This window comes from Ruegeria sp. CDSC042 (genome assembly GCF_059610745.1).
In genome coordinates, this window is the sequence record NZ_JBXWOF010000001.1 from 727,302 (window position 1) to 841,528 (window position 114,227).

Annotated in this window: 112 protein-coding genes and 3 tRNA genes (2 of these 115 cut by a window edge); 53 read left to right on the forward strand and 62 right to left on the reverse strand. The window is 55.8% G+C overall.

What is annotated here, in order from left to right:
• A protein-coding gene (locus AC2FHX_RS03705) for a cytochrome c biogenesis CcdA family protein (protein ID WP_271946989.1) crosses the window boundary here: on the reverse strand, window positions 1–232 show its 5' portion. The gene continues 521 nt to the left of window position 1, outside the view; the window shows 232 of its 753 coding nt (coding positions 1–232); its start codon is at window positions 230–232; the stop codon falls past the left edge of the window.
• A 105-nt stretch (window positions 233–337) separates the two neighbouring features.
• Here AC2FHX_RS03705 and AC2FHX_RS03710 point away from each other — a divergent pair, with 105 nt between their 5' ends.
• The gene (locus tag AC2FHX_RS03710) at window positions 338–571 is read left to right on the forward strand and encodes a sulfurtransferase TusA family protein (protein ID WP_271946987.1); all 234 of its coding nucleotides are present in this window, start codon (window positions 338–340) and stop codon (window positions 569–571) included.
• A gap of 45 nt (window positions 572–616) precedes the next feature.
• On the opposite strand, the gene AC2FHX_RS03715 is transcribed toward AC2FHX_RS03710, so the two are convergent.
• The 7 genes from AC2FHX_RS03715 to purC form a co-directional block, all read right to left on the reverse strand.
• Window positions 617–3,328 (reverse strand): Rne/Rng family ribonuclease, encoded by a 2,712-nt coding sequence (locus tag AC2FHX_RS03715; protein ID WP_496700246.1) that lies wholly within the window; start codon window positions 3,326–3,328, stop codon window positions 617–619.
• A 506-nt stretch (window positions 3,329–3,834) separates the two neighbouring features.
• Complete coding sequence (locus tag AC2FHX_RS03720) at window positions 3,835–5,169, reverse strand: sigma-54-dependent transcriptional regulator (RefSeq protein WP_142633961.1); 1,335 nt, start codon at window positions 5,167–5,169, stop codon at window positions 3,835–3,837.
• Between the two features lie 12 nt (window positions 5,170–5,181).
• Entirely contained in the window at window positions 5,182–6,960 is a 1,779-nt protein-coding gene (locus AC2FHX_RS03725; protein ID WP_496691283.1) for a sensor histidine kinase, read from the reverse strand.
• 36 nt (window positions 6,961–6,996) lie between these two features.
• Window positions 6,997–7,665 (reverse strand): phosphoribosylformylglycinamidine synthase subunit PurQ, encoded by a 669-nt coding sequence (gene purQ, locus AC2FHX_RS03730; protein WP_142633965.1) that lies wholly within the window; start codon window positions 7,663–7,665, stop codon window positions 6,997–6,999.
• A 22-nt stretch (window positions 7,666–7,687) separates the two neighbouring features.
• Entirely contained in the window at window positions 7,688–7,918 is a 231-nt protein-coding gene (gene purS, locus AC2FHX_RS03735; RefSeq protein WP_271946975.1) for a phosphoribosylformylglycinamidine synthase subunit PurS, read from the reverse strand.
• Between the two features lie 95 nt (window positions 7,919–8,013).
• Entirely contained in the window at window positions 8,014–8,673 is a 660-nt protein-coding gene (locus AC2FHX_RS03740; protein WP_271946972.1) for a MarC family protein, read from the reverse strand.
• Window positions 8,674–8,802: 129 nt separating this feature from the next.
• On the reverse strand, window positions 8,803–9,558 hold the full coding sequence (gene purC, locus AC2FHX_RS03745) for a phosphoribosylaminoimidazolesuccinocarboxamide synthase (protein ID WP_271946969.1): 756 nt from the start codon (window positions 9,556–9,558) through the stop codon (window positions 8,803–8,805).
• A gap of 186 nt (window positions 9,559–9,744) precedes the next feature.
• Here purC and AC2FHX_RS03750 point away from each other — a divergent pair, with 186 nt between their 5' ends.
• Window positions 9,745–10,062: a DUF1476 domain-containing protein gene (locus AC2FHX_RS03750; protein ID WP_496700245.1), complete on the forward strand. Its 318-nt coding sequence runs from the start codon at window positions 9,745–9,747 to the stop codon at window positions 10,060–10,062.
• A 118-nt stretch (window positions 10,063–10,180) separates the two neighbouring features.
• The gene (gene bmt, locus AC2FHX_RS03755) at window positions 10,181–11,194 is read left to right on the forward strand and encodes a betaine--homocysteine S-methyltransferase (RefSeq protein ID WP_496700244.1); all 1,014 of its coding nucleotides are present in this window, start codon (window positions 10,181–10,183) and stop codon (window positions 11,192–11,194) included.
• Window positions 11,195–11,199: 5 nt separating this feature from the next.
• On the opposite strand, the gene AC2FHX_RS03760 is transcribed toward bmt, so the two are convergent.
• From AC2FHX_RS03760 to AC2FHX_RS03805, 10 genes are all read right to left on the reverse strand, one after another.
• Complete coding sequence (locus AC2FHX_RS03760; RefSeq protein ID WP_142633977.1) at window positions 11,200–11,976, reverse strand: enoyl-CoA hydratase-related protein; 777 nt, start codon at window positions 11,974–11,976, stop codon at window positions 11,200–11,202.
• 71 nt (window positions 11,977–12,047) lie between these two features.
• Window positions 12,048–12,506 (reverse strand): cytochrome c-type biogenesis protein, encoded by a 459-nt coding sequence (locus AC2FHX_RS03765; RefSeq protein ID WP_496691288.1) that lies wholly within the window; start codon window positions 12,504–12,506, stop codon window positions 12,048–12,050.
• Complete coding sequence (locus tag AC2FHX_RS03770; RefSeq protein ID WP_142633981.1) at window positions 12,503–14,467, reverse strand: heme lyase CcmF/NrfE family subunit; 1,965 nt, start codon at window positions 14,465–14,467, stop codon at window positions 12,503–12,505. Before AC2FHX_RS03770 ends, AC2FHX_RS03765 begins: the two co-directional genes overlap by 4 nt.
• A gap of 75 nt (window positions 14,468–14,542) precedes the next feature.
• Window positions 14,543–15,121, reverse strand: coding sequence for a holin family protein (locus tag AC2FHX_RS03775; protein ID WP_496700243.1), 579 nt, complete (start codon window positions 15,119–15,121; stop codon window positions 14,543–14,545).
• Window positions 15,112–15,723: a holin-associated N-acetylmuramidase gene (locus AC2FHX_RS03780; protein ID WP_496700242.1), complete on the reverse strand. Its 612-nt coding sequence runs from the start codon at window positions 15,721–15,723 to the stop codon at window positions 15,112–15,114. The genes AC2FHX_RS03775 and AC2FHX_RS03780 overlap by 10 nt, the downstream gene beginning before the upstream one ends.
• A 121-nt stretch (window positions 15,724–15,844) precedes the next feature.
• Complete coding sequence (gene ccmE / locus AC2FHX_RS03785; protein ID WP_142633987.1) at window positions 15,845–16,291, reverse strand: cytochrome c maturation protein CcmE; 447 nt, start codon at window positions 16,289–16,291, stop codon at window positions 15,845–15,847.
• A 7-nt stretch (window positions 16,292–16,298) separates the two neighbouring features.
• On the reverse strand, window positions 16,299–17,327 hold the full coding sequence (gene argC, locus AC2FHX_RS03790; protein ID WP_496700241.1) for an N-acetyl-gamma-glutamyl-phosphate reductase: 1,029 nt from the start codon (window positions 17,325–17,327) through the stop codon (window positions 16,299–16,301).
• Window positions 17,328–17,421: 94 nt separating this feature from the next.
• Complete coding sequence (locus AC2FHX_RS03795; protein ID WP_496700240.1) at window positions 17,422–18,231, reverse strand: glutamate racemase; 810 nt, start codon at window positions 18,229–18,231, stop codon at window positions 17,422–17,424.
• Between the two features lie 8 nt (window positions 18,232–18,239).
• The gene (locus AC2FHX_RS03800; protein ID WP_496700239.1) at window positions 18,240–19,118 is read right to left on the reverse strand and encodes a lysophospholipid acyltransferase family protein; all 879 of its coding nucleotides are present in this window, start codon (window positions 19,116–19,118) and stop codon (window positions 18,240–18,242) included.
• A 78-nt stretch (window positions 19,119–19,196) separates the two neighbouring features.
• Window positions 19,197–22,616 carry an indolepyruvate ferredoxin oxidoreductase family protein gene (locus AC2FHX_RS03805; protein WP_496700238.1) on the reverse strand — a complete coding sequence of 1,140 codons (3,420 nt, stop codon included), beginning with the start codon at window positions 22,614–22,616 and terminating at the stop codon, window positions 19,197–19,199.
• Between the two features lie 169 nt (window positions 22,617–22,785).
• Between AC2FHX_RS03805 and AC2FHX_RS03810 the strand changes: the two genes are divergently transcribed.
• The 6 genes from AC2FHX_RS03810 (at window position 22,786) to grxD (ending at window position 29,861) form a co-directional block, all read left to right on the forward strand.
• The gene (locus AC2FHX_RS03810) at window positions 22,786–23,691 is read left to right on the forward strand and encodes a LysR family transcriptional regulator (protein ID WP_142633997.1); all 906 of its coding nucleotides are present in this window, start codon (window positions 22,786–22,788) and stop codon (window positions 23,689–23,691) included.
• A 277-nt stretch (window positions 23,692–23,968) separates the two neighbouring features.
• On the forward strand, window positions 23,969–26,218 hold the full coding sequence (locus AC2FHX_RS03815; protein ID WP_271946936.1) for a mechanosensitive ion channel family protein: 2,250 nt from the start codon (window positions 23,969–23,971) through the stop codon (window positions 26,216–26,218).
• A 234-nt stretch (window positions 26,219–26,452) separates the two neighbouring features.
• Window positions 26,453–28,612 (forward strand): phosphoribosylformylglycinamidine synthase subunit PurL, encoded by a 2,160-nt coding sequence (gene purL / locus AC2FHX_RS03820; protein WP_496700435.1) that lies wholly within the window; start codon window positions 26,453–26,455, stop codon window positions 28,610–28,612.
• Between the two features lie 134 nt (window positions 28,613–28,746).
• Entirely contained in the window at window positions 28,747–28,983 is a 237-nt protein-coding gene (locus AC2FHX_RS03825; protein WP_142634001.1) for a BolA/IbaG family iron-sulfur metabolism protein, read from the forward strand.
• Between the two features lie 238 nt (window positions 28,984–29,221).
• Window positions 29,222–29,497 carry a hypothetical protein gene (locus AC2FHX_RS03830; RefSeq protein WP_282021284.1) on the forward strand — a complete coding sequence of 92 codons (276 nt, stop codon included), beginning with the start codon at window positions 29,222–29,224 and terminating at the stop codon, window positions 29,495–29,497.
• Window position 29,498: 1 nt separating this feature from the next.
• The gene (gene grxD / locus AC2FHX_RS03835) at window positions 29,499–29,861 is read left to right on the forward strand and encodes a Grx4 family monothiol glutaredoxin (protein WP_281972151.1); all 363 of its coding nucleotides are present in this window, start codon (window positions 29,499–29,501) and stop codon (window positions 29,859–29,861) included.
• Here grxD and AC2FHX_RS03840 read toward each other — a convergent pair whose 3' ends face one another.
• From AC2FHX_RS03840 to AC2FHX_RS03850, 3 genes are read right to left on the reverse strand one after another with little or no spacing between them, the layout of a single operon-like run.
• A complete protein-coding gene (locus AC2FHX_RS03840; protein ID WP_496700237.1) occupies window positions 29,862–30,179 on the reverse strand; it encodes an MliC family protein in 318 nt (105 codons plus the stop codon).
• A gap of 32 nt (window positions 30,180–30,211) precedes the next feature.
• Entirely contained in the window at window positions 30,212–30,607 is a 396-nt protein-coding gene (locus AC2FHX_RS03845) for a cell division protein ZapA (RefSeq protein ID WP_281994664.1), read from the reverse strand.
• Window positions 30,607–31,353, reverse strand: coding sequence for a hypothetical protein (locus AC2FHX_RS03850; RefSeq protein ID WP_496700236.1), 747 nt, complete (start codon window positions 31,351–31,353; stop codon window positions 30,607–30,609). Before AC2FHX_RS03850 ends, AC2FHX_RS03845 begins: the two co-directional genes overlap by 1 nt.
• A 234-nt stretch (window positions 31,354–31,587) precedes the next feature.
• Here AC2FHX_RS03850 and tkt point away from each other — a divergent pair, with 234 nt between their 5' ends.
• Entirely contained in the window at window positions 31,588–33,612 is a 2,025-nt protein-coding gene (gene tkt / locus AC2FHX_RS03855) for a transketolase (protein WP_496700235.1), read from the forward strand.
• Between the two features lie 58 nt (window positions 33,613–33,670).
• On the opposite strand, the gene AC2FHX_RS03860 is transcribed toward tkt, so the two are convergent.
• On the reverse strand, window positions 33,671–34,633 hold the full coding sequence (locus tag AC2FHX_RS03860) for a DUF808 domain-containing protein (protein ID WP_496679624.1): 963 nt from the start codon (window positions 34,631–34,633) through the stop codon (window positions 33,671–33,673).
• Between the two features lie 184 nt (window positions 34,634–34,817).
• Here AC2FHX_RS03860 and gap (AC2FHX_RS03865) point away from each other — a divergent pair, with 184 nt between their 5' ends.
• The 3 genes from gap (AC2FHX_RS03865) to gap (AC2FHX_RS03875) all read left to right on the forward strand — a co-directional run bounded on the left by gap (AC2FHX_RS03865) (window position 34,818) and on the right by gap (AC2FHX_RS03875) (window position 37,121).
• The gene (gene gap, locus AC2FHX_RS03865; RefSeq protein WP_142634017.1) at window positions 34,818–35,819 is read left to right on the forward strand and encodes a type I glyceraldehyde-3-phosphate dehydrogenase; all 1,002 of its coding nucleotides are present in this window, start codon (window positions 34,818–34,820) and stop codon (window positions 35,817–35,819) included.
• 71 nt (window positions 35,820–35,890) lie between these two features.
• On the forward strand, window positions 35,891–36,034 hold the full coding sequence (locus AC2FHX_RS03870; protein ID WP_496679620.1) for a hypothetical protein: 144 nt from the start codon (window positions 35,891–35,893) through the stop codon (window positions 36,032–36,034).
• 82 nt (window positions 36,035–36,116) lie between these two features.
• Entirely contained in the window at window positions 36,117–37,121 is a 1,005-nt protein-coding gene (gene gap / locus AC2FHX_RS03875; protein ID WP_496679618.1) for a type I glyceraldehyde-3-phosphate dehydrogenase, read from the forward strand.
• Here the strand turns inward: gap (AC2FHX_RS03875) and coaD are convergent.
• From coaD to AC2FHX_RS03890, 3 genes are all read right to left on the reverse strand, one after another.
• Entirely contained in the window at window positions 37,113–37,604 is a 492-nt protein-coding gene (gene coaD / locus AC2FHX_RS03880) for a pantetheine-phosphate adenylyltransferase (protein WP_142634021.1), read from the reverse strand. The two genes, gap (AC2FHX_RS03875) and coaD, sit on opposite strands and share 9 nt — an antisense overlap.
• 85 nt (window positions 37,605–37,689) lie before the next feature.
• Entirely contained in the window at window positions 37,690–38,127 is a 438-nt protein-coding gene (locus AC2FHX_RS03885) for a CBS domain-containing protein (protein WP_142634023.1), read from the reverse strand.
• A gap of 60 nt (window positions 38,128–38,187) precedes the next feature.
• Window positions 38,188–39,090, reverse strand: coding sequence for a LysR family transcriptional regulator (locus AC2FHX_RS03890; protein WP_281972156.1), 903 nt, complete (start codon window positions 39,088–39,090; stop codon window positions 38,188–38,190).
• Between the two features lie 101 nt (window positions 39,091–39,191).
• On the opposite strand from AC2FHX_RS03890, the gene AC2FHX_RS03895 reads away from it, so the two are divergent.
• Window positions 39,192–40,691 carry a CoA-acylating methylmalonate-semialdehyde dehydrogenase gene (locus AC2FHX_RS03895; protein WP_496691299.1) on the forward strand — a complete coding sequence of 500 codons (1,500 nt, stop codon included), beginning with the start codon at window positions 39,192–39,194 and terminating at the stop codon, window positions 40,689–40,691.
• A 202-nt stretch (window positions 40,692–40,893) separates the two neighbouring features.
• A complete protein-coding gene (locus AC2FHX_RS03900) occupies window positions 40,894–41,481 on the forward strand; it encodes a L,D-transpeptidase (protein WP_185956612.1) in 588 nt (195 codons plus the stop codon).
• Window positions 41,482–41,536: 55 nt separating this feature from the next.
• Here the strand turns inward: AC2FHX_RS03900 and AC2FHX_RS03905 are convergent, their stop codons facing one another.
• A complete protein-coding gene (locus AC2FHX_RS03905) occupies window positions 41,537–42,013 on the reverse strand; it encodes a fasciclin domain-containing protein (protein ID WP_281972158.1) in 477 nt (158 codons plus the stop codon).
• Between the two features lie 77 nt (window positions 42,014–42,090).
• Complete coding sequence (locus AC2FHX_RS03910; RefSeq protein ID WP_496700234.1) at window positions 42,091–42,936, reverse strand: class I SAM-dependent methyltransferase; 846 nt, start codon at window positions 42,934–42,936, stop codon at window positions 42,091–42,093.
• A gap of 144 nt (window positions 42,937–43,080) precedes the next feature.
• Here AC2FHX_RS03910 and AC2FHX_RS03915 point away from each other — a divergent pair, with 144 nt between their 5' ends.
• From AC2FHX_RS03915 to AC2FHX_RS03935, 5 genes are all read left to right on the forward strand, one after another.
• Window positions 43,081–44,196 (forward strand): carboxylate-amine ligase, encoded by a 1,116-nt coding sequence (locus tag AC2FHX_RS03915; protein ID WP_142634035.1) that lies wholly within the window; start codon window positions 43,081–43,083, stop codon window positions 44,194–44,196.
• Between the two features lie 128 nt (window positions 44,197–44,324).
• Window positions 44,325–45,467 (forward strand): acyl-CoA dehydrogenase family protein, encoded by a 1,143-nt coding sequence (locus AC2FHX_RS03920; RefSeq protein WP_142634037.1) that lies wholly within the window; start codon window positions 44,325–44,327, stop codon window positions 45,465–45,467.
• A 7-nt stretch (window positions 45,468–45,474) separates the two neighbouring features.
• Window positions 45,475–46,515 (forward strand): enoyl-CoA hydratase/isomerase family protein, encoded by a 1,041-nt coding sequence (locus tag AC2FHX_RS03925; protein ID WP_281972159.1) that lies wholly within the window; start codon window positions 45,475–45,477, stop codon window positions 46,513–46,515.
• 3 nt (window positions 46,516–46,518) lie between these two features.
• The gene (gene mmsB, locus AC2FHX_RS03930; RefSeq protein WP_496700233.1) at window positions 46,519–47,391 is read left to right on the forward strand and encodes a 3-hydroxyisobutyrate dehydrogenase; all 873 of its coding nucleotides are present in this window, start codon (window positions 46,519–46,521) and stop codon (window positions 47,389–47,391) included.
• A 95-nt stretch (window positions 47,392–47,486) separates the two neighbouring features.
• Window positions 47,487–47,879 (forward strand): hypothetical protein, encoded by a 393-nt coding sequence (locus tag AC2FHX_RS03935; RefSeq protein WP_496700232.1) that lies wholly within the window; start codon window positions 47,487–47,489, stop codon window positions 47,877–47,879.
• A 160-nt stretch (window positions 47,880–48,039) separates the two neighbouring features.
• On the opposite strand, the gene AC2FHX_RS03940 is transcribed toward AC2FHX_RS03935, so the two are convergent.
• Window positions 48,040–48,282 (reverse strand): hypothetical protein, encoded by a 243-nt coding sequence (locus AC2FHX_RS03940; protein ID WP_496700231.1) that lies wholly within the window; start codon window positions 48,280–48,282, stop codon window positions 48,040–48,042.
• 68 nt (window positions 48,283–48,350) lie between these two features.
• On the opposite strand from AC2FHX_RS03940, the gene AC2FHX_RS03945 reads away from it, so the two are divergent.
• Window positions 48,351–48,677: a site-2 protease family protein gene (locus AC2FHX_RS03945; RefSeq protein ID WP_496679596.1), complete on the forward strand. Its 327-nt coding sequence runs from the start codon at window positions 48,351–48,353 to the stop codon at window positions 48,675–48,677.
• A gap of 17 nt (window positions 48,678–48,694) precedes the next feature.
• Here the strand turns inward: AC2FHX_RS03945 and uvrA are convergent, their stop codons facing one another.
• The 3 genes from uvrA to AC2FHX_RS03960 form a co-directional block, all read right to left on the reverse strand.
• Entirely contained in the window at window positions 48,695–51,553 is a 2,859-nt protein-coding gene (uvrA, locus tag AC2FHX_RS03950; RefSeq protein WP_496700230.1) for an excinuclease ABC subunit UvrA, read from the reverse strand.
• A 168-nt stretch (window positions 51,554–51,721) separates the two neighbouring features.
• Window positions 51,722–51,798, reverse strand: a tRNA-Asp gene (locus tag AC2FHX_RS03955).
• 44 nt (window positions 51,799–51,842) lie between these two features.
• A tRNA-Asp gene (locus tag AC2FHX_RS03960) sits at window positions 51,843–51,919 on the reverse strand.
• Window positions 51,920–52,481: 562 nt separating this feature from the next.
• Between AC2FHX_RS03960 and AC2FHX_RS03965 the strand changes: the two genes are divergently transcribed.
• Window positions 52,482–54,308, forward strand: coding sequence for a M10 family metallopeptidase C-terminal domain-containing protein (locus tag AC2FHX_RS03965; protein ID WP_496700229.1), 1,827 nt, complete (start codon window positions 52,482–52,484; stop codon window positions 54,306–54,308).
• Between the two features lie 143 nt (window positions 54,309–54,451).
• Window positions 54,452–54,526: transfer RNA gene (locus AC2FHX_RS03970), tRNA-Val, on the forward strand.
• 111 nt (window positions 54,527–54,637) lie between these two features.
• On the opposite strand, the gene lon is transcribed toward AC2FHX_RS03970, so the two are convergent.
• A complete protein-coding gene (gene lon, locus AC2FHX_RS03975; protein WP_496700228.1) occupies window positions 54,638–57,046 on the reverse strand; it encodes an endopeptidase La in 2,409 nt (802 codons plus the stop codon).
• A 351-nt stretch (window positions 57,047–57,397) separates the two neighbouring features.
• Here lon and AC2FHX_RS03980 point away from each other — a divergent pair, with 351 nt between their 5' ends.
• Complete coding sequence (locus AC2FHX_RS03980; protein WP_142634053.1) at window positions 57,398–58,567, forward strand: sugar-transfer associated ATP-grasp domain-containing protein; 1,170 nt, start codon at window positions 57,398–57,400, stop codon at window positions 58,565–58,567.
• 49 nt (window positions 58,568–58,616) lie between these two features.
• Here AC2FHX_RS03980 and tgt read toward each other — a convergent pair whose 3' ends face one another.
• A complete protein-coding gene (gene tgt / locus AC2FHX_RS03985) occupies window positions 58,617–59,747 on the reverse strand; it encodes a tRNA guanosine(34) transglycosylase Tgt (protein ID WP_281994679.1) in 1,131 nt (376 codons plus the stop codon).
• Window positions 59,748–59,810: 63 nt separating this feature from the next.
• Complete coding sequence (locus AC2FHX_RS03990) at window positions 59,811–60,722, reverse strand: nucleoside hydrolase (protein WP_496700227.1); 912 nt, start codon at window positions 60,720–60,722, stop codon at window positions 59,811–59,813.
• Between the two features lie 173 nt (window positions 60,723–60,895).
• Between AC2FHX_RS03990 and AC2FHX_RS03995 the strand changes: the two genes are divergently transcribed.
• From AC2FHX_RS03995 to AC2FHX_RS04005, 3 genes are all read left to right on the forward strand, one after another.
• Window positions 60,896–61,786 (forward strand): SPFH domain-containing protein, encoded by an 891-nt coding sequence (locus tag AC2FHX_RS03995; protein WP_496700226.1) that lies wholly within the window; start codon window positions 60,896–60,898, stop codon window positions 61,784–61,786.
• The gene (locus AC2FHX_RS04000; RefSeq protein ID WP_281972169.1) at window positions 61,786–62,064 is read left to right on the forward strand and encodes an NfeD family protein; all 279 of its coding nucleotides are present in this window, start codon (window positions 61,786–61,788) and stop codon (window positions 62,062–62,064) included. Before AC2FHX_RS03995 ends, AC2FHX_RS04000 begins: the two co-directional genes overlap by 1 nt.
• Before the next feature lie 97 nt (window positions 62,065–62,161).
• Window positions 62,162–62,524: an SUF system Fe-S cluster assembly protein gene (locus tag AC2FHX_RS04005; protein ID WP_142634063.1), complete on the forward strand. Its 363-nt coding sequence runs from the start codon at window positions 62,162–62,164 to the stop codon at window positions 62,522–62,524.
• Between the two features lie 33 nt (window positions 62,525–62,557).
• Here the strand turns inward: AC2FHX_RS04005 and AC2FHX_RS04010 are convergent, their stop codons facing one another.
• On the reverse strand, window positions 62,558–62,887 hold the full coding sequence (locus tag AC2FHX_RS04010; RefSeq protein ID WP_496700225.1) for a hypothetical protein: 330 nt from the start codon (window positions 62,885–62,887) through the stop codon (window positions 62,558–62,560).
• Between the two features lie 443 nt (window positions 62,888–63,330).
• Here AC2FHX_RS04010 and AC2FHX_RS04015 point away from each other — a divergent pair, with 443 nt between their 5' ends.
• The gene (locus tag AC2FHX_RS04015; RefSeq protein WP_496700224.1) at window positions 63,331–63,894 is read left to right on the forward strand and encodes a hypothetical protein; all 564 of its coding nucleotides are present in this window, start codon (window positions 63,331–63,333) and stop codon (window positions 63,892–63,894) included.
• 212 nt (window positions 63,895–64,106) lie between these two features.
• Complete coding sequence (locus tag AC2FHX_RS04020; RefSeq protein WP_142634067.1) at window positions 64,107–64,472, forward strand: HesB/IscA family protein; 366 nt, start codon at window positions 64,107–64,109, stop codon at window positions 64,470–64,472.
• Here AC2FHX_RS04020 and AC2FHX_RS04025 read toward each other — a convergent pair.
• Entirely contained in the window at window positions 64,469–65,392 is a 924-nt protein-coding gene (locus AC2FHX_RS04025; RefSeq protein WP_345742198.1) for an isopenicillin N synthase family dioxygenase, read from the reverse strand. The genes AC2FHX_RS04020 and AC2FHX_RS04025 overlap by 4 nt on opposite strands.
• A gap of 116 nt (window positions 65,393–65,508) precedes the next feature.
• Here AC2FHX_RS04025 and tpiA point away from each other — a divergent pair, with 116 nt between their 5' ends.
• Window positions 65,509–66,258, forward strand: coding sequence for a triose-phosphate isomerase (tpiA, locus tag AC2FHX_RS04030; RefSeq protein WP_496700223.1), 750 nt, complete (start codon window positions 65,509–65,511; stop codon window positions 66,256–66,258).
• Here the strand turns inward: tpiA and AC2FHX_RS04035 are convergent, their stop codons facing one another.
• From AC2FHX_RS04035 to AC2FHX_RS04060, 6 genes are all read right to left on the reverse strand, one after another.
• Window positions 66,259–66,570 (reverse strand): DMT family transporter, encoded by a 312-nt coding sequence (locus AC2FHX_RS04035; protein ID WP_281994682.1) that lies wholly within the window; start codon window positions 66,568–66,570, stop codon window positions 66,259–66,261. It lies immediately after the preceding gene.
• 155 nt (window positions 66,571–66,725) lie between these two features.
• Window positions 66,726–68,102 carry a TRAP transporter large permease gene (locus AC2FHX_RS04040; RefSeq protein ID WP_271946870.1) on the reverse strand — a complete coding sequence of 459 codons (1,377 nt, stop codon included), beginning with the start codon at window positions 68,100–68,102 and terminating at the stop codon, window positions 66,726–66,728.
• Entirely contained in the window at window positions 68,102–68,779 is a 678-nt protein-coding gene (locus tag AC2FHX_RS04045) for a TRAP transporter small permease (protein ID WP_496691312.1), read from the reverse strand. The genes AC2FHX_RS04040 and AC2FHX_RS04045 overlap by 1 nt, the downstream gene beginning before the upstream one ends.
• Before the next feature lie 113 nt (window positions 68,780–68,892).
• Window positions 68,893–69,894, reverse strand: coding sequence for a DctP family TRAP transporter solute-binding subunit (locus AC2FHX_RS04050; protein WP_142634078.1), 1,002 nt, complete (start codon window positions 69,892–69,894; stop codon window positions 68,893–68,895).
• Window positions 69,895–70,257: 363 nt separating this feature from the next.
• Window positions 70,258–71,487: a sigma-54-dependent transcriptional regulator gene (locus tag AC2FHX_RS04055; protein WP_496700222.1), complete on the reverse strand. Its 1,230-nt coding sequence runs from the start codon at window positions 71,485–71,487 to the stop codon at window positions 70,258–70,260.
• Window positions 71,484–73,217 (reverse strand): sensor histidine kinase, encoded by a 1,734-nt coding sequence (locus AC2FHX_RS04060; RefSeq protein WP_496691313.1) that lies wholly within the window; start codon window positions 73,215–73,217, stop codon window positions 71,484–71,486. Before AC2FHX_RS04060 ends, AC2FHX_RS04055 begins: the two co-directional genes overlap by 4 nt.
• Before the next feature lie 47 nt (window positions 73,218–73,264).
• Between AC2FHX_RS04060 and AC2FHX_RS04065 the strand changes: the two genes are divergently transcribed.
• Window positions 73,265–74,446, forward strand: coding sequence for a cytochrome P450 (locus AC2FHX_RS04065; protein WP_496700221.1), 1,182 nt, complete (start codon window positions 73,265–73,267; stop codon window positions 74,444–74,446).
• A 3-nt stretch (window positions 74,447–74,449) separates the two neighbouring features.
• Here the strand turns inward: AC2FHX_RS04065 and AC2FHX_RS04070 are convergent, their stop codons facing one another.
• Window positions 74,450–74,929: an Lrp/AsnC family transcriptional regulator gene (locus AC2FHX_RS04070; RefSeq protein WP_496700220.1), complete on the reverse strand. Its 480-nt coding sequence runs from the start codon at window positions 74,927–74,929 to the stop codon at window positions 74,450–74,452.
• A gap of 142 nt (window positions 74,930–75,071) precedes the next feature.
• Between AC2FHX_RS04070 and cobA the strand changes: the two genes are divergently transcribed.
• From cobA to infC, 7 genes are all read left to right on the forward strand, one after another.
• Window positions 75,072–75,848, forward strand: a complete 777-nt coding sequence (gene cobA / locus AC2FHX_RS04075) for a uroporphyrinogen-III C-methyltransferase (protein ID WP_496700219.1) — start codon at window positions 75,072–75,074, stop codon at window positions 75,846–75,848.
• The gene (locus AC2FHX_RS04080; RefSeq protein ID WP_496700218.1) at window positions 75,848–76,162 is read left to right on the forward strand and encodes a DUF2849 domain-containing protein; all 315 of its coding nucleotides are present in this window, start codon (window positions 75,848–75,850) and stop codon (window positions 76,160–76,162) included. The genes cobA and AC2FHX_RS04080 overlap by 1 nt, the downstream gene beginning before the upstream one ends.
• A gap of 67 nt (window positions 76,163–76,229) precedes the next feature.
• Window positions 76,230–77,894, forward strand: a complete 1,665-nt coding sequence (locus tag AC2FHX_RS04085; RefSeq protein ID WP_496700217.1) for a nitrite/sulfite reductase — start codon at window positions 76,230–76,232, stop codon at window positions 77,892–77,894.
• Window positions 77,884–78,645 (forward strand): phosphoadenylyl-sulfate reductase, encoded by a 762-nt coding sequence (locus AC2FHX_RS04090; RefSeq protein WP_496691317.1) that lies wholly within the window; start codon window positions 77,884–77,886, stop codon window positions 78,643–78,645. The genes AC2FHX_RS04085 and AC2FHX_RS04090 overlap by 11 nt, the downstream gene beginning before the upstream one ends.
• Entirely contained in the window at window positions 78,642–79,049 is a 408-nt protein-coding gene (locus tag AC2FHX_RS04095) for a DUF934 domain-containing protein (RefSeq protein WP_496695306.1), read from the forward strand. Before AC2FHX_RS04090 ends, AC2FHX_RS04095 begins: the two co-directional genes overlap by 4 nt.
• Window positions 79,050–79,158: 109 nt before the next feature.
• The gene (locus tag AC2FHX_RS04100; RefSeq protein ID WP_496700434.1) at window positions 79,159–79,992 is read left to right on the forward strand and encodes a ferredoxin--NADP reductase; all 834 of its coding nucleotides are present in this window, start codon (window positions 79,159–79,161) and stop codon (window positions 79,990–79,992) included.
• Window positions 79,993–80,115: 123 nt separating this feature from the next.
• Window positions 80,116–80,697: a translation initiation factor IF-3 gene (gene infC / locus AC2FHX_RS04105; protein ID WP_246097134.1), complete on the forward strand. Its 582-nt coding sequence runs from the start codon at window positions 80,116–80,118 to the stop codon at window positions 80,695–80,697.
• A gap of 48 nt (window positions 80,698–80,745) precedes the next feature.
• Here infC and AC2FHX_RS04110 read toward each other — a convergent pair whose 3' ends face one another.
• The 3 genes from AC2FHX_RS04110 to AC2FHX_RS04120 form a co-directional block, all read right to left on the reverse strand.
• Window positions 80,746–81,135 carry a hypothetical protein gene (locus AC2FHX_RS04110; protein WP_496700216.1) on the reverse strand — a complete coding sequence of 130 codons (390 nt, stop codon included), beginning with the start codon at window positions 81,133–81,135 and terminating at the stop codon, window positions 80,746–80,748.
• A gap of 73 nt (window positions 81,136–81,208) precedes the next feature.
• On the reverse strand, window positions 81,209–82,525 hold the full coding sequence (locus tag AC2FHX_RS04115; RefSeq protein WP_496700215.1) for an aspartate aminotransferase family protein: 1,317 nt from the start codon (window positions 82,523–82,525) through the stop codon (window positions 81,209–81,211).
• Entirely contained in the window at window positions 82,522–83,289 is a 768-nt protein-coding gene (locus tag AC2FHX_RS04120; RefSeq protein ID WP_496700214.1) for a beta-keto acid cleavage family enzyme, read from the reverse strand. The genes AC2FHX_RS04115 and AC2FHX_RS04120 overlap by 4 nt, the downstream gene beginning before the upstream one ends.
• 84 nt (window positions 83,290–83,373) lie before the next feature.
• Here AC2FHX_RS04120 and AC2FHX_RS04125 point away from each other — a divergent pair, with 84 nt between their 5' ends.
• Window positions 83,374–84,273 (forward strand): MurR/RpiR family transcriptional regulator, encoded by a 900-nt coding sequence (locus tag AC2FHX_RS04125; protein WP_496700213.1) that lies wholly within the window; start codon window positions 83,374–83,376, stop codon window positions 84,271–84,273.
• A 52-nt stretch (window positions 84,274–84,325) separates the two neighbouring features.
• Here the strand turns inward: AC2FHX_RS04125 and AC2FHX_RS04130 are convergent, their stop codons facing one another.
• The 5 genes from AC2FHX_RS04130 to AC2FHX_RS04150 all read right to left on the reverse strand — a co-directional run bounded on the left by AC2FHX_RS04130 (window position 84,326) and on the right by AC2FHX_RS04150 (window position 90,226).
• Window positions 84,326–85,117: an FAD binding domain-containing protein gene (locus AC2FHX_RS04130; protein WP_142634105.1), complete on the reverse strand. Its 792-nt coding sequence runs from the start codon at window positions 85,115–85,117 to the stop codon at window positions 84,326–84,328.
• A gap of 94 nt (window positions 85,118–85,211) precedes the next feature.
• Window positions 85,212–87,572: a xanthine dehydrogenase family protein molybdopterin-binding subunit gene (locus AC2FHX_RS04135; protein WP_496691324.1), complete on the reverse strand. Its 2,361-nt coding sequence runs from the start codon at window positions 87,570–87,572 to the stop codon at window positions 85,212–85,214.
• Window positions 87,573–87,626: 54 nt separating this feature from the next.
• Window positions 87,627–88,112: a (2Fe-2S)-binding protein gene (locus AC2FHX_RS04140; protein WP_142634109.1), complete on the reverse strand. Its 486-nt coding sequence runs from the start codon at window positions 88,110–88,112 to the stop codon at window positions 87,627–87,629.
• A gap of 138 nt (window positions 88,113–88,250) precedes the next feature.
• Entirely contained in the window at window positions 88,251–89,261 is a 1,011-nt protein-coding gene (locus tag AC2FHX_RS04145) for a molybdopterin-binding protein (protein ID WP_496700212.1), read from the reverse strand.
• The gene (locus AC2FHX_RS04150; protein ID WP_496700211.1) at window positions 89,258–90,226 is read right to left on the reverse strand and encodes an XdhC family protein; all 969 of its coding nucleotides are present in this window, start codon (window positions 90,224–90,226) and stop codon (window positions 89,258–89,260) included. Before AC2FHX_RS04150 ends, AC2FHX_RS04145 begins: the two co-directional genes overlap by 4 nt.
• Window positions 90,227–90,451: 225 nt before the next feature.
• On the opposite strand from AC2FHX_RS04150, the gene AC2FHX_RS04155 reads away from it, so the two are divergent.
• Window positions 90,452–90,952, forward strand: coding sequence for a hypothetical protein (locus tag AC2FHX_RS04155; protein ID WP_246097135.1), 501 nt, complete (start codon window positions 90,452–90,454; stop codon window positions 90,950–90,952).
• 3 nt (window positions 90,953–90,955) lie between these two features.
• Here the strand turns inward: AC2FHX_RS04155 and AC2FHX_RS04160 are convergent, their stop codons facing one another.
• Window positions 90,956–92,212: a vWA domain-containing protein gene (locus AC2FHX_RS04160; RefSeq protein ID WP_496700210.1), complete on the reverse strand. Its 1,257-nt coding sequence runs from the start codon at window positions 92,210–92,212 to the stop codon at window positions 90,956–90,958.
• A complete protein-coding gene (locus AC2FHX_RS04165; protein ID WP_271946832.1) occupies window positions 92,212–93,120 on the reverse strand; it encodes an AAA family ATPase in 909 nt (302 codons plus the stop codon). The genes AC2FHX_RS04160 and AC2FHX_RS04165 overlap by 1 nt, the downstream gene beginning before the upstream one ends.
• 161 nt (window positions 93,121–93,281) lie before the next feature.
• Here AC2FHX_RS04165 and pyrC point away from each other — a divergent pair, with 161 nt between their 5' ends.
• Complete coding sequence (gene pyrC, locus AC2FHX_RS04170; protein ID WP_496700209.1) at window positions 93,282–94,319, forward strand: dihydroorotase; 1,038 nt, start codon at window positions 93,282–93,284, stop codon at window positions 94,317–94,319.
• Here pyrC and AC2FHX_RS04175 read toward each other — a convergent pair.
• The gene (locus AC2FHX_RS04175) at window positions 94,316–95,611 is read right to left on the reverse strand and encodes an MmgE/PrpD family protein (protein WP_496700208.1); all 1,296 of its coding nucleotides are present in this window, start codon (window positions 95,609–95,611) and stop codon (window positions 94,316–94,318) included. The genes pyrC and AC2FHX_RS04175 overlap by 4 nt on opposite strands.
• A gap of 38 nt (window positions 95,612–95,649) precedes the next feature.
• The gene (locus AC2FHX_RS04180; protein ID WP_142634123.1) at window positions 95,650–96,096 is read right to left on the reverse strand and encodes a type II toxin-antitoxin system RatA family toxin; all 447 of its coding nucleotides are present in this window, start codon (window positions 96,094–96,096) and stop codon (window positions 95,650–95,652) included.
• 72 nt (window positions 96,097–96,168) lie between these two features.
• Here AC2FHX_RS04180 and hpt point away from each other — a divergent pair, with 72 nt between their 5' ends.
• Together hpt and AC2FHX_RS04190 are read left to right on the forward strand one after the other, a co-directional pair.
• Window positions 96,169–96,711, forward strand: a complete 543-nt coding sequence (gene hpt / locus AC2FHX_RS04185; RefSeq protein WP_142634125.1) for a hypoxanthine phosphoribosyltransferase — start codon at window positions 96,169–96,171, stop codon at window positions 96,709–96,711.
• 131 nt (window positions 96,712–96,842) lie between these two features.
• Window positions 96,843–97,202, forward strand: coding sequence for a hypothetical protein (locus tag AC2FHX_RS04190; RefSeq protein WP_496700207.1), 360 nt, complete (start codon window positions 96,843–96,845; stop codon window positions 97,200–97,202).
• A gap of 4 nt (window positions 97,203–97,206) precedes the next feature.
• Here AC2FHX_RS04190 and AC2FHX_RS04195 read toward each other — a convergent pair whose 3' ends face one another.
• Together AC2FHX_RS04195 and lipA are read right to left on the reverse strand one after the other, a co-directional pair.
• Complete coding sequence (locus AC2FHX_RS04195; RefSeq protein ID WP_496700206.1) at window positions 97,207–98,349, reverse strand: amidohydrolase; 1,143 nt, start codon at window positions 98,347–98,349, stop codon at window positions 97,207–97,209.
• A complete protein-coding gene (gene lipA / locus AC2FHX_RS04200; protein WP_496691334.1) occupies window positions 98,346–99,296 on the reverse strand; it encodes a lipoyl synthase in 951 nt (316 codons plus the stop codon). The genes AC2FHX_RS04195 and lipA overlap by 4 nt, the downstream gene beginning before the upstream one ends.
• 265 nt (window positions 99,297–99,561) lie before the next feature.
• On the opposite strand from lipA, the gene AC2FHX_RS04205 reads away from it, so the two are divergent.
• The gene (locus AC2FHX_RS04205) at window positions 99,562–100,110 is read left to right on the forward strand and encodes a peroxiredoxin (RefSeq protein WP_496687851.1); all 549 of its coding nucleotides are present in this window, start codon (window positions 99,562–99,564) and stop codon (window positions 100,108–100,110) included.
• 46 nt (window positions 100,111–100,156) lie between these two features.
• On the opposite strand, the gene AC2FHX_RS04210 is transcribed toward AC2FHX_RS04205, so the two are convergent.
• Both AC2FHX_RS04210 and AC2FHX_RS04215 read right to left on the reverse strand, forming a co-directional pair.
• Window positions 100,157–101,077 (reverse strand): hydrogen peroxide-inducible genes activator, encoded by a 921-nt coding sequence (locus tag AC2FHX_RS04210; protein ID WP_496700205.1) that lies wholly within the window; start codon window positions 101,075–101,077, stop codon window positions 100,157–100,159.
• A gap of 52 nt (window positions 101,078–101,129) precedes the next feature.
• Window positions 101,130–102,236: a DUF6456 domain-containing protein gene (locus tag AC2FHX_RS04215; protein WP_496709997.1), complete on the reverse strand. Its 1,107-nt coding sequence runs from the start codon at window positions 102,234–102,236 to the stop codon at window positions 101,130–101,132.
• Window positions 102,237–102,477: 241 nt separating this feature from the next.
• On the opposite strand from AC2FHX_RS04215, the gene AC2FHX_RS04220 reads away from it, so the two are divergent.
• Window positions 102,478–102,786: a DUF6477 family protein gene (locus AC2FHX_RS04220; protein WP_142634139.1), complete on the forward strand. Its 309-nt coding sequence runs from the start codon at window positions 102,478–102,480 to the stop codon at window positions 102,784–102,786.
• On the opposite strand, the gene AC2FHX_RS04225 is transcribed toward AC2FHX_RS04220, so the two are convergent.
• On the reverse strand, window positions 102,779–104,323 hold the full coding sequence (locus AC2FHX_RS04225) for a trimethylamine methyltransferase family protein (protein WP_142634141.1): 1,545 nt from the start codon (window positions 104,321–104,323) through the stop codon (window positions 102,779–102,781). The genes AC2FHX_RS04220 and AC2FHX_RS04225 overlap by 8 nt on opposite strands.
• Before the next feature lie 277 nt (window positions 104,324–104,600).
• Here AC2FHX_RS04225 and guaA point away from each other — a divergent pair, with 277 nt between their 5' ends.
• The 8 genes from guaA to AC2FHX_RS04265 all read left to right on the forward strand — a co-directional run bounded on the left by guaA (window position 104,601) and on the right by AC2FHX_RS04265 (window position 113,050).
• Entirely contained in the window at window positions 104,601–106,160 is a 1,560-nt protein-coding gene (guaA, locus tag AC2FHX_RS04230) for a glutamine-hydrolyzing GMP synthase (RefSeq protein ID WP_496700203.1), read from the forward strand.
• 96 nt (window positions 106,161–106,256) lie between these two features.
• Complete coding sequence (locus AC2FHX_RS04235; protein WP_496700202.1) at window positions 106,257–107,156, forward strand: DMT family transporter; 900 nt, start codon at window positions 106,257–106,259, stop codon at window positions 107,154–107,156.
• 125 nt (window positions 107,157–107,281) lie between these two features.
• Window positions 107,282–108,406: an OmpP1/FadL family transporter gene (locus tag AC2FHX_RS04240; protein ID WP_142634147.1), complete on the forward strand. Its 1,125-nt coding sequence runs from the start codon at window positions 107,282–107,284 to the stop codon at window positions 108,404–108,406.
• Window positions 108,407–108,639: 233 nt separating this feature from the next.
• Entirely contained in the window at window positions 108,640–109,512 is an 873-nt protein-coding gene (locus AC2FHX_RS04245; protein ID WP_496700201.1) for an ATPase, read from the forward strand.
• Between the two features lie 39 nt (window positions 109,513–109,551).
• Window positions 109,552–110,469, forward strand: coding sequence for a homoserine O-acetyltransferase MetA (gene metA, locus AC2FHX_RS04250; protein ID WP_142634151.1), 918 nt, complete (start codon window positions 109,552–109,554; stop codon window positions 110,467–110,469).
• The gene (locus tag AC2FHX_RS04255) at window positions 110,453–111,412 is read left to right on the forward strand and encodes an alpha/beta fold hydrolase (protein ID WP_496700433.1); all 960 of its coding nucleotides are present in this window, start codon (window positions 110,453–110,455) and stop codon (window positions 111,410–111,412) included. Before metA ends, AC2FHX_RS04255 begins: the two co-directional genes overlap by 17 nt.
• A 49-nt stretch (window positions 111,413–111,461) precedes the next feature.
• Window positions 111,462–112,331: a polyphosphate kinase 2 gene (gene ppk2, locus AC2FHX_RS04260; protein ID WP_496700200.1), complete on the forward strand. Its 870-nt coding sequence runs from the start codon at window positions 111,462–111,464 to the stop codon at window positions 112,329–112,331.
• 104 nt (window positions 112,332–112,435) lie between these two features.
• Window positions 112,436–113,050, forward strand: coding sequence for a TetR/AcrR family transcriptional regulator (locus AC2FHX_RS04265; protein ID WP_142634158.1), 615 nt, complete (start codon window positions 112,436–112,438; stop codon window positions 113,048–113,050).
• Window positions 113,051–113,055: 5 nt separating this feature from the next.
• On the opposite strand, the gene AC2FHX_RS04270 is transcribed toward AC2FHX_RS04265, so the two are convergent.
• The gene (locus AC2FHX_RS04270) at window positions 113,056–114,114 is read right to left on the reverse strand and encodes an adenylate/guanylate cyclase domain-containing protein (RefSeq protein ID WP_496695256.1); all 1,059 of its coding nucleotides are present in this window, start codon (window positions 114,112–114,114) and stop codon (window positions 113,056–113,058) included.
• Window positions 114,111–114,227, reverse strand: partial view of a group I truncated hemoglobin gene (locus AC2FHX_RS04275; RefSeq protein WP_496677803.1) — the end only. It continues 276 nt past the right edge of the window; 117 of the gene's 393 nt are visible here — the last part of the coding sequence; the start codon falls outside the window, past its right edge; its stop codon occupies window positions 114,111–114,113. The genes AC2FHX_RS04270 and AC2FHX_RS04275 overlap by 4 nt, the downstream gene beginning before the upstream one ends.

Below are 114,227 nucleotides of genomic sequence, written 5' to 3' on the forward strand. Positions count from 1 at the left end.
GCAACAGAAACACCGTGGACAGCCCCATAACAAAGAACAGCGCTGAAAGTGTCGCCTTTCTGCGTGCACGGGCCTCATCCTGCATCTCGTTGATCGTGACGCCGCTCATATAGGCGAGATAGGGCGGCACAATCGGCAGCACGCAAGGCGATAAAAAGCTGATCAACCCACCGAGCAATGCGATGAACATGGCGGGCAACAGCCCTGCGTCAATGATATCAATTCCGAACATGTTTCAGCACATATGTCATGAAGTCGCCCGCGTCACGGGGCCATTCGGTCACATCCTCGTGGTTGCACGCTGGACACCGTCTGAAAGTGGAAATATCTCAGGTACATGTCAAACCAAACCGAGACACTGGACGCGTTGGGGCTGCTGTGCCCTCTGCCCGTCCTGAAGGCCCGTAAACGGCTCAAGTCAATGCCCGCGGGAGCGGTCTTGAAAGTGCTGGCGGATGATCCCGCTGCAGTCATTGATGTTCCACATTTCTGCATGGAAAGTGGACATCGATTGCTGTCACAGGAAGAATCTGACGGGCATCAGGTCTACACCATCCAGAAGTCCGTTTGAGGCCTATCAAAGAAAAAGGCGGGCTCTGAGGCCCGCCTTTTCAAGTTACTGGCCCAACGACCACCAACCGCGCCGTTTTGGCTTGGCAGGCTCCGATGGCGTTTCCGGTTCATCCGCAACCACTTCCAGCACAGGCTCTGTGACTTCTACTGCTGGTTCCTCAGTGGCTTCAACCGCAACAACCTCTTGAACAGGCTCTGCCGCTTCCGGCGTTTCTTCTGTCGGCACGGCAGTTTCCGAAACCGTTTCCTGTTTCGGTGCTGCTTCGGCTTCGACAGTTTCGATTTCTGCCGGAGCTTCCGTTTCAGCTTCGACGACCTGTGCGGTTATCGTCTCGGCATCTTCGGCGTCCTTCTTTTTGCGACGCGGAGCGCGGCGGCGTTTAGGCTTGGCAGGCGCTTCTTCCTGCGTCTCTTCCACCGCTACTACGGCATCTGTTGCAGGCTCTTCCACAGCTTCCTCGGACGCTTCAGATGTATCTTCATCAGCCTCCTGCCCGTTAGAATCCTGCCCCTCGGCACCACCATTGCCCTTCTTGCGACGACGCCGACGGCGCTTGCGCTTGGGTTTGGTTTCATCTTCAGCCTGCGGCGTTTCTTCCTCGACGGTCTCTTCTTCAGAGGCGTCGACCATTTCCATCAGCGTGGCATCAACCGATACAACCGGCGCACTGGCTTCGGGAACAATCCGGCTGGCGGTCTTGAACTTCTCCATCGAGAAATCAGGGCTTACCAGATGCACATCCCCTTCGATGCGAACCGACAGACCATAGCGCGCCTCAATTTGTGCGATATGCTCGCGCTTTTGGTTCATCAGGAAGTTGGCGATGCTGACCGGGCAGCGCACCAGCACCTCGCGTGAGCGACGGCGCGTGCCTTCTTCCTCGATCTGGCGCAGAATGCTCAGCGCCATGTTGTCATCCGAACGGATCAGGCCGGTGCCATGGCATGCCGGACAAGGCTGTGTCGTTGCCTCCAACATACCGGGACGCAGGCGCTGTCGGCTCATTTCCATCAGACCAAAACCAGATATACGACCAACCTGGATGCGCGCACGATCTGTTTTCAGCTTTTCTTTCAGGCGTTTTTCGACAGCGGCGTTGTTCTTCCGCTCGTCCATATCGATAAAGTCGATGACGATCAGACCGGCCAGATCACGCAGGCGCAACTGGCGAGCCACCTCTTCGGCGGCCTCAAGGTTGGTCTTCAGTGCCGTTTCCTCGATCGAACCTTCTTTGGTTGCCCGACCCGAGTTCACATCGACCGCGACAAGCGCTTCGGTTACGCCGATCACGATATAGCCACCCGATCTCAGCTGTACTGTCGGGTTGAACATCCCCGCCAGATAGCTTTCCACCTGATAGCGCGCGAACAATGGCAGCGCTTCTTCGTACCGCTGCACATTCTTGGCGTGCGACGGCATGATCATTTTCATGAAGTCCTTGGCGATGCGATATCCGCCCTCGCCTTCGACCAGAACCTCGTCGATGTCGCGATTATAGAGATCGCGGATCGACCGTTTGATCAGGTCGCCTTCTTCATAGATCTTCGCAGGCGCGATGGATTTCAACGTCAGCTCGCGGATCTGTTCCCACATACGTTGCAGATATTCGTAATCGCGCTTGATTTCGGATTTGGTGCGTTTCGCCCCGGCGGTCCGAATGATAAGACCGGCCCCTGTCGGAACGTCAATCTCAGCCGCAATTTCCTTAAGCTTTTTGCGATCAGGCGCGTTGGTAATCTTACGGCTGATGCCGCCGCCCCGCGCGGTGTTCGGCATCAAAACACAATATCGGCCAGCAAGTGACAAATAAGTGGTCAGAGCTGCACCTTTGTTGCCACGCTCTTCCTTGACGACCTGCACAAGCAGAACCTGGCGTACTTTGACGACTTCTTGAATCTTGTACCGGCGCGCGCGCGGTTTGCGCGGTGGACGGATGTCTTCGCTGTCATCTTCGTCGGCAACCGACTCAATAGTCTCGTCTTTTGCGGTGGCGTCCGTACGGGTGTTTTCTTCTTCGTCGTCGCCAACCTCGTCAGGGGCGTCATCGGCGTTGGCTTCAGCGCTTGTCGCGTCATCCGCGTCCGTCTCAGTCGCGGCGCTTTCCTGCGCCCCGGCCTCTTCGTCCGTGCCGACTTGATCAGCGCTAGCATCTGATTGGTCGACTTCTTCCGCAGGCGCGTCTTCAGTTTCTGCGGTTGCTTCTTCTGCCTCCGGTTCGTCCGTCGGCTCTTCTACCGGAGTTTCTGCCACATGATCGGCCGGAGATGTTCCTTCTTCTAAAGAAGGATCATTGGCCTCATCGCTCTCATCCAGGTCAATCGTTTCCATGCCTGTGGGTTCGGACGAGACCTCGACCGATTCCACTGCATCATCCGATTTGATATCGGCGGCCTTGGCCCGCGAGCGCGAACGGCGTCTTTTGGGCTTGGTTTCCTCAGCCTCATCACGCGCACGCATTGCCTCGGCATAGGCGCGCTCTTCTTCCATCAGAGCTTCGCGATCAGCGACGGGAATCTGATAATAGTCGGGATGAATTTCGGAGAACGCCAGGAATCCGTGGCGATTTCCGCCATAGTCAACAAAAGCTGCCTGCAGCGAGGGTTCGACCCGTGTAACTTTTGCTAGATATATGTTGCCAGCAAGCTGACGTTTGTTTTCGGATTCAAAATCAAATTCCTCGACCTTGTTTCCGTCAACCACCACGACGCGGGTTTCTTCCGCGTGGGTGGCATCGATAAGCATTTTCTTAGCCATGTTTCCTTGGTGCACCGCGCCAAACGCGTTGTCCTAACCCGTCCAGGAGGACAGGTGCTTTTGGGGTGGTGTCTTGTCAGGGCGATTTCAGACGGCGCGCTGCAGGGTCTGGCACTGTGGCCCCCTGCCCGTACACTCAGTCGTTGCGCGCGCGTCATCGCGGTTCTTCTCCGACAGGCGCGAACGACCGCTGCCTGCCCATTTATTCCTTTCGCCCGCTTTTCTGCGGGCTCAGGCGTTCAATCACCCCGTTAAGGGGCACAATCGGTCTGCTTGGCCAGTGTGGGACCTGGTCTCCACCAGTGGCGTTGCAGCGAATCTCAAAGATCGGGACTTTTCGGCGTCAAATCCGCCCGGCCCGTCTGGTTACAATAAAAGCAGTCCTGTGGAAAAGACAATGGGCAAACTGCATTGAAGACCCCGACCACCGGTCGGGATCTCGTTATCCAGCTAAAAACATTACTTGGTATCACCCAAAGGGCGACAAAGGCATCGCCTCAAGCCCGTCACAGGTAATCGGAACGTTGCAGGCCATATTTGGCCATCTTCTCATTCAATGTCCGACGCGGCAGGCATAGTTCATCCATAACCGAGGCAATCGACCCCTTATGCCGCCGCATGGTATTGTCGATCAGCATCCGCTCGAATGCCTCGACATATTCCTTGAGCGGCTTGCCTTCGGTCGTCATCACGGGCTGCATTTCTTCGTGATCAGACATCAACAGGGACGCGATCGTCCCCGATCCGCGACGAGATTGCAGCACGGCACGTTCCGCGATGTTTATCAGCTGCCGTACGTTTCCGGGCCACGGCGCTTGCAAAAGCTGAGCCGCCTCTTGCGCACTGACCTGAGGTGCATCGCAGCCGTATTCTTCGGCGAATTGCTCGCTCAGCCGTGTGAACAGGGTCAGAATGTCTTCGCCGCGCTGACGCAGCGGCGGCATTGTGATCCGCAATGCTGCAAGCCTGTAGAACAGATCAGGGCGCAGAACGTCCTCGCTGGTTTTCCCAGCTTCCTGCAGGTTGGAAATGGCGACGATGCGGGTTTCTGCAGGCGTGCCCTGATCATTCATGACACTCAGCAGTTTCGCCTGAAGCGTATCGCTGAGCGCCTCGACATCCTCCAGAACCAGGGTTCCACCCCGGGCTTCCTCAATCGCGGGCAACTGGCTGTCTTCTGGCATCATCGGGCCGAACAGACGCTTTCCCAAGGCCTCTTCTTCGAGGGCAGCACACGAAACCAGAACAAATTTTTTGCCTGCGCGACTGCCAACAGCGTGCAACGCATGTGCAACCAGGGTTTTCCCGGTGCCGGTTTCTCCGTCGATCAGAACATGACCGTCAGCCTGCCCCAGATCCAGAATATCCTCGCGCAGGCGCTCCATCACGGGGCTGGCACCGATGAGTTTGTTCATAATCTGAGTGCCACCGGACAGCTCGCGGCGCAGGGCCCGATTGTCCAGCGTCAACCGGCGGGCATTGCTGGCACGTTTGGCCAGTTCGGACATCCGATCCGGGTTAAACGGCTTTTCGAGGAAATCAAACGCACCCACGCGCATGGCCTCAACCGCCATTGGCACGTCACCGTGGCCGGTAATCATGATGACCGGCAAGGTGCTGTCCGCGCCCATCAGCTTTTTCAACAGCTGGATCCCGTCCATACCAGGCATCTTGATGTCCGATATGACGATACCCGGATAATCCGGACCCAGAACTTTCAGTGCATCCTCGGCACTGGAAAAGGTTTCAGTGTCATATCCCGACAGTGCCAGCCATTGGCTGATCGACTGGCGCATGTCCTGTTCGTCATCAACAATGGCGATTTTCATGGCCTGTGCCATATTCATTCCTCGTTATTCAGCGGCCTCAAGGCCATCGCTTCCAAGTATCGGCAGTTGCATCTCAAACACCGCGCCACCGTGCTGGCTGTTGCGCGCGGTCAGCCGTCCCCCATGGTCGTTCACGATACCGGATGAGATGGCAAGCCCCAGACCGACTCCATCGCCGGGTTGTTTGGTCGTGTAGAACGGCTCAAACAGGTTTTCGATGTCTTCAATCCCATAGCCATTATCGCGTACAGTCAGCACCGCTTGGTCACCCGCGGCCAGTATGATTTCAACATCCGGTTCCGATACAGACTTGGTGGCGTCCAAGGCATTACGCAAGAGGTTCACCATCACCTGTTCGATCCGCATGCGGTCGCCCATGACCAATACGGTTTCTTCCGGCAGTATCTGCGTAATCTTGACGTGCCTCTGACGCAGTTGCGGCTCCATCATGGAGAGGGACGAAGCGAGCGCTTCGCCAAGGTTAACTGGTGAAAACGCATCCGCACCCTTGCGGGCATAGGACTTGAGCTGGCGTGTAATTGCGCCCATCCGTTCAATCAGGCCGTCGATGCGGCCAAAGCTGGCCAGCGCCTCTTCGGGGCGGTTCCGTCGCAGCAGCAAACGCGCGCCGGCAAGATAGGTCTTCATTGCAGCCAAAGGTTGATTCAGCTCGTGGCTGACAGCGGCCGACATCTCGCCCAAGGCGGCGAGTTTCGAGCTTTGGGCAAGCGTCTGTTCGGCCACTTCCAGCGTCTTTTCAACCCGTTCCCTCTCAGCGATTTCCCGCTGCAGCCTTGCGTTCAATGCGCGAAGCTCTGCCGACTCGCGCTGGAACAAGGCCATTCTGAACGTGGCCCTACGGCTGAGCGCATAGAAGGCAAGCGCCAACAGAATCGCAAAACCCATGATTTCCAATGCAAGAACGCTGTTTACCTTCTCACGGATCGAGGCGTAGGTAGTGAACGAGGTCATGGTCCAGCCGCGGAATGGAATGCGTGTCTCCATGCGGATCACCGCCTCGCCCTGTAAATAGGCGTCGGGGGGCAGAGCCGTCCAATCGGTCGTAGCCCTGATAGCGCGCTGGATGGCACTTTGCGGCGGCTGCCGCAGCATGGCGGCCCCCTCCTCTACTCCGCGCCATTGCGGTTCAGTCGACAGAATAATGGTGCCCGTACTGTCAGCGACCAGAACAGCATCGGAGATCCCTGCCCAGGCGCGTTCGAATTTCTGCAGATCAACCTCGACAACGATGACACCAAGGATGTCCGACGAGGCCTCCATCCGGCGCGAATAGATAAAGCTGTAACCACCGGATTCCTTTTCAATCACGGTGAAGATGGTCGAGTTTGACCGAATGGAATCTACAAAATACGGCGCGTTCCGGTGCGTCTCGCCCAAGCGATTGCGATCGGTTGCGGCAACAGATCGGCCATCCCGGTCTAAAAGCATCAAGGATGCGGCGCCTATCTCTTCGACAAAAGAAATAAGTCGCTGCGTGGACAGTGTAAAATCGCTGGATTGCAGCGCCGAAATCAGCGTCGGGTCGCGTGCCAATAGCTGCGGTACAATCGCATTTCTGCGCAGCTCGCTCAGCAGGTTCCCGGAATACAGAGCAAGGCGCAGCTCGGCCCGGTTTCGCGTGGATTCAGTAAACCGATCCGTCAGCAGACTGTTGGTTATCCATATCGTCGCAACCGTTGCCAGCAAAAGCACCAATACAGCCGCGCGCAAAGGCCAGCCAAGAGGCGCAGCGCGGAGCGGTTTGAACAGTGCAGACCAGGTAGAGCGTGTGTCGGAACTCATCCACGAAAGTTACGCGGGCTAAGATGCAAGCTCAAGTCACGCCGGTGCGACAATGCCCGACAATGCGCGAAACAATGCCGTTCCATCGGTGCCACCATGCCCTTCGTCTGCCGCCCGTTCGGGATGCGGCATCATACCAAGAACACGGCGGTTTTCAGACAGAATGCCCGCAATGTCGCCAACCGAGCCGTTTGGATTCTCGGTATAGGTGAATGCGATCCGGTCGTGATCCCTGAGCGCGGACAATGTAGCCTCATCCGCGAAATAGTTTCCATCATGATGCGCAATCGGAATGCCGATCACATCGCCAGCGTTATAGCCTTGGGTAAAGGCGCTGTCGCTGGTTGCAACCTTCAGGCCTACGGTACGACAGATATATTTTAGGTTCGCATTGCGCAGCAGAGCGCCGGGCAGAATGCCCGTTTCGGTCAGGATCTGAAAACCGTTACAGATACCAACCGCATACCCACCCCGTTCGGTGTGGTCCACCACGGCCTTGCAGATCGGGGATTGTGCGGCAATCGCTCCGCAGCGCAGGTAGTCTCCATAAGAAAACCCGCCGGGGACACCGACAATGTCCACGCCCTTGGGCAGAGCGGCATCTTTATGCCAGACCATGTCTACCTGGAACCCGGCCTGTTCAAAGGCAACGGCAAGATCCCGATCACAGTTGGAACCGGGGAAAACGATGACAGCTGCGCGCATGGCTAGCCCTCCTGCAAGCGGTTCAGACCAGTTCGATCTCGTAGCGTTCGATGACCGTGTTAGCCAACAGTTTTTCGCACATCTCGGTGACGTCCGATTCCGTCGCACCCTCGGCGAGTTCAAGATCAATCACCTTGCCCTGACGGACGCCTTCGACCTGTTCAAAACCCATGGCACCCAATGCGTGGCGCACCGCTTCACCCTGCGGGTCAAGTACCCCGGTTTTCAGCATCACATGCACACGTGCTTTCATTTACTGCAACTCCAGCTGAGGGCCGGTATTTGAGGCCCGTTCCGTTGTGCGCGGGGATAGCGCGACTGTCGGCGTTCGACAACCCTTGTCAGCACCTACCCGGACCCCTTTAGCGCGGGATAATGCGTATCTATTGCGTTGAAGGTCCCTGTCAGAACCATTTCAACCGCTACGGCAACCAAAATGATGGCCATAACACGGGTGATCACATTGATCATTGTCGGCCCAAAGAACCTGGAAATAGGGTCAGCGAATAACAATCCCAGCCCGACAATAGCGCAGGCAATCAAAACGGCCGCCCCCAATGTTACTACCTCGGCGCCGTCGGGCAAACTATGCGCGAACACAATGGTTGTCGCAATAGTGCCGGGCCCAATCGTCAACGGGATAGCCAGGGGAACAACCGCAATGTTTTTCTTCTGCGCGCCATCTTTAACGGCTTTCTGATCGCTTTCTGACCGGTCAGACGCGTTCAGCATCGACATGCCAACCCCAAGAATGATCAACCCACCAGCGATGCGAAAAGACGGAATGTCGATACCGAAAAGCGCCAGAATTTCTTCGCCGATCAGTACCGAAATCAGTGATACAATCACAACCGTGGCTGTCACAACCATTGCAACGCGTTTACGTTCTGGCGGGCTGTACCCCTCGGTCATGCTGAGGAAGATCGGGATGCCGTATAGCGGGTTGAAAATCGCCAGCAGCGCAGCGAGGAACTTTAAAAATACTGCCTGATCAAATAGCTCGGCCATTTTTGTTCACCCGATTACGCTTGTTCAACAAACAATGCCGGACAAGCTGCGGCCCTGTCAAATACCCGATCTCAAATAAAAACGCCGCCCAATATCGGCGGCGTTTTTGCGTTGTTCTTCGGCGTTCGATCAGTTGATCAAGGTCGGTTTGGACACATTGCTTTTCGGCAGAACGCCTAGTCGACGCGCAACTTCCGAATAGGCGTCGGTCAGGCTGCCCAGGTCGCGGCGGAACACGTCCTTGTCCAGCTTCTGGCCGGTTTCGATATCCCAAAGACGGCAGCTGTCTGGGCTGATTTCATCCGCTATGATCAGGCGCTGGAAGTCACCTTCATAGACGCGACCGATTTCAATTTTGAAATCGACCAGACGAATGCCAACCGCCAGCATCACACCGCTCATGAAATCATTCACCCGCAATGCTAGGCTAAGAATGTCTTCCATGTCCTGCTGGCTGGCCCAGCCAAAGGCGGCGATATGTTCTTCGGTGACAAGAGGATCACCCAACGCATCGTCCTTGTAGCAGTATTCTACTATCGGGCGCGGCAGCTGTGTCCCCTCGGCAATGCCAAGGCGTTTGGACATCGTGCCAGCCGCGAAATTGCGCACAATAACTTCAAGCGGTACGATTTCGCAGTTGCGGACCAACTGTTCGCGCATGTTCAGGCGACGGATGAAATGGGTCGGTACACCGATTTGATTCAGTCCGTTCATGAAGTATTCGCTCAGGCGGTTGTTCAGCACACCTTTCCCGTCGATCACGTCCTTCTTTTCAGCGTTGAAGGCGGTGGCGTCATCCTTGAAATACTGCACGATTGTACCCGGTTCAGGGCCTTCATACAAAATCTTGGCCTTACCTTCGTAAATTTTCTTGCGACGCGCCATGAGCGACCTTTCCAGACTGTCGCGAGGGAAAAAGTTCCTTCGCCTTGGCGCTCTCTTAGTCCAACCCCCACCTTCCCGCAAGTTCCGAGGACCGAGAGGCTTTGACGCAGCGCAAATACCTTGCACCCGGATCGTCGTATCGTCATATCATTAAGGAAAGAACTACCAACCCAAGGGGTCCAACTGATGACTACGTTTGACGAGCGCGAAAATGCATTCGAAGCAAAATTCGCCCATGATGAAGAAATGCAGTTCAAAGCACAGGCGCGTTGCAACAAACTGCTTGGCCTTTGGGCGGCCGAAAAACTGGGCAAAACCGGTAGTGAAGCCGATGAATACGCAAAATCCGTTGTGATTTCAGACCTGGAAGAAACCGGGCACGAAGATGTCGTGCGCAAAGTTTCCGGCGATCTCGGGGATCTGTCTTCGGATGACGATATCCGTGCAAAGATGGCCGAGTTTCTGGTCGAGGCCAAAGCACAGGTTCTCAACGAAACTAACTAAGGTCTCCCCGCAATATTCATGATCTTCATGAGATTTATGAATTTGATTTGACGCCCCGGTCATGAGACACGGGGCGTCTCGCATTTTTAGCGCGGCTCGCCAGTTTCGGAATATTCTTATGACAAATGCGCTCAGCAAACTTCTGGACTCCAACACGACTCTTTTGGCGGATGGAGCAACAGGTACAAACCTATTCAACATGGGCCTGCAGTCGGGCGACGCCCCCGAGCTTTGGAACGTGGATGCGCCGGATAAAATCCGCGCGCTGTATCAGGGTTCGGTGGACGCAGGCAGCGACCTTTTCCTGACCAATACATTCGGCGGGACATCTGCACGTCTCAAACTGCACGAGGCTCAGAACCGGGTCGCTGAACTGAACCGCGCAGGCGCAGAACTTGGCCGTGAGGTTGCTGACAAAGCCAACCGTCCGGTTATCGTCGCGGGATCGGTCGGACCAACCGGCGAGATCATGCAGCCTGTTGGCGCCCTGTCCCATGCCGATGCCGTGGAAATGTTCCACGAACAGGCGCAGGCATTGAAGGACGGCGGTGTCGATGTTCTTTGGGTCGAAACCATCAGCGCCCCAGAAGAGTTCAGGGCCGCGGCAGAAGCCTTTGCGCTGGTCGATATGCCTTGGTGTGGCACGATGAGCTTTGACACGGCTGGCCGCACAATGATGGGTGTCACATCCGCCGACTTTGCTCAGTTGGTTGAAACGCTCCCTAACCCGCCGGTTGCCTTTGGCGCAAATTGCGGGACTGGCGCGTCTGATATTCTGCGCACTGTCCTTGGATTTGTCGCACAAGGTACGGAACGGCCTCTGATATCAAAAGGCAATGCCGGTATTCCGAAATATGTGGATGGACATATTCATTATGACGGCACGCCGGAACTGATGGGCCATTATGCGACCATGGCACGAGAGGCTGGCGCAAGCATTATCGGCGGGTGTTGCGGCACAATGCCCGAGCATCTGCGGCACATGAGAGCTGCGCTTGACGCTGCCCCCTCCGGTATACGCCCAACCCTTGATCAGATCACGGACGCGCTGGGCCCGTTCTCATCCGCAACTGACGGGACTGGCGAGTCTGCCCTTCCGGAACGCCGCGTGCGTAAACGCCGCCGCGCCTGACAACCTCAACGCCCTTCGAATTTCGGGGGGCGTTTTTGCATGAAGGCAACGACGCCTTCGGAAAAGTCTCGGCTGCGGCCACATTCACCTTGCAGATGCGCCTCTGCCTCGAGCTGTTGCGGCAGAGTGTTTTCATAGGTGCCGCGAATAGCCTTTTTGATGGCGCCAAACCCTGAGGTTGGACCTTTGGCCAGATACATGGCCCGCTTGCGCCAATGCGCTTCGAACTCCGCGTCGGGAACGGCTTCCCAGATCAGGCCCCAGTCGTCGGCCTGACGAGCACTGATCTTATCGGCAAAAAGAGCAGCGCCCATGGCTTTGGCGAACCCCATCTGGCGCGGCATAAACCAGGTGCCTCCAGCGTCGGGCAACAGGCCGATACGGGCAAAAGCCTGCAGGAAATAAGCACTCTCCGTCGCGATCACGATATCCGCGCATAGCGCCAGATTGGCCCCTGCCCCCGCAGCAGCGCCATTTACTGCGGCGATTGTTGGAACCGGGCAATTATAGATTGCTTCAAGCATGGGCTCGTATTCGTCGCGCAGCGTGCGCTCAAGATCAATCTTCCCGGTGCTTGAGGCATCACCTAAATCCTGACCCGAGCAAAAAGCGTTTCCCTTACCGGTCAAAACAATCGCGCGGGCATGGGTGGCAGCGTGTTTCATCGCGTGCGTGACTTCGGCCCGCAACTGAGCGGTCATTGCGTTCAACTTCTCTGGGCGGTTCAGAGTTACCACTGCTAGATCATCCGCAATGTCCAACAGGATCGCTTCGTATTCCATCCACCCCTCCAAGGTTCGCTGCGCCTGCGACCCTGCCTCAATTTCCAATGAAGGAAAAGGTGAACCGAAGGTCAATCTTTGAGGATTTCGCGTAATCGTTCTTTCTCGGCGTCGCTAAGGAGGCCGTCACCTTCCCTTCGGTCCTGTTCCGCCGATCTTTTGCGTAAAAAGCTGAAACCAGTCGCCACAGCGATCAAAAGCATGATCGGACCGGCCAGCCACAAAAGGATGTTCGATCCTGACGTTGTTGGCCTTAGCAAAACATATTCGCCGTAGCGATCAACGATAAAGTCAATCGCCTGTCCATCTGTATCGCCGGCCACCAGGCGTTCGCGCAATAACAGGCGCAAGTCACGGGCCAATCCTGCATTGCTTTCGTCTATACTTTCGTTGCGGCAAACCAGACAGCGCAAGCCGGCACTCAGATCCCGCGCCCTCTGTTCCAGGATCGGATCATCAAGCACCTCGTCAGGTTGGACAGCCATGCTTGGCGTTGCCAGCAAAAGCAGTATCAGTAGAAACCGTTTCATTCCGCCGGAACCCCCTGCGTCGGCGTCTTGCGCGCGCCTGCCGCAACGCGAAAACGCCTGTCGCACAGGCTAAGAACGCCTCCGAGCGCCATCAGTAGGCACCCGCCCCAAATCCAATTCGCTAAAGGCTTGATATAAGTCCGCACGACCCAGCCACCATTTGCCTGCTGATCTCCAATGACGACGTAAAGATCCCTGAGAAACCGATAGTCAATCGCAGCTTCAGTCGTTGGCATCCTTGAAACTGGGTAGTCGCGTTTTTCCGGATGCAGTGTTGCGATTGTTCGACCGGCCTGTTCGACCTTTACATCGGCTGTGGTTGAGAAATAGTTGGGCCCCTCGACATTCCGAACCTGTTCAAGTGTCAGGGTGAACTGGCCAACCTCGAAAGGCTGCCCCGTCTGCGCAACGCGGATATCCTCGACCTCCCATGCGGTCAGCCCGGCGATGGCAAAGATCGTAACCCCCAGTCCGGTATGGGCTGCAGCCTTGCCCCAATCGGCACCGGGCAGTCTGAACAGACGCTGCAGGTTGTTTTTTCTTCCAGTACGGCTCCAAAGGTCCACAATAGCGCCAAATGTGATCCAGGCCCCCAGAAACAGCCCCACGGGTCCCAATGCGCTGCGACCGGTCTGCATGACCCAAACGAGCAAGCCAAGCGCAACCGCCAGAAGGAATGCGAACCGCAACGAATGCGCCGCCTTGCCAAGCTTTCCACGTTTCCACGGAAGCATTGCACCAAGCGGTAATACAATCCCCAGCGCAACCATGAACGGTGTGAACGCCGCATTAAAGAACGGCGCGCCGACCGAGAGTTTGCGATCAAATGCCATCTCGGCCACCATCGGCCACAAGGTTCCGAAGAACACAACGAAACAGCTGACCGCCAGTAGAATATTGTTCAGCACCAGGGCGCTTTCGCGGCTGACCATACCAAACACGCCCTTGGCCTCCATCGCTTGCGCGCGTGCCGCATAGAGTGTCAACGCACCGCCAATGAAGACCACAAGAATGATCAGGATAAACACGCCGCGTTCAGGATCATTGGCAAAGGCATGTACCGAAGTCAAAAGCCCCGATCGCACAATGAACGTCCCGATCAGCGAAAAGCCAAAGGCGATAATCGCCAGAAGGATGGTCCAGCTCTTCAGCGCTTCACGCTTTTCGACCACGATAGCAGAATGCAACAGGGCTGCCGCCAATAGCCACGGCATGAAAGAAGCGTTTTCGACCGGATCCCAGAACCAGAACCCGCCCCAGCCCAGCTCGTAGTAGGCCCACCAGGATCCAAGCGCGATCCCAATGGTCAGAAAAATCCATGCGGCCAGCGTCCAGGGACGCACCCACCTCCCCCAAGAGGCATCCACGCGCCCTTCGATCAGCGCGGCCACTGCAAAGCTGAATGCCATGCTCAGGCCGACATAGCCCAGATACAGAAACGGCGGGTGGAATGCCAAACCTGGATCTTGCAATAATGGGTTGAGATCCCGCCCATCGAACGGGGCGATAATCAGACGGTCAAATGGGTTCGAGGTGAGCAGGATAAAAGCGTAAAACGCCACCCCTACGGCCGCCTGAACCGCCAGCACGCGCGCTTTGAGCGTCGGAGGTAACCCTGCGCCAAAAAAAGCGGCCATGGCCCCGAAAACTGCGACGATCAGGACCCACAGTAACATTGACCCTTCGTGGTTGCCCCACGTGCCGCTGATTTTATACAGCATCGGTTTGGCGGAATGGCTGTTTTCAACCACTATCCGCAATGAGAAATCAGAGGTGGTAAAGGCCCAGACCAACGCCGCGAAAGAGAAGGCGACTAACAGAAACTGTGCAATAGCGGCGGTTTCTGCGAAGGACATCCAGCCAGTCCACCGTTTCGCCGCCCCTATCAGCGGAATGACCGTCTGAACGATGGCGACGAGAAAGGCGAGTATCAGCGCGAAGTGACCAAGTTCTGTAATCATGGTCCCGCATATATTCCTGTTGAGGGACAATCACCAATCACTTTCGCCTCTGCAGGACGCACATAGTGTCGCGGGTCAGGCGGACCGACCCCGCCGCCAATCCTCGAGCGCAGGGTTGAAATCGGGCTTTAGGACCTCATCGGCTAAGCCTGCATCTGTCCCAGTATCAGCGACCCCAATCAAACGGTCCCGCATCTCTGCCAGTGTTTCGATGTTTTCCATAACTTTCGGAGTACGTGTCATCGTTGCCGAAATTTCACGCTGCAGATCCTGCACCTTGGTCTGGTGTCTTGCGCCGAAATAGAACGAGACGACCACGCCCAACAACCACCACAAGGGCTCAGGCACCAACGCAATCCCCTGCATCCGAGCGGCAAACCAAAGCGGATCTACCATAGCGGCGACAAACAGTCCCAATGTTCCCAAGGCCATGGCGGGGCGCGGCAGCCGGTTGAGCCCATCCATAAAACGGTCAAATGCACCTTTTTGAACCCGCTCGAACTCAGCCCTATACTGTTCCAGTACTCCCTGTTGTCGCGTCAGGTCGCGTTTAGCGCCCTGCTCAGCATTTTCACGAAAGACTTCGGTTGTTTCACGCACGACATTCCGGCCCTCGCCAAACAAGAACGCAAATATCCCCGAGATCAGCCCCATTCAGAAACCCTCCTTTGAAATTCTGCGTCGCTAAGATGATAGGTCGGTGACAGGAATTCCTCAGCGCGTCGTATCCAGCCACCTTTTGCCCCAGACCGGGACCGAGCATATTTGCGAGAGGCTGGACGATGTTCCGCTATCCGGAAATAATAGTTTCTCCTGGCAACGCCATAGGCATCCCGCAGCGCGACAGGGTCCGGTTCAGACGCAGCACTACAAGCCTGCGCCGTCTGCGGGCCTACAACGCCATCTACGACGACACGATACCCCATTTCACGCAGCAAATGTTGCATAATTTTAACAGCTTGAGCGCCTGAATTCACGTACATGTCGAAGACAGATGGCTGCAGAATGTTAGGCAGTAGGTGTAATCGCGGTTTTGAGAAATAGTGGCGGATAAAGATTTCAACGGCCTGCGACCGGCTCAGCCGCCTTACATCGGATACATCAACCATCCCGTCCTGCGTCAGGTCCAGTTGCAATCTGCGCATGGTATGGACTGTTACACCGAATTTTGTCGCTCCACCCGGATCGTCGGGGTCATCGACAAAACCACCTTCACGCGTAACTATCTGTTCCGCGATCTGCCGAACCGTCTGCATGTACTGTTCTCCAACTTGGGACAGACAAACGCTCGGACAATTCTGTTAATACAGCGAAAATAGAAAGGGCGCTGCATATCGATCCACGCAACGCCCGAATTCCGATCTCAAAGCCTATGGCTCAGCTCTCGCCGGCCTCCTTGTAAATACCTTGTTCTTTCAACGCGTCCACAACCTCTTTTGGCATATAGGTCTCATCGTGTTTCGCAAGAATTTCTGAGGCTTCAAAGACTCCGTTTACGTAGCTTCCGGTGCCAATCATACCCTGGTTTTCCGAGAACAAATCAGGCAAAACTCCAGTAAACGTGACCGGCACACTTTCGCCTCCGTCCGTCACCACAAAACGCACGGTTTCCCCTTGCCCCCGCACGATCGAACCCTCTTCGACCAGACCACCGATCCGGAATACTTCAGTCGGTTTTGGCGGCTCTGCCATTACTTCACTGGGCGAGCGGAAGAAATTGATGCCGTCCTGCATAGCGTATCCGATCAACGCCGTAGACACTGCCAAAGCAACGATTGACAGAAGGATGATCTGAACGCGACGACGTTTCTTGAGCGTTTTCATTTGTTCCTCATGGGAAAAGTGGGGCCATCATCAGACCCGCAGTTTCAGCTTCACCTAACATTAGGTTAGCGTTCTGCAAGGCTTGGCCACTGCTACCTTTTGTCAGGTTATCCAGTGCTCCGATCACAATGGCGCGCCTCTCGATCCGGTCGCTGACCACGCCGATATGGCAGAAATTCGAGCCGCGCACATGGTGGGTCGAGGGTGTTTCGCCAAATGGCAGAATCTGGATAAATGGTTCGCTTTCATAGGTTTTCACGAGCGCTTCATAAACGCTCGTGGGGTCACCTTTGACATATGTAGTGGCTAGGATACCCCGGTTTGCTGGAACCAGATGTGGAGTGAACTGAACATTGACCGGGCGCCCTGCAAGGGCAGAAAATTCTTGATCGAATTCCCCCAAATGCCGATGCGTACCGCCAACAGCATATGCGTTATACCCTTCGCTAAGTTCGGCATGCAGCAGGTTTTCTTTCAGCGACCGCCCGGCACCAGACACCGCGCATTTGAGGTCCAGAATGATGTCATCCAGATCAATGACACCAGCCGAAATCAAGGGGCGCAAAACATATTGTCCGGTGGCGGCGTTGCAGCCTGTTCCGGCAACCAAGCGGGCCGTGCGAATTTGATTGCGATAAAACTCGGTCAGGCCGTAAACGGCCTCCTCCTGCTGCTCCAAAGCCGCATGAGGGTTGCCATACCATTTTTCATATTCCTCAGGGTCGCGTAGCCGGAAATCGGCGGACAGGTCGATGATTTTAAGGTCCTTCGGCAGATCGCGGATAACTTCCTGGCTGGTTTTATGTGGCAGCGCGCAAAAGCACAGGTCGATCCCTGAAAAGTCGATTTCCGAAATCTTGCAAAGAACCGGTAATTCCAGGTGCCGCAAATGTGGAAATACCTGCGCCATCGGCTGTCCGGCTTTCCGCTCGGCAGAAAGTGCAGCGATTTCCATATTCGGATGCTCGGCGATCAACCGAACCAGTTCAGCGCCGGTATAACCCGAAGCGCCCAGAATTGCGATTTTGTGGGTCATCTTGGACCTCTTGAAACTGTATGCCACTGTTCATGCCCGCCACTGTGACGGTCATGGGATTACGGGTTCTTTCAGGCCGCGTCTTTGACCAAAGTCAGACAGCCTCGAAAGTAATTTGTCGTCGGAGGAACTGGGTGGCGCGATCACTGACAACGCCTGGCTTACCAGTGGTCAGATAACCGCCCTTCGCCGCACCCTGCATGTTCGGGTGCCGCTGCAAATAGTCTGCCAGACTTTCTGCAACCAGATCACCCTGGCTGAACACCTCAACGTCGGGTCCTAAGGCCTTCTGAAACGCCTCAGCCATTAAGGGATAGTGCGTACAGCCCAGAATTGCGGCCTGAGGCTCTGGCATCTTGCGTTTCAGGGCGTCCACATGGCTTCGCACCAGCGCTTCGGCCAGGATCATGTCGCCTTCCTCGATTGCATCAACGACCCCACCGCAGGCCTGCGCCTCAACATCTACGCCAATCGCACGAAAGGCCAATTCGCGTTGAAACGCGCGACTGGATACGGTGGCCGGGGTCGCAAACAAAGCGACATGTTTGACCGCGACTTCACGCGGCGGGCTGTTGTCGCCCCATTGCCGCTCAGTCAGCGCTTCAATCAATGGAACAAAAACGCCCAAGACGCGCTTGCCTTGAGGCACCCCCTCTTCTTGCATCCGCCGCAAAGCAGCAGCGCTGGCCGTATTGCAGGCCAGAATCGCCAGATCACATCCCCGGTTCCAGAGGTCGTTCACCGCACCCCGGGTCAGCTCATAGATATTCTCTACATCACGCACCCCGTAAGGCGCATGTGCGCTGTCCGCGTAATACAGGAAATCAACGTCGGGAAGACGTTTCTGCGCGGCGTTCAGAACGGTCAGACCGCCCAAACCAGAATCAAAAATGCCTACTGCCATTTGCCCCTTTAGGCGCGATGCCGTTCCTCAAATTCATAGCCATAGTCATAAGACTTTAGTGGCTTTGGAGACAGCTCATACGTTGCTTTGCGCAAGAAATCCATCATCTTGCGCGTATCCTTGGCCAACGGGTCCAGAACGTCGCGGCCGATGGGCTCTCCGATCACCACTTGGACCGGGGTATCAACGCGTTTTTTGAATTCCTTGATCAGCAATCCCATGCGCAATGTATTGTGCAGATGGCTGGCGATCTGAAACAGGCGTGAGGTATGACCGTCAAAAAAGACCGGCACAACTGTCGCGTCTGATTTGGCAACCATCCGCGCCGTGAAGCCACGCCAGCCCGGGTCCATCGGGTACGAGAAAGGCTTTGCCCCTGTGCTGACGGTACCGCCGGGAAATATGCCAATCGCACCGCCCTCGCCCAGATAGTTCAAAGCTTTCTTGCGGGTCTCCAGGTTCTGCTTCATCGCAGCTTTTGTATCGTCGAATGAAATCGGCAGAACGACCCGATTCAGATCCTCTGCCTTACGAAACACATGGTTGGCCAGAATGCGAAAATCCCCACGCGTACTGGACAACATGTGCCCCATCATCAACCCATCCAGAATTCCATATGGGTGATTGGCAATCAGAATCAGAGGGCCATCACGGGGAATATTAGACAATGACCCGCCAACCACATCCAGAGACAAACCGTATCTCTCAACCATGACCGACCAGAAATCTCGCCCGTTGGCCACGTCTTTTTCGTACCCATCAGCACGCCTGATAAGGCGCAGGCGGCCTGTGGTGTTCTCCATAAGCTTGATGATCATCCGTCCGCTTTTGGTTTCAGCGGAATAGGCATAAGAAATGTCACGTGCAACATGGCGTCGCGAGGGCATGGAAGTCTCCGGTTTTGTACCTGCATTTTAAATGCAAGTAACAATTTTGCCTAGCTGTCGTGACACGGTTGTGACGAATTACTCGGCGGCGGCCTGAAATTCAGGTCCTCCGTTCCGTATCGTGGTCAACAATTCCTCTCTGCGTTTGGCGGCGCTCGCCTCATTCGCCTTAAGGACGGGTCCAAAACCTTTGATATCCAAGGGCAACTTGGCGAGTGAAATTACGGCATCCTTTGTTTGGATGGAAATCAGCGGAGTGATCTCTTTGAGATCACGCTCATATTGCTTGATCAGCGCGCGCTCCATTCGACGTTCGACACTATAGCCAAAGATATCCAGCGGAGTACCTCGAAGAACTTTTAGCCGAGACATGAATTTCAGCGGCTTCAGCATCCATTCGCCGAAACTCCGTTTGCGGGGTCGGCCATCTGGTCCTTTGCCACCAAGCAGCGGTGGGGCAAGGTGGAAAGTCATTTTGAATTCGCCATCAAATTCAGCGGCGGCTTTCTCCCGACTGGACAGTAACAACCGGGCCACTTCGTATTCGTCCTTGTAAGACAACAGCTTATGATACCCTTTTGCGACAGCATCACGAATTTCTGCATCCTCAAACGAGTCAACAATTTTGCGGTAGCGTTTCGCCAAACGAGCGCTTTGATACTGGGTCAGATGATCTGCGCGGAACGCGATGACCTGCTCTGGTGATTTCGGGAGGTCGGAAACACCTGGCCGTAGAATCTCATCGACTTTTTCCGGGTGTAAAACCGCCCAACGACCGATCTCAAAGGCTCTTTTATTGCGTTCTACCGCCGTTCCGTTCAGATCAATGGCTGCAATCACCGCATCGAGGCTGACGGGTATCAGCCCGCGCTGCCATGCGGCCCCAAAAACCATCATGTTCGAATAGATTGAGTCTCCCATCACTGCGCGCGCAAGCTCAGTGGCATCAAACAGGGAAACGTCTTCTTTCAATCGTGCTTGCAGCGCCAATTCCAGCCTCTCACCAGGAATCCTAAACTTAGTGTCGCGCGTGAAATCACCGGTAACGGTTTCGTGGCTGTTGACCACCGCTCCGGTTTGACCCAAGCGTGTCAGGCCAAGTGTTTTGGCCCCGGCGGACACAACCAAATCACCACCGATCAATGTGTCGGCTTCACCCGTTGCCACACGTATTGCACTGATATCTTCTGGCCGGTTGGCAATACGGCAATGAATATGAACCGCACCGCCTTTCTGGGCCAAGCCTGCCATCTCCATCATTCCGGCGCCTTTGCCGTCAATCTGGGCCGCCTGTGCCAGAATTGCCCCCAGCGTGACAACTCCGGTCCCACCGATGCCGGTTATGACAACATTATGTGTGCCCATGATTTCAGGCAGCTCGGGCATCGGAAGATCGGGCAGATCAAGTTCGGTCGTCGCTTCTTTGCGAATCTTCGCGCCTTCCAGCGTTACAAAGGAGGGGCAGAACCCACTCAGACACGAAAAATCCTTGTTACAGCTCGATTGGTCAATCGCGCGCTTCCGGCCAAGTTCGGTTTCCTTGGGAACAATCGAAACACAGTTCGATTGGATGCCGCAGTCACCGCAGCCCTCACAGACATCCGTATTGATAAAGACCCTTTTGTCTGGGTCGGGAAAGGTTCCGCGTTTACGGCGACGGCGTTTCTCAGCGGCACAGGTCTGGACATAGACGATGACCGAGACGCCCTCATAGGTGCGGAATTTCTCTTGCACATTCATCAGTTCGGCGCGCTCAAAGCTCTCTACTCCTGCGGGTAAGGCTTTGAAGTTTACATCTTCTTTTTCGTCATAGACCAGCGCGACATGTGTGACGCCCATAGCCTTGACCTCGGCCGCGATCCTTTCGGCGGTCAGATCACCCTCATTGCCCTGCCCGCCCGTCATTGCGACTGCATCGTTGAACAGAATCTTGAAGGTGATGTTCGTACCCGCCGACAAAGCTGCCCGGATCGCCTGAACACCGGAATGGTTATAGGTGCCGTCTCCGAGGTTCTGGAACACATGATTGGTGGTCGAGAACGGCTCTTCCCCGATCCAGTTTGCCCCTTCGCCACCCATCTGAGTAAAGCCGAATGTGCTTCGATCCATCCATTGAACCATGTAATGGCATCCGATGCCTGCATAGGCCCGGCTTCCGTCTGGTACCTTGGTCGAACTGTTATGCGGGCATCCAGAACAAAAATACGGAAGGCGCGAGGCTATTTCCTCGGCATTGTCCGCCCGGCGCGCTTCGGTCAACTTGGTCAAACCTGCGCGGACCCCGTCGGTATCACGGCCTTCTTCAATCAGGATACCGCCCAGCTTTTCTGCGATCATGTTCGGATCAAGGGCACCGCGGGTGGGAAACAGCTCTTCCCGATGCAGCGTCCCAGCACCGCCCTTGTACCAGCCATAGACTCGTCGACCACGGCGGTCGTCAAAGATCGCTTCTTTGACCTGAACCTCGATCAGCTTGCGTTTTTCCTCAACGATTACGATCAGGTCCAGACCCTCTGCCCAGTCGTGAAATCCGGCCATGTCCAGTGGGAACGTCTGTCCGACCTTATAGGTCGTGATGCCAAGGCGCTCGGCTTCGGCCTCATCAATATTCAGCAGGGAAAGCGCATGGGCGAGGTCCAGCCAGTTCTTGCCAGCGGCCACCAGTCCGATCTTTGCACCGGGTTTGCCCCAGACACGTTTGTCCATCCGGTTGGCCCGTGAAAACGTTTCAGCCGCAAAACGCTTGTAATCAATAATGCGCTCTTCCTGCAGATGAGGCGTATCGCCAAGCCGGATGTTCAGCCCTCCTTCGGGCATATCAAACTCGGGCACCACGACTTTCATGCGATCGGGGTTGCCATCAACGACCGAAGTCACCTCTATCGTGTCCTTCATGGTCTTGAGGCCGACCCAGACACCGGCGAACCGACTGAGCGCGAATCCGTAAACGCCGTAGTCGAGTATCTCCTGTACTCCGGCCGGGCTGACCACTGGCATGTACATATCAACCAGCGACCACTCGGACTGATGCAGCACGGTCGAGCTTTCGCCCGTGTGATCATCCCCCATGGCCATCAGAACGCCACCATGTGCCGCCGTCCCTGCCATATTGGCATGGCGCATCACGTCGCCTGACCGATCTACACCAGGTCCTTTTCCGTACCACAGACCAAAGACGCCATCGAACTTGCCGTCACCCCTTAACCCGGCCTGCTGGCTGCCCCAAAGCGCGGTTGCCGCAAGATCCTCGTTCAGACCGTATTGAAAAGTGACATCGCTTTCTGTCAGCTGTTTCTGCGCGCGCATCATCTGCTGGTCGACCGCTCCAAGAGGCGATCCGCGGTATCCCGTCACCAATCCTGCAGTGTTCAGACCCGATTTCGTGTCGCGCGCCTTTTGCATCAGCATAAGGCGCACAAGCGCCTGAGTGCCGTTCAATAGAACCGTGTTTTTATTTAGGTCGAAACGGTCGTTCAAAGAAATTTGTGGCTTACTCATCAAACGCCTCCCCTCGTCAGATCAGTGTGCTTCATCTGCTTCCATATTAGGTCATAATAACTGACCTGCCTAGAGCTTATCCTCTGAAACGCAAGGATTTCGCCGTTTGAATGTGGAAGTTGTCACCTATTTCATATAGGCGTTCGGCAGGATAACGAAAGTTGCGGCGATGGATTGGGACAAGCTTAGGATATTTCACGCGGTTGCAGATGCGGGCAGCCTGACACATGCAGGCGATAAGCTGAACCTATCTCAATCGGCAGTCAGCAGACAAATTCGGGCATTGGAAGAGTCACTTGATTCGACGTTGTTCCATCGTCACGCCCGCGGTCTGATTCTGACCGAACAGGGTGAGCTGCTGTTCGACGCCACCTCGGCAATGTCCAAGCGACTGGACGCGGCAGCGGCGCGCATACGAGACAGCGAAGAAGAAGTCTTTGGTGTGCTACGGGTCACAACCACATTTGGGTTCGGGACCCTATGGCTCGCTCCGAGGTTGCCAAAGCTGTATGAACAATACCCGGACCTAAATATCGACCTCATGCTTGAGGAACGCGTTCTTGACCTGCCAATGCGCGAGGCCGATGTCGCCATCCGTATGAAAGAGCCTAGCCAGGCTGATCTGGTGCGCAAGCGCCTGATGACAGTACAGATGCTGCTTTATGCTACCCCGGAATATCTTAAGGAAAGCGGTCAACCTGCCTCCCTCGAAGAAATCTCGAGCCATCGACTTATCTGTCAGACCCCCTCAGCCCCCCAAGTAGGGGCCAGTGCGGCAATGGTACGGCATCTGATGACCTATAACCCGGCGTCGTTGCTGACAGTGAACAACTATTTCGGTGTCTTGCAGGGCGTACTGCACAATCTGGGAATTGGCTTGCTGCCCGATTATGTCACGCATGATTTCCCGCATCTGCTGCCGGTACTTTCAGACATCGAAACGGCTGACGTTCCTGTTTATCTCGCCTACCCCGAAGAGTTACGCCATTCCAAACGCGTAGCAGCCTTCCGCGATTTTGTGCAGGACGAGATCATCGCGCAGCGTAAACACCTGAAGAAAATGGGGAAACTATAGCTATGCGTCAACGTCATAGCGGACATGACGGACTATCACACTGAAACGCCTTGATCGTTATCAAGCTGATGCCTAAATGAGCACTCGAAGGCGGTGATGCTGTAACGCTCATCATCTTCATACCTCCCTGTTGGACTACGGCCGAGCTTAGTGCTCGGCCTTTTTTTTGGTCCTGGCTTAATCGGTGACACCGAACAGCCGAAAACTGCTGGGAAATTTCCACCTCCGCGCCTATGATCCCGTAAAAGATCAAAAATTCGTGTTCGAGGGAAAATTCATGCACCATCCACTCCGCCTATTACTGGCGTTGATTTCCGCCATTCTTCTTGCGGTACCAGTACACGCACAAGACAGTGGGACCGCGTCGTCTACGGTCACAATTCCAGAGGACCTGACGCCCGATCAGGTTGATGGCTTGGTGGCACGTATGTCCGACGATCAGGTTCGCGCCATTTTGCTGGAACGGCTCGACGCGGTTGCAGAAAAGCAGGCGGCAGCAAACGAAAACCATGAAGATCCGCTTACCGAAATCAGTGAAATCTGGGCCGAGATGGTTACCTCTTGGACGCAGGTTTTGACCACATTGCCAAATATCGTCAGCGCCCAGGTTGAGGCGTTCAGCAATTTCTCAGCGAAATTCGGATCTACCGGGGTGTTTGGCCTGTTTGGGCTGATTCTAGCAGTTCTGGTGGCCGGATACGCTGCTGAAAAATTGTTTGGGTTTCTCACCCGCAAATGGCACGAAGAGCCCGATGGGAATTCCGATGCCGATCTTTGGAGCGCGGTACGTTACTTGTTCCGCCGTTTCTGCCGGGAAATCGCAGGACTTGTTGTGTTCTATGTTGTTATCCGGGCGATTGGACGGGGCTTGCTGACGACAGAACAGCTTACCTATGCCGCCCCATTCGTTTTCTACCTGATTTGGATTCCGCGTCTGGGCGCAGCCGCCTCACGCTTTGTACTGGCGCCCAAAAAGCCACATTACCGGTTGGTCAACATAGACGATCATTGGGCCAAATATCTGCATCGCAACCTGATTGGCCTTCTTCTATTGATCGGCCTCACGCTCTTTATCGTACGGTTCAACTTGCTTAACGGTATCACCCCGGCCGATACGCGTATCGGTTTCTGGCTGAACGCTGGCATCCATATATACATTGGGATCATCGCCTGGACCGCGCGCGAAGGGTTGTCTCAGATGATGTTGGGCACGGACCCGGATCACACCAAATTCGATGAAAAGGTCGCTCATTACTATCCCTACTTCGCTATCGGCGTTTCGGTGGTGATATGGTTCCTGGTCGAATTCCTGATCGCACAGCGTGATCCCAGAACACTTGCCCTGCTTGGCAAAGGGCCACATTTCACGACGATGTTCTGGCTGCTGATCGCACCAGCGCTTGATACGCTGATCCGTGGCCTCGTGCGCCATCTTCAACCCCCAATGTTGGGCGACGGACCATTGGCCGAACGCGCCTATAAATCAGCCAAGCGCAGCTATATCCGGATCGGTCGCGTGCTGGCGGGCCTGTTTGTGGTCTTTATGATCGCGCGGGTCTGGCAGCTTGATCTTCGACATGTCGCCTCTGCCGGGATCGGAACCGACGTTGGCGGTACGGTTATCGAATTCCTGATGATCATCGCTGTCGGATACATCTTGAACGAGGTCGTCTCACTATGGATCAACCGTCGTCTTGCCAAGGAACAGACAACGGCAGAAGAGCTGGATGAAGAGGCCGGTGGCGAGGGTGGCGGTGCAGGCGGCTCACGTCTGGCGACGGTTCTTCCCCTGCTGCGGATCACGGCGCAAGTCACGATTGCGGTCATCTTCGGCCTGCTCGCATTGGGCGCGCTGGGCATCAACATCACCCCACTTCTGGCAGGTGCCGGTGTCCTTGGTCTTGCGATCGGTTTCGGCGCTCAGAAGCTGGTGGCTGATATCGTCGGCGGTGTCTTCTTCCTTATCGACGATGCGTTTCGCGTGGGTGAATATGTCGATGTCGGTGGCACCATGGGCACCGTCGAGAAAATCTCGATCCGTTCGATGCAGCTCCGCCATCACCGTGGGCCCGTTCACACGATCCCCTATGGCGAGATTCAAAAGCTGACCAATTTCAGCCGTGACTGGGTGATCATGAAGCTAAAGTTCACCGTGCCGTTTGACACTGATCCCAACAAGGTCAAGAAGATCTTCAAGAAGATCGGCGCCGAGATGATGGCGGACGAAACCCACAAAGAAGGCTTCTTGCAGCCCTTTAAATCGCAAGGTGTTTTCGACTTTGACGATGTTGGCATGATCATCCGCGGCAAGTTCATGGCCAAGCCGGGCAAGCAGTTCACGCTTCGCAAGGAAATCTTCAACCGGGTGAAGGCCGAGTTCAATGCCAATGGCATCGACTTTGCCCGCCGCGAAGTTCGCGTAGCAATTCCTGGTCTGGAAGAGGCCGAGAACCTTACCGAACAACAAAAAGCTGCTGTTGGGGCCGCTGCGGCGGACTCGATCAACAAGGGAGAAACCCCAGCTTAAAGACCAGATACAGACGCCACGCGGCTTTTGGGCCGCCTGGCAGGAAGTACTATAGACGGAACCGGCCACTGGCGCGGTTCCGTTTCTTTTTCTGGGTACACAAAGCGCAGAAAAGCTCGAAATTGGCATATGCCGGTTACGTTATTCGACCCTGCGCTGACTTGGCCCTTCCCACAGACGCGCCCTTGCCCTACAAGGCCCGCAATCTCGGTCACCATGGACACAGGACAGACGATGCAAGAGCCCGCCATCACCCCGGATCTGATTGCCGCGCACGGGTTGAAACCCGAAGAATACGAGATGATCCTGGAGATTATCGGGCGCGAGCCAACCTTTACCGAGTTGGGCATTTTCTCGGCCATGTGGAACGAGCATTGTTCCTACAAATCCTCCAAGAAATGGCTGCGCACCCTGCCCACCTCTGGACCCCAGGTGATCTGCGGACCGGGTGAAAATGCAGGTGTGGTCGATATCGGCGATGGTCAGGCCGTGGTCTTCAAGATGGAAAGCCACAACCATCCGTCTTACATCGAACCCTATCAAGGTGCGGCCACCGGGGTTGGAGGTATCCTGCGCGACGTTTTCACCATGGGTGCGCGCCCAATCGCCTCGATGAACGCGCTGTCTTTTGGTGAACCCGGCCACCACAAGACCCGTCAGCTGGTCAATGGCGTGGTCGAAGGTATCGGCGGCTATGGCAACTGTTTCGGCGTCCCTTGCGTTGGCGGCGAAGTGCGCTTTCACCCGGCCTATAATGGCAACTGCCTTGTGAATGCCTTCGCAGCCGGGCTGGCTGACAGTGACAAGATTTTCTACTCAGCCGCATCGGGCGTCGGCATGCCGGTTGTCTATCTTGGAGCCAAGACCGGACGCGACGGCGTGGGCGGAGCCACCATGGCCAGCGCCGAATTTGACGACACGATCGAGGAAAAGCGCCCCACCGTTCAGGTTGGCGACCCGTTCACCGAAAAACGCCTGATGGAAGCGACGCTGGAGCTGATGCAAACCGGCGCAGTGATCTCGATCCAAGATATGGGCGCGGCGGGCCTGACCTGTTCCGCAGTTGAGATGGGTGACAAAGGCGGTCTGGGCGTTCGGCTTGATCTGGAAAACGTCCCCCAGCGCGAAGAGAACATGACAGCCTATGAGATGATGCTGTCGGAATCCCAAGAACGCATGTTGATGGTTCTCAAACCCGAGCTTGAGGCCGAGGCTCGCGCCGTTTTCGATAAATGGGATCTGGATTTCGCTATCGTGGGTGAAACCGTCGCCGAAGATCGCTTTCTGATCATGCATAATGGTGAGGTCAAAGCCGATCTGGTTCTGTCCAAACTCTCCTCAACCGCGCCCGAATATGATCGCCCGTGGGAGCCTACACCGCAAGCAGAAGATCTGGCCGACGTACCTCAGATCGACCCAATCGACGGTCTGCGCGCCCTGCTCGCTTCGCCCAACTATGCGGGCAAGCAATGGGTTTACGAGCAGTATGACACCATGGTTATGGCCGATTCCGTGCGTACGCCTGGTCTGGGCGCCGGCATGGTTCGTGTACACGGCACCGACAAGGTTCTTGCATTCACCAGTGACGTTACCCCGCGCTATGTGCGAGCCAACCCTGTAGAAGGCGGCAAGCAAGCTGTTGCCGAAGCCTACCGCAACCTGACCGCCGTCGGGGCATTGCCACTAGCGACCACTGACAACCTGAATTTTGGCAACCCGGAAAAGCCCGAGATCATGGGCCAGTTCGTCGGCGCGATCCAAGGCATTGGTAAGGCCGTCGCAGCGTTGGATATGCCCATCGTGTCCGGCAACGTGTCGCTTTACAACGAAACCGACGGTCAAGCGATCCTGCCGACCCCGACAATCGGAGCGGTCGGCCTTCTGGCGCACACGGACGAGATCATAGGTAATGAGGTCCGCGACGGCCACGTGGCTCTGGTCATCGGCGATACGCAGGGGCATCTGGGCCAATCCGCCCTTTTGGCCGAAGTGTTCAACCGCGAAGATGGCGACGCGCCGCATGTCGATCTGGACGCCGAAAAGCGCAACGGAGAGTTCATCCGCGCAAACCGAGAGATGATCAAGGCTTGCACCGATCTTGGCGATGGTGGTCTGGCATTGGCAGCCTTCGAACTGGCCGAAGCAACCGGCGTCGGCATAACGCTTGACGACGCCTCGACCGAATTCCTGTTTGGCGAGGATCAGGCCCGTTATCTGGTCGCCTGCAACTTTGACCAGGCCGAAGCCCTGATGATTGCCGCAGGTCAGGCTGGCGTTCCACTGGTATCGGTCGGGCGGTTCACGGGCGACAGCGTCCGCATCGGCTCTTCTGAGGCCTTGCTTGATGAACTGACTGCCACTTTCCGCAACAGCTTCGCCGAAGCCGTCGCCTGATTTTGGCACCTGCGCTTCTTAAAACCTGCACTTTGACAAGTGCAGGTTTTTGTCATTTCGGGGCGTCTATCTGACCCTTGCGCGCCCCGCCCCGGCGCACTACATCTTGGGAAAGACTTTCAGGAGAAACCTACATGCCGATGAGCGCCCACGAGATTGAGAACCTGCTGCGCGACGCGTTTCCCGATGCGGACATTCAGGTCGGCGGCAGCGACGGCGTACATATGTCGGCCATGGTCGTGGATGAGAGCTTTCGTGGCAAAAACCGGGTGCAACAACAGCGAGCAGTTTATGCAGCCCTCAAAGGCAAGATGGACGGCCCGGATGGCGACTTGCACGCGCTGGCTCTGACGACGAAAGTGCCTGAGTGAGCACGACTTTCTGGATTTACGGGATTTGCTCTTTGGTGGCGCTGGTTGGGTGCATATTGGTTGTTCGATCAGCTTTTTTGCCCGGCACCAATAAGAAAGCTCGCGGAAGCGAACCCGGCCAAGGAGATCAACTAATAACTCATGGCGTGCATACGGGCGGCCCGGGCGGTGGACACCCGACTGTGGCGAGGGTGACCCGAGATCCGCAGCAATACGCTAAAGCCATGGCTCCAAAAAAATGAGTACATGGCTGGCTTGGATATCAGCAATCGCGGCTTTGATAGTTGCCGCCGCGCTGATCGAGGCCTATGTGAAGCGAAACAGAAAGCGTAAACTGGTCGACATGCGTCCAAACCCGGACAAAATCAGCAAGGTTGACGGCATCGAGAGATACGGGCTGAATCCGCTGGCCCTGGCGCAGGCCGAACACCGACGGCTGGAAAAGGAAGGATGGGTCGCCGCCCCATCACAGGATGAAACGACCGCCCCGGATGCGGATGACAAGGAAAAGTAACATGACCGACGTGAAAACCCAGATCGACGAGACCGTCAAAGCCAATGATGTGGTGCTATATATGAAAGGCACCAAGGAAATGCCGCAATGCGGATTCTCCTCGCGCGTGGCAGGCGTGCTGAACTACATGGGCGTAGAATTTGCTGACGTGAATGTACTGGCCGACGAAGGCTTGCGTCAGGGGATCAAGGACTATTCTGACTGGCCGACTGTTCCGCAACTCTATGTCAAAGGCGAGTTCGTAGGCGGATGCGACATCATCACCGAGATGACCCTGTCAGGTGAGCTGGACACCTTGTTTGATGACAACGGTGTCGGCTACAACAAGGAAGCCGCTGATAAAATCAGGGAAGCAAACGCCTGATCAGCGACTGACGCAATTTCCCAATAAGACCTGCTCGCTGGCGGCATCTGCACCTGTCGCCAGAAAGCTCACCGTGGCGTCCCAGCCTTTGGAGCGCAGGATGTAAGTGCCAGTTGTTCCGTCGGATTCATAGCGGATACCAGAGCCGCTCTGAGCTTGGTGCAAAGTCACCAGCTTATTGTCGACCATCATGGCTGCCGCGCTGGATCCATCCTCGGCATTGAAATAGGCAACCTCAAGAGGCACGCCGTTATCACAAGTAAATGTGACGGGCAGAATATCGATCCCAGCCCAGGAAACCTGCGCTGACACAGACATGAAAGTTGCAATAGCAATAGTACGCATATTTATCATTTCGTTGACTTTTCTTCTATGAATGCCGCCATTGCCTCGGCCCGAGCAGCCAACTCTGCCAAGGTGTCAGTGACCGAAGGTGGAACCACGGCAACTTCAATTCTTTCCGGCTCGGGCTGTGGCATGCTACGCAGGTTCCGAAGCTCGGCTTCGGCCTCCGCCAGCTTATTTTCCAGCGAGTTGATTTTGTCACCTGTGGCGGCGGCTTTGTCTGCCAACATCAATCCAGCCATCAAAAGCATCCGGGATTCAGGCATCCGACCGATCTGATCCGACAATACCTGCGCTTCATCATCCAGCAATTTTGCAGCAGCTTGCAGGAAAACCTCTTCGCCTTCTTGGCACGAAACCTCAAAGCCGCGCCCCCCGATTTGAATGGTCAATTCAGGCATTATTCCACCTCTCCTTCGGCCAATTTCGCCTGAGACAGCAACGGTTCCAACCGGGCCAGCACGGCATGTGCTTCGGCCGCATCGGTGGCCTGCGCTGCGCGCGTTGCCTCAAGCTCGGCAGCTGTGGCACGGTTCAACAGATCCGCATCGGTCATTCCGTCTTCTGCAGCTGCGCGCAGCTCTTCGACCGACATTCGTAGTTGTTCGTTGGCTTTGCGCATGCGCTGCAGATCATCATCCAGACGCGACATCGCCGAGCCATGGCTACTGCGTTCGGCGCGCAGCATTTCTAACTCAGCGCTGAGTTCCGCCACGCGTTCACTATCCGCCAATTCCGAACGAAGACGGGCATTTTCGGCTTTCAGTTCTTCGACAACATCCTGATCTTCCAATGCTGCCTTTGCGCTTGCCAACTCGGCCCGTGCGGCTTCGACCGAGGCAAGCTGTGCCCTGGCATCGTCGAGTTGCTCGCGCAGCGCTGCACTTTCCTGATTATCGGACGGGGTATTACGCAAGCCTTCGATTTCTAGGCGCATGGCATCGACTTCGGAATCGTGTCTTTCTTTTAATGATCTGAGACGCTCTTCAAGTTGAGCATTCGCAACCCTCTCATCATCCAGAGCTACACGCAGAGTGTTATCTTCTCCACCGCTGCCTGCGCCAACTTCCGCCAATGTCGCAATGCCGGATCCAATCCGATCCATCGCGGCCACAATACGGCGTTGTAGTTCTTCGATCTGGCTCATGCCCCTGCCACCTTTTTATCAAGGTTCCTTGTTTCGCGAGGTTATCCGAATCAACCTTGTACGCGTCTTGGCCTAGTCTAACCCAATGGCATCGAAAATACCCACTGTTTGCTTTCAACGACTTGGGTCACATTCTTGATCCAGCAAAACCCTGCAGCACCCAGTTCTACTTGCACTTTGAGGGCTGAATGGTATTGAGCGGCCATCTGCCTGTAATCCAAAGGAACAACACCCGTGGACCTGACTGCGCTGCGCAATGCCAACCCCGAACACTGGGACAAAGCTGCGGCCATCCGCACATTGACCCTCGACGCCGTCGCCGCCGCCAATTCCGGCCATTCCGGTATGCCAATGGGCATGGCCGATGTCGCGACCGTACTGTTCGAAAAGCACCTGAAATTCGACGCCTCGGCCCCAAGCTGGCCCGACCGCGACCGGTTCATCCTGTCCGCCGGTCACGGCTCGATGCTGATCTATTCGCTGTTGTATCTCACTGGGAACGCTGACGTTACGCTGGAACAGATCAAGAATTTCCGTCAGCTGGGCGCAAAAACTGCAGGTCACCCCGAGAACTTCCTTGTCAACGGGATCGAAACCACAACCGGCCCGCTGGGTCAGGGGATCTCGAATGCCGTTGGTTTTGCCATGGCCGAGGAAATCCAGCGCGCTCACTACGGCAAGAAGATCGTAGATCACTATACCTATGTCATCGCGGGCGATGGCTGCCTTATGGAAGGTGTTAGCCAAGAGGCCATCACGCTGGCCGGCCGTCATGAGTTGGGTAAGCTGATCGTGTTCTGGGACAACAACAACATCACCATCGACGGCACGGTCGACATCGCTGACCGGACCGATCAGGTGAAACGCTTTGCCGCCTCTGGCTGGCAGGTTATCGAGATTGACGGCCACGATCCGCAGGCCATCGACGAGGCCATCACCAAGGCGAAATCGTCCAACAAGCCGACCATGATCGCCTGCGAAAGCCATATCGCTTTGGGTCACGCGGCGCAGGATACCTCAAAAGGCCACGGCGCCCTGACCGATCAGGAACAGCTGAAAGCGGCCAAAGAGGCCTATGCCGCCCCCCATGGCGCCTTCGAAGTCCCGGCAAATGTCAAATCAGCCTGGGAAGCAATCGGTTCGCGCGGCGCAGCCGAGCGTTCTGCGTGGGAGGAGCGTTTCGCGCAGATCTCTGAACGCAAACAGGCCGAGTTCAACCGCTCTTATGCGTTCGAGGCACCCAAAAAGCTGGCCGGGGCCATCCGCTCGTTCAAAAAGCAGATGTCGGAAGATCAGCCCAAGTTGGCCACCCGTGCCTCGTCCGAGAAAGTTCTGAACGCGGTCAATCCGATCATGCCGGAAACTATTGGCGGCTCTGCTGACCTGACCGGTTCGAACAACACGAAATCGGCCGATATGGGCGTGTTCCTGCCGGAAAACCGCAAGGGTCGGTACATCCATTATGGTATCCGCGAACACGGCATGGCCGCCGCGATGAACGGTATGGCGCTGCATGGCGGCATCCGCCCCTATGGCGGTACCTTCATGGCGTTCACCGACTATGCGCGGCCCTCGATGCGGCTTGCAGCGCTGATGAAGATACCCACGGTCTTTGTGATGACCCATGACTCGATCGGTCTGGGCGAAGACGGCCCGACCCACCAGCCGGTCGAGCATCTGGCGATCTCACGCGCGACACCGAATACCTATGTTTTCCGCCCGGCGGATGCCGTTGAAACAGCGGAATCCTGGGAACTGGCGCTGACCTTCAAGGACAGCCCTTCGGTCTTGTCTCTGACCCGCCAAGGCGTGCCGACCGTACGCAAGGATCACAAAACCAAAAACCTGACTGCACAAGGCGGCTATGTTCTTGCCGAAGCCGAAGGCAAGCGTCAGGCAATCCTGATCGCAACCGGTTCGGAAGTGTCGCTGGCGATGGAAGCCAAGGCGATGCTCGAGGCCGAGGGCATTGGCACGCGCGTCGTGTCGATGCCATGCATGGAACTGTTCGCCGAGCAGGATGAAGCGTATCGCAAGCGGGTTCTGCCCGGTGGAGCCGTCCGTGTCGGCATCGAGGCCGCCGTCCGCGCCGGAGGCTGGGACCGCTGGCTGCTGGGGGAACGCGGCCGTGACGCCAAGGCGGGCTTCATCGGCATGTCGGGCTTTGGCGCGTCTGCGCCCGCTGATGAACTGTATAAACATTTCGGCATCACTGCAGAGGCCACAGTTGCAAAGGTCAAGGAATTGCTGGAGCTGTAATTCCCAATTTCAAACATCAAGCGAAGGGCGGCCATGCGCCGCCCTTTTCGTTTTCTGATTAATGCGTTTCAGATTTCCGAGACAAAATCGGCGCGACCACTTTGGTTGCAATCGGGATCAGCACGAACCCCCAGGCCAGTCCGAATATGCCATCCATCGCGGCTTTGGAAATCCACTCCACGGCACCTTCCCATTGCGCCGAAACCGCATGCCCGGCTGCATAGGCCATGTCATGGATTTGATGCCCCAACCAGCCAAAACCCAGAACCTCAAGCCCGTGAATGATGATCGAGCCGCCAACCCACAGCATCGCAGCTGTGCCGACAATCGACAGCACTTTCATGACAACCGGCATCGCCTTGACCAATCCACGCCCTAATCCGCGCCCGATCGGCGTTGGTGCGTTCTGCGCCAGGAAAAGGCCCACATCGTCCATCTTCACGATCAAGGCGACCGAGCCATAAACGGCCAGAGTCACACCTAGTCCAACAACGGCCAGCGTTGCCGCCTGCATCCAGATATTCGGTGCTTCGATGGCGGCAAGGGCGATTGTCATGATCTCGGCGGACAGGATGAAATCGGTTTTGATCGCACCCTTGACCTTCTGCTCTTCCAAATGGCCCGGGTCTTTGACCTTCATATCTTCGTCTATAACGTGGCTGCCATGAGGGAAAAGCAGGTGAAATATCTTTTCTGCCCCTTCGAAGCACAAATAGGACCCGCCAAGCATCAACAAGGGCGTTATCAACCAGGGTGCAAAATTGGCCAGCAACAAAGCGACTGGCAACAGCAGGATAATCTTGTTGAAAATCGAGCCGCGCGCAATGCGCCAGATGATCGGCAATTCCCGCGCCGGGGCAAAGCCCTGCACATATTTCGGAGTAACTGCTGCATCGTCGATGATCACGCCCGCAGTCTTGGCCCCGGCCTTGCCGGCGGCAGCGACCACATCGTCCACTGACGCCGCAGCAACCTTTGCTATGCCAGCAACATCATCCAACAGTGCCAACAAACCACTCATGCGTGTTTCCTCTCATCTCACCTGTCGCCAGGGGACCCTACCCGATCCGACGGCTAGCGCAAGCGTTAGCGCAACCGGCGAAGGTTTGCGCTAACACGTTAAGAATATGTCACTTTTGCCCTTTTGAGAAAGCGTCTGTGCCGCTATATGCCCCGCAGAGCAAGCGCATTTTTGGAGACGTCAGATGACCATCAAGGTCGGCATCAATGGATTTGGCCGTATCGGCCGCTGCACCCTGTCGCATATTGCGGCATCGGCCCGCAACGACATCGAAGTGATCAAGGTCAACGCGACCGGCCCATTGGAAACTACCGCCCACCTGCTGAAATACGACAGCATCCACGGCCGCTTTCCCCGCGATGTTTCGATCGAAGGCAACACCATGGATTTGGGCCGCGGCCCAATGGAGGTGTTCTCGACTTACGATATGAACGAGCTTGATTGGGAAGGTTGTGACGTCGTTTTGGAATGCACCGGAAAATTCAACGATGGCCTGAAAGCCAAAACGCATCTGGAACGCGGCGCTCAGAAGGTTCTTTTGTCTGCGCCAGGTAAGAATGTTGATAAAACCATTGTCTATGGCGTGAACCACAACAGCCTGGTTACTGAAGATAGAATGGTTTCGAATGGCTCTTGCACTACGAACTGCCTTGCTCCGCTTGCCAAGGTGCTGGACGAAGGTATCGGGATCGAACACGGTATCATGACTACGATCCATGCCTATACCGGCGACCAGCCGACACTGGATCGCCGTCATAGTGACCTGTATCGCGCGCGCGCTGCGGCAATGTCCATGATCCCAACTTCAACAGGTGCAGCCAAAGCTCTGGGCGAAGTTCTGCCGAACCTGAAGGGTCGTTTGGACGGCTCAGCTATCCGTGTACCAACACCAAACGTTTCTGCTGTCGACCTGACTTTCCATGCGGCGCGTGACGTGACTGTCGAAGATGTTAATGCCATCGTTCGTGAAGCATCACGGGGATCAATGCAGCGCGTCGTGGGCTATGAGCCCGCGCCGCTGGTCTCGACCGATTTCAATCATACCGAAGAAAGCTCGATTTTCGCACCAGACCAGACACGGGTCGTTAACAACCGCATGGTTCGTGTTCTGGCATGGTATGACAACGAATGGGCCTTCTCGGTCCGTATGGCAGACGTCGCCGTTGCCATGGGACGGCTTAACTAAAACGCCGTAGAAATGTTGTACCTTTACACCCGCTCAGTTTATCTGGGCGGGTGTTTTCATTCGGGGCCAACATGACCAATCAAATTGCTATCTGGCTTGGCCTTCTAATACTTGGCTGTCTGCTAGTCGATTACGCAATGTTCGACTCTGAGAACCTGATCTTCCTGGGAAAGAAACTTTACACCTTCCTGGACTGGCTCGCCTTCTGGCGCTGACAGAGGTTTTTCTTGACTTTTTCCTTGATCTAGCTTTGTTAGCGCTAACTTTGCAATAACAGACACCCAGACGGAGCAGACCATGACACTCAAGTTGGCAATCAATGGATTTGGACGGATCGGGCGCGGTGTTTTGCGGGCCTTGATGGAATCTGGGCGGACCGACGTTCAGATCGTGGCCATAAACGATTTGGCCAAACCCGAAATTAACGCGCATCTCTTTGAATTCGACAGTGTGCATGGACGTTATACAAAGCCCGTTTCCCTGACCGACGCCAGTTTGGATGTCGGTGCAGGCCCGATCCGCCTAACCAGCGAACGTGAGCCTGAGAAACTCGATTGGTCCGATATTGACGTTGTTCTCGAATGCACAGGCGTGTTCCGCACGCGCGAAGCCGCGGCGCGCCATTTTGACAACGGCGCCAAAAAAGTTTTGATTTCTGCTCCTGCCCGCGGGGATGGTGCGGTCAAAACCATCGTCTTCGGGGTAAATGACCATGAGCTGACCGTCGAGGATACGATCGTTTCGAACGCATCCTGCACGACCAACTGTTTGTCGCCCGTAGCTGCGGCGCTGGACGAGGGTTTGGGCATTGTCCACGGAAACATGACAACCGTTCATGCCTATACAGCCAGCCAACCAGTTCACGATACCGCCGGAAAAGACCCGTATCTGTCACGCGCGGCTGCATTGTCGATGATTCCCACCACTACGGGGGCAGCCTCAGCCGTAGGTCTCGTATTGCCCCAGTTGGCAGGTAAATTGACTGGACAGGCAATCCGTGTTCCCACTCCGAACGTCTCGGTTGTGGATCTGGTGGCCGAGGTGTCGCGCCCAACAACCGAAGAAGAGGTCAACCAGTTGTTCATTGATGCCGCGGCCAATATTCCCGGTGTCCTGGCTGCGGAAAACCGCCCACTAGTGTCGATCGACTTCAATCACGACGCACACAGTTCGACCGTCTCTTTGGCTGAAACCAAGGTGACAGACGGCACGTTGGTCCGGGTGCTGGCCTGGTACGACAATGAATGGGGCTTTTCTAACCGGATGCTGGACACAGCGGCCGCGATGGGCGCGCTATCCTAAGCGCGCACGCAGCGCGTCATTTACGCGGGGCGTGACGAAATTCGACACGTCCCCGTTCAATCGCGCGATCTCTTTCACCAGTTTCGAGGCAATCGCCTGATGGCGGGCCTCAGCCATAAGAAACACCGTCTCGATCGAGTCGTCCAATGCGCGGTTCATACCGACCATCTGGAACTCATACTCGAAATCCGCAACAGCACGCAGGCCTCTGACAATGACCTGAGCACCTACGTCGCGGGCACAGTTGATAAGCAGGTTTTCAAAAGGATGGGCGACAATTTCAGTTCCGGTCTGTTCGGAAAGAAAGGAACATTCGGCTTCGATCATCTCGACCCGTTCTTCCAACGAAAATAACGGCCCCTTTTCCCGATTGATCGCCACCCCAATCACGAGCTTGTCAACCAGAGCGGCCGCGCGACGGATGATATCAATATGACCCAGGGTGATCGGATCAAATGTTCCGGGATACAATCCAACCCTCATTGCCGCCTCCTGCGCAACGAAATTTCTGCGCAAGCAAACATAACTTGGCTATGGGTGCAAGTAGTTGCGTCGCGTTTCTATGGGCTTAATGGCCCATGATCATGCCTTCCAATGCGTCTTTTTCCATTGCCAGTTCGGAAAGCTGTGCTTTGACAACGTCGCCTAGGGTAACAATGCCAACGAGGTTACCGTCCTCAACAACCGGCATATGGCGAAAGCGCCCTTCGGTCATCCGCGACATTATATCCTGGACAGTATCCTGTTGCGTCGCTGTCACCAGCTCGCGGGTCATATACGCGCTTACGGGTTTTGATAGGCATCCGCTGCCGCTTGCGGCCAGTTCGCGCACAATATCACGCTCTGATAAGATGCCTGATGCGGTCTTGCCGCCGTCTTCTGATACAACCACCGTTCCGATGCGCTTTTCCGCAAGGATTCCTGCAACCTCTGAAACTGTGCGCGAAGGAGCAACTGTCACCACGCCTCCGGTGGCTTTGGATTTCAGAATGGCCTGAACAAGCATTGACGTAACCTCCGAAATAACTTCGTGTTTTCCAAAGCGTTGCCGGAATGAAATAGCCTGTCAAGGTGAAGCTTCAGCCTCAAGCCGCTCAACTTCATCGCGAATCCCTTGGGACAGGGCCTGCGCGAACCGATTCAGCCGCTCGTTTCGTTGGTCACCTTGATGTCGGACCAGATGAAAACTGCGTGTCAAACTCACTTGATCAACCAATATTTTCTTCAACTTCGGGTGAAATGGCAGTGTGAAATCATGCGCAATGCAGATCCCTGATCCCTGCGAAACCTGCCGCAGTTGGACAGAGACCGAATTCGAGGCCAGCGCGACACGGTCAACACCCAGATCGACCAGATAGTCCAGTTCGCGGTCGAATATCATATCGGGTATGTATCCGATCATACGATGCCCCCCTAACGTGCTGATGGAATGAACCGCAGGGTGATCGGCAAGGTATTCCTGCGTTGCGACAAGATGAAGTTTGTAATCGGTAATTTTCTGTACAAGCAGTTTTCCAGCGGTCGGTGCACTAACGGTCACGGCCATATCGGCTTCACGGCGGGAAAGGTTGATGACGCGCGGCAGGGCCAGAATTTGTATGTCCAGATTGGGATTGGCGTCACAAATCTTGCCACACACCTGCGGCAACAAGTAGTTCGCACACCCGTCCGGTGCGCCGATCCGGATTTGTCCGCTCAACCTCTCAGATGGTTCAGCCATGGCGCCTGCTGCAGCGCGCATCGCCTCTTCGGCTTTTAGACCGTGGTCCATCAAACGCTCACCAGCTGAGGTCAGCACATATCCCTGCTGCGATTTGGTGAACAGCGGCGCATCCAGAGACGCTTCCAACCGCGCAACACGGCGTCCGACCGTAGCCGGGTCAATCCGAAGTAATCGTCCCGCCGCCGAAAGGCTTTCTTCGCGGGCAACGGCCAGAAAGACCCTCATATCATCCCAATTAGGTGTCACGCTTCACCTTTGCAATTTTGCAAAACACCTTTGGGACATTGCCTCTGTTCAAGCCATTTATGCAAGCCTATTCTGCGCGCAGACCTTCGGAGGAATTCGCAATGAACGAACTGTCCCATTTCATCAACGGTGAGAATGTCATCGGCACGTCCGGCCGATATGATGACGTGTTCAACCCCGCTACCGGCGAGGTACAGTACAAATGCCCGATGGCAAGTGCTGCCGAGACCACAGCAGCCATTGCTAGCGCCGCAGCCGCACAACCGGCCTGGGGTGCAACGAACCCGCAAAAACGCGGGCGCGTGATGATGGCGATGGTTCACCTGATGAACCGCGACATGGACAAGCTGGCCGAAGCGCTGAGCCGCGAGCACGGCAAGACGATCCCTGACGCGAAAGGCGATCTTCAGCGCGGTCTAGAAGTGATCGAATACTGCATCGGTGCTCCGCAGATGTTGAAAGGCGAATTCACCGACAGTGCGGGCCCAGGCATCGACATGTATTCTATGCGCCAGCCTTTAGGGGTTGTGGCCTCGATCATGCCGTTCAACTTCCCGGCCATGATGCCTCTGTGGCATGTGGGCCCTGCCCTGGCCTGTGGCAACGCTGTTGTTCTGAAACCGTCCGAACGCGATCCTTCAGTACCTTTGATGCTGGCGGAACTTTTCGTTGAGGCAGGTTTGCCCAAAGGTGTGTTCCAGGTGGTCAATGGCGACAAAGAGGCCGTGGACACCCTGTTGGACAGCGAGATCATTCAGGGCGTTTCCTTTGTGGGCTCGACCCCAATCGCGCAGTACATCTATTCGCGCGCCACGGCCAACGGCAAACGCGCGCAGTGTTTCGGCGGTGCCAAGAACCACATGATCGTCATGCCCGACGCCGATCTTGACCAGGCAGCAGATGCCCTGGTTGGCGCCGGTTTCGGCGCGGCTGGCGAACGCTGCATGGCCGTATCGGTTGCCGTCCCGGTCGGAGAGGATACCGCCGACGCGCTGATCGAAAAGCTTATTCCGCGTATCGAGAAACTGAAGGTCGGCCCCTACACTGCCGGCGATGATGTTGACATGGGACCGGTCGTGACCGGTGCTGCCAAAGAGCGCATTTTGGGACTGATCAGCTCGGGTGTTGAACAGGGTGCCAAACTGGTTGTCGATAATCGCGACTTTAGCCTGCAGGGCTATGAAGACGGCTTCTTCGTCGGCCCTCACCTGTTTGACCACGTGACGCCCGACATGGACATCTATAAGCAAGAGATCTTTGGTCCGGTTTTGTCGACCGTCCGCGCAGGATCGTACGAAGAAGCGATTGGCTTGGCTATGGATCACGAATACGGCAATGGCACGGCGATTTTCACCCGCGATGGAGATACCGCGCGTGACTTTGCCAGCCGGATCAATATTGGCATGGTCGGTATCAACGTTCCGATCCCGGTTCCGTTGGCCTATCACACCTTTGGCGGTTGGAAGAAATCCATGTTCGGTGACCTGAACCAGCATGGTGCGGATAGCTTCAAATTCTATACACGCACAAAAACGGTCACCGCGCGTTGGCCGTCAGGCATCAAAGAAGGCGGCGAGTTCAACTTCAAAGCCATGGACTGATCCAAACGAAAGCGGCGGATCCACACAGCCCGGCCACCACTGGCCGGGCTTTTTTCAATACACGGCCAAGTTTCGCTTGTGATGTTCGCTTCACAATAAATTCACTCAACACTCCCTAGGAAATCTGATCAGCAAAACATAAGTTACACGCAGTTTCGCGCGAGCAGTTCCTGAACCGGAGGCCAATTTGTCAGATCCCCGCATGACCCGTCGCTCTGCATTGTTAGGTGCAGCGTCTCTGTTGATGACACCTGCATTGGTGCGGGCACAAAGCAGCGCCGATGCTTTCCCGCTCGACGAAGAGGCGATCAGCACACAGCTCGCTGTGCGGCGGAATGTCTCTTCATTCTCGCACCAGAATTGGCAGGATCACTTCGATGAGTTAGGTGTCGGCTGCCTGCTGGCAGATATCACAAGCCGCGCTGTACACTATTGGGGGGCCGACGGGACGTACAAACTGTACCCCAGCTCAGTCCCTATGAGCGAAGAACTCACAAGGCGTGGTTATACCGAAGTAGTACGCAAGCGCGAAAACCCAAGCTGGACCCCGACCGCCTCAATGCGCGAGCGCGACCCGAACCTGCCCATCCGAATTGAAGGTGGCGAGTCCGGAAATCCGCTGGGTACGCGGGCGATGTATCTGGGCTGGCCAGCATATCTGGTGCACGGCACGCACGATACGCGCAAGATTGGTCGCCAAAGTTCTTCTGGATGTATTGGCCTTTATAATCAGCATGTTGAAGAATTGTACCCGCTGGTTCAGGTTGGCACCAAGGTCAGATTGGTCTGACAGAACGCCCCGGCCATAACGGCCGGGGTTTTTGCTTGAACACGGTGGTTGCCAATTATTCCGGCAGGATCACCGCATCGACGACGTGGATCACGCCATTGCTGGCCTCGATATCGGCCTGCACAACCTTGGCGCCATTCACTTTGACGCCGTTTTTACCATTCACACTCAGGCGATCACCCTGCACGGTCAGAACTTTGGCGCGCTTGCCAGCGATGTCCCCAGACATGACTTTGGCCGGAACCACATGGTAAGTCAGGATTGCGACCAGTTGGTCTTTGTTCTCGGGCAGTAGCAGCGTTTCCACCGTCCCTTCGGGCAGTGCGGCAAAGGCCTCATCCGTGGGGGCAAAAACGGTGAACGGACCGTCCCCTTTCAGCGTATCGACCAGACCCGCCGCTTGAACCGCCGCGACCAGAGTGGTGAATGATCCGGCAGATACGGCGGTATCCACGATATCGGCGGCCTTCGCTTGAACCGGCAAGGTAAGTGCGATTGCGGCGGCGGCGCTCAGGAAAGTACGGCGAAACATATTTGAGATCTCCTATCCAGGTTGTTATGGAAAGGGGTACGGGCGTTTCGCTGCACCGGATCAATTTGGTGTCAGATTTATTTGACCTGAACCCAAATACTTTGCGCGCGCCCATCTTTCAAAAACGGTAGCGCCTCGACCGCATCCTGGCGATCCTGTTGCAAGAAGTATCCAGGCCAAAGCATTGAATATGCACTAGATTGCAACAATGCATGCAACATATATTGCTCGCCCCATCCCGGGCAATCATAGAAGAACCGCTTGGGGTATTCGTAGGGTAGAAAAACATCGTGCACATGGATCACAACGCCCGGATTTAAGGCCGGTATGATGCGACAGAACAGATGCGCGACATCATTGCTCATCCGGACAACATGGCTGGAATCGATGAACAGGATGTCACCCGCTTCAAGCTGTTCGAAGAGGGCTGGATCGACCTCTTCCAACCGTTTCTGTTCGAATTGATCGACAACATGCGCGATGTCCGCGCGCGGATAAGGATCAATCGCGGTGATTTGCGTCTGCAGCCCGCCATCCAATACAGCCTGCCGTGTCACGCGCGTTGAATTACCGCAGCCAACCTCAATCACCCGCTTGGGTTTGAAACGACGGACCATAAGATACAACGCATCCGCATCTGGGCTGTCATAATACCCGTTGCCGATCCTATACCCGGTTTGATTGCGGGACGGATCTTTCAATGCAGCCAAAGCGGCGGCATGTTCACCATATTCGGCTACCAGCTGCGAGATGTCGAAATCGGCCATTCCCGGTGACAACGAATAAGCCGGACGGGTCAGCCCGCCTGCCCTTTCGAACGCCTCCAGCCGGGCGCGCTCGTCCCGTTCCGTGACTTTGTCAATCAGCCTGACACCAAATCGGTCGAGAACGGCATTCAGCCGGGGGAATTTCCTGGGTTTCACACAAAGGCTCCGGGGTTCTTCTGAACTTTGACCCGTTCCTTACCGTTGCTAGCCCGATGACCGCAAGGACTCTGCCGGTAAACACTTGGCAAAAAGCGTATTTCCGTATTCACTGTTTCGCATAAAGCTAGAAAGAGGGCCGCCATGCAGCAGGAATACACGCTGGGCATTGAGGAAGAGTATCTTCTGGTCGACCGCGACAGCCTTGAACTTGCCCAAGCACCCGCTGCCCTGATGGAAGCCTGCCAGGCCGATTTTCAGGGCCAGGTCAGCCCTGAGTTTCTGCAGTGCCAGATCGAGGTTGGCACCCGCCCCCATGCGACGATCCGCACGGCCCGAGAAGATTTGAAACGCCTGAGGGCGGGTGTGGCGGATCGGTCCGCCGAATACAATCTGGCCCCGATTGCTGTGTCCTGCCACCCCTTTGCGGACTGGAAGAAACAGCACCACACGCGCCGAGAGCGCTATGACGCCTTGCAGCATGCCCTGGGCGGTGTCGCGCGACGGATGCTGATCTGCGGGATGCATGTGCATGTCGGTGTTGAAGAACCATCCTTGCGGGCCGACCTGATGCCGCAGCTTTCCTATTTCCTGCCGCATCTGTTGGCGCTCTCCACATCCTCGCCCTATTGGAACGGAGAGGATACCGGCCTGTCTTCCTATCGTCTTACCGTATTCGACAACCTGCCCCGCACCGGATTACCACCTGTTCTGGCAAGTTGGTCGGAATATGAACGTACGACAGGCATTCTGGTCGAACTTGGCGTGATCGAGGATACCTCGAAAATCTGGTGGGATTTGCGCCCCTCGCATCGCTTTCCAACGCTTGAAACACGCATCATGGACGTGCAGCCGAGGTTGGAGCACACATTGTCGCTGGCCGCCATGGTGCAGGCGCTGGTTCGAATGTTGTGCCGTCTGAAAGACCGCAATTTGCGTTGGCGGCAATATGACAGGTTCCTGATTGGTGAAAACCGGTGGCGTGCGCAGCGTTACGGAGTCGGCGAAGGCATGATTGATTTCGGGGATCGATCCATCAAGCCCATGCCGGAACTTATGGGGGAACTGATGGGTATGCTGGCCGAAGACGCCGAAGCACTGGGCACCATGACTGAACTTGCCCGGCTACAGCAAATCGCACAAAACGGCACATCTGCCACGCGGCAACGACGTGTTCACGCCGAAGCGACGGCCAAAGGTGCGGATGCAGGCAGGGCTGTGGTTCAGCATCTGATCGAAGAATTCCATCAGGATTTATGACCTGCCTCGAAGTATGATCTAATCGTTTTCGCAATATCCCTGTCAGGAATTGCTGGGCGTGCAAAATTTCTGTAAGAATCAGGAAATAAACACTCGTTCAATTCATCCGGCGACGTGGGAGGAAACCAATGGATTTTGCACCAACCGAAGAGCAAACTGCTATCTTCGATATGGCCTATGAGTTCGGGCAGGAGCATATCGCACCCTTCGCCCGGCAATGGGAGGCAGATGGCACTATTCCCAAAGACCTTTGGCCCCGTGTAGGAGAGCTTGGCTTTGGCGGTCTCTATGTGTCCGAAGATAGTGGCGGTTCCGGTCTTAGTAGGCTGGATGCGACGATGGTGTTCGAGGCCCTTTCGATGGCTTGCCCTTCAGTCGCGGCCTTCCTGACGATCCACAATATGTGCGCCAAGATGTTGGACACATTTGCCGCGGATGAGCTGAAATCGCGGATCATGCCGGATATTCTTAACCTGAATACAGTCCTCAGCTACTGCCTGACCGAACCCGGATCAGGCTCGGACGCAGCCGCGCTGAAAACTCGCGCCGAACGCACGAACGAAGGTTATACGCTGAACGGAACAAAGGCCTTCATCTCGGGCGGCGGATACTCAGATGCTTATGTCTGTATGGTGCGCACCGGACAGGATGGCCCCAAAGGGATTTCAACTCTGTATGTCGAAGATGGCACTCCAGGTCTTAGCTTTGGCGCGCTTGAACAAAAGATGGGCTGGAAAAGCCAACCAACGGCACAGGTTCAGTTTGACGACTGCAAAGTTCCGGCGGGCAATCTGGTGGGTACAGAAGGTGACGGATTCAAATATGCGATGATGGGCCTGGATGGCGGTCGCTTGAATATTGCCTCATGTTCTTTGGGGGCGGCACAAGCAGGTCTGAACATGACGCTTCAGTATATGTCCGAGCGTCAGGCATTCGGGAAGTCGATTGATCAGTTTCAAGCGCTGCAGTTCAGGCTTGCGGATATGGAAATAGAATTGCAGGCGGCCCGGACGTTCTTGCGTCAGGCGGCCTGGAAACTGGACACGGGCGCTCCGGACGCCACCAAGTTCTGTGCAATGGCCAAGAAATTCGTGACTGAAACCGGATCAAAAGTGGTCGACCAATGCCTGCAACTGCACGGCGGTTATGGGTATCTCGCCGATTACGGTATCGAAAAGCTTGTCCGCGACTTGCGCGTTCATCAAATTCTGGAAGGCACAAACGAGATCATGCGCGTCATTGTTTCTCGTCAGATGCTTGCCCAACGCTGAGACCCCGATGCCAGATATTGAAATTCACACTACCGGCCGCGCTGGACGCATCACTCTGACACGCCCCAAGTCTTTGAACGCGCTGAGTTATGACATGTGCATGGCGATAGATACGGCCATGCGCAACTGGCGCGAGGACGAGTCAGTTGACCTGATCATACTGGACGCCGTTGGCGATAAAGCATTTTGCGCCGGGGGAGATATCGCAGAGCTTTATGATACCGGGTGCAAAGGCGACTTTGCCTATGGGCAGACTTTCTGGCGCGATGAATACAGGCTGAATGCACTGATTTTCGAATACCCCAAGCCCGTGGTCAGTTTCCTACAAGGGTTTACTATGGGTGGCGGCGTCGGAATTGGGTGCCACGGAAGCCACCGCATAGTCTGTGAAACATCTCAGATTGCCCTGCCCGAGTGCTCTATCGGTTTGGTGCCGGATGTTGGTGGCTCTCTGATGCTCGCGCTGGCTCCGGGTCGACTGGGAGAATACTTGGGCACAACAGGTCACCGAATGGGCCCTGCGGACGCCATTTATGCGGGCTTTGCCGACCATTTTATCCCCATTGAAGAATGGCCCGGCTTGATCGAACTGCTCGAAGCTTCCGGGAGCACAGACCTGTTGGTCGAGCATTCCCAGACGCCACCCACAGGTAAACTTGAAAAGGTCCAGGCGGAAATCGACGTGCTTTTCAATGGCGAGGGGTTGAACGACATCCTCAACGCGTTGCGCTTTTCCGAGACCCCGTTCTCTGACGCGGCGCAAAAGTTGATGGGCCGCAACTCTCCACTATCCGTGGCTTGTACCATTGAAATGATCCATCGGCTTAAGGCGCTGGATCTGTCGATCCGAAAAGCCCTGGAGATGGAATACCGCTTTACGGCGCGCGCCATGGAACACGGAGACTTTCTGGAAGGTATCCGCGCGCAGATCATAGACAAGGATCGCTCTCCTAATTGGCGTCACCATGGCAAACCTGTTCCCGCCGTGGATATTTCCGCAATGCTGCGGCCCCTGGGCAGCGTCGCCCTGACATTCGAGGAGGATTAAAGAATGAAAATCGGGTTTATCGGCCTTGGAAACATGGGCAATCCAATGGCAGTCAATCTTGCCAATGCCGGGCATGAAGTCGCTGGGTTTGATATGGCCGAGGTGTCGGTTTCCGGTGTTACTTTGACTGGGTCAGGGGCCGACGCTGCAAAAGACGCAGACATCGTCATCACCATGCTTCCGAATGGCCAGATACTTCGATCCGTCGCAAATGAGATCATTCCAGCGATGAATGAAGGGGCCGTCTGGGTCGATTGTTCGACAGTGGATGTCGACAGCGCTCGAGCTGTTGCCGATATGGCTTTGGCTGCGGGAGTTTTGGCCGTCGACGCGCCCGTCTCGGGCGGTATCGGAGGCGCCTCGGCTGGGACGCTGACATTCATGGCAGGTGGAAGCGCCGAGGCATTTGAAAAAGCCCGGCCCTTGTTCGACATCATGGGGCAAAAGGCAGTGCATTGCGGAGACGCGGGCGCGGGTCAGGCGGCCAAGATCTGCAACAACATGATTTTGGGCGTCACCATGATTGCAACCTGCGAGGCCTTCGCGCTGGCCGACAAGTTGGGGCTGGACCGGCAGAAAATGTTCGACGTTGTCAGCACCTCCTCGGGCTATAGCTGGACGATGAACGCATACTGCCCTGCCCCAGGCATCGGCCCGCAAAGCCCGGCCGACAATGGTTATCAACCCGGCTTTGCCGCCGAACTGATGTTGAAAGACCTGCGCCTCAGTCAGCAGGCGGCGGAAAGCACGGATGCCGACACCCCAATGGGGATGATGGCGACCGAGCTGTATCAGCAATTCGTCGAAAGCGAAGATGGGCTGGGGCTGGACTTCTCGGCCATGCTTCCGCGATTTGAAAAGCGCGGTCGGAACTAGGATGCCCTTGGGCGGCTTCCTGCCCATAGGGTTGACCCCTTTCCTGCCGATGTCCATCTAATGGAGAAGTTCAACATCGATTCCAGGGGGCTACGATGACGCATAATTTGGTCAAAGCGCTTACTGTTCTTGCTCTGGTCATGACCCCGGTGGCGGCCATGGCCGGTAACGGGAAAGGAAACGGCAAGAACAAGAATAAGGTCATCCGCATTGCGCCTCAGGGCGGTATTGTTGCAACTGGAAACGCCGGCCACTGCCCGCCGGGTCTGGCTAAGAAAAACGTACCCTGTGTCCCTCCGGGACAGGCCAAAAAGCTGTACAGAAATGGCGAGTTTATCAATGGCGACTATCGCTGGATTGATGATCCGTTTCGGTATGGGCTGAATAGGGGAAGCTATGTCCGCGCAGGCGACTACGTGTATCGGGTCGACCCAGATACACGCAAAGTTCTGAACCTGATCGGCGCGGTTGCAGACATCCTGAACTGACAAGCACGGCCTGAATTCAAGCGGGCGAAAACCAACCACAGTCGATTTGAGAAAGTAAGCAGGCTCGGGCATTTTCCGGCCTGTTTTAAAATTTTGACACGATCTAACATCATCATAAACCTCACTATTTCGAGGTTTTATTATGAATACTGAAAACGTGCTATTTGAGCCCCGCGGCCGATGGAACGTACCGATACATTTCAGCCAAAGCCTTATTTTTCTGGTTTTGATCGTTGTCGGATTTAAGGCCGATCCGGTCAACCTGCTCTATGCGCTCACCTTCGTGGCGATTTAGTTGATTTCGATCCTCCTGCACGAGTTGGGCCACGCATGGGGCTGTCTTGCGCAAGGCGTGCCAGTCAATCCAATCGTCGTTTATGGGGGCGGCGGATTCTGCGAACATCGCCGGTCAACCTCGGCATATGAAGACGAATTGATTGTGGCCATGGGGCCGATTGTGAACCTGACCCTGTGGACCGTGTGTTCATTGCTGGAACCGTTTCCAACTCGCCCGAAATTGGCTGGGTTCTGGTGGTGAGGGTAGAGCTAAACCTATGGCTGGCGCTGTTTAACATGCTGCCCCTGATGCCGCTGGATGGGGGGCGTCTGCTCTTTGCTTTGCTCACGCGCATTATGTCGGCGAACTCAGCCGCGCGTGTTTCCGGGATTATTGGGCTGGTTGGCGTTCTGCTATGGATCCCGATGATGATTTTTGCCCATGTCAGCTTCGGCTTCGTGTTACTGTTCTTTCCGCCAATACTGCGCCACTGGCAGACGCTGCGATACGCCAAATACTGAAGTTGCCGCGACGGAGGTTATTCCGCCGCGACCCGCTCGGGGTTCAGCAACTGTTTCAAATACCTGCCCGTATGGCTGCGTTCCACAGCAACAACATCTTCGGGCGTTCCCGTGGCGACAATTTCACCACCACCGTCACCGCCTTCGGGCCCGATATCAATGATGTGGTCGGCCGTTTTGACAACATCCAGATTGTGTTCGATCACAACAACCGTGTTACCCTGATCAACCAATTCATGCAGCACTTCCAACAGCTTGCGGACGTCTTCGAAATGAAGACCGGTCGTCGGCTCATCCAGAATGTAAAGCGTCCGACCAGTTGAGCGTTTGGAGAGTTCTTTTGACAGCTTCACCCGCTGCGCTTCACCGCCCGACAGGGTCGTCGCCTGTTGCCCGACCTTGATATACCCCAGACCGACCCGCGCCAGCGCGTCCATCTTATCGCGGATCGACGGCACGGCTTTGAAGAACTCTTGTGCATCTTCCACTGTCATATCAAGGACATCCGCGATGGACTTGCCCTTGAACTTGATCTCGAGCGTTTCCCGATTGTACCGCGCGCCTTTGCAGGTTTCGCAGGTTACATAGACATCGGGCAGAAAGTGCATTTCGATCTTGATGACGCCGTCGCCCTGACAAGCCTCGCACCGACCGCCTTTGACGTTAAAGCTGAACCGGCCAGGCTTGTACCCTCGCGCTTTGGCCTCGGGCAGACCGGCGAACCAGTCACGGATCGGCGTGAACGCCCCCGTATACGTGGCCGGGTTGGAACGTGGTGTACGCCCGATGGGCCGCTGGTCGATGTCGATCACCTTGTCCAGATGCTCGAGCCCCTTGATCGTCTCACACGGTGCAGGTGTCTGCCGCGCGCCGTTCAACCGCATTGAGGCTGTCTTGAACAGGGTTTCAATCGTCAATGTCGATTTCCCACCGCCCGATACGCCGGTCACGCAGACGAATTTGCCCAGAGGGAAATCAGCGGTCACCTTCTTCAGATTGTTCCCGGTGGCCTTGACCACAGTAACTTTCTTTTTGTTCCCCTTCCGCCGCTCGGACGGCACCGGAATTTCGCGGGTGCCTGACAGGTATTGGCCGGTGATCGAGGCTGCATCGGTCGCGATCTCGGACGGGGTACCATGGCTAACCACCTGCCCACCATGCACACCCGCACCCGGACCGATGTCAAAGACATAGTCGGCCTCGCGGATGGCTTCCTCGTCATGTTCTACGACGATGACCGTGTTCCCCTGATCCCTCAGGTTTTTGAGTGTACCCAGCAAGCGGTCATTGTCGCGCTGATGCAACCCGATCGAAGGTTCGTCCAGTACATACAACACCCCGGTCAGACCCGAACCGATCTGGCTGGCCAGACGGATGCGCTGGCTTTCCCCGCCCGAAAGCGTTCCACTTGAACGTGACAGCGTAAGGTACTCCAAACCAACGTTATTCAGAAATCCTAAACGCTCGCGGATCTCTTTGAGGATCACCCGCGCGATTTCATTTTTCTGAGCACTCAGATGGTTCGGAGCATCCTCAACCCAAGCCAGCGCCTCGCGGATCGACATCTGCACGACCTGCCCGACATGCAATCCGGCGATCTTGACGGCCAACGCCTCGGCCCGCAGTCGATAGCCTTCGCAACTGCCGCAGGACCGGTTGTTTTGATAGCGTTCGAATTCTTCGCGTATCCAGGCGCTGTCAGTCTCGCGATAGCGGCGCTCCATATTCGGGATAACGCCTTCGAAACTGCGGGTTACCTGATATACCCGGCCTCCCTCGTCATAGCGGAACTGGATTTCTTCCTCACCCGACCCGCGCAGGAAAACCTGCTGCACCTTTTCGGGCAAATCTTTCCACGGCGTGTTTTTGTCGAACTCATAATGTCGCGCGATGGCTTCGATGGTCTGCAGAAAATACGGCGACTTACCTTTGCGCCAGGGTGCCAAGGCGCCGTCATACAGTTTCAGTGTCTGATCCGGAACGACAAGGCGTTCATCAAAGAACAGCTCGACACCCAGCCCGTCGCAATCCTGACAGGCCCCAAAGGGTGCATTGAAGGAAAACAGGCGTGGTTCAATCTCGGGGATGGTGAAGCCACTGACAGGGCAGGCAAAATTCTCGCTGAACGTAATCCGCTCCGGGTCGCCTTCACGTGGTGCGGTTTCCAAAATCGCAATGCCATCGGCCAAATCAAGCGCCGTGCGCAAGCTGTCCGCCAACCGCGTTTCCATACCTTCGCGCACGACCAACCGGTCGACCACAACGTCGATGTCATGGCGGAATTTCTTGTCCAGTGTCGGCGGCTCGTCCAGCTCATGAAACGCGCCATCAACCTTGACGCGTTGAAACCCCTGCTTGCGCAGCTCCAGAAACTCTTTCTTATACTCGCCCTTTCGGTCCCGAACGATCGGGGCCAGGAGATACCCTCGCGTGCCCTCCTCCATCGTCATGATCCGGTCGACCATATCCTGTACCTGCTGGGCTTCGATCGGCTTGCCCGTGGCAGGGCTGAACGGTGTACCAGCGCGGGCAAACAGCAGGCGCAGATAGTCGTAAATCTCGGTCACGGTTCCCACGGTAGACCGTGGGTTCTTTGAGGTCGTCTTCTGTTCGATGGAAATAGCCGGAGATAGACCACTGATATGGTCCACATCTGGCTTTTCCATCATATCCAGAAATTGCCGGGCATAGGCCGACAGGCTTTCGACATACCGGCGCTGCCCTTCCGCATAGATCGTGTCAAAGGCAAGCGACGACTTGCCCGAGCCTGACAGACCAGTGATGACCACAAGCTGGTCACGCGGAATATCCACGTCAATGCCTTTGAGGTTATGTTCGCGCGCGCCGCGCACCTCGATATTCTTCAGCTCAGCCATGTTTGGCCCCCAACACATAAGTGTCCTAGAGATAAGCGAGCCACACTGAGTCTCCAACAGAAAAGTTAGAACAAAATGTGAACGAGAGAGATGTTGCCGCCACCTACTGACAACAACACCAATAGAGTCACCCGGTAAACGGTATGATTTCTGAAAACTAGTGGAAAATGGCGCGGTTGACGGGGCTCGAACCCGCGACCCCCGGCGTGACAGGCCGGTACTCTAACCAGCTGAGCTACAACCGCGCATCTATTTCGTGGCCTTTACCCTGGACCAAGGATGGCAGCGATGGCGCGGTTGACGGGGCTCGAACCCGCGACCCCCGGCGTGACAGGCCGGTACTCTAACCAACTGAGCTACAACCGCCCGCTGCCCGTTCGTTGCTGAACGTTGGGGTGTATTATGGCCACGCCCGGACATCGTCAAGCGGCGAATTGAAGTTTTTTCTCAGAACGTAATTTTTGTTAGAGATGTTTTCTCGTCACACGACGAATGGCCAAACAGAAACCAGCCGATAATTCACAACCCGCTGCCTTTGGCCAGACAAAAATATTCTGAAACCTTGAGCAGCACATCACCTGGCATGGGTCCGCTAGATCCAGATCTCAGGACAGCCCCCAAACTCTTCCCCAAGCTTATTCTGACATAAACCCAAAGTGAACAGTCATATCAACTTGCTGGCAGAGAGTTACCCAAAGCTTGCCGCGTTCTGCCTCATTTCAACCACAAATGGTCTGCAAGACGATTACAAACACCTCTGCCAAAAGAGACTTCATACGCTCGGTTGATCCTCGGGCCAAAACGTTGGAAATTTCTGATGCCAAAGGAAGAATTACCGATTCTAGAACCGGTCAATATATACGGCGCCAATTTTGTATTCCGGAAAAACCGGGAACAAACGGCGTGTTAGACAAGGAAGAAATTTAAGATGTCAGTTGCCAGCACAACTTCTCCGGGTGCAAATGTTACCGGCCATGTTTATGTAGACAGCCTGATTTGGGGCACGTCTTGGGACACCAGCACCGGAGGCGTCAGTGCTCCGGGCACAATCACATACTCCTTCGATGATGGATCGTTAGGTCGCCGTGGCTTTGCCTCCTACATGAAGGAAGCAATCCGCAAAGCATTTGCAATTATCGAAACGATCATTCCGATCGAGTTCAACGAAGTCGGCTTTCTGACACCAGCAGGCGAGATTAATGACGTTAACATCACCTACGCTTTGCTGACCCAAAACGATCTTGGCGGACCCGGATCTCTTGGTGTCCATCAAGTTCCGGGTGACGACCCCCTGCTGCAGGATTCTGGCATTGACGCCCTGTTCGGCATCTTTGCCTATGATACGCCTCTGTTTAGCAAAGAGGCCTTACGCAAAGGCGGTGAAGGCTTCGCGACAATCATTCATGAGATTCTTCACGGCCTTGGCCTAGCCCACCCACATGATGAAGGCGGCAGCTCGACTATTTTTCCGGGGGTTACGCAGCCCTTCGACGACTACGGGACAGATGGGCAGAACCAGGGTGTTTACACCATCATGTCCTACAACTCGGGCTATCCCGAAGTTGTTCCTCTGAAGACATATAAGGCTGGCGGCACTGCCTCGCCTATGGCCCTTGATATAGCTGCGTTGCAGGCCATCTACGGAACGACGGACCACAACACCGACGACAACGTCTATAAAATCAAAGGCAAGAATGGCGCCGGAACATTCTGGACATCCATCTGGGATACAGATGGAATCGATACAATTTCGGCAAAGGGTGTTGATCGCAGCGTCACGATCAACCTCAATGACGCGGATCTTGATGGCAGCGATGCAGGTGGCACTCCTTCCCATGCCAAAGGCGTAACCGGTGGATTTACGATCGCAAATGGGGTCGTCATTGAGAAAGCGCAGGGCGGCAACAAGGGCGACATCATCGTCGGGAATGAAGTTGATAACCGGTTGGAAGGATTTGGCGGTAGCGATGTTATTTCTGCTGGCGAGGGTAATGACATTGTTCTTGGGGGTGGCGGCAATGACACCCTGACCGGAGGTCTTGGAAACGACGAACTGTACGGCCACAAGGGCACGGACAACTTTGTAGCCGAGGACAGCGACGGCGACGATATCATTGACGGCGGAGAGGGCCTTGATTGGTTGCGTTATATCGGCACAAGCGCCGTAACCGTTGATTTGTCTGACACCAATGCACAGGCAACCGGATACGGAACCGATACCATTACGGGTGTCGAAAACGTCGATGGGTCCGAGCAAAATGACGACATTACAGGTACGGACGGTCGAAACATCCTGCAGGGTAATGGAGGGTCTGACCGCCTGGACGGGGGCCTTGGCAAAGATACCCTGAATGGTGGCGCAGGCAGCGATACTTTGATCGGTGGTGCCGGAAGGGACACCATGACCGGCGGCGAAGGGGCCGATGAGTTTGTGTTCACGTCAACAACCGAAAGTTCGCGCAAAGCAAAATATGCCGACCGGATTACCGATTTCACTCAGGGTGAAGACAAGATCGACCTAAGTGCGATCGACGCAAGCACCGTAATTGACGGCGATGATTCATTTGTCTTCAACGGTACAACACCGGCCCAGACGTCGGACGAAGGCGAAATCTATTACGTCAAGAAAAACAACGCAGGCACCAAGAACGACTTCACACTTGTTCTTGTGGATACTGACGGCGACAAAAATCCTGAGATGGTTATCAAGATCTCTGGCTTGCACGATCTGACCCAGGACGATTTCATTCTTTGACATCAAAAAAGTGAAAGGGCGGCCCCACAAGGCCGCCCGTTTATGGGCACCTCGACTGGGCATTTGCGGGGTAATCCCCGGGGCCCAAAAGGCGCAAAGACCTCTTGCGGCATTGCTGAACTCCTTATAAGACCCCTGCTCACGGGTGATTAGCTCAGTGGTAGAGTGCTTCGTTCACATCGAAGATGTCAGGAGTTCAAATCTCTTATCACCCACCATTTCACAATCTGCGATCCGACATGCAAAGCCAGTAATTGGCTGACTATTTGGTCTGACCAAAGAAAAAGGGCGAGGTGCTAACCCCGCCCCTAATTGCCATATTCTGACCTTTAGTGCGCCCTGGCGGACGGGGACGTGTTCTCAGCCGTTTTGGCCGCAGCCGCGGCGGCCTCTTCTGCGGCTTCGTCCCATTCGACAGGTTCAGGATCCCGAACCAGAGCGTGTTTCAGAACTTCCGAAACATGCGTGACCGGGATGATTTTCAGCCCCTCCTTCACGTTGTCAGGAATTTCGGCCAGGTCTTTCTCATTCTCTTCCGGAATCAGAACAGTCTTGATCCCGCCGCGCAGAGCCGCCAGCAGCTTTTCCTTCAAACCACCGATGGGCATCGCATTGCCGCGCAAGGAAACCTCTCCTGTCATGGCAATATCCTTGTGCACCGGGATACCCGTCAGAACCGATACGATTGAGGTCACCATTGCCAAACCGGCCGAAGGACCATCCTTGGGCGTTGCCCCGTCCGGTACGTGGACGTGGATGTCCAGGTTGTCGAATTTGGGCGGCTTCACCCCGATCTTAGGTGAGATTGACCGCACATAAGATGAGGCCGCATCGATGGATTCCTTCATCACATCGCCCAGCTTCCCCGTGGTCTTCATCCGCCCCTTACCGGGCAGTTTCAGCGCCTCAATATGCAGCAGATCGCCGCCAACGGAGGTCCAGGCCAGACCTGTTACAACCCCAACCTGATCGTCCTGTTCAGCCAAACCATAGCGGAACTTGGGCACGCCCAAGAATTCATCCAGATTGTCCGGCGTCACCGTGACCGACTGCGCCTCTTTCTTGATGATCTTGGTCAGCGACTTCCGCGCCACCTTGGCGATTTCGCGTTCAAGGTTCCGCACGCCAGCTTCTCGGGTGTAGGTGCGGATAATCGATTGCAGCGCCTCATCGGATAGTTCGAACTCATTGGCTTTCAGACCGTGGTTCTTGATCTGCTTACTGATCAGGTGCTGCTTGGCGATCTCGCTCTTTTCATCTTCGGTATAGCCCGCCAGAGGTATGATCTCCATCCGGTCGAGCAAAGGCCCGGGCATGTTATAGCTGTTGGAGGTGGTCAGGAACATCACGTTGGACAGGTCATATTCAACCTCAAGGTAGTGATCCATGAACGTGCTGTTCTGTTCCGGGTCCAACACTTCCAGCATGGCCGACGCCGGATCACCGCGGAAATCCTGCCCCATCTTGTCGATTTCATCCAACAAGATCAGCGGGTTCGTGGTTTTCGCCTTTTTCAGCGCCTGGATAATCTTGCCGGGCATTGAGCCGATATAGGTCCGGCGGTGGCCGCGGATCTCGGATTCGTCGCGCACGCCGCCGAGACTGATGCGAATGAACTCGCGCCCAGTAGCTTTGGCAACGGATTTACCCAGCGACGTTTTACCAACGCCCGGAGGGCCAACAAGACACAGGATCGGGCCTTTCAGCTTTTTCGAACGCTGTTGAACCGCCAGATATTCGACGATCCGTTCCTTGACCTTCTCAAGCCCATAGTGATCGTCATCCAGAATTTCCTGCGCGCGACCAAGATCTTTTTTAACGCGGGACTTGGTGCCCCAAGGCAGGGCCAAAATCCAGTCGAGGTAATTGCGCACGACCGTGGCCTCAGCCGACATCGGGCTCATATTGCGCAGCTTCTTCAGCTCACCTTCGGCCTTTTCACGCGCCTCTTTCGACAGCTTGGTTTCGGCGATTTTCTCTTCCAGCTCGGCCACTTCGTTCGAGCCGTCTTCGCCATCGCCAAGTTCCTTCTGAATGGCTTTCATCTGCTCATTCAGATAATATTCACGCTGTGTCTTCTCCATCTGGGTTTTGACACGGGTCTTGATCTTTTTCTCGACCTGCAGAACCGACATCTCGCCCTGCATCAGGCCATAGACCTTTTCAAGCCGTTCGCTGACCGACAGTGTTTCCAGCAGTTCCTGCTTTTGCTCGACCTCGATACCTAGATGCCCCGACACAAGGTCGGCCAACTTGGCGGGTTCGGCGGTTTCGCCAACAGCGGTCAGTGCTTCTTCGGGAATGTTCTTGCGGACTTTGGCATAGCGCTCGAACTCGTCGGCAACGGTGCGAAGCAACGCTTGTGTAGTGGTCACATCACCCGGAATCTCGGTCAGATATTCTGCGCGAGCCTCAAAAAACTCTTCGTTATCAAGGTATTCTGTAATCTGTACGCGCGCTTGCCCCTCGACCAGAACTTTCACGGTTCCATCTGGAAGCTTCAGCAGCTGCAGCACATTCGCCAGCACGCCTGAGCGATAGATTCCGTCGATTTCCGGATCGTCATCACCTGGATCAATCTGGCTAGACAGCAGAATTTGCTTATCGTCCTGCATCACTTCCTCAAGTGCGCGGACAGACCTTTCCCGACCCACGAACAAAGGCACGATCATATGAGGAAAAACCACAATGTCGCGCAGCGGAAGTACTGGGTATGAGGAATTCAGGGGCTCTTGCATGCTCAATCCTTATCTTTGGCAAGACGGCACTGGTCCCTCATCTAGGCAACCCCCGGCCGTCTCCTGTCTGGAAGGTAAAGGTGGTGCGCCAAGCGTCCTATTTCAACCTTACCTGTAGTGGACCTAACAATGACCGGAAGGTTGCGCCTCCGCAAGACGATAACATGATCGGTCTTGTCAAATTCTCAATTTGACCCCGCTTGGTTTCTTCAGCGATTGCCTGCCTGGAAATTCAGAAACCAACAGCAAAAGTACAACACTATCTAACAGGCAATTGCCCAAAGCCTGCCATCATCGCAAACAATATGATTGCATACCCCAACTTCTGATCGATTACTGTGAGTCGTAGAGATGACAAATCCAAAAAATATCAATGCTGCGGAATCCGACCATCAACGGTACTTATCTGCCCGCGACTCCGATCATGCGACTCTTTTAGCGCATGCCGCCAAAAGCTCTGGGCGCTCTGTTTTACAAGTCCAACGGAGCTTCAATCAAATGGCAAAGCCTCCCAGCCGTTTGAATATGGTCGAGTATGTGCGCAATGGCCTTCATCACGAAGACCGCTTTACCGACGCCGAACGCGCGGCATACATCTCCAATGATCTCCATTGGCCCATCGCCCACAAGTGTAACCATCATGGTTGGAACAGTGCCGCAGAAGACAAGATACTGGCTTCTACTTTGCTTGAAACAGCAGGTGTACCTGTCCCGGAAACCGTTGGCGTCATCGACCGTTCGAACCGACACTACCCCGGGGTTACGAAAATCAACACTCCTGAGGCGTTGCGCGATCTCGTTTGCAACCATCTGGAAGGTGGGCTTTTCGGAAAGATCGTCGAGGGGATGGTAAGTTTTGGGGCCTTTTTGATCGAGGACGCGGATCAATCCACTATCACTTGTGCGGGCCAACCGCCGATCACCTATGAGGCATTCCTAGACGAGTTCGTTGGGCAGAATTCATATGTCGTGCAACCTTTGCTCAAAAATCACTCTGCAATCCAAGACTACGCTTCAGCCCTTGCAACGGTCCGAATGGTTACGTTGGTAAGAGAAAACGACGTCTTTTGCCCAGTTGCCGTTATTAAACTTCCGCAGGGCCCCAATATTGCGGACGCCTTCTGGAGACCGGGGAACCTTGCTTGTTCGATCAATATCGAAACCGGCGTTATCGAAACCGTCGCGCGCCGCGCCAAGATGGAAACAGAATTCCTGGATGACCATCCTGACAACCCCGGTTTAATGGGCTTGAAACTGCCTTTTTGGGACGAATTGATCGAAATAAATGACCGTGCTGCAAGAACCTTTCAGCCAATTCGATATCAGTCGACCGACATCGCTATAACCGAGTCTGGTCCGGTCGTTGTCGAGCTGAACTATGGCGGTGGCTTCGACCTGCCTCAATATGCAAGTGGCCGTGGGATGTTGACACCAGAAGTTCGTAGCTTTTTCGAAGGGTTTGGCTACGACCTTGATGCAAAACCACAAAAGAAGCGCTGGCTGTTCGGTAAACGCAGGTAAAGCGCCCTCAATCTGGTGTCTTGTTAGGTCTACTGAAAAGGCGCTGAACCTAAATCTGTTCAATATCCCCTTGCGCGCGCTGCGCATGGAAGGTCGCCTGCCAGACATCGAATGTGCCAGCAGCAATGGCATCGCGCATACCCTGCATGATTTCCTGAAAATAGTGCAGATTATGCCAGGTCAGCAGCATGCCCGAGATCATCTCGTTCGAGCGGAACACATGGTGTAGATAGGCGCGAGAATAGTTCGAACACGCCGGGCATGAGCAGGCCTCATCCAGCGGGCGCGGGTCATCTGCGTGGCGGGCATTCTTTATGTTGACCACGCCGTAACGAGTGAACACCTGTCCTGTGCGACCGGACCGTGAGGGTAAGACACAATCCATCATGTCGATCCCGCGGGCGACAGCTCCGACAATGTCGTCAGGCTTTCCAACGCCCATCAAATAGCGCGGTCTGTCGGCTGGCAGGAAGTCAGGAGCGTAGTCAAGGCAACCAAACATTGCCTCCTGACCTTCGCCCACGGCCAGACCGCCAACCGCGTAACCTTCGAATCCGATCGCTTTCAGCGCCTCGGCACTTTCTTCGCGTAAATCCTGTTCCAGCCCGCCTTGCATGATCCCAAACAACGCATGCCCAGGACGGTCGCCGAAAGCCTGTCGCGATCGATCGGCCCATCGCATCGACAGGCGCATTGATTCAGCAATTCGATCTCGATCTGCGGGTAAGGCCGGACATTCGTCAAAACACATCACGATGTCTGATCCGAGCAGACGCTGAATCTCCATCGAGCGTTCCGGGGTCAGCTCGTGCTTGGACCCATCGACATGAGATTTGAAGGTCACGCCCTTTTCGGTCAGCTTGCGCAGACCAGCCAGGGACATGACCTGAAATCCACCGGAATCCGTCAGGATCGGGCGATCCCAGTTCATGAACTTGTGCAACCCGCCCAAACGGTCGATGCGTTCAGCCGTAGGGCGCAGCATCAGGTGATAGGTGTTCCCCAACAAGATATCGGCTCCGGTTGCACGAACACTTTCCGGCATCATCGCTTTGACCGTCGCAGCAGTGCCTACGGGCATGAACGCCGGAGTACGCACCTCACCGCGCGGAGTGTGGATCACCCCGGCGCGGGCCTTGCCGTCGGTGGCCTTCAGGTCAAATGAGAAACGGTCTGTCATTGGGCATCCTCGGGTCGCTGAACCGGGCAGGATTTGCCCGATCTGTTCAGCCATTGCAAGTTGTCAGGGTAAAGAGGCAACCTGCCGGGTAAACAGATCAACAACCCCTGCCCCGTCAACATCCCGGCATACCAGCACAGCCGGTCGCGTCGAGTCCGGACGCGTAGCACCGGATTCCGTACCACCCACAATTACCTCAACCCCGGTTTCGACCATCTCGAACATCGTGCCATGGGTGCAGGCGATCACAGCAGTCGAGTCATGCAGACCGCAGCCCTCCAACCCACCGATATCCTTGTAGAATTTCAGGTAAAATACCGAGATGTCGCGCAGGAAAGCCCCCATATCGGGCGAGCGTTGGGCCAGACCGTCAAAATCCGCACTTTTGTACAGCGTTTTCAAGGTGACATCCAAACCAACCACAACGGTCGCCGGCGGTGCTGCAAACACCTCATTTGCGGCAAGGGCATCGTGATAGATGTTTGCTTCGGCATGTTCCGTGATGTTGCCTGGGCAGAAAACCGCCCCACCCATGATCACCAACTGTTTGATGTTCTGCGAAAACTCAGGATCCAGACGCATCGCCGCAGCAATATTAGTCAAGGGGCCGATTGCACAAACCGTCAGTTCTCCCTTGTGGCGGCGCGCCATTTTCACCAGGAATTCCGTGGCATTCAAATCATGGTTCGCCCCGATTTCCGGGATATCGGTAATATCCCCAAAACCTTCGGGACCGTGAACGTGTTCGGACGGTGCGTGGTGTCCTGTTCCCTGTGGGTAGGCCGCGCCTTGGGCGACGGGAATGTCCAACCCAAGTTTATCCACCAAAAACCGTGCATTGCGGCTGGATTGATGAACGTGGGTGTTGCCAAAAACGGTCGTCAGGCCGATCAAGTCAATCTCGGGGGCTGCAGCGGCATATGCAATGGCCATCGCATCGTCGATGCCGGGGTCTGTATCAATAATCAGTTTCATCCCAGCCCGATAGCGCAAACGCGAGGGGATGCAAAGCGGTCACAATAGCAAAAACTAACCAAAATCCATGGATCAGCGTTTTGAATCCAAGCACAATCCCTCCATACCAGAGTTGAAAAAGGGCGATTCAAACCCCAAATGTATACTATCGTACACAATAAAAGAGGACAGATATGACCGAAGACCAAATCATTGGATTGCTTTCTTCGAACATAATTTACCTGCTCGCGGCGGCATTGATCGTCATCATCACGCTAAAAGGCATTAAAATCGTGCCGCAATCAGAAAAGTATGTGGTCGAACGGTTCGGGCGCCTGCATTCGGTGCTTGGCCCTGGGATCAACTTTATCGTTCCTTTACTGGATGTTGCGCGGCACAAGATATCCATTCTGGAACGCCAGCTTCCCAATGCAACGCAGGACGCAATCACAAAAGATAACGTTCTGGTCCAAATCGACACTTCTGTCTTTTACCGCATCCTAGAGCCGGAAAAGACAGTCTACCGCATCCGCGATGTAGATGGTGCTATCGCGACGACCGTTGCCGGTATCGTCCGGGCGGAAATCGGCAAGATGGACTTGGACGAAGTTCAGTCGAACCGTGCTCAACTGATCACTCAGATTCAAGGAAGCGTCGAAACCGCCGTGGATGACTGGGGGATCGAAGTGACGCGCGCCGAGATTTTGGACGTTAACCTCGATCAGGCGACCCGTGACGCGATGCTGCAACAGTTGAATGCTGAACGCGCGCGCCGCGCGCAGGTGACTGAGGCTGAGGGCAAGAAACGCTCTGTTGAGCTTCAGGCCGACGCCGAACTCTATGCGGCAGAACAAACGGCCAAAGCGCGCCGCATTCAAGCCGAAGCCGAAGCCTTTGCAACCAGTGTTGTTGCCCAGGCGATTAAGGAAAACGGTATCGAAGCGGCTCAGTACCAGGTTGCATTGAAACAGGTTGAGGCATTGAACACGCTGGGCACCGGCAATGGCTCGCAGACTATCGTTGTACCTGCCAATGCGCTTGAAGCTTTCGGAAACGCCTTCAACATGTTGAAAGGACGTACATAATGGCTGATCCCTTTTGGTTAACATGGTGGCTATGGCTGGCTGGCGCGTTGGCTTTGGGCATCCTCGAAATAGTCCTACCTGGGTTCATCTTTCTGGGTTTCGCCATCGGAGCCGGGCTGACGGGTATTCTGCTGGCAATCCCTGGAATAGCACCGTCGCTGCCGATCCTGCTTATGATCTTTGCGACTCTGTCGCTGATTGCCTGGCTGATCCTGCGCCGCGTCTTTGCTCTGCCCCATGGCCAGGTGAAGAAGTTTAGACATGACATAAACGACTAAACTCTTATGGCACCCCTTAAGGGGGTGTCATTGTGCCTCTGGACGCTGCCCGAGGCTTTCCCTATATAATTCGTCAGGTAACAAACCCGAGGCACGAATGACTCATCCGAGCGAACAGTTTGAAGGCACACCTCTTATTGCCCCTTCAACGATTGAACACCCTCTTTATGAGCCGGTGGTCGACGCCTGCCGAACGGTTTATGACCCCGAAATCCCTGTAAACATCTATGATCTGGGTCTGATCTATACGATCGACATCACCCAGGAAAACGCGGTCAAGGTCATCATGACACTGACCGCGCCCGGCTGCCCGGTTGCCGGCGAAATGCCTGGGTGGATCGTCGAGGCAATCGAACCCGTGGCCGGCGTTAAAGAAGTTGACGTGGAACTGACCTGGGAGCCCCCCTGGGGCATGGAAATGATGTCAGACGAAGCACGGCTTGAACTTGGGTTCATGTAGCACAGCCCGGTAAATACCGGGCTTTCGCAGACGTTATTTTATCCCACAGGTCGATTTAATCTCAGCTGACCTTTGATCGAGCTTTTCAATGTAATCACCTGATAGCATTGAGAGTCTTTCCTTTTCCTTACCCGTCACCAGTCCCAAAAGCGCCCCGGCCGGAGTGATGGCGATAACGCTTTCAGCCTGCTGTTCCTCTGCATGTTCGCGTTCTGCCGCAATCGCCCTGAGGTCGCCCTCGGCCGTTGCGCAATTCACGGGGTGCTGCTTTTCTTCGGCACTTGCCACCTGAGCAAAAATCATCGTCAGCAACGTAGACGCAATGGCAAGATTTTGTGTTTTTTCAAAAGCTGTTATCTTCACCTTAATGCCTCAATCCCTACCTTTATGAAATCCTTCTTAAGCTATGCGGATGCCCCTCCCAGTGCAACAATTTTGAGGCAGAGCCTTCAGATGTACAGATCGCGCGGAAGCAAGGGTTGATGCCAAGAGGACACAGGCGCAGTGGCGCAGGTTGGGGAATCCGGCCTATGTGGGTGACCGTAAAGCAACGAAGTAACTATGGCCTTTGAGAAAGCGGGGCGAAATTACTCTGAATCGGCCAGGCAACTGAGAATAGATCGCGCGACGGTAACTAAGAGATAGGGAACGGTGAAGTGGCGACTAGGAGCCTTGATCTTGCGGGTCACCCTTGCAATCTAAAGAAGATTCAACGCACCTCCCACTATCGTAGCAATACCCTAGCATGAAAAATAGAAGACCAACGATTCTTGGACAATGTGAGCGAAACCTAAGACATGACTAACATGAATATCTTGGTAGTGGTTATGTATATAACCTTTTTTCCGTTTCTGGTGTGGGCAGAGGTGCCGCTTCCAAGCTTCCCAAAGCAAAAGGTTCCCGATTGCGCAGTGCTTTGGGAAGAATCCGAACCTATTCCGAATGATGTAACATGCGTGGATTTGGAAGGGTTTATTATCGAGAATATAGATGGGCAGGTAATGATTGATCGCGTCGAGACGCTAGGACTTGGAGGTACACCTATCGTCGGATTGCCAACCTTTACGGTCGAGATCCCCGAACCCGTGACTTCGTTGATTGATGCAATCAAAGATTGCACTGCTACACGCGAATGCCCGAAACTCTTTGAAGACAAAAAAGTACGAGAAATTTCGAATGTAAACTTGGAAAAAGGCAGCTGGAAATGGACGAATAACTATCGCCGGCGTTATGACCTCACGAGATCGTTCGCCTACTTTTTTGAAGCCGAGAATAGCTTAGTGGTAATCTACGGAACCGGATATGTATCTTGGGAAAACCAAGGCACCCGAGTTTTTCGTGTTTTTGTGATATCACTCGACGGCTCTTAGAGAAGCAATATCGCAGAAAGATTTATGGAAACGATCAAGTGAACGGCAAAAGGCGAAACGGCATTAGTCAGTTTCGGGATACTCTAGGATGCAGGCACACGGGGCGGGAAATCTAATCCGACAGTAAAAGTTAGGTAAGAAAACCTGCTATGTCTTGAGCCTGATGCCTCGCGGCACTACATTAGCAACAACGAACAACGACGGAGATCATGATGTTCGGCATCCCCGGCAAACAGGCCGTAACAATGACACCAAAGGCTGCAGAGCAAATTGCCCGCCTGATGACTTCGGGCGGTCATGCTGGTTTGCGTATTGGCGTCAAGAAAGGCGGCTGTGCCGGGATGGAATACACCATGGACTATGTCGACCAGCCTGACACCAATGATGAAGTGGTCGAGCAGGACGGCGCGCGGATCATGATCGCCCCGATGGCACAGATGTTCCTGTTTGGAACAGAGATCGACTATGAGGTCTCGTTACTTGAATCCGGTTTCAAGTTCCGCAACCCGAATGTTGTAGATGCCTGCGGTTGCGGAGAATCCATCAAGTTCGACGAAAGCATTGCAACTCAGCCTTAAGACGCTGCCTGCAAGTGCACATAGGTCTCGTTGAACCGACGCGTCAAGTGCTCTCCTGCCTGGATTACATTCTCTGAATGTGGCGGGGCAACATTGGTGTCATAAGACGGGTTGAAGAACAAAGGAACCGACAGCCTTTCAGCAGATCCACCGATCACACGGTGCAGAGTTGCCTTGACCGCCCCTGCCGTCCAGAACTCCAGCATCTCCCCAAAATTGATAATGAATGTTCCGGGCTGCGCTTGGACCTGAGCCCAACTCTGGTCCGGCATCTGTACCTCTAACCCTGCTCGACCATCGGTGGCCAGCAGGGTCAGACAGCCATAATCAGTGTGCGCTCCGATACCGAAATCCTTTTCGCCTGCCCAGACTGGACGTTGCGGGTAATAATTGCCGCGCAAAAGGGCCATGGGCGTGTCGAAGGCAGTGTCAAAGCTGTTGGCATCCTTGCCCAATGCCACCGAAATGGCGCGCAACACCCGCATGGCAACCGAACAGGCGTCACCATAATAGGCCTCGATGATTGATCGAAACTCGGGCACAGCTTCCGGCCATTGGTTCGGGGCATAAACCGAGAGGTTCTTGCCAAAGTACCTATTGGTCTCAGCTAGCTCGTATCCGCAATCGAACACCTCTTTGAAGTCAGGATTTGCAGCGGGATCTACCTGTTCCGAGCGCGAGGCGCCCCACCCACGGTTGGACCCGGTCACAGCCATATCAACACGCCGTTTCTCGGCCTCTGGCAGCCGGAAGAATGCGTGATATGCCGAGATGACCCGTTCCACCCGACAGGCGGAGATACCAGTATTGGACACGGTCAGAAACCCAACTTCACCGACGGCACGGGTCAATTTGGCCAATTCCGCCGTGTCGCACCGATCCAGTTTTTCAAGATCAAGATGTTCGATCATATTGCTCATTCCTCATCGCGGCGGAAACTGCCGTTTTGCAACGGGCTCTGCAACCGGAATTGTCAGACCTGACTGGCAATGATATCCGGTCACCAGAAAACCGATTTATTTCAAGGGGACGCGATATGCGGCGCAAACTGGCGGCTGGAAACTGGAAGATGAATGGGACTGCTGCCGACCTGAGCGAGCTTCAGGCCCTTTCTCACATGCATGCTGCCCCGGCAGTTGATATTCTGATCTGCCCACCTGCCACCTTGATCCATCGGGCCAAAGAGAAGGTCCCGGGCGGAAACATCCAGATAGGCGGGCAGGATTGCCACGCGGCAAACTCGGGCGCGCATACAGGTGACATTAGCGCCCAGATGCTGGTCGACGCCGGAGCGTCAGCCGTCATTCTTGGCCATTCTGAACGCCGCGAAGACCATGGTGAACAGAATGAAGATGTTCGTGCTAAGTCTATTGCCGCTATGAATGGTGGGCTAAATGCAATCATCTGCGTCGGTGAAAGCCTGGAACAGCGCGAGGCCGCCAATACCCTGGATATAATCGGCGGTCAGATGTCCGGCTCGATCCCGGCTCAGGCAACGGGCGAAAACCTAATAGTCGCCTACGAACCGATCTGGGCCATTGGCACGGGCAAAGTGCCCACTCTGGATGAAATCGGTCAGGTGCATGACTTTATCCGCGCGCGGCTGGAACGGCGCTTTGGCGAAGGCGTTGGGCGTTCGGTCCGGCTGCTTTATGGCGGCTCGGTCAAGCCATCGAACGCCGCCGAGATTTTCGCCGTGTCGAACGTGGATGGTGCGTTGGTTGGCGGGGCAAGCCTGAAGGCTGACGATTTCTCGGGCATCATTCAGGCTCTGGAACAGGCCTGATCAGGCCAGTTTCATCGTCACCATCCCGGCAATGATCAAGACTGCCGCGCAGATCCGCGTGGCGGTCAGGGCTTCGCCCAAAAACAAGATGCCGACGGTAAACGCGCCAACCGCTCCTATTCCCGTCCAGATGACATAGGCTGTTCCCAAAGGCAGCGTCCGCATGGCCAGTGCCAGCAAGGTGAACGAACCCAGCATCGAAACCGCCATCAGGGCGGTCGGCCAGAACCGGGTGAACCCGGCAGATTGCTTCATCGCCACGGCCCAGACAATTTCAAGCAGGCCAGCAAACAACAGGATAATCCAGGGCATAGAAGAGACCTCTGATCAGTCCGGGTCGTCCCGGATACTGTCCCGTGATGGAGAGGTCGTCCTCTGCCTTTAGATAATCCCCTTGGCGCCCCGTTCAAGACGCAGTGACCGGGCAGAGATCCCCTGCCCGGTCTTTTTCTCAGCGGTTGGACCCGCTAGTTTGTTATGATCTCCGGCCCCATGAAGGTGTTGGGCAGGAAGGTGGATATCCACGGGATATAGGTCACCATGATCAGGAAGACGAACAGGACCGCCAGGAATGGCAGGGCCGCCCGGACAACGCCCATCATCGGCATGCCCGCAACACCTGAGGTCACGAACAGGTTCAAGCCGACCGGTGGGGTGATCATCCCGATCTCCATATTCACCACCATGATGATGCCCAGGTGAATCGGGTCGATGCCCAGCTCGATTGCAATCGGGAACACTAGTGGTGCTACGATAACCAGCAAGCCCGAAGGCTCCATGAACTGGCCGCCGATTAGCAGGATCACATTGACCACGATCAGGAAAGTCACCGGCCCCAGACCTGCCGACAGCATGGCAGTTGCTATGTGCTGCGGTACCTGTTCATCCGTTAGAACATGTTTCAGGATCAGGGCGTTCGCGATAACGAACAGCAGGGTAACGGTCAGTTTCCCAGCTTCGAACAACGTCTGCTTCGTGTCGGGGTGAAAAATCGCCGTGATCAGCGCATAAGGCTTTCTGAGCAAAGAGATATTCTTTTCCTCACCCTCGGTGCTGAGGGGGCCCATGTCCTTGTAGACGAAGCTGGCAATCAAAAATGCATAGACTGCGGCCACCGCAGCGGCCTCGGTCGGGGTAAAGATACCCCCATAGATGCCACCCAGAATGATCACGATCAGGAACAGACCCCAACCTGCTTCGCGTGCAGAGACTAAGATTTCGCCCCAGCCTTTCCATTCACCTTTGGGTAGGTTCTTGACTTTGGCCATCACATAGATGGTGATCATCAGCATCAGCCCAGCCAACAGGCCGGGGATCACACCGGCGAGGAACATGCGCCCGACAGAAACTTCGACAGCGGCGGCATAGACCACCATCACGATCGACGGCGGAATCAGAATACCTAGCGTCCCTGCGTTACAGATAACGCCGGCGGCGAATTCCTTGGAATAGCCAACCTGCCGCATGCCAGCGATCACAATCGAACCAATGGCCACCACCGTAGCCGGAGACGACCCCGACAGGGCCGCAAACAGCATGCAGGCGAACACGCCCGCAATCGCCAGACCTCCGGGCAAGTGCCCCACGCAGGCAATCGAGAAACGGATGATGCGCCGGGCCACGCCGCCCGTGGTCATGAAGGACGAGGCCAGAATGAAGAACGGGATCGCCAGCAGGGTAAAATGTCCTTCGAAAGCCTCAAACAAGGTACCTGCGACCGAGGCGAGCGAACTGTCGGAATAGATCAGCAGAAACAGGGTCGAACTGAGCCCCAGAGCCACCGCAATCGGTACACCGATCAACAGCAAGCCTACGACCATCGAGAACAGAAGAATGACATCCATCAGTTGTGCTCTCCTTGCTGAGCGCGGACTTCTTCAATCTCGTCCTCGACTTCGTGACTGGCGACCATCCGATCGGCTTCTCCGCGCCAAATCTGTACCGCAACCTGCGCAAAGCGGATCACCAAAAGCAGCATCGACACGGGCAGAACCAGATACGGCACCACCTTGGGCAGTTTTTCATAGCCCTCGCCATAGTTGATCAGATCCTCAAGAAACCGCAGCGGGGCAACCATCGGAATGTCGTCGACCTCATAAAAGCTCTGACTGCGCGCATCGAAGTTGAACCCGGTAGGGAACCATCGCCCCGATGTGGGCGGCAGATCCGCGAACACGGCCCAATAGTCATATGCGCCTTTTAGCATCAGCAGAGAAAACACCAGACAGCAGACTACAGCGATCAGAGCCAAAATCCGTCGAGGCGCCGGGCTGAGCATGTTCAGGATGGCGTCCACTCCCAGATGAGCGTGTTTCTTGACGGCATAAGACGCCCCAAGCAGCACCAACCAGCCGAAGGCGAATACCGTCAGCTCTAGTGCCCATAGGATATTGGAATTAAAGAAATACCTTGCGATCACATTGGCAAATGTCACAGCCGTCATCAGGCCCAGCAACGATGCGATCAAGGTTTCTTCGATATGGTCGACCAGCCCGCCTTGGCCGGATTGCGCACCAGACATCTATCTGTCCCCACATTTTTTTGAGATAAGTGCTGTTTGGGCGGGCCAAATCGGCCCACCCTGCCTGCGCGTCGAATACTCCCCAGTCCCCGGACGCGCGGCGTATACCAGGATCAGAACCCGGCGTTGATAGCCTGTGCGGCGTCGATCTTTTCTTGACCCACGTCACCGGCGAACTGTTCCCAGACAGGTTTCATGGCGTCGATCCAGGCCTGACGCTGTTCAGGGTTAAGTTCACGGATGATACCGCCCGCATTTGTGATCGAGACCTTGGCTTCCTCGTTCACCGAGAAGGATTCTTTGTTCCGCTGTTCTGTCACTTCGCCCAGAATGGTCAGGAACTGTTCGCGCACCGCAGGATCCAGGCTGTCCAGCCAGTCAACCGATGTCACGACCAGATAGTCGATGACACCGTGGTTGGTTTCAGTGATACCGTCCTGAACCTCAAAGAACTTCTTGCCGTAGATGTTGGACCAAGTGTTTTCCTGTCCGTCGACGACACCTTGCTGCAACGCACCATAAACCTCTGAGAAAGCCATTTTCTGCGGGCTTCCGCCAATCGCCTCCATCTGCGCGACCAGCACGTCAGAAGATTGGACGCGGAATTTCAGGCCATTGGCATCCGACGGATCGACCAGCGGTTTGTTGGCCGACATCTGTTTCATGCCATTGTGCCAGAATGCCAGCCCCTGTAGGCCACGGCGCTGCATGCTGTCTTTCATCGCCTGACCGTCAGCCGAAGCCTGAAATGCGTCTACCGCGTCAATGTTCTTGAACATGAACGGCAGGTCGAACAGGCGGAATTGCTTGGTGAACTTCTCGAACTTGGACAATGACGGGGCCGCCAGTTGCACATCGCCCTGCAACATCGCCTCAAGGACTTTATCGTCGTTATAGAGCGTGGAGTTCGGGTAGACCTCCATGCACATCACGCCGTTCATCTCATCATTAACGCGCTGTTCCAGCAACGAGGCTGCAATACCCTTGGGATGTTTATCGGTATTGGTCACATGCGCGAATTTCACGACGATTTCGCCGTCTTCACAAGCGGCCATGCCTGCGGTTGCTGTTACGGTTAGAGCGACGGCCGTCGCTGCCGTTGTCAAAAATTTCATCAGTCGAGTTCTCCCAGATACTTCACTACGTCTCCGGACGCGCAGAAGCCGTCCCATGGCGGCGAGTGAACCGAATCGGGGTCAAGCCCTCAACTTATTGTGGGAATCGCCGCCGGTTGACATTTTGTCATTTATTTACTTGATGTTACACGCATTCAACCAAGTCTCTGTTTGAGCCTGCAAGAAAGCCGTGCGAGAATCCGCACATATATCTGCGCCATTGTGTGGATTTCCGCACAAATAACGATTCGCCGAATCCGAATCGATTGCCGGGCATTTGGTTCGCCCCGCAGTCCGCGTCAGCGGACTGCCACGCCCAACAGCTTAACCGCATGACAATGCGGAAAAAGCTGGCGGGAGCCTTTACCTCCGGTAGTCTTCAGGACGAATGTGGTATCGCGCCAGCTTGTCGTAGAAGGTCTTGCGAGGCAGCTTTAGCGCCTTTGCCGCGTCTGATGCCTTGCCGTTATGCCGGCCAAGGGCAGCAATCAGCAGAGATCTTTCGACCCGTGCCATCTGCTCGCTCAACCCCAGTTCTGCGGCCTGCGAGACATCTTCGGGCATTCCCAGCACAAACCTCATTGCGGCTGACATCAGCGACCGTGCATTGCCCGGCCAGTCTCTGGTCATCAGCGATGCCAGATGGTCCGATGTGATTTCCGGTTCCTTTATTCCGGCCTGTTCGGCTGCCTGTGCTACGTAGTGGCGGAAGATTACAGGTATATCCTCGGGGCGCTCGGCAAGCGACGGTATGCGAACGCGCATCACATCCAAACGATAGAACAAATCCGCAAGGAACCGTCCATCCGAAGACAATTCGGCCAGGTCAGTGGTCGTGCCCGCCAGAATTCGGGCGCCTACACCCTGTTCAACCATCTCCAGTGCGGCATATTGCGTGGCCTCGGGCATGGCCGAGATTTCGTCCAGAAAAAGGGAACCACCGGCTGCATCTTCGCAGACATGAACCAGATCGCTGGTCGACAAACCGGCGGATGGACGTTTGACAAATGGGCCCTGACTTTGCGGCGACATTAGGTGAACGACCTCGGCAACTTTGGACACTCCGCTGCCAGCCGGTCCGGTGACCAAAACTTCGGCCCCTGTCTGGGCTACTGTACGAACCCTTTCCCTCAGTTCTTCGGCCTTTGATGAGAGACCGAACAGCAGGCGTGCCGCTGGATCGCCGCGTTCGAGTTCGCTTTTCATTGCGCGTTGTTGCAGGACATGTTCTCGCGCTTCGGATGCCTTGCCCAACACCTTTAGCAGATCTGCCGCGGCGCAGGGCTTTTCCAAAAAGTCGAATGCACCCTGCCCCATGGCCTGCACTGCCATTGGTATGTCGCCTTCTCCAGTCAACAGGATGACAGGCAGATCAGCATCCATATCGCGGGTGTAGGTCAACAGGTGAAACCCGTCCCGACCAGGCATCCGGATATCCGACACGATCACTCCCGCGAAATCCGCCCGGATATGATCCTTCGCCGCCACGAAGGACCCTGCTGTCACAGGTTCGTAATCGGCAAGCTCTAACGTTTGGGCCAGCGCTTCGCGCACTGCCGAGTCGTCATCGACCAAAAGCACTTTGCGGGTCATGCTGCCCCTACGTCCTTGAAATGTTCCAGTTCCACAGTGAATACCGCACCTGTCGGAGCGTTGGTGCCCCGAATATTACCACCAAAGCTTTGAACCAGACCATAAGAGATCGACAACCCCAGCCCCATGCCCTCAGACGAACCGACAGCTTTGGTGGTATAGAACGGCTCGAACAGCTTCTCCGAGTTCTCGATCCCCGGACCTGTGTCGCTGACCGTGACCGTCAGGGTCTTGTCACTGTTTATCGCGATCTTGATCATGCGTTGTTGTTGCTCACTCATGGCATCGGCGGCGTTGTTAATCAGATTTACGAACACCTGCACCAATCTCACTTCGCCACCCCAAGCATAGATTGGGACATCCGGAGCCTGCCATTCCATACGAACGTTTTCCGAATTCAGCCGGGCCTCGGTCAGTTCCAACGCCGTTTCTATTACCTGAACCAGATCAACTCTGCCCATGGGCTCGTTTTCATTGCGGGCAAAAGCCCTGAGGTTCTTGATAATTCGCGCCATTCGCGCGGCCAAATCGGAAATTCTGGTGAGGTTCTCGGCGGCTTTTGACTCGTCACCTCTGGTCAGAAAAGCCGTTCCATTCTCGGCGAATTGGCGAATGGCCATCAGCGGCTGGTTCAACTCATGGCTAATGCCCGCCGACATCTGCCCGAGCGCACTCAACTTCCCGGCCTGTATAAGCTCTTCCTGCGCATGTTTCAGCGCCACCTCTGCCTCTTCCCGTTCATGGACCTCGCGCCGCAGGGCGGAGTTCGCGGCGGTAAGTGCATGGGTTCTGCGCGTCACGCGGCTTTCCAGCACCGCATTGGCCTCAGCAAGCGCGCGCCGGCGTTCGGTTGCCATAAACAAAAGCGCCCCGAAGGCCAGACAGATCGCAGCTACCGCCGCTGCTTGCAAATTCGCCAGACGGCGCGCCGGGGCCACATCCACCAGCACCTCGGCTGTCATGTCTATCACCGGTAGATCAAGTGTAAGGTGTAACGCTCGCTGTGGCAGATACCGGCCCCAATTCAAGGTCCAAAGCTCGTGTCGTCCGATCAGATTCGACGAGAAATCGACCGTCTGCCCCTCGGGCGGCACCAGCCCCGGTTGACCTTCGGCCCGACGCCAGAACAACAGGTCGGATCGGTTCGAGATGAACACCACACCTTCCCCATCAATAAAGAAAATGGCCTCGGTACTGCCCCGCCAAGTCTGTTCGACATCCTGCACATCGGCTATAACCATCAATGCGCCTTCGACTATACCGGTGGGACCAAAGGCAGGAGCTGCATAGGAATAGGTTCGATCGCCGCTTGTGGACTCGACCCCGTGGGCACTGCCCATAGCACCCTGCATGGCGCGCCTGAATGCGGGATGGTCTGCCATCGTCAATTCAGGCACCGGGTGGGCGGCTGCAAGTACCCTGCCCAGACGGTCCAGATAGACAATGTTAACGGCGGCAGTTTTGTCTGCCACGTCCAGCAACACAGCCTGCGCGATGGCGCGATCGCTCGGCGTGACAAGCGTTCGAACAGCCGGGTGGCTGGCCATCAAGACAGCCAGTTCCTGATAGACCTGCATTTGTGTGCTAAGGCGGTCGGCGGCCAATTCCAGATCGGCCTCAGCCTTATCGCTCAGCGGCGACAAAGCCTGACGAAAGCCGTATGACCACACTCCAACAGAGAGCAGCCCAACAGCAATCAGAAATGTCGAAATTAACCATACCCTTTGCATGACATTGGGTCTTGCATTCAACGCGCCTCATGGCAAGTGTGCCCGCCATGAAGACTTTGCATCAATCCCCTGTTGACCCGAATTTTGTCCAGAACCCTTATCCGTTTTATGATGCGGCCCGCGCGCATGGCGACCTTGTGTATTGGGCCGACTACCGGATGCACGCTGCTGTATCCCACCGGGCGGTTCAGGCCTTGCTGAAGGACCGTCGTTTCGGTCGCGAAGTACCGGCGGAAATGCAACGTCCAGGTCCTGCGCATCTAGCCCCCTGGTTGATGGTCGAATCTCATTCGTTGTTAGAAGCAGAGCCGCCGCGCCACACCCGGCTTCGCGGCCTCGTCATGCGGGCCTTTACCTCGCGCGCCATCACCGCACTGGAACCATCAATTCGTGACCTCAGCCACAAGCTGATCGACGCCTTTCCCAAAGCGCCCTTCGATCTGCTGGGTACCTATTGCACGCAAGTTCCGGTCGTCACGATCTGCCGCCTTCTTGGCGTTCCCGAAGAGATGTCTCCGCAGCTTTTGCGCTGGTCCCATGACATGGTGGCGATGTATCAGGCCAGCCGCACACGCCAGACCGAGGATGCGGCGGCGGCCTCGGCAAAAGAGTTCACCGACTTTCTCTCGTCTTACGTCGAAAAGCGCCGGTCTGACCCACAGGATGACCTGATTACCCGGTTGATTGCCGCTGAAGAAGATGGTGAAAAACTGTCACGTGACGAGTTGGTTGCAACTTGCATTCTGCTGTTGATTGCCGGTCATGAAGCCACGGTTCATTCGCTAGGAAATGGGCTCAGGACCGTATTGCACCAAGGTGTAAAAGCCGATGCCTTTCAGCCTGAAACCATTGACGCCACCGTCGAAGAAATCCTGCGCTTTGACCCGCCGCTGCATATGTTCACGCGCTATGCCTATGAAGAGATCGACCTGTTCGGGCACAGTTTTAAACGCGGTGACGAAGTCGCTTTGTTGCTTGGAGCCGCGAACCGTGATCCCCAAGTCTGGGCCGAACCTCATAAGTTCGATCCAACCCGCCCCATCCTGACCAACAGCAGCTTTGGCGCGGGTCTGCATTTCTGCGTCGGAGCACCGTTGGCCCGACTCGAAATGCGAATAGCGCTGGCGGCACTGTTCGAACGCTGTCCCAACGTAGCGCTCAGCGCGGAACCGGAATATTCCAACAGCTACCATTTTCACGGGCTAAAGCGGTTGATGGTTCAGGTCTGACCGCTAGTTCTCGATCAGGGCATTCAGCGGCAGCATGGTCGTCGACTTGATCTCTTCCATCGACAGCAGTGCCGTCACATTGTGGACGCGCACCTCGGAAATCAGAGTCTGATAGAACACGTCATAGGCGCGCGCGTTCTTAACCCGCACCTTGAGTATATAGTCGATATCGCCTGCCAGCCGGTGCGCCTCTTGCACTTCGGGGCGGTCCCGCAGGGCTTTGAGGAACATTCGCTGCCAATCCGCCTCGTGTTCAGAGGTGCGGATCAGCACGAAGAACGTCGCCTCAAAACCGAGCGCCTCGGCATCCAATAATACCGTCTGCTGACCAATCACCCCGGCCCCTTTCAGCTTGCGGATACGATTCCAGACAGGCGTCTTGGAACTGCCGACGCGGGCTGCTATTTCGTCCAGCGATTGGCTGGCGTCGCGCTGCAGCTCAACCAGAATTTTCCGATCCGTGTCATCAATCCGCACTGACATTCCAATTTCTTCCTCGTTTCGAAACTTTCGTATCGCTTGACCAACACAGCGAAACGCTTGTTCTTATTTATGCGCACATATGGCGTAATACCGGGAATATTTCCTATATTGAGGGTCAAGTCAAACCAACCCGGACCGAAACATGCAAGTGACGCAAACATATCAGGACGCAGGCCATGTCGACTTTGTCGGCGCAGGCCCTGGTGATCCCGAATTGCTAACGCTCAAGGCCCTGCGCGCGTTCGAGCGCGCGGATCTTGTCCTGCATGACCGGCTGATCAGCGCCGAGGTGCTGGCCCTTGCCGGGCAAACGGCCGACCTGGTCGATGTTGGTAAAGCCGGGTTTGGCCCCTCGTGGAAACAGGAAGACATCGACGCGCTGCTGGTAGAGCACGCCCTGAAGGGTCTACGCGTTGTACGCCTGAAATCCGGTGACCCCACCGTATTTGGTCGTTTGGACGAAGAAATCGACGCCGTCGAAGCAGCTGGCATCTCGTGGCAGATTATCCCCGGCATCACCGCAGCCTCGGCCGCAGTTGCGGGCATCGGGCAAAGCCAGACCCGCCGCGGGCGCAATTCTTCGATCCGTTTCCTGACCGGGCACGACATGAAGGGGTTCGCCGATCACGATTGGAGCGCCCTGGCGCAGCCCGGTTCGGTGGCGGCGATCTATATGGGCAAAAAGTCTGCCCGGTTTATTCAGGGCCGCCTGATCATGCACGGCGCCGACCGGGCCACACCTGTGACGCTGATCGAAAACGCGTCGCGTCCCGATCAGCGCATATTGACCACGACGCTGGATCACATGTCCGCCGATCTGAACGCCTCGGACATGGACGGCCCCACCCTTACTTTTTACGGCCTTGCCCCCCGCCAGGCAGCCAAGGCCCTGACTGAATTCAAAAAGGAGCACGCCTGATGGCCCGCGCTTTTACCCCCAAAGTGGTAACCGCCAACGATCTGTTGGAAGGTGACGTCATCTATCTGACCGAGGACGACCGCTGGTCGCGTGAGTTATCCGAGGCAGAGCTGATCACAGACGAAGCCCACGCACAGGTCCGTCTTCTGGATGCCGAACGCCAAGCAGGCAAGATTGTCGGTGCCTATCTGGCGGACGCCATAGCTGGCGACGAAGGCCCAGAACCAACTCATTTTCGGGAAGACTTCCGCCGGACTGGCCCGTCCAACTATGCCCACGGCAAACAGGAAACTTCCCCGCAGCCCCGGGCCTGATCCCTGGCCCTCTCTCTCTCCCCTACAAAGGCCCCAGGTTCGGGGCTGCACTTAAGGACAGCTAATCATGTATCGCTACTCGGAGTTCGACACAGCATTTTTGGCAGAACGCAACAGACAGTTCCGCGCCCAGGTCGAGCGCCGCATTGACGGATCGCTGACCGAGGATGAGTTCAAGCCGCTCCGCCTGATGAACGGCCTGTATTTGCAGCTGCACGCATATATGCTGCGGGTCGCCATTCCTTACGGCACGCTGAACAGTGCGCAGATGCGCCAACTGGCCCTGCTGGCTGAAAAGTGGGACAAGGGCTATGGCCATTTTACTACCCGTCAGAACATCCAGTACAACTGGCCCAAGCTGAATGACGTGCCGGATATGCTGGACGCGTTGGCCGAGGTTGGCATGCACGCCATCCAGACCAGCGGCAACACCATTCGTAATGTGACCGCCGACCATTTCGCCGGTGCCGCCGCGGATGAGGTCGCCGATCCGCGCCCCTATGCGGAACTGCTGCGCCAATGGTCGACCGACCACCCGGAATTCCAGTTCATGCCGCGTAAATTCAAGATCGCCATCACCGGGTCCGAAAATGACCGCGCCGTGATCAAGGCGCATGACATCGGCCTGCAACTGGTCGAGCGTGACGGCGTTCTGGGCGCCCGTGTTATCGTAGGCGGCGGTCTGGGCCGTACACCCATGATCGGCAAAGAACTGTCTGACTTCGTCGCGTTTGACGACCTGCTGGCTTACCTAGAAGCCACTGTTTCGGTTTGGAATCAAATCGGCCGCCGCGACAACAAGTACAAGGCACGCATCAAGATCACTGTCCATGAACACGGCATCGACGCTATCCGCGCCAAGGTGAACGAGCGTTTCCTGCAGGTCCGCCCGCAGTTCAAAGGCGCGGATATGAACCTGCTGGAAGAGATCAAGGGCCACTTCGCTGCACCCACCTTCCGCGAAGCGTCGGTTGCGTCATTTGAAAGCGCCTATACCAACGATCCGGTCTTCCGCTCGTGGGTCGATACCAACATCGCGCCGCACAAGAATGCGGACCACGCGATTGTCACCATCTCGATCAAGAAGCACGGCGCAACGCCGGGTGATGCAAGTGCCGAACAGATGCGCGTGATGGCCGATCTGGCAGAAGAGTTCGCCTATGACGAGCTGCGCATCAGCCATGAGCAGAACGTGATCCTGCCGCATGTCCACAAATCGGACCTGCCCGCGATCCATGCCAAGCTGAAGGAATACGAACTGGCGACCGCCAATATCGGCCTGATCAGCGACATCATCGCCTGCCCCGGCATGGACTATTGCGCTCTGGCAACGGCGCGTTCGATCCCGGTTGCACAGGAAATCGCCACCCGGTTCGAAGACCTCAAACTGGAGCATGATATCGGCCACCTGAAGATCAAGATCTCGGGCTGCATCAACGCCTGTGGTCACCACCATGTCGGCCATATCGGCATTCTTGGTCTGGATCGTGCAGGCGTCGAAAACTACCAGATCACTCTGGGTGGTGACGGCACGGAAAACGCCGCAATCGGCGATCGTACGGGTCCAGGCTTTGCCTATGATGAGATCGTTCCGGCCGTTGAGCGCATCGTCGAAACCTATCTGGAGCAGCGTGAGGGCGCCGAAGAAACTTTCCTCGAGACCTATCGCCGTGTCGGAATGACTCCGTTCAAGGCGGCCCTCTACCCCGAGGCGCGAGCGAATGCCGCTTGATCTGATCCAGACTGAACTGGGCCGGGATAGACGCGAACTGACCGAACGGGTCAGTGAGTTGAACGCCCGGTTCCGCCACCACAGTGCGCATGACGTGATGCACGGAGCAATGGAAGAGATCGATGATCTCGCTCTGGTCTCAAGTTTTGGCGCGGAATCGGTGGTGTTGCTGCATATGGCGGCCGTGGTCGACAAGATGATCCCGGTGCTGTTCATCGACACGCAGATGCTGTTCACCGAAACGCTGGAGTATCAGCAGGAAGTGAGCGAGCGGTTGGGGTTGCGAAACGTCAAGATCATCCGCGCGGATGAAGAGGATGTTCAACGCGACGACCCCTATGGCGCGCTGCGTCTGCGGGACATGGATGCGTGCTGTAACCTGCGCAAGACCTTCCCGCTGCAACAGGCGTTGCTGGGATATGATGGCTGGATCACCGGGCGCAAACGGTTTCAGGCCGGGTCCCGCGCCACGCTTGATTTCTTTGAGGTCGAGGACGGCACAGGCCGGATCAAGGTCAACCCGCTGGCCCATTGGGCGCCCGAAGATGTGCGCGCCTATATGGAAGAGAACAACTTGCCCAGGCACCCGCTGGTGGCCAAAGGATACCCTTCGATCGGCTGTGCGCCCTGTACTTCGCCGGTCAAACAGGGCGAAGACCCCCGCGCCGGACGCTGGCGCGATCAGAACAAGGAAGAATGCGGCATTCATTTTGTAGATGGCAAGATGATGCGCGCCGGAGAGAACACATGAACGTTATCGTAACCGATGAGGGGTTCGCCCCCGATGATTGGACTGATGGCTATGTCACGCTGGAAGACGCGGCCAATGATGTGGTCGCGCTGGATGTCAGCTCAGACACGGATCCCGATGAGCTTGCCGAACGGCTGGGCTGCGCCAAGATGGTGCGCGTCGATTTCCCGTCCTTTGCGGATGGGCGCGGCTTTACCATCGCGCGGACCCTGCGCCTGAAAGGCTATACCGGTCGCTTGCGCGCCAAAGGTCATGTCCTTGCCGACCAGTATGCCATGGCGCGGCGCAGCGGCTTTGATGAGGTCGAGATTGAAGACACTCTGGCCGATCGTCAGCCCGAAGATCAATGGGTGGCTCGCGCCAACTGGCAGGACAACAACTATCAGGCCCGCCTGCGCGGCTAAAATCGCCTTTCGCAGCCTCAAATAGGAACGTAGGGGCAAGAGCCCCCTTTTCCTGACTTGGATCAAAGATTAAACGGAGATGTCGGTTTACTCCACCGGCAGTGAAACGATGACAGAGATGAAACCCGTGACCGAAGCAACCGCCGTGAAGGCCCCCGTTCTGCCGGACGCCCAGACTGTGACAGACGTCAAGCATTGGACTGACAGCCTGTTCTCATTCAAAGTGTCGCGCCCCGCGTCCTTGCGGTTCCGCTCGGGCGAGTTTGTGATGATCGGCCTGTTGGGTGACAACGGCAAACCCTTGCTGCGCGCCTATTCCATCGCCTCGCCGTCCTGGGATGAGGAATTGGAGTTCTACTCGATCAAGGTACAAGACGGTCCTCTGACCTCGAAACTACAGCACATCAAACCCGGCGATCAGATCATCCTGCGGCCCAAACCCGTTGGCACGCTGGTCCATGACGCTCTGCTGCCCGGCAAGCGCCTGTGGTTCTTTGCCACCGGCACCGGCTTTGCACCCTTCGCCTCTCTGCTGCGCGAACCACAGACCTATGAGGATTATGATGAGGTCATAATCACCCATACCTGCCGCGAAGTGGCCGAGCTGGAATATGGTCGTCAGCTGATCGAAGACATTCGCCAGGACGAAATGCTGGCTGAGCTGATGGGCGAAGGTTTTGCGGACAAGATTCGTTACTACCCGACCACCACACGCGAACAGAGCCCCAAGATGGGCCGCATTACCGAGCTGTTGAAAGACGGCACAGTATTTGCCGATCTGGCGATTGAGGGCGGCATCAAACCGGAAACCGACCGTGCGATGGTCTGCGGGTCTTTGGCTTTCAACCTGGATATCAAAAAAATCCTCGAGGATTTCGGACTGCGCGAAGGCGCAAATTCCGACCCCAAGGAATTCGTCATTGAAAAGGCCTTTGTTGGCTAATCCGGTTTGCCGGTCTGATATGCGACATCAGATCGGCAAAAACGCGGGAATATCATGGGAAATTCACGCTGGTGGTCACTTATGCCGCTTGAAACGTCCCGCAGCCCAGTCTAAATTCCGGGCTTGAAATTCTGCAATCATCAAAGGAATGAACCCATAGCTCGCAGACCTCACAACGCGCCGCCTCAGAGAGACACCGGCCCGCGCGTCAATGATAAGATCCGTGCCCCCGAAATTCGCCTTATCGGCGCCGAAGGTGAAAATGTCGGGGTGGTTCATCCCGCCAAAGCCATGCAACTCGCGGACGAAGCCGGCCTGGATCTGGTCGAGATTTCGCCGAATGCAAACCCTCCGGTTTGCAAAATCATGGACTTTGGTAAATTCAAGTACGAAACGCAGAAACGCGAGGCCGAAGCGCGCAAAAAGCAAAAAGTCATTGAGGTGAAAGAGGTCAAGTTCCGGCCCAACACCGATACTCATGACTATGAAGTCAAAATGCGCAACGTGTTCAAATTCCTTGAAAACGGCGACAAGGTAAAGGTGACTCTGCGCTTCCGTGGTCGTGAGATGGCACACCAGAATCTGGGCCGTGAGCTGCTGGAACGTGTTGCCGTGGACACCAAGGAAATCGGCAAGGTCGAGAACATGCCCAAGATGGAAGGCCGTCAGATGATCATGATGATCGGCCCGCTGCCGCAGAAGTAAGCCCTGCGACAACTGCGTTATTCGAAACCCCCTCGGATTGAGGGGGTTTTATTTTGCGCTTCGGCTTTTGAGCCAGACCCTTGCGTCATTCACATCAAATGCCAGCGAAATCAGGTCAATAACCAGTAGAAACACCAGAAATTTCGCATATTCGGTCGCCAGTTCAGCCTCGCTTGCAAATGCTGCAATCACGACGAAAACCATTGGCACCCAACATATTAGATGCGGAAATGCCATCGCTTTGCTCATCCCTCGTGTCGCCAGCATGATCGGAAGATTCAATGCCATCCCACCGATTGAGAGTGCTGCGATTAGAATACCATTTGGCTGATCCAGATACGCCAGAGGTGCCAGATTGGTCGGGATGAGCAGCACCACCAACCAGATCTGTACCCAGGCGGGCAAGTCCCGAAAACTCTTCCAGATGTCGACAATCATCATCGCTCCTTCAGGAATTGACCTTTTGTCGATACCCTATTGAGTAAAAAGAGAAAGTCAGATCAAAAGAGCGTCAGATCGCGGCTTTGAGTGCGGCCTCCAGCTTTTCAACCAATTCCTCAATCTGTGCGTCTTCGATAATGAAAGGCGGCGCCAACAGAATATGGTCGCCACTTCGACCATCGCGCGTGCCAGACATGGGGTAACAGATCAGACCAGCGTTTAACGCCGCCTTCTTGATCTTGCCCGCGAGACCAAGTGAGGGATCAAACGGTGTTTTTCCGGCCCGATCCGAGACCAGCTCGATACCGCGGAACAGCCCGCGGCCCCGAATATCGCCGACATTAGGGTGCTCGCTGAACGCAGTTTCCAGCGCATATTGCAGTCTATGCCCCATAAAATCGGCGCGCTGGGGCAGTTGTTGGCTCGTCAATTCCTTCAGCACCGCCAATGCCGCCGCAGTTGCCACCGGATGGCCGACATAGGTATGCCCGTGCTGGAAAAACCCTGACCCATTTTGGATCGCCTTATATATCCGGCTCGTACACAACATTGAGCCGATGGGTTGATAACCCGCCCCCAAACCCTTGGCGATGCACAGAATATCCGGGGCAATTCCATCGTGATCGCAGGCAAACAAATGCCCGGTGCGCCCCATACCGCACATGACCTCATCGAGGATCAGCAAAACGCCATATTGATCACAGATTTCACGTATGCGCCTAAAATACCCTTCGACCGCCGGGACCGCCCCCAGCGTTGCCCCCACGACTGGCTCGGCCATAAACGCCATGACGGTTTCAGGGCCAAGACGCAAAATTTCGGCCTCCAACTCGTCGGCCACCCGTTGACCATAGGCGTGGCTGCTCTCACCATCTTGCTTTTCGGCATATTCGTAGCAGGGCGCGATATGGGTCATTTCGATCAGCATCGGTGCGAATTGCGCACGGCGCCAGGCATTTCCCCCCGCTGACAAGGCCCCCAAAGTGTTTCCATGATAGCTTTGGCGGCGCGCGATGACGTGGCGGCGCTCGGGCTGACCGATCTCAAGAAAATACTGCCGCGCCAGTTTGATGGCGGCCTCTGTTGCTTCGGACCCTCCGGATACGAAATAAACGCGATCCAAATCCCCGGGCGCATGATCAATCAGAAGGTCCGCAAGGGCTTCGGCAGGTTCGGACGTCATAAACCCGGTATGCGCAAAGGCGATCTTTTCAACCTGGCTTTGAACCGCCTCGATCACCGCCCGGTTTGAGTGGCCAAGACAGGACACAGCAGCATCACCGCAATCCAGATACCGCTTACCGTCAGCATCGATCATATAGCAGCCTTCGCCGCCAACCGCGACTGGCAGCTGAGATTTCGTATGGCGTGGGAAAACGTGGCTCATGATCTATCCTCTTTCAATCTGGCGACAAGGGCCGCGACTGAGGCGGCGTTATTGTCCCAAGTGTCTCCGTTCCGGTCTGCGATGCTGTTTTCAAATCCGACCCGGACATCACCGCCCAAGGACGCCGCATGTATCAAACAGTCATGCTCTCGCTTTCCAAAGGCACAGATCATCCAGGGCGAATCCCCGTCCGGAAACGCTTCCAGATCCGAGGGCTTTGATTCCTGATCAGTCCGATAGCGCCCCAGAACAAGCAAACGGTCGGATTGCTGTTCGCGCACAACACCACGATATTGCCACCGTGCTAATAGGGCCGCATCTTCAGCGTCGTAAAGAATATGCTGAACCCGCGTCCCCTGATCCGCGCAAAGACCATAGATCCGGTCAGCCAGATCGTTATCGCGCGCGATTTCACGGACCGAGATCGACGCCCAAGCCGGTCTAACCTTCCTCAGACATTCGAACTGGCTGCTTACATCAAAAATCCCTGCCGCCTCGGTTGTGATCTGGATGTCCAGGGCCGGAACCCGCCGCCGAAGTTCAGCAAGTGTTTCCAGATACTGTCCCGCATCCAAAGAGTGACGGCCTTCTGTGTCCCGAATGTGCAGATGAAGACCGGCCGCACCGGCCTCATGGCATGCTCTGGCCGCTTCAAGAATTTGCGAGGTTGTGACAGGCAGGGCTGGGTGATCTGCCGCACCTCGGCGCGCACCATTGGGCGCCGCCAGAATGTAGGGTTCAGATTTCGACCGATGCTGTGACATTCCCTGCCCCCGTTTACCTGTTGCCGCATCTATGCAAGCGGCCTATGTTTTACACCTCCTTCTTTCATAACATATGTTTTTTTCATGACAGAGACCCAACGCCAGCTGACAGATAACCTGAGGAAAAACATCGACCAGATGCCGCCCAGACTTCAGGCGGCAGCCAAATACATCGTGGATCACCCCGCGGATTTTGGCCTCGACCCGATACGGGTAACTGCCGAGAAGATCGGTGTCAGTGCAAATGTCCTTGTCAGGCTTGCCCAGTATATGGGCTATGGTGGGTTTCAGGCCTTCCGCTCTCCGTTCCGTCAAAATCTGGCGACGGATAACGAAGAATTCCTTGGCCCTTCCTGGCAAACCCACATGCACGCCGAAGGAGCCCATGGTCAACTTCAAGCCAAGCTTGCCCGCAACGAACAGAATGTCGTTGTCAGGTCGCTGCGATTGATGAGGCCCGACACAGCGCATCTGGCCATTGAACATATACTCGGGTCCCGCCGATGCTTCGTAACAGCCACTCGTGCTAGTTACGCGCTGGCCTATTATTTCTCCTATAACGGGCGCATGGCGCACCCGGGCATTCAGTTGATCCCCCGCCACATTGGCTCGGCCACTGATGATCTGCTGGACGCGGATGACAAGGATTGCCTGCTGGCAATCACCGTAAGCCCCTATTCGGCCGAAACGATAAAATCCGTGAGGTACGCCCGGGAAAAAGGACTTCGGGTCATCCTGATATCGGATAGCGAAGTAATTGCGCCGGGCGTTGAACCGGATGTCGCCTTTACCGTCAGCACAAGGTCACAACATCACACCTCGAGCTTTACCGGTGTCATGGCTGTGTTGGAATGTCTCATCGGCCATTTATTTGACGCCGGTGGCAAAACAGCAGCGCACCGCGTTGAGGCCTATCAAAAGGCGCGCGAAGATACCGGGGCCTATTGGCAGCCAAACAAACTTCCGAAAATACGCCGAAAATAGAAAAAGCCCCGAGGGACACACCCCGGGGCTTTGCGACTAAAAGCCGGTTTACTTACATGCAGGCCAGCACAGCCCGCTTGGTCATCACACTGACCAGATGCGCGCGATACGCTTTGCTGCCATGAAGATCGCCGATCATGTTGGCCGGGTTGATGTTCAGCCCCATCAACGCGTCCGGTCGGAATTCAGTATTCAGCGCCTGTTCTGCTTCGGACCAGCGGAACACCCCATCCTCGCTGGCGCCCGTGACCGCCACACGCACACCGTCGGCGAACCGGGCCAGATAGACACCCACCAACGCAAAGCGCGAGGCTGGCTGCAAGAACTTCTGATAGCTCGCGGCCTGTGGCACCGGAAAGCGGATGGATGTGATGATCTCACCCTCATCCAGTGCGGTCGAGAACATGCCATCAAAAAACGCATCTGCTGCAATCTGACGGGCGTTGGTCACGATCGTGGCCCCGGATCCGAGCACACCCGCCGGGTAACAGGCCGCCGGATCGTTATTCGCAACCGAGCCGCCAATCGTGCCGCGGTTGCGCACCGCCGGATCACCGATCTGACCGGCCAATGCGGCCAGCGCCGGGTATGATCCCGCTGCCTCTTGAGCAACAACTGCATGCGGCGTTGCGCCACCAATAGAAACCGACCCGTCATCCCCAACACAGACGCCCTGCATTTCGGGAATTCCGCTGAGCGAGACGAGTGCCGATGGCGCCGCCAATCGTTGTTTCAGCGTCGGGATCAGGGTTTGCCCACCACCCAACGCCTGCGCATCCTCAGCCCCTAAAGCGGCAACCGCGTCGGCTATGGTCGAGGGTTTCTCAAATTCGAAATTGTACATTTCGTCTTCCTTTCCGAAAGGCGCTGTTCTGCCCTTCATCTGGCTATAAACATCTCGGGGAGCGCGAGGGGTTGACCCCTCGCACCCCAACCTCTCACCCGTGCATCGCGGTCCAGACACGCGATGGACTCACCGGCATATCGATATGATCGATGGCTTTGCCGCCTGAATTCAACGCATCCAGCACCGCGTTGACCACCGCAGGTGGTGAACCGATTGCCCCGGCCTCACCACAGCCCTTCACACCCAACGGGTTATGCGTACATGGCGTCTGGCTCGAGTGATCCACCGCATAGAACGGCACATCATCGGCACGCGGCATGGCGTAATCCATAAAGGACGCGCTCAGCAGCTGACCGTTTTCGTCATAGGCACAGTTTTCAAGCAATGCCTGACCGATGCCCTGACCGATGCCGCCATGCACCTGACCATCCACGATCATCGGGTTGACGATATTGCCAAAGTCATCAGCGGCGGTGAAGGCTTCGATGGTGACCCGACCGGTTTCGGGGTCAACCTCGACCTCACAGGCATAGGCGCCAGCCGGGAAGGTAAAGTTGGCCGGGTCATAAAAGGCGGTCTCCTCCAGCCCGGGCTCGACCTCCAGCGGAAAGTTATGCGGCACATAGGCCGTCAGGGTGACATCACCCCAGGCCACCGACTTGTCGGTCCCTGCCACGCTGAACTGACCGTCCTTCAGCTCGATATCAGCCTCGGACGCCTCCAACAGATGCGCCGCGATCTTCTTGGCCTTGTCGATCACTTTCTCAGTTGCCTTTACCATCGCCGATCCACAGACCGCCAAAGACCGCGAGCCATAGGTGCCCATGCCAAACGGAATCTTCGACGTGTCGCCATGCACGATCTCGATCATCGACTCGTCGATACCGATCATGTCCGCCACAACCTGCGGGAAGGCCGTTTCATGCCCCTGCCCGTGGCTATGGGCACCTACCATGACGCTGATCGAGCCGGTGGCATTCACCCGCACAGTCGCCGCATCATACAGACCCGCACGGGCCCCCAGCATACCAACGATGTTCGAGGGCGCGATGCCGCAAGCCTCGATATAGCAGTTGACGCCCAGACCCCGCAGCTTGCCCTTGGCCTCGCTTTCAGCGCGACGCGCGGCAAAGCCTGCCAGATCAGCAGCGGCCTCAAGCTTGTCCATCGTCCCATTATAATCGCCTGTGTCATAGGTCAGCGCCACCGGTGTGTCATAGGGGAACTGGGTGATGAAGTTCTGCCGGCGCAGGGCGATCGGATCGACACCCAGTTCACGCGCTGCCTTGTCCACGACCCGCTCCAACTGGAACGTCGCCTCAGGACGGCCCGCGCCGCGATAGGCATCCACCGGGACCGTATTGGTGAACATCGCCTTGACGTTGACCTGAATGACCGGCGTCTTGTAGTTGCCCGCCATCAGCGTCCCGTGCAGCCATGTCGGAACCGAGCTGGAGAAGGTCGACAGATACGCACCCATATTTGCATAGGTGTTGGTGCGCAGACCGATAAAGTTATTGTCCGCATCCAGCGCCAGTTCGATCTGTCCGACATGGTCGCGCCCATGCGCGTCAGACATGAACGCCTCGGACCGGCTCGAGGTCCATTTGACCGGGCGGTTACAAGCCTTGGCGGCGAAGGTGCAGAACGCCTCTTCGGCATAGTGGAAGATCTTGGTGCCAAAGCCGCCACCCACATCCGGCGCGACCACGCGAACCTTGTGTTCGGGCAGGCCCAGAACAAAGGCACACATCAACAGGCGGATCACATGCGGGTTCTGCGACGTGGTATAAAGTGTGTATTCTTCGGTGCCGCGGCTGTACTCGCCCACCGCCACACGCGGCTCCATCGGATTGGCAACCAGACGGTTGTTCACCAGATCCAGCGTGGTGACATGGGCCGCATTGGCAAAGACCTCATTGACCTTGGCATCATCGGTTTCGCCCAGCTGCCAATCATAGCAGATGTTGTTTTTCAGATCGTCATGGACCAGCGTCGCGCCTTCTTGCGCGGCGGCCTTCATGTCGATCACGGCGGGCAGCTCCTCGATATCAAGCTCGATCGCCTCAGCCGCGTCGCGGGCCTGTTCCAGGCTGTCGGCGACCACAGCAGCAATCGGATCGCCCACATGGCGCACTTTGCCCTGTGCCAAAATGGGATGCGGAGGTTCCTGCATCGGTGCGCCGTGCTTGTCGGTCACTTCCCAGCCACAGGGCATGCCGCCCACGCCTTCGAAATCCTTGCCGGTAAACACTTTGACCACGCCCGGCATGGCCTCGGCAGCAGAGGTGTCGATGCTTTTGATCCGGCCATGCGCGATGTCGGACCGCAGAAAATGCACATAGGCCTGGCCATGCACGTTGATATCGTCGGTGTAATTGCCTGCTCCGGTTAAAAAGCGCACGTCCTCGCGCCGTTTGGAACTGGCTCCGATGCCACTGTCTTTGGGCATTGCTTGTTCTCCTCCCTGAAAAAGAATTTTCGTCGAAAATTCTTTACGTCGGTATTACTCGGCAGCGATGCCGCTTACGTCCTGACCCGATGCGGCCATGATCGCTTTGACAATGTTGTGATAGCCTGTGCAGCGGCACAGGTTGCCTTCCAGATACTTTCGAATCTCGGCTTCGCTCGGGCGCGGGTTCTCTTTGAGCAAGGCGGCGGCGCTCATCACCATGCCCGGCGTACAAAATCCGCATTGCAACCCGTGATGATCCTGAAACGCCTGCTGAATCACGTTCAAAGACCCATCCTCAGCGGCCTGGCCCTCAATCGTGGCGACCTCAGACCCGTCCGCTTCCAGCGCAAGCATGTTGCACGACTTCACCGCCGCGCCATTCACATGAACAACACACGCCCCACATTGCGCAGTGTCACATCCAACATGCGTTCCGGTCAGCGACAGATGATCACGTAAAAATCCAGACAACAACGTCCGACCCTCAACCTCTCCGCTAACAGACCTCCCGTTCACGGTCATGGTGACCTGTGTCATAAGTTCCTCCCATGTCATATTTTTCTCTGTCGAGTTAAACACGGGACTTATTGTTTGAGAACAAAAATTTCGCAGGGCGCCGTTTAGGACAGATCACAATGCCGAACAAAGCGGCCTGATCTGGGCCTTAAATTGATGTCAAACGCCTTGCCGTTTGATAGATGCGCGTGGCTGTGGCCGGGTCGGGATTTCCTTGAGCAATCCACCGACCCCCATGCCTGCAATATGCGCCGCTGTCGTTTCAATCCCGCAAGCCACGCGCGACAAAACCCAATCCGCACCGTTCAGTGCGGGAGAACGCGCACACCCCGGCAAACCGATTACAGGTCTGGCGTCCAGCAGACCGGTGAACAACAGGTTGCCCGGATCTACCGGCATTCCAAACCGATCCACCTGACCGCCTGCAACACGAACGGCCTGCGGCGCGACATCATGTGCATCCGAAGTTGCTGAGCCCGTCAAGATCAGGACAATATCCCCTTTAACGCCCGTCAATGCAGCAGACAGCGCCTGAATCTCATGTGGCACCACCCGAATGTCATCCAAACCCATACCCAGGGCTTCGACTCGCCCTCGGATTGCGGCAATACCCTTGTCGTTCGAAACACCTCCGGGGATGTCTGTGACGATCAGGCCAGCACTGCGAAACACCGGGCCAGACAGGCGCACCGCCCCTTGTGCCAGCGCCGAGGCACGCACCACATCTTCGCCGGGGACGGCATAAGAAATGACTTTAATTGTCGCCACCATCCCGCCTGATCCCATCTGTTGATATTGGGGAACTGTGGCCACGGTAATCATCGGGTTAACCAAGTTGAACGCTTCCAGCGCCTGTACGTCCAGAACAGCAACTCCGGGGCCTCTCGCCAAGAGGTTAACGCGCCCTGTGAACGGCTCGGTGACGCGCAATCCCACGGTTGCCGGGTCCGGGGCCAAAGCCTCTGCCAAACTCCGGGCAGCGTCGTTTTCGTGACAATCACCGGGTTCCAGCTGCGCAACAGTGACCGAGGTCAACCCGGCGGCGGCCATTTCATCCAGATGAGTTTGCGTGAGCAAAAGGCCCTTACGCAGCTTTGTGTCTTGGGCTTTCACTGAATGCGCCAGAATTGCACCGGCGGCCTCGCGCAGAGGAACCGAGCCAAACTTCATGCTTTGCCCCGCAACACCGCGGTCATTTCGGCCAATATGGAAACCGCAATTTCCGCAGGATCGGCGGCACCGATATCCAAGCCTACGGGACCGTGAATCTGTGAAATCTGCCCTTCAGTAAATCCGGCTTCTTTCATCCGGGTGACGCGTTTCGCATGCGTTCGATTAGACCCCAGCGCCCCAATATAGAACACACCGGCTCTCAGGGCGGCCTCTAACGCGGGATCATCCAGTTTTGGATCATGGGTCAGCAAGACAACAGCCGTTCGCGCATCCATTCCAAGCTTTGCAACGGCCTCATCCGGCCAATCCGTCAGCACGGTTTCCTGAGGGAATCTTGCGGCGGTTGCAAACGCATCTCGCGGATCCACAATCGCAGGGTCGTACCCCGCAATTCGCGCCATCGGGACCAGGGCCTGAGCAATATGAACGGCCCCGACCACTATCAACCGCAAGGGCGGATTGTGGACCGAAACAAATGTCTTCGCATCCTCTTCGAAACCGGACCGGTCCATGCGCATGCGTTCGGGATAACGATCGCGCTGCAACGCACGATGACCGGATTCGATATTCACTTCATAAGCCACAGGCTCGCGCTGCGCGCGTGCAGCGACCAGATCGCGCAATATGCTTTCAGGAAGGACCGATCCAATAGGTTCGACCAGTACCCGAATTGTTCCGCCACAGGCCAGCCCGACCGCAAAAGCATCTTCGTCACTGACCCCGAATTCAAGTAGGCGCGCTTCACCCTCTTCGATCGCTTCCAACGCCTCGACAACAACCGCACCTTCGACACAGCCACCCGATACTGACCCCTCAAAGCGGCCATCACCTGCTATCACAAGCTGAGCACCAACACGTCTGGGGGCACTGCCCCAGGTCTGAACAACCGTAGCCAGCGCAACTGGCTTTCCCGTTTCATACCAATCCAGAGCAGTCTCGGGGCTGTTGTCGAATCTGTCCATATCGCCCTCCTGGCGTTTCCCGCACCAACATAGGCAGGTTTGGCAGGATGAAAAGTAAACCATCAGGCTAACTCATGGGCCTTGAAAGAAATTCCAAATGCTATGCAAAGCCCCGCGGGTTTCAGCCGAACATCCCAAGCATTGATTGCCAGCCCTCCCGATTCTGACCTAAACGCGGATCATGCGCAGCTGTGACGCAGATTATTTTCAAAAGGAGACAGAGACTTGAAACACATTATTACACTCGGATCAGTATTGGGAATGCTAGCAGCGACAGTGGCCAGCGCAGATACCTTCCTGCGCTATGGCGAAGTGGACGGATGGAAAATCTTCATCGACGAAGACAAGAAATCCTGCCTGATCGAAGCTGTCGATGACGCGGAAAACGTGGTTCAGATGGGCCTGACCGAAGACCGCGGCGTGGGATATGTTGGCGTATTCACCAAAGCTGAAACCAACATCAAGCGTGGCGAAACCGAGGCTGTGGCGATCCTGCTGGGCGAAAACCTGTATCTTGGAGAAGCCACCGGCATGAAGGGCAACATCACCAAAGGCTATTCGGGTGGCTATGTGCTGTCGGATGACCCCAAGTTTGCCGAAGACCTTGCCAAACAGAAAGTTATGGTCGTGTTCCCCGAAAAGGAATTCGCCTTCACCGTTGATCTGACCGGTACGTACAAAGCGATGGAAATGGCGCGTAAGTGCAACGAAGAACAGCTTGGTTGAGACCTACTTCGAAAGCGCGGCCATCAACCGCGCTTTCTCACCCATGTCATCCGGTTTTGAGATGACTTTGGCCAGATCTTCCAGCGACGCAATGGAATGACCGGCCCGAAAGCTGTCAACATGGGGAAGCATCGCCGCCACCCCCTGCGCTTTTGGCGCAAAGCCATCCCATCGCAACAAAGGGTTCAGCCAGATCAAACGGCGGGCTGACAGATGCAGGCGCTGGATTTCTTTTCCAAGCACCTCGGGTTCGCCCCGATCCAGACCATCCGTAATCAACAACACCACCGCACCCTGCCCCAGAACCCGACGCGACCAGTCACGGTTAAAAGCGTGCAGGCATTCCCCGATCCGCGTGCCACCCTCCCAATCTTGCGCCTCGGCCCCTGCCGCCGACAGGGCAGCATCTACATCGCGTTGGCGCAGGTGCCGGGTGATATTCGTCAACCTCGTGCCGAAGGTAAACGCATGAACCTTGGCCCACCCCGCGCCCTTGACGTTTGAAACCGCATGCAGGAAATGCAGGATGATACGAGAGTACTGGCTCATAGATCCTGAGATATCGCAGAGAACGACAAGGTTCGGCCACCGTTGTTTCGGCTTCAAATACGCGATGTCCCGCAGTTCACCACCCTGCCGCATGGATGCGCGCAGCGTGCGGGCGCGGTCGACCCGATGCCCAAGGTGGCTGGCTTGGCCTCGGCGCGACTCGATTGGTTTTACCGGCAATTTGAGCTGTGCCAGAATGCGCTTGGCCAAAGCAATTTCTTCGGTGCTCATTTGCTCAAAGTCTAGATTGCGCAACCGTTCTTCCGAGGACGCGGTCCGCGACGCATCTATCTCCAGCTCAGTTTCTTCCTCGATGTCAGTGTTGTCAGGCAAGTCCCGTTCGACGCCGTCCAGCAGAGCCTCGGCCGCGCGTTTCTCTGCAGCTTCGGCCTTGCGCTCTTCCTGAACGCCGCGGATCGCGGGCAGCATCATGGACATCATGTGTTCCATGTAACGTGGGTCGCGCCAATACATGCGGAAAATCTGCGCAAATACTGCCCGATGCTCGGGTCGGGTCACGAAACAAGCGTGCAACGTCCAGTAAAAATCCCGCTTTTCCGAGAAGCCCGCAACCTGAACCGCCCGGATCGCATCCACAACCCGCCCGGTGCCAATCGGCAGCCCTGCCTTGCGCAAAGCCCGCGCGAAATGAGTGATATTCTGCGCCAGTTTTGGGTTGTCGGGGATTTCGAGAGGGAGCTGTTCAGCCATCAGGCAGGTTCCAGCGACGCCTTGGCTTCATCCAGAATGCGTTTCGCCTCGGACCCTTGCAGTTGCTGGATATCGTCCTGATATTTCAGGATCGCTCCCAGCGTGTCGCCGATCACTTCGGGGCTAAGGTTGATGACGTCCAGCGCCAGCAGGCATTTGGCCCAGTCGATCGTCTCGGCCACGCCTGGTTTCTTGAACAGATCCTCTGTGCGCAGGTGTTGGACAAAGGCGACGACCTCTCGGCTTAGCGCCTCGGCGACCTCGGGTGCGCGGGCGTTCAGAATTTCAATTTCACGGTCAAAATCCGGGTAATCGACCCAATGGTACAAGCAACGGCGTTTCAGGGCGTCATGCACCTCTCGCGTTCGGTTCGATGTAACGATGACAATCGGTGGCTCCGGCGCTTTGACAGTGCCCAATTCGGGGATGGTGACCTGAAAATCGCTGAGCGCTTCCAGCAGGAAGGCCTCAAACGGTTCATCCGTGCGGTCAAGTTCATCAATCAACAGGACGGGTGCCCCGTTTTCATCCGGACGCATGGCCTGCAACAACGGACGCTCGATCAGGTAGTCGTCAGAAAACAATTCGGTCTGCAACGAACCCCGGTCAGCGCCGCCCGAGGCTTCGGCGGTTCGGATCGCAACCATTTGCGCCGGGAAATTCCATTCGTAAACCGCCGAGGAGGCGTCCAGCCCTTCATAACACTGCAGGCGGATCAGGCGACGGTTCAGACCAGCGGCCAGTGCTTTGGCAATCTCGGTTTTCCCGACACCTGCCTCACCCTCAAGAAATAGCGGGCGGCCCAGTTTAAGCGACAAAAACACCACTGTCGCCAAGGCCCGACCGCAAACGTAACCTTGCGAGCCCAGCATTTGCTGCACGGTATCAATGGAATCTTGCTGCGTCATGGAACCCTCTTTCTTTCGTTGCTTAACAGGTCATGCAAGCGAGGGGGCGTCAAGGCCCCGGCCCCGCCACCCAGACGCCATCGCGGCAGAGAGGTGAAGTTTTTGCACCAGATCCTCACGGTTTGGTTGGTCTTTGGCCGAGGCTGTGCTAGCGGGTGCGCATGACTGATACGCTGACCATTCGCCGCCCCGATGACTGGCATCTGCATTTGCGCGATGGCGCCATGTTGCAGGCCGTTCTGCCCGAAACCGCACGCCATTTTGCCCGTGCGATCATAATGCCGAACCTTGTTCCGCCAGTTGTGCGCGGCGATCAGGCCGCCGCATATCGCGACCGCATTCTGGCCGCCCTGCCCGAAGGCATGCCGTTCGAGCCGCTGATGACCTTGTACCTGACCGAAGACACCGACGCCGAGGATGTCGCCGCAGCCCATGCAAGCGGGCTGATCAAGGCCGTAAAGCTGTATCCCGCAGGCGCAACCACCAATTCCGCCTCGGGCGTGCGTGATTTCGACAAGGTCCGCCCGGTGCTTGAGAGAATGGCTGAGATCGGTCTGCCGATGTGTGTCCATGGTGAAGTCACCGATGCCGAGGTCGACATTTTCGACCGCGAAGAGGTTTTCATCGATACGATACTTGATCCACTGCGCCAGGCGACTCCTGGTTTGCGGGTCGTGATGGAACACATCACGACGGCTCAGGGTGCGATTTATGCGCAATCCGGTGGAGATGATCTTGCTGCAACAATCACGGCCCATCACCTGATCATCAACCGCAATCACATCCTGGTGGGCGGGATCAAACCGCATTACTACTGCCTGCCCGTGGCCAAGCGCGAGACCCATCGCCAGGCTTTGATGAGCGCCGCAACTTCTGGGATATCTTGCTACTTCCTTGGCACCGACAGCGCGCCACACACAGATGCGAACAAGGAAATGGCCTGTGGTTGTGCGGGATGTTTCACCGCCACAAACACCATGTCCCTGGTGGCCGAGATGTTTGACAAAGCGGATGCGCTGGACAAGCTGGAAGGGTTCACATCATTGAACGGACCTGCGTTTTATGGCCTGCCGGTGAATAAAGAAACCATCACCCTTACCAAGGGCGACCCCGTTGAATATCCCGACAAGATCGAAACTGACGACGGCCCGGTAACAGTATTCGAACCCGGGTTCCCCTTGCACTGGCGCGTCGTCTAACGCGCCAGCATTTTCGCCAGATCACGGGTGCGGCCACCGGTACGCAGCATCGACCAGATCGCGTCTGCGTCCTCGGCACCGATCAGCTTGGCCGCCTTGCTTCTGACCCGGTCTTCCCGGTCGGCCAATGTCATAGGGCCAAGCAAATCGTGGCTGGCCTGTTTACGTGCCCCATCGCGGCGCAGCAAAGACAGATCCGCTTGAGTTTCAGACAGCGACTCATCGGCTTCGACTGAAATCCGGTCCCGCAGCGATTGCAGGCGCCTATCCGCACATACCTTATCCGAAAAACTGTCTGGCAAGGCTGTGTCATATCCCAACGCTTGCATAGCAATAACCGTCCGGTAGGAAAACTTGGCCCCCAACCCGGTGGTCGGAGAGGTTTGATTACACACTGTCATCCAGCGCGGGTGGGTCCTGATCCTGATCTCGGCTACTTCGGGTTCAGCAATATCCAGGTCACGTGCAGCCTCTAATGCGGCGTGCAACCCATGACAGCATGCATGAAACTTATGGCTTACATCTTTGAACAGCCACGTCTTTCCGATTCCATCCAGAGCAGCGGCCTTTTCGGACTGACCCATATGGGTTGCACCAAAACCATAGGGCCCCTCAAGCGCATCCGAGTTGGGATCAAACCCCTTGGACACCAACAGCGCAGCCTCAACCCCTGCAGCGGCAGCTAGCCCGGCATTATAGGGCTTTCCCATCGTGCCGAAATGAGCTTTCAGCCCTGCGGCGCGGGTGGCAGCCAGACCAAGAACCCGGCGCATCTTTTCCGTATCGAACCGCAGCACCCGGCCAGCGGCGACCGCCGCACCAAAGGCACCTGACGTCGCGGTCTGATGGAACCCGCCCTGGTAATGCGCACGCCCCAGCCAAAGCCCTACGCGGATCGAAACCTCCATCCCGACAAGAGCGGCCTCAAGGACATCGACAAGAATTCGGTCGTCCCAATCACAAAGGGCAAAGGCCGCAGGCATAACCGCGACCGAAGGGTGCCCGATATGCGCAAAATGCGTGTCATCATAATCCAAAGCGTGGGAAATGGTTCCGTTAACCAAACCTGCTGCCCTGACGGGAGCCAGCCCCCCGCCAAACAGATGGGCCTGCGGGTTGCCTCCTTCATCCAGAACCAGTGCGCGCACGGTCTGAGATACGGGTTCGCTAACACCGACGCGGCCAACAGCCACCCAATCCAGCGCAGACAGAGAGGTTACGAGACGGGCCTCTGACGAGGTCGCAACAGGCCCCGAGGCAAAATCGGCCAATGCTGTGGTAAAATCAGTCATGTGGCGCAGTCTAGCAAGCGCCGCTTTCGGGTAAAGACTTAGCTGTACAATTCCTCTGCCCGGCCCTCGAACGCCCTCACGATCCTGTGCATCGCCTCATTGAAGACCACTCCGATGATACCCTGAAGAATGGCATTCTTGAATTCAAAATCAACATGGAACGAAACGTTGCACCCGCCTTCTGCCGCGTCCTCGAAATGCCAGTCCGACTTCATGTATTTGAAGGGCCCATCCAGATATTCCGTGTCGATCCTGCGTTGTTCGGCAAACAGGGTAACCCGGCTGCCAAAGCGTTCGCGGAACACTTTGAACGAAATGATCAGGTCAGCTTCCATCACCTGTGCCTCTCCTGCTGCATATGAGCGTCGGATACGTGCAGCCGCACACCAGGGCAAAAACTCGGGATACTTTGCTACATCGGCAACCAGATCGTACATCTGTTGCGCAGTGTAAGGCAGGTGTCGCGTTTCCGAATGTATAGGCATGGCGTCCGGTTTTTGCAGGTGACAATGGCGCGTCATGTCGTATGTTGCGCGCCAAAGATCAAGGGGGCAGTGATGAGCCAGCGCGGATATGTGATTGATGAGATGATCTCGGCAAAGGCCATTGCCGCCAGGATCGAAGAACTTTGCCGCGAAATCACTGCCGAATTCGACGGAACCGACAAGCTGGTTGTTGTCGGCCTGCTGCGTGGTAGCTTTGTCTTTATCGCCGATCTGGTGCGCGAATTGGACTTGCCCATTGAAGTGGATTTCCTTGAGGCGTCATCCTACGGGGATGCGATGGAAAGCAGCCGGGAAGTCCGCATTCTAAAAGACCTGCGCGGCGCTATTGAGGGTCGCGACGTTCTGGTAGTCGAGGATATCGTCGACACCGGGCACACGCTGAACCATGTTACTCATCTGCTGCAAAGCCGCGATCCTGGAAAACTTCGCTCGATCGCACTACTGGACAAGCCCAGCCGGCGCGAAGTCGATTTCCGTTCGGACTGGATCGGGTTTGAAATTCCTGATGAGTTTGTTGTGGGTTACGGGATCGACTACGCACAGCGCAATCGCAACTTGCCATTTATTGGTAAGGTTCGTTTTATCGAAGACTGAGAAGGGTAAAAATAGACCCAGATTCCAATAGTCAAAGTTGCTGCGCACCTTTGCATTCACGTAATTGAATACCATTGGACAACGCCCTCAACAACAGATTACCCTCCAATCATCTTGGGAGGATTCTGCTTATGAAAGTAATGTCTATTGGGCTTCTGGCGACTTGCGCAGTCGCCGCAACGGTTGGTCTTGCGGACGCAAAAGACAACAAGGGCAAAGGGAAAGGTCCAGACAAGTCGAAAATCGAAAAGTCGATAAAGACCAATAATGGCGTTGGTGTACCGCCCGGACAGATCAAGCGTTATACGCGAGGTCAGAAACTCCCTAACGATCTGAATTTTGACTATCTTGATGACCTGGACGGCTGGAAGTTGAAGCCCCTACCCGCCGGTCAGCGATATATCCGCGTGGATGACGAAATCCTGTCGATATCTGATGAAACTAAGACAGTCATTGATGCCGTTGGAATAGTGAGCGATCTCGTAAACTGAAGTTTCAGCCATTAAGTGATCGAATTGCGGCAACAAATACGTCTACTCCTACCGAGATAAGTGCGTCTGGGAAATCATAGTCAGGGTTATGCAATTGCGGATGATCCTGCCCCGACCCCAGCCAGAACATGGCCGTTTTTGCGCCTTTCCCAAATTGCCCGAAATCTTCTGAGAACTTTTGCGGCGTCTCTGTTGAATGGCACGGTACTCCACGCTCGGCGCAGGCCGTTGCGATGATGCTCACCGCGTCGCTGTGATTGACGCAGGCCTCGAAGACATCGTCATAGGTGATCTCAACCTCCAGACTGTCGGCGGATGCGGCGCGGCGCGCCAGTGCCTCGGCCTCGGTCATCAGCGTCTGCATCCGGGCATCTGAAACGGTGCGCAAGGTTACCCAGATCTCGGCCTGTCCCGGAGCGACGCCGAAAGTCGGCTCTCCCAAACGGGCATGCGTCACAGTTGTCAGCGCAAAATCGGCATCCAACGCGCCGCCTGCGCCTAAACTCGCCAGCTTCGAAACCAGTTCGGACATCGCCTCAGCCGGGGAAATCCCATCCTGAGGCGCAGCCGCATGGGACGTCTTGCCGGTCAGGATGATTTTCATCCCGCGCGAGGCGCAGTTAGCCGAACTCTGACACAACTCAACAGCGCCAAGTTCCAACCCCGGCAGGTTGTGCAGAGAGAACACGTAGTCCGGCGCGATCTTCGCGAATTGAGGGTCCGCGCGAAAGGCGATGGCGCCCCGCCCGGTTTCTTCAGCCGGTTGAAAGATCAAAACCACCCGACCCTTTTGGGGTCGGTGACGCGCCAGGTCTTCGGCAACGCCAAGCACCATCGCCATGTGCCCATCATGGCCACACAGATGCCCTTTGCCCGAAACCTTCGACACATATAGGTGCGTGCCAAGTTCTTGAATCGGCAGCCCATCCAATTCGCACCGGATACCAACGGTTGGCCCAGCCTGCCCACTGTCAAAAACCGCGGCAACGCCATGCCCTCCCAGTCCGGTAAGCACATGGTCCGCACCGAACCCCCGCAAAAGATCTGTTATGCGGGCAGCGGTCTCACGCTCGTGCCCGGATAGTTCGGGATATTGATGCAGGTCGTGGCGCAGGCGTGTCAGCCGCGCGTACGTTTCGGGTGTCACCCCTGTTCCAGCTTTTTCTGGCGAGCCTCACGCAACCGGGCAAAGTCATCCCCCGCGTGGTAAGACGACCGGGTCAGTGGTGTCGCGGACACCATCAGGAACCCTTTGCCATAAGCTGCCTTTTCATAGGATGCGAATTCTTCCGGCGTTACGAACCGATCGACTCCGTGGTGTTTGGGCGTGGGCTGCAGATACTGACCGATGGTCAGGAAATCAATTTCAGCGGCGCGCATATCATCCATGACCTGCCGGACCTGCTGACCATCCTCACCCAAACCAACCATGATCCCGGATTTGGTAAAGACCGACGGATCCAGCTCTTTCACGCGCTGCAATAGACGCAAAGAGTGGAAATACCGCGCGCCCGGGCGCACTTCGGGATAGAGGCCGGGTACGGTTTCAAGATTATGGTTAAAGACGTCTGGCTTTGCCTCAACGACAACCTCTAGAACGGACGGCTCGCATTTCAGAAAGTCAGGCGTCAGTATTTCAATCGTCGTACCCGGAGACCGGTGACGCACGGCGCGAATGGTCTGCGCAAAATGCTCTGCCCCGCCATCTGCAAGGTCATCGCGGTCGACAGAGGTGATGACCACATGGTTCAACCCCAGCTTTTCAACCGCATGGGCAACGCGACCCGGCTCAAACGCATCCAGCGAATCCGGGCGACCGGTGGCGATGTTGCAAAAGGTACAGCCGCGGGTACAAATCTCGCCCATGATCATCATGGTCGCGTGGCCCTGGCTCCAACATTCACCGACATTGGGGCATCCGGCTTCTTCACAGACCGTAACCAGATTGTTGTCACGCATGATCTTGCGCGTGTCGGCATAACCCTGACCACCGGGCGCTTTGACGCGTATCCAACTGGGCTTTTTCGGCTGCGAATTGTCGGGTCGATGAGCCTTTTCTGGGTGTCTTTGTTCGGGAATGTTCAGATCGCGCACGGCCTGTCTTTCTGACTTTGGGTCAATTCGGTTTACCCATAACATAAACTGACCTCTGCTATTACACCACCCATGCATAGCCGCTATGCATCAGGGTGAAAGACTTTGACGTCTCAGGGCCAAAATTCTAAATAATTTCCTATCATTAACTGCAACTTACGCGTTGTCAGGTAAATTCTGACGCACCTGGAACATCCGCCATTGAAGCGGATTTGGAATCCTTTTAAGTCCACGAAAACCGTACGTGATTCACAGGAGTTCGATCATGAAATCTGGCACCAAACTGCCCGAAGTGACCTTTCACACCCGCGTCCGAGACGCCTCTGTCGAAGGACCAAACCCCTTCCGCTGGGAAGACAAGACCACGGCGGACTATTTCGCAGGAAAGCGCGTGATTCTGTTCTCACTGCCTGGCGCATTCACCCCGACATGTTCGACCTATCAGTTGCCCGGTTTTGAAAACGGCCACGCAGATTTCAAAGCCGCAGGTGTGGACGAAATCTATTGCATGTCCGTGAATGACAGCTTTGTCATGAACAAATGGGCACAGGATCAAGGCCTGAAAAACGTCAAGGTCATCCCTGATGGCTCGGGCGAGTTCACACGTAAAATGGGCATGTTGGTCGACAAAGATAATCTAGGCTTTGGCATGCGGTCCTGGCGCTATGCGGCCATCATCAATGACGGCATCGTAGAAGCCTGGTTTGAAGAGCCCGGACTGATGGATAACTGCCCCGAGGACCCCTATGGCGTTTCGTCACCGGAAAACCTGATGAAACATCTGAACGAAGTCAAAGAGCCGGAACTGGCCTGAGTTCGTCCTCAACAGAAAAGCCCGCTTCAGGCGGGCTTTTTTGTGACTAGCGCGTTTGCGTGACAATGCTCTCGCCGACGGTGCGAATGGTATCCGCCAGGCTTTCGAACCAATCTTCCTGCGAGGTAGAAGATCGACGAACTAGCCCCACTGTCCTTGCCGGCTGCGGCGAGGCAAATCGCATCAGCTCAAGACCCGGTACCGCGTCGGATTCGGAACGGGCGGCAAGCTCTGGCATGAGCGTCAATCCAAACCCTTCGGCAACCAAACGGGATAATGTCGCCAAAGACGAGGCACCCATGTTAATCAGACCGCTGCTGCGGTCCTGACCACAAACCTCCAAGGCCTGATCCGTCAGGCAGTGCCCATCATCCAGTAGCATAAGCTGTGCATTTTGAAGGTCCAAAGGGCGCAAACGCTCTGTATCGCTGGAAAAATTGCGCAACCGTGCCGAACTTCCAGCCAATAAGAACCGATCCTCGAACAAGGGAAGTTCGAACAATTCGCTTCCCCCGGAGGGCAGCGCGACCACACCTGCGTCGATCTCACCAGCGCGCAGCATCGTCAACAGGCGCTCTGTCCGCGCTTCGCGTATCTGCACTCTCAAAGAAACATCGGCCGCCCTTAACCCCGCCAGAACACCTGGCAGAACATAGGGCGCAATCGTCGGGATTATTCCGATCGACAAAGACCGATGCCCGCTTGAGTGATCCTTGGCAAATTGGTCGAGCCTGTCCGAGGCACCAAGTATCTGACGCGCATATTCAAGCACATCCCGCCCCAAAGGGGTAAGCAATATGTCACGGGCCTTACGCTCGAACAGGGCACCACCGAGGGTCTCTTCTAACGCCTTGATCTGAACCGATAATGCCGGTTGCGAAACGTTACACATCTGCGCCGCCCGCCCAAAGTTGCGCTGCTGCGCAACGGCGTTAAAGTATAGGAGCTGTCGAAGGGTAAAGTTCATAACCCCTAGCTATCACTCCACCCTGAAACCGCAACCAAAACCGATCAAAGCGTTATCCGATCATACGGCTGCGCTCTTCCTGATCCTGGTAGTGACGTTTCAGGCGCTGTAATGCGATACGCAAAACGATTTTGCCGGACCGCGCTGACCACCCCATTCGCTTTTCCGCCAATTCCAACCCCTCCAGATAGCAACAGCAGCGCAAAGCCACGTCGCTCAACCCCGGTCCAAGGTCAGACAATGCACGCTCTACGCGGTCGCGCGCTTCTGAAGAACCCCGGTTGCCAGTGTCGTCGCTTCCAAAACTTCCGCGCCCACCGGCAGTCAGGAAATTGTCCCAGTTCTGTGCAACCTGAGGTCCGATCTGAGCCAGTTCAAAATCCTCGCGCAGGCGCTCTCCTGCCCCGACAAGTGCTTCATCTAAAAACGGCTTTCCATCCCGATCCCGACGCCTTGCCAGGGCGATCAGCGGGCTTTCTGCGGCGCTATAGCGCATTCTTCTGGGACGTTCTGGATGGGCGCGATTTGTCGTCGCGTGAGAGGGCGCCCCATGAAACGAAGCAGGCGCGTCTGCCATTCCATGTTCGTTGCGAGACCTTGCCTGGTTCTCGAAATCGGCCATTAACTGGCTCAGTGCCGTACGGCCCGCGCTGGTAATCCGGTAGCGCGATATCCGGCCTGGGTTGTCGCAGGAAATCCAATCCTTCAACGCCAATGCCTGTGCGATCTTGCAATCAACCACTGCAGTCCTGGTCGCAGCGGCGTCGCCGGTATCGCGCACCACCACTGCTTTGTTCATTTCTTCAGCGACAGCCAGGACCGAACCGGTCTCACACAGTCTGCGCAGTACCCTTAGGGCCTCGTGGTTGAATTCCTCTTCTTTTTCGACGTGTGAATCATGACTGAACGCTGAAACCGTGCGATCAGAAGCATCATTGACCGAAAAATGTTCTTCGGCCAACGACTGCAAAGCCGCATCCACCAATGGATCGTCACGGCGCATCTCAATTCGGCGGATTTGTCTAAGAATGGTCGAAGCATGGCACCCCGCAGATCGCGCAATATCGCGGATCGACTGGCCGGTTTCTGTGTGGGCCAGGTATCGTTGTGCCCCCTCAGGTACCCAAGCCGGAATGGTGAAAGCCATGTTGTTTTCCATAGTTCTGTGCCCTCATCGACGAAACAATCTGTTCTCTATCGCCCCCGGTGACTTTGTTAACCAATTCTAACTAGAGTCGCTTTCGTTACTCGTTCGTTAACTGCCGGAGGTGATGACCAGATTTCATTCAAATTCATAAACACTCATGAAGCGAGAGTTCGGGGAGAACCCGATTAAGGCAACACCCGCTTAGGTTGTGTAACAAATTGGGCAACATTAATCCGACACGTGGAGCCCAAAGATGCAGGACCTGATGACCATGATTTCCGCCCTCCGCCGCCCCCGCCTATTGGCGCGGGCAGCCAAACACGGCGCGCAGGACTATGATCGGGACCGCCACCTGCAACGCATACTTGGGTACGGATCGCTGCCTGGGTCGGGCGCGGCGCTGATGCGTTTGATGGATATTGAACGAGAGGTTAACGCGCAGAGACTGGCAGAAGATGCAGGCTATTCGCTGGTCCGTCATTTGGACCTTCTGATCGCGCTATTGGGTGAGGCGCAGCTGTACAAAGCCAGCCGCGCCTCACAGTTTTCAGTTATCAGCTGAAAGCGTCCGGCATAGAGGCCTTTTTCTTTTCAACATATTCGGTCAAAGCGCTGTGAATTCCCGGGTCGAGTTCCGGTTGCTTGTAGTTGGCAATCAAATGCTCGACCCGAGACGAGGCCAACTGCCGCGTATCGCGCGCGCCCTCGTCTTCCCAGGTTTCGTAAGGTTTGTAGTCCAGCAGGTCGGACTTCCAGAACGCCTCTTTGAAGTTTGCCTGCGTATGGGCACATCCCAGATAGTGGCCACCCGGGCCGACCTCGCGGATTGCGTCCATGGCCTGAGCGTTCTCATCATAGGCCACACCCTTGGCCAGACCGTGCAGAACGCCAAGTTGATCTGCGTCCATGACGAACTTTTCAAAGTCCGCAACCAGGCCACCTTCAAGCCAGCCGCAGGAATGCAGCATGAAGTTCACACCCGCCATCAGCCCCATGTTCAGCGAGTTCGCGGTCTCATAAGCGGCCTGCGCATCGGGCAGTTTCGAGCCACAGAACGACCCGGCTGAGCGGAACGGCAGACCCAGACGCCGCGCCAGCTGTCCCGCGCCATAGGTAACCATTGACGCCTCGGGTGTGCCAAAGGTTGGCGCGCCTGAGTTCATGTCGATCGACGAAACGAAAGCACCAAAGATAGCAGGCGCTCCCGGGCGGATGATCTGACTGTACGCGACACCGGCCAAAACTTCGGCCAGAACCTGTGTCAATGTCCCCGCTATCGAAACCGGCGCCATCGCACCACCGACGATGAACGGCGAGATGATGCAGGCCTGATTATTCCTGGCGTAGACTTCCAGCGACCCCATCATCACATCGTCGAAGGTCATCGGCGAGTTGATGTTGGTCAGCGAAGTCATGACCGTGTTTTCCTGAACAAACTCTTTGCCGAACAGGATCTCACACATTTCCACCGAATCCTGAGCGCGACTGGGATCGGTGACCGAGCCCATGAATGGCTTGTCCGATAAGGTCATATGCGCCATCAGCATGTCCAGGTGACGCTTGTTCACCGGAACGTCTGTGGGTTCGCACACAGTACCGCCCGAGTGGTGCAGCCACTTTGACATGTAAGCCAGTTTCACGAACTTGTTGAAATCGTCCATGGTCGCATAGCGACGGCCACCTTGCGCATCACGCACGAACGGAGGGCCATAGACCGGCGCCAGAACCAGATTGCGACCGCCGATGACCACGGACTTTTCAGGGTTTCTTGCGTGCTGCGTGAACTCGCTTGGCGCAGTTTTGATCAACTCGCGCGCAAGGCCGCGTGGGATGCGCACCCGTTCGCCATCCACATCGGCGCCCGCGTCTTTCCAACGTTCCAGCGCCGCAGGGTTGTCGACAAAATTGACGCCGACTTCGGCCAGAAGCGTTTCCGCATTTGTTTCGATGATCTGCAACGCTTCTTCGTTGAGAACCTCGAAATTCGGAATATTGCGTTCGATGTACTTTGCGGTCTCGATACGAACCGCTGTACGTTCGGCCCGGCGGGCAGCGCCACCGCCACCTCTCGCCCTGCGCCGGGTGTTTGCCTCTGTCATGAGAAAATCCCGTATCAGTTGTTGAATTTACATGTGTGTTACAGGAACCCGCCGCAATGGCAGTCGTGGATAACGGCGCTATAGGGGAAAAAGCGACAAAATGTCGGGGACAACCGCCACAAAATGACCCAGCACATGTTTTTGAAGTCGCGCGGCTCTTCGTCATTCGCTTCGGGACCGTCCACCAGACAAGCGGGCCCTAACCGCGACCAACTGGCGTGTCTATACCACTTGAAATCCCTTGCGCTTATCATCTTCGCAACCTAGTAGCAGACCTATGACCCAAGACACCCATGACCGCCTTCTGATCATCGACTTCGGCAGCCAGGTAACGCAACTGATTGCGCGCCGCCTGCGTGAGCTGAATGTTTATTGTGAAATCCATCCTTATCAGAATGTTACGACGGACTTTGTTCGGAAAATGGCCCCAAAGGCCGTTATTTTCTCGGGCGGTCCCGATAGCGTGACACGAGAAGGGTCTCCGCGGGTCCCGCAGGAAATCTTTGACATTGGCGTTCCTATCCTTGGTATCTGCTATGGGCAGCAAGTGATGATGCACCAGTTGGGCGGCAAGGTCGAAAGCGGCCATGGCACCGCAGAGTTCGGCCGCGCCTTTGTGACCCCCAAAAGCCAACTGGATATTCTCGATGGCTGGTTCACTGACGGCGATGAACAGGTCTGGATGAGTCACGGCGACCATGTCAGTGAAATCGCGCCGGGGTTTCAGGTTTATGGCACCTCGCCCAACGCACCGTTTGCGATCACCGCAGACACGTCCCGCCATTTCTATGCTGTACAGTTCCATCCCGAGGTGCACCACACACCAAAGGGCGCCAAGCTTTATGAGAATTTTGTAAAGCTCGCCGGGTTCAGCGGCGATTGGACCATGGGTGCCTATCGCGAGCAGATGATCGCGACGATCCGCGAACAAGTGGGCGATAAACAAGTGATCTGCGGTCTGTCCGGAGGTGTCGATAGTTCAGTCGCGGCGATCCTGATCCACGAGGCGATTGGCGACCAGCTGACCTGTGTGTTCGTTGATCACGGCCTGTTGCGCAAGAACGAGGCTGACGAAGTCGTCGGCATGTTCCGCGACAACTATAATATTCGGCTGATCCACGCCGATGAAAGCGATCTGTTCCTAGGTGAGCTTGAGGGGCAAAGCGACCCGGAAACCAAGCGCAAGATAATTGGCAAGCTATTCATCGACGTGTTCCAGAAACATGCCGACACGATCGACGGGGCCGAATTCCTGGCCCAAGGTACCCTCTACCCTGATGTGATTGAATCCGTTTCGTTCTCGGGCGGGCCTTCGGTCACGATCAAAAGCCACCACAATGTTGGTGGTCTGCCAGAGAAAATGGGCCTGAAACTGGTTGAACCGCTGCGCGAACTGTTCAAGGACGAGGTTCGCGCATTGGGACGCGAGCTGGGTCTGCCCCAAAGCTTTATCGGCCGCCACCCCTTCCCCGGCCCTGGTCTGGCAATCCGTTGCCCCGGTGAAATCACCCGCGAAAAACTAGATATCCTGCGCGAAGCCGATGCGATCTATATCGACCAGATTCGCAGACACGGGCTTTATGATGATATCTGGCAGGCCTTCGTGGCGATCCTACCGGTTCGAACCGTCGGCGTCATGGGCGATGGCCGCACGTACGACTATGCCTGCGCCCTGCGGGCAGTTACCTCAGTCGACGGAATGACCGCCGACTATTACCCGTTCAGTCATGAATTCCTGGGCGAAACCGCCACCCGGATCATCAATGAGGTCAAAGGCATCAACCGATGCACCTATGACATCACGTCGAAGCCTCCGGGCACAATCGAGTGGGAATGAAAACAAGCCGGGCCAGTGCCCGGCTTTTTTGTTTCTGCGACACAAATATTTAGTTACCAATCAACATCGTAGAACTCCTAGTGCACGGGCAACTCAATGGAAAGCAGCAAACCCCAAATCGGCAAAGCCGCGCTGTGGATGATCGGGGCAATCGCATCTTTTACATCTATGGCCGTGGCCGGACGTGAGCTGAGCGTCACCCATGACACCTTTGAGATCATGTTTTATCGCAGCCTGGTCGGCATGTGCGTGGTCAGCCTTGTCCTGACGGTTACGGGAAAGTGGCATCAGGTATCGACCGAACAGATTGGCCTCCACGGGGTACGAAATACCCTGCATTTCACCGGTCAGAATCTCTGGTTCTACGCTGTTTCCGTGGCACCACTGGCACAGGTCTTTGCACTTGAGTTTACGCAACCGATCTGGGTGATCCTGCTGTCCCCGATGCTGCTGGCCGAACGGTTGACAGTCGTGCGGGTCCTTTCAGCACTTATCGGTTTTGCTGGTATCCTTATAGTCGCACGACCGGGGGCTGTTCCGTTAAGCGCAGGAATTGTCGCCGCCGCGATGTCGGCGGTGTTCTTCGCTTTGACTACAATTTCCACCAAAAAACTCACGCGTTCTGCAAGCATCGGGTGCATCATGTTCTGGCTGACCGTTATACAGGCTGGTCTTGGGCTGGCAGCCTCTGCGATCGACGGAGAACTTGCGTTACCAACGATGGCAACCGCGCCTTGGCTTTTGCTTGTAGGGCTTGCGGGCCTATTAGCGCATTTCTGCATTACGAATGCACTCTCAATCGCACCGGCTACGGTTGTGATCCCATTCGATTTTGCGCGCCTTCCTACAATCGCGATTGTCGGTATGCTTTTCTATCATGAGGCTCTCGATCAGTGGACGCTCGTGGGGGCTGCTGTCATTTTTGTGGGTATCTTCCTCAACGTTCAGTCGGAAAACCGTAACAGTTTAGCAACAGATTCTCGCAACACTCACTAAGGGTAACGTTCAGTCACCCGTTGACCAGCTATTGTTGAGAGAGTGAAATCCACCTGTAAGAATAACTCGGTTGTGCGCAGACACCACAAATTCGCGCAACTTAGCGATATAATTGGGAGGAATGGATGAAGAAGACGCTTCTACAGGCGTGTGCTTTGTGCGTGGGCGCAACAAGCATTCAAGCCGGTGGTCTGGACCGTAGTGGACAGGGAATCAATATCATTTTCGAAGAGGGATCCGTGGTCCAACTTCGTCTTGGATATGCGTCACCTGACGTAAGCGGTGAACAAAATGGCGTAGAATCAGGTGATGTGTCGAATGCTTTCTTCTCACCGGGCCTGGCTTACAAACGTTCATTTACTGACAAACTGGACTTTGCGCTGATCTATGACGAACCATTCGGTGCGGATATTGGGTATTCCGCCGACTATCCCCTGTCGCAGAATCCAACTGCAGCGTTTGGAGGACGCAGCGGGATTCTGAGAGCCAGCGCTGATGTCGACTCCCTCACCGCATTGCTGCGCTACAAGCTTGACGGTGGCTTCAGCGCCATTGGCGGTATTCGCGCGCAACGTGCTAGCGCAAAAGTCGTTGTACCGGCAGCAGCCGGATACGAATTTGATGCGGATGCCGATACTGACTTTGGTTATCTCGTCGGGGTTGCCTGGGAAAAACCTGAAATCGCAGCTCGGGTTTCGCTGGTCTACAACTCCAAGATCACTCACGATCTGTCGTCGACCGAGTCGTTCAACGTAGTGCCGCCCGTCCCCGCCGGGTTGCAAACAATCGATGACACGACCAGGGTCGAGACACCGCAATCCATCAACCTGGATTTCCAGACCGGGGTTGCCCCAAAAACGCTGGTGTTCGGATCGATCCGCTGGGTTGACTGGCCTCAGACAGTAGTGGCACCTGCCGCCTATGTCGGGATCGTTGGGGACAACCTCGTCGACTTTGACGACGACACATTCACCTATACTCTTGGAATGGGATATCAGTTCTCAGAGGCTTTTTCTGGCGCGATATCCACATCTTACGAAAAGTCGAATGGTACCGAAGTATCAAACTTGGGGCCGACTGACGGTTTCTGGAGCATTGGCGTAGGCGGTACTTACACCGTGGAAAATGCTCAGATCTCGGGCGGTGTCCGTTATACGGACATTGGCGATGCGACAACCACCACGGGTGGTGAATTCAGCGGCAACTCTGCCTGGAGCGTCGGCCTTCAGTTGACCTACTCTCTGAACTGATCAGCGGCAAAACTGTTCACAAGGCTCCGCCCTCCGGCGGAGCCTTTTTTGCATAGATCCGCATGATCACGAATTGAGATGATGCGGTCCTGCGTGGCATGGAACAGATATCTACTCCCATTCTGGCATAACGAAACCTGTGCCCAAGACTGTTGGTTCTAAACAACCGCTGCACGCGCGATTGACGCCGCCCCCCGCTCGTTTTAGCAAGGTCGGAAAAGGGATAGTGGACAATGATCTACAACTCGGCAAAAGACTGGCGGGAAGCCGCGCGCAAAAAGGTGCTGTTTTTTGGCATGTCAGGCCTGGGAAAGACCTATGTGTCCAACGTTCTGCGCGATTCCGGGGACTGGTTCCACTATTCGGTCGATTACCGGATCGGCACGCGATACATGGGCGAGTATATCATCGACAACGCCAAGGCCGAGGCGATGAAAGTCCCTTTCCTGCGTGACCTGCTGTTGTCTGATTCCATTTACATCGGATCAAATATCTCGTTCGAGAACTTGACCCCTGTCGCCGCTTATCTGGGAAAACCGGGCAACCCGGCACAGGGCGGCATGGAGCTGACAGAGTATAAACGCCGTCAGGAACAATTCCGTTTGGCAGAAATTCACGCTCTGCTGGATACCGAGTATTTCGTGGATCGGGCGCAGAGATTGTACCAATACCCGCATTTCATTTGCGATACCGGCGGTTCGATCTGCGAATGGGTTGATCCCGACGATCCGCGCGATCAGGTCTTGTCCGAACTGTCGCGCCAAACGCTGATGATTTGGATCAAAGGTGATGACGACCACACGTCCGAGCTGATCAGGCGCTTTGACCGTGCGCCCAAGCCCATGTCTTATCAGCCCGAATTCCTGACACGTGTCTGGGACGAATATCTGACCCAACAGGGCTGTTCCGCCGAACAGGTCGATCCCAACGCATTCATTCGCTGGACCTATGCCAAAGCTCTTGCGCATCGGCAACCGAGATACAGGGCGATGGCCGACAACTGGGGTCTGACGATCGCTGCCAGCGACATGCACAGTATTCGCGACGACGGTGATTTCGATGAGTTGATCGAACGTGCCCTTGAGACCCGGCCAAAGCGCGATTAACTACGGCACTTACACTCTTAAACCAAAGGCTTGCATCCGATGCCGATCAAGATTCCCTCAGACCTGCCTGCATATGACGTTCTCACCAATGAGGGCGTCATGGTCATGTCCGAGGATCAGGCAATGCGTCAGGATATTCGCCCCCTTCGGATTGGGTTGCTGAATCTGATGCCCAAGAAGATTCAGACCGAAAACCAGTTCGCGCGACTCATCGGTGCAACCCCTCTGCAGATCGACCTGTCGCTGATCCGTATGACCGAACATCGGACCAAGAACACCGCAGCCGAGCATATGGCCGAGTTCTACCGCCCGTTTCAGGAGGTAAGGGACCAAAAATTTGACGGCCTGATCATCACCGGCGCCCCGATCGAACATCTTGAATTCGAGGATGTCACCTATTGGGAAGAGATCAGCGAAGTATTTGACTGGACCCAGACAAATGTCCATTCGACCTTTGGCGTGTGCTGGGGCGGAATGGCGATGATCAACCATTTCCATGGGGTGCGTAAACATATGTTGGACGCCAAGGCTTTCGGATGTTTCCGGCACCGCAATCTGGCTCCCTCCTCACCGTTTCTGCGCGGGTTTTCCGATGATTGCGTCATCCCGGTCAGCCGGTGGACCGAGATGAAGCAGGCCGAAATCGACAACGCTACCGGCCTGACCACCCTGTTGGGAAGTGATGAGGCAGGCCCCTGCTTAGTCGAAGATAAGGACCATCGTGCGATCTATATCTTCAACCACTTTGAATATGACAGTGATACGCTCAAGCAGGAATATGATCGCGATATCGACAACGGCACACCGATAAACGTGCCGATGAACTACTATCCAGACGACGACCCCTCGTGCCGGCCTCAGAACAGATGGCGCAGCCATGCGCACCTGCTCTATGGCAACTGGATTAACGAAATCTATCAGACAACACCGTTCGATATGGATCAAATTGGTTCTTAAAACCATCATAGCTCTTGCCCTGCTGATTGCTGGCCTGGCCACCGTAACAACTTGGCGCGTGTCACGGAACGAAGCTGTAGCCGAAGCCAGTTTCCCACCCGAGGGTCAGCTGATCGACGTCGATGGAGTCAGCGTTCATGCCGTAGTCATGGGGCACGGGCCCGATGTCGTGCTGATCCACGGGTCCAGTGGCAACACTCGGGACATGACTTTTGCCCTCGCCCCAATTCTGGCAGAAGATTTCCGTGTCATTGTTTTTGACCGGCCCGGATTGGGGTATTCCGACAGCTTCAATCCGGACGGCGAAACCCTTGAAGAACAATCCGAAATTCTGGGTCGTGCCGCAATCAAATTGGGTGCGGACAAACCCATCGTCGTCGGTCAAAGCTATGGTGGGTCCGTGGCGCTGTCATGGGCGGTTACACAGCCCGAAAATATCTCGGCCCTGGTTTTGATTGCTCCGGCCGCAATCCCATGGGAGACGCCGCTGGACGGTTTCAACCGAATGGCCGCGACCAAGCCCGGAAATGCGCTGGTGCTGCCCCTGATCAATGCCTTTGTTCCCGATTGGTATGTCGAACAGGCGATGGATAGTGTCTTTGCTCCCCAAAAAGCGCCCGAAGGTTATGCCGAACATTTCGGTCCGGGATTGACCATGCGCCGCGCTTCGATGCATGCCAATGCCAAGCAGCGGTTTAATTTGCTGAACGAAGTTCGTGCGCTGCAGCCGCGCTATAAGTATATTTCGGTCCCGACCGAGGTTGTGCATGGCACCGCCGACACAACGGTCGGGTTAGAATGGCATGCGGAACCCCTGATCGACCAAATCCCCGGCGCTGAACTGATCGAATTGCCGGGAATTGGCCATATGCCACAGATCGTTGCCGCACCCGAAGTAGCGGCCGCAATCATCCGGGCTGCTCAGCGGGCGGGTTTGCGTTAATTCCGAGGCTAATCCATAGTTAGATATGGATTTTATCGCGAGGTGACTCATGACACGAACTGGCAAAGGCACCATCGAGGAATATTACAAAAAACGTGCACCAGAAGAAGTCCGGAACGAGATCAAAGAGGCCGATAAGGATGACATTCTGAACCCTACATACCCCTATGACGAACGCATGAAGCGTAAGGCGTATGAGAAACAAATGCAGTCCCTGCAGATCGAGCTTGTGAAAATGCAGCTTTGGGTGAAGGAAACTGGCCAGCGTGTCGCTGTTATCTTCGAAGGCCGCGATGCCGCTGGAAAAGGCGGGACAATCAAGCGGTTCCGTGAGAACCTGAACCCGCGTGGGGCTCGGAACGTTGCGCTCAGCAAGCCATCGGATCAAGAGCGCAGCCAATGGTATTTTCAGCGCTATATCCCACATCTGCCCGCAGCCGGAGAAATCGTGTTCTTTGACCGCAGCTGGTATAACCGCGGCGTGGTGGAAAATGTGTTTGGGTTCTGCAACACAGAACAGCGTGAACGCTTCTTCCGACAGGTTCTGCCGTTAGAGACCGGCCTGTGTGACGATGGTATCCGCTTGTTCAAGTTCTGGTTGAACGTCGGACGGGCCGAGCAGTTGAACCGGTTTCTTGCGCGCGAAACGGACCCGTTGAAACACTGGAAACTAAGCCCAATCGATATCGCTGGTTTGGACAAATGGGATGAATACTCTGCTTCGATTTCCGAAACCCTTACACGCAGTCACAGCGAAGCCTGCCCCTGGACCATAGTTCGTTCCGACGACAAGAAACGGGCAAGGCTGGCAGCAATCCAAACCGTGCTTCATGCGCTGGACTATGATGAAAAGGACAAAAATGCGATTGGCGATATCGACACCAAGATATGTGGCGGGCCAGATATCTGGGATACCTGATCTTTCTTGCCGGCCAATATCATCACAAAGATTGGACGAATACGTGCTACCGGTTTATGTCTTAGTTCCTCAAGAATTGAACAAAAAAGGCGTCTGAATCAGGGATGACAAAACGCGGGTATCACCACGGCAACCTGAAACAGGCTCTGATCGACGCAGCTCTGTCCCTGATCGAGGAAAAGGGTCCGACCGGGTTCACCCTGTCAGAGGCTGCAAAAGCGGCAGGCGTCACGCCTGCAGCTGTTTATCGCCACTATCACGGGCGCGAGGACCTGATCGCCGAGGCGGCGCGTCAAGGGTTCGAGATGTTCGCCGATCTAATTCAATTCGCTTATGACAAAGGCCAGCCTTCGGCGCTGGCTGCATTCGAAGCAACCGGGCGCGCCTATCTGGCCTTTGCGCGCAAGAATCCTGGCCACTATATCGCGATGTTCGAAAGTGGGATTTCCGTCAACCGCACCCCAGAACTTGCCCTGGCTGCAAACCGGGCCAGAGATGTTCTAGAAAAAGCTGCAGCCGATCTGTCGCAACATATTCCGCCGGAAAAACGTCCGCCGGCTTCAATGTTCAGCGCACATATCTGGGCGCTGAGTCACGGTGTAGTCGAATTGTTTGCCCGTAACACCGGCGCCACCGCACCCTTCCCGCCCGAAGATCTTTTGGAAACGGGGATCGGTATTTATCTGCGGGGACTAGGGCTTGTGCCTCCGGATGAATAAGGCCGTCAGAACACCGGTTTCCGTTGCGGAATGCTGAGACCGGATGTGACATTAATCAGATCCATCTCACCCATACCCTTGATGTCCACACGCCCGATATCAGAGACCTGAAACTCGTCAATCAGGGCGTATTTCATTTCTTCAGGCGCAACAATATTCATAGGGTTTGCAAAGACTTGCAGCCGGGATGCGATGTTCACGGCGGGTCCGAAAACATCATAGACATATTTCTGAATACCAACCACTGATCCCACCGCCGGCCCCATACCCAGCCCCACACGTGCCTGCCACTTGTGCGGATGGCTTTCATTTCTCCGCTCAAGATAGCGAAGGAACCTGACCGCACAATGGGCAGCAGCAGTCGCATGATCTGGCGTAGCATCCGGCATACCTGACACCGCAAGATAAGCATCGCCAATGGTCTTGATCCGCTCACATCCGAACTGTTCGACGATCCGGTCAAAGGCCGTAAAGATGTCATTCAACTCGCTTAGGGTAACCGTCGGGTCCGTCTTGGCGGCAAAATCCGTGAACCCCACAAAGTCCAGCATCACAACTGACACCTGATCGTAAAGCTGCGGCGTGACCACACCGAATGTCTTGAATTCTTCATAAACAGCGCGCGGCATCAGGTTCAGCAACAGCCTTTCAACCCGCTCCTTCTCACGTTCCAACTCGCGCGTGTTGCGTTCGACCATAGTCGAGTAGCTGTCAATCATGCTTTCAAGTTCGCGGATTTTGGTGATGTTCTGAAACTCGATGACCAGAACCTGTTCCGAAAGACCGTTTGCCAGAGAAACTGCCGTTGCGAAAACCAATGTCCTGCGTTTCGGCTTGATCTGCAATTCGACCGAGTATCTGAGCCCCGATTGCTTTACGTCTTCAAGTTCACGCGCATCAAGGTCAGGAAAAATATCCAACAATGTCTGTCCATCAGCCGGAGGGCCAAACCATTCCTGAAAAGGGCCGTTGCAGAATACGAATGTAAGATCCGAAGCCCGAACCACTGCGACACCAACACCGATCGCGCGCAGCAGTTGTTCATTGATCGCAAGAATGCTCATGCCGCATCGCGCGTAACAATAATTGCACGTTTGGATTCGATCGCTCCCAAGGCAATCTTTACGTGCCGATCTTCCATTCCATGTAACGCCAGCGCTTCACCAAACAGATCTGC

Coding starts and splice junctions, on each gene's coding strand:
- AC2FHX_RS03710 (WP_271946987.1), top strand. CDS start 338: ATGTCAAACCAAACCGAGACACTGGACGCGTTGGGGCTGCTGTGCCCT.
- AC2FHX_RS03715 (WP_496700246.1), bottom strand. CDS start 3,328: ATGGCTAAGAAAATGCTTATCGATGCCACCCACGCGGAAGAAACCCGC.
- AC2FHX_RS03720 (WP_142633961.1), bottom strand. CDS start 5,169: ATGGCACAGGCCATGAAAATCGCCATTGTTGATGACGAACAGGACATG.
- AC2FHX_RS03725 (WP_496691283.1), bottom strand. CDS start 6,960: ATGAGTTCCGACACACGCTCTACCTGGTCTGCACTGTTCAAACCGCTC.
- purQ (WP_142633965.1), bottom strand. CDS start 7,665: ATGCGCGCAGCTGTCATCGTTTTCCCCGGTTCCAACTGTGATCGGGAT.
- purS (WP_271946975.1), bottom strand. CDS start 7,918: ATGAAAGCACGTGTGCATGTGATGCTGAAAACCGGGGTACTTGACCCG.
- AC2FHX_RS03740 (WP_271946972.1), bottom strand. CDS start 8,673: ATGGCCGAGCTATTTGATCAGGCAGTATTTTTAAAGTTCCTCGCTGCG.
- purC (WP_271946969.1), bottom strand. CDS start 9,558: ATGGCGCGTCGCAAGAAAATTTACGAAGGTAAGGCCAAGATTTTGTAT.
- AC2FHX_RS03750 (WP_496700245.1), top strand. CDS start 9,745: ATGACTACGTTTGACGAGCGCGAAAATGCATTCGAAGCAAAATTCGCC.
- bmt (WP_496700244.1), top strand. CDS start 10,181: ATGACAAATGCGCTCAGCAAACTTCTGGACTCCAACACGACTCTTTTG.
- AC2FHX_RS03760 (WP_142633977.1), bottom strand. CDS start 11,976: ATGGAATACGAAGCGATCCTGTTGGACATTGCGGATGATCTAGCAGTG.
- AC2FHX_RS03765 (WP_496691288.1), bottom strand. CDS start 12,506: ATGAAACGGTTTCTACTGATACTGCTTTTGCTGGCAACGCCAAGCATG.
- AC2FHX_RS03770 (WP_142633981.1), bottom strand. CDS start 14,467: ATGATTACAGAACTTGGTCACTTCGCGCTGATACTCGCCTTTCTCGTC.
- AC2FHX_RS03775 (WP_496700243.1), bottom strand. CDS start 15,121: ATGGGGCTGATCTCGGGGATATTTGCGTTCTTGTTTGGCGAGGGCCGG.
- AC2FHX_RS03780 (WP_496700242.1), bottom strand. CDS start 15,723: ATGCAGACGGTTCGGCAGATCGCGGAACAGATAGTTACGCGTGAAGGT.
- ccmE (WP_142633987.1), bottom strand. CDS start 16,291: ATGAAAACGCTCAAGAAACGTCGTCGCGTTCAGATCATCCTTCTGTCA.
- argC (WP_496700241.1), bottom strand. CDS start 17,327: ATGACCCACAAAATCGCAATTCTGGGCGCTTCGGGTTATACCGGCGCT.
- AC2FHX_RS03795 (WP_496700240.1), bottom strand. CDS start 18,231: ATGGCAGTAGGCATTTTTGATTCTGGTTTGGGCGGTCTGACCGTTCTG.
- AC2FHX_RS03800 (WP_496700239.1), bottom strand. CDS start 19,118: ATGCCCTCGCGACGCCATGTTGCACGTGACATTTCTTATGCCTATTCC.
- AC2FHX_RS03805 (WP_496700238.1), bottom strand. CDS start 22,616: ATGAGTAAGCCACAAATTTCTTTGAACGACCGTTTCGACCTAAATAAA.
- AC2FHX_RS03810 (WP_142633997.1), top strand. CDS start 22,786: ATGGATTGGGACAAGCTTAGGATATTTCACGCGGTTGCAGATGCGGGC.
- AC2FHX_RS03815 (WP_271946936.1), top strand. CDS start 23,969: ATGCACCATCCACTCCGCCTATTACTGGCGTTGATTTCCGCCATTCTT.
- purL (WP_496700435.1), top strand. CDS start 26,453: ATGCAAGAGCCCGCCATCACCCCGGATCTGATTGCCGCGCACGGGTTG.
- AC2FHX_RS03825 (WP_142634001.1), top strand. CDS start 28,747: ATGCCGATGAGCGCCCACGAGATTGAGAACCTGCTGCGCGACGCGTTT.
- AC2FHX_RS03830 (WP_282021284.1), top strand. CDS start 29,222: ATGAGTACATGGCTGGCTTGGATATCAGCAATCGCGGCTTTGATAGTT.
- grxD (WP_281972151.1), top strand. CDS start 29,499: ATGACCGACGTGAAAACCCAGATCGACGAGACCGTCAAAGCCAATGAT.
- AC2FHX_RS03840 (WP_496700237.1), bottom strand. CDS start 30,179: ATGTCTGTGTCAGCGCAGGTTTCCTGGGCTGGGATCGATATTCTGCCC.
- AC2FHX_RS03845 (WP_281994664.1), bottom strand. CDS start 30,607: ATGCCTGAATTGACCATTCAAATCGGGGGGCGCGGCTTTGAGGTTTCG.
- AC2FHX_RS03850 (WP_496700236.1), bottom strand. CDS start 31,353: ATGAGCCAGATCGAAGAACTACAACGCCGTATTGTGGCCGCGATGGAT.
- AC2FHX_RS03860 (WP_496679624.1), bottom strand. CDS start 34,633: ATGAGTGGTTTGTTGGCACTGTTGGATGATGTTGCTGGCATAGCAAAG.
- gap (WP_142634017.1), top strand. CDS start 34,818: ATGACCATCAAGGTCGGCATCAATGGATTTGGCCGTATCGGCCGCTGC.
- AC2FHX_RS03870 (WP_496679620.1), top strand. CDS start 35,891: ATGACCAATCAAATTGCTATCTGGCTTGGCCTTCTAATACTTGGCTGT.
- gap (WP_496679618.1), top strand. CDS start 36,117: ATGACACTCAAGTTGGCAATCAATGGATTTGGACGGATCGGGCGCGGT.
- coaD (WP_142634021.1), bottom strand. CDS start 37,604: ATGAGGGTTGGATTGTATCCCGGAACATTTGATCCGATCACCCTGGGT.
- AC2FHX_RS03885 (WP_142634023.1), bottom strand. CDS start 38,127: ATGCTTGTTCAGGCCATTCTGAAATCCAAAGCCACCGGAGGCGTGGTG.
- AC2FHX_RS03895 (WP_496691299.1), top strand. CDS start 39,192: ATGAACGAACTGTCCCATTTCATCAACGGTGAGAATGTCATCGGCACG.
- AC2FHX_RS03900 (WP_185956612.1), top strand. CDS start 40,894: ATGACCCGTCGCTCTGCATTGTTAGGTGCAGCGTCTCTGTTGATGACA.
- AC2FHX_RS03905 (WP_281972158.1), bottom strand. CDS start 42,013: ATGTTTCGCCGTACTTTCCTGAGCGCCGCCGCCGCAATCGCACTTACC.
- AC2FHX_RS03915 (WP_142634035.1), top strand. CDS start 43,081: ATGCAGCAGGAATACACGCTGGGCATTGAGGAAGAGTATCTTCTGGTC.
- AC2FHX_RS03920 (WP_142634037.1), top strand. CDS start 44,325: ATGGATTTTGCACCAACCGAAGAGCAAACTGCTATCTTCGATATGGCC.
- AC2FHX_RS03925 (WP_281972159.1), top strand. CDS start 45,475: ATGCCAGATATTGAAATTCACACTACCGGCCGCGCTGGACGCATCACT.
- mmsB (WP_496700233.1), top strand. CDS start 46,519: ATGAAAATCGGGTTTATCGGCCTTGGAAACATGGGCAATCCAATGGCA.
- AC2FHX_RS03935 (WP_496700232.1), top strand. CDS start 47,487: ATGACGCATAATTTGGTCAAAGCGCTTACTGTTCTTGCTCTGGTCATG.
- AC2FHX_RS03940 (WP_496700231.1), bottom strand. CDS start 48,282: ATGTTCGCAGAATCCGCCGCCCCCATAAACGACGATTGGATTGACTGG.
- uvrA (WP_496700230.1), bottom strand. CDS start 51,553: ATGGCTGAGCTGAAGAATATCGAGGTGCGCGGCGCGCGCGAACATAAC.
- AC2FHX_RS03965 (WP_496700229.1), top strand. CDS start 52,482: ATGTCAGTTGCCAGCACAACTTCTCCGGGTGCAAATGTTACCGGCCAT.
- lon (WP_496700228.1), bottom strand. CDS start 57,046: ATGCAAGAGCCCCTGAATTCCTCATACCCAGTACTTCCGCTGCGCGAC.
- AC2FHX_RS03980 (WP_142634053.1), top strand. CDS start 57,398: ATGACAAATCCAAAAAATATCAATGCTGCGGAATCCGACCATCAACGG.
- tgt (WP_281994679.1), bottom strand. CDS start 59,747: ATGACAGACCGTTTCTCATTTGACCTGAAGGCCACCGACGGCAAGGCC.
- AC2FHX_RS03990 (WP_496700227.1), bottom strand. CDS start 60,722: ATGAAACTGATTATTGATACAGACCCCGGCATCGACGATGCGATGGCC.
- AC2FHX_RS03995 (WP_496700226.1), top strand. CDS start 60,896: ATGACCGAAGACCAAATCATTGGATTGCTTTCTTCGAACATAATTTAC.
- AC2FHX_RS04000 (WP_281972169.1), top strand. CDS start 61,786: ATGGCTGATCCCTTTTGGTTAACATGGTGGCTATGGCTGGCTGGCGCG.
- AC2FHX_RS04005 (WP_142634063.1), top strand. CDS start 62,162: ATGACTCATCCGAGCGAACAGTTTGAAGGCACACCTCTTATTGCCCCT.
- AC2FHX_RS04015 (WP_496700224.1), top strand. CDS start 63,331: ATGAATATCTTGGTAGTGGTTATGTATATAACCTTTTTTCCGTTTCTG.
- AC2FHX_RS04020 (WP_142634067.1), top strand. CDS start 64,107: ATGTTCGGCATCCCCGGCAAACAGGCCGTAACAATGACACCAAAGGCT.
- AC2FHX_RS04025 (WP_345742198.1), bottom strand. CDS start 65,392: ATGAGCAATATGATCGAACATCTTGATCTTGAAAAACTGGATCGGTGC.
- tpiA (WP_496700223.1), top strand. CDS start 65,509: ATGCGGCGCAAACTGGCGGCTGGAAACTGGAAGATGAATGGGACTGCT.
- AC2FHX_RS04035 (WP_281994682.1), bottom strand. CDS start 66,570: ATGCCCTGGATTATCCTGTTGTTTGCTGGCCTGCTTGAAATTGTCTGG.
- AC2FHX_RS04040 (WP_271946870.1), bottom strand. CDS start 68,102: ATGGATGTCATTCTTCTGTTCTCGATGGTCGTAGGCTTGCTGTTGATC.
- AC2FHX_RS04045 (WP_496691312.1), bottom strand. CDS start 68,779: ATGTCTGGTGCGCAATCCGGCCAAGGCGGGCTGGTCGACCATATCGAA.
- AC2FHX_RS04050 (WP_142634078.1), bottom strand. CDS start 69,894: ATGAAATTTTTGACAACGGCAGCGACGGCCGTCGCTCTAACCGTAACA.
- AC2FHX_RS04055 (WP_496700222.1), bottom strand. CDS start 71,487: ATGACCCGCAAAGTGCTTTTGGTCGATGACGACTCGGCAGTGCGCGAA.
- AC2FHX_RS04060 (WP_496691313.1), bottom strand. CDS start 73,217: ATGCAAAGGGTATGGTTAATTTCGACATTTCTGATTGCTGTTGGGCTG.
- AC2FHX_RS04065 (WP_496700221.1), top strand. CDS start 73,265: ATGAAGACTTTGCATCAATCCCCTGTTGACCCGAATTTTGTCCAGAAC.
- AC2FHX_RS04070 (WP_496700220.1), bottom strand. CDS start 74,929: ATGTCAGTGCGGATTGATGACACGGATCGGAAAATTCTGGTTGAGCTG.
- cobA (WP_496700219.1), top strand. CDS start 75,072: ATGCAAGTGACGCAAACATATCAGGACGCAGGCCATGTCGACTTTGTC.
- AC2FHX_RS04080 (WP_496700218.1), top strand. CDS start 75,848: ATGGCCCGCGCTTTTACCCCCAAAGTGGTAACCGCCAACGATCTGTTG.
- AC2FHX_RS04085 (WP_496700217.1), top strand. CDS start 76,230: ATGTATCGCTACTCGGAGTTCGACACAGCATTTTTGGCAGAACGCAAC.
- AC2FHX_RS04090 (WP_496691317.1), top strand. CDS start 77,884: ATGCCGCTTGATCTGATCCAGACTGAACTGGGCCGGGATAGACGCGAA.
- AC2FHX_RS04095 (WP_496695306.1), top strand. CDS start 78,642: ATGAACGTTATCGTAACCGATGAGGGGTTCGCCCCCGATGATTGGACT.
- AC2FHX_RS04100 (WP_496700434.1), top strand. CDS start 79,159: ATGACAGAGATGAAACCCGTGACCGAAGCAACCGCCGTGAAGGCCCCC.
- AC2FHX_RS04110 (WP_496700216.1), bottom strand. CDS start 81,135: ATGATTGTCGACATCTGGAAGAGTTTTCGGGACTTGCCCGCCTGGGTA.
- AC2FHX_RS04115 (WP_496700215.1), bottom strand. CDS start 82,525: ATGAGCCACGTTTTCCCACGCCATACGAAATCTCAGCTGCCAGTCGCG.
- AC2FHX_RS04120 (WP_496700214.1), bottom strand. CDS start 83,289: ATGTCACAGCATCGGTCGAAATCTGAACCCTACATTCTGGCGGCGCCC.
- AC2FHX_RS04125 (WP_496700213.1), top strand. CDS start 83,374: ATGACAGAGACCCAACGCCAGCTGACAGATAACCTGAGGAAAAACATC.
- AC2FHX_RS04130 (WP_142634105.1), bottom strand. CDS start 85,117: ATGTACAATTTCGAATTTGAGAAACCCTCGACCATAGCCGACGCGGTT.
- AC2FHX_RS04135 (WP_496691324.1), bottom strand. CDS start 87,572: ATGCCCAAAGACAGTGGCATCGGAGCCAGTTCCAAACGGCGCGAGGAC.
- AC2FHX_RS04140 (WP_142634109.1), bottom strand. CDS start 88,112: ATGACACAGGTCACCATGACCGTGAACGGGAGGTCTGTTAGCGGAGAG.
- AC2FHX_RS04145 (WP_496700212.1), bottom strand. CDS start 89,261: ATGAAGTTTGGCTCGGTTCCTCTGCGCGAGGCCGCCGGTGCAATTCTG.
- AC2FHX_RS04150 (WP_496700211.1), bottom strand. CDS start 90,226: ATGGACAGATTCGACAACAGCCCCGAGACTGCTCTGGATTGGTATGAA.
- AC2FHX_RS04160 (WP_496700210.1), bottom strand. CDS start 92,212: ATGGCTGAACAGCTCCCTCTCGAAATCCCCGACAACCCAAAACTGGCG.
- AC2FHX_RS04165 (WP_271946832.1), bottom strand. CDS start 93,120: ATGACGCAGCAAGATTCCATTGATACCGTGCAGCAAATGCTGGGCTCG.
- pyrC (WP_496700209.1), top strand. CDS start 93,282: ATGACTGATACGCTGACCATTCGCCGCCCCGATGACTGGCATCTGCAT.
- AC2FHX_RS04175 (WP_496700208.1), bottom strand. CDS start 95,611: ATGACTGATTTTACCACAGCATTGGCCGATTTTGCCTCGGGGCCTGTT.
- AC2FHX_RS04180 (WP_142634123.1), bottom strand. CDS start 96,096: ATGCCTATACATTCGGAAACGCGACACCTGCCTTACACTGCGCAACAG.
- hpt (WP_142634125.1), top strand. CDS start 96,169: ATGAGCCAGCGCGGATATGTGATTGATGAGATGATCTCGGCAAAGGCC.
- AC2FHX_RS04190 (WP_496700207.1), top strand. CDS start 96,843: ATGAAAGTAATGTCTATTGGGCTTCTGGCGACTTGCGCAGTCGCCGCA.
- AC2FHX_RS04205 (WP_496687851.1), top strand. CDS start 99,562: ATGAAATCTGGCACCAAACTGCCCGAAGTGACCTTTCACACCCGCGTC.
- AC2FHX_RS04210 (WP_496700205.1), bottom strand. CDS start 101,077: ATGAACTTTACCCTTCGACAGCTCCTATACTTTAACGCCGTTGCGCAG.
- AC2FHX_RS04215 (WP_496709997.1), bottom strand. CDS start 102,236: ATGGAAAACAACATGGCTTTCACCATTCCGGCTTGGGTACCTGAGGGG.
- AC2FHX_RS04220 (WP_142634139.1), top strand. CDS start 102,478: ATGCAGGACCTGATGACCATGATTTCCGCCCTCCGCCGCCCCCGCCTA.
- AC2FHX_RS04225 (WP_142634141.1), bottom strand. CDS start 104,323: ATGACAGAGGCAAACACCCGGCGCAGGGCGAGAGGTGGCGGTGGCGCT.
- guaA (WP_496700203.1), top strand. CDS start 104,601: ATGACCCAAGACACCCATGACCGCCTTCTGATCATCGACTTCGGCAGC.
- AC2FHX_RS04235 (WP_496700202.1), top strand. CDS start 106,257: ATGGAAAGCAGCAAACCCCAAATCGGCAAAGCCGCGCTGTGGATGATC.
- AC2FHX_RS04240 (WP_142634147.1), top strand. CDS start 107,282: ATGAAGAAGACGCTTCTACAGGCGTGTGCTTTGTGCGTGGGCGCAACA.
- AC2FHX_RS04245 (WP_496700201.1), top strand. CDS start 108,640: ATGATCTACAACTCGGCAAAAGACTGGCGGGAAGCCGCGCGCAAAAAG.
- metA (WP_142634151.1), top strand. CDS start 109,552: ATGCCGATCAAGATTCCCTCAGACCTGCCTGCATATGACGTTCTCACC.
- ppk2 (WP_496700200.1), top strand. CDS start 111,462: ATGACACGAACTGGCAAAGGCACCATCGAGGAATATTACAAAAAACGT.
- AC2FHX_RS04265 (WP_142634158.1), top strand. CDS start 112,436: ATGACAAAACGCGGGTATCACCACGGCAACCTGAAACAGGCTCTGATC.
- AC2FHX_RS04270 (WP_496695256.1), bottom strand. CDS start 114,114: ATGAGCATTCTTGCGATCAATGAACAACTGCTGCGCGCGATCGGTGTT.